General features: G+C 34.9%; 80 protein-coding genes, 2 tRNA genes and 1 pseudogene. 37 read left to right on the top strand and 46 right to left on the bottom strand.

The features are described from left to right. Positions 1–49: 49 nt before the first annotated feature. Positions 50–175: pseudogene (locus AC0NBN_RS04410) on the bottom strand (IS1595 family transposase); the annotation flags it as partial. 131 nt (positions 176–306) lie between these two features. Between AC0NBN_RS04410 and AC0NBN_RS04405 the strand changes: the two are divergent. Further along, the gene (locus tag AC0NBN_RS04405) at positions 307–1077 is read left to right on the top strand and encodes an MATH domain-containing protein (protein ID WP_160813501.1); all 771 of its coding nucleotides are present in this window, start codon (positions 307–309) and stop codon (positions 1075–1077) included. 45 nt (positions 1078–1122) lie between these two features. On the opposite strand, the gene AC0NBN_RS04400 is transcribed toward AC0NBN_RS04405, so the two are convergent. The 4 genes from AC0NBN_RS04400 to truA all read right to left on the bottom strand — a co-directional run bounded on the left by AC0NBN_RS04400 (position 1123) and on the right by truA (position 4614). After that, positions 1123–1335, bottom strand: a complete 213-nt coding sequence (locus AC0NBN_RS04400) for a hypothetical protein (RefSeq protein WP_143885264.1) — start codon at positions 1333–1335, stop codon at positions 1123–1125. 284 nt (positions 1336–1619) lie between these two features. Then, a complete protein-coding gene (locus AC0NBN_RS04395; protein WP_160813503.1) occupies positions 1620–3371 on the bottom strand; it encodes an ABC transporter ATP-binding protein in 1752 nt (583 codons plus the stop codon). A gap of 124 nt (positions 3372–3495) precedes the next feature. After that, positions 3496–3849: a hypothetical protein gene (locus tag AC0NBN_RS04390; RefSeq protein ID WP_160813505.1), complete on the bottom strand. Its 354-nt coding sequence runs from the start codon at positions 3847–3849 to the stop codon at positions 3496–3498. Positions 3850–3879: 30 nt separating this feature from the next. Continuing rightward, on the bottom strand, positions 3880–4614 hold the full coding sequence (gene truA / locus AC0NBN_RS04385) for a tRNA pseudouridine(38-40) synthase TruA (protein ID WP_160813507.1): 735 nt from the start codon (positions 4612–4614) through the stop codon (positions 3880–3882). A gap of 148 nt (positions 4615–4762) precedes the next feature. Between truA and lpxK the strand changes: the two genes are divergently transcribed. From lpxK to AC0NBN_RS04350, 7 genes are all read left to right on the top strand, one after another. Continuing rightward, the gene (gene lpxK / locus AC0NBN_RS04380) at positions 4763–5788 is read left to right on the top strand and encodes a tetraacyldisaccharide 4'-kinase (protein ID WP_143885260.1); all 1026 of its coding nucleotides are present in this window, start codon (positions 4763–4765) and stop codon (positions 5786–5788) included. Between the two features lie 345 nt (positions 5789–6133). Continuing rightward, positions 6134–6619, top strand: coding sequence for a hypothetical protein (locus AC0NBN_RS04375; protein ID WP_474467209.1), 486 nt, complete (start codon positions 6134–6136; stop codon positions 6617–6619). A gap of 103 nt (positions 6620–6722) precedes the next feature. Continuing rightward, the gene (locus AC0NBN_RS04370) at positions 6723–10769 is read left to right on the top strand and encodes an Ig-like domain-containing protein (RefSeq protein ID WP_160813509.1); all 4047 of its coding nucleotides are present in this window, start codon (positions 6723–6725) and stop codon (positions 10767–10769) included. Positions 10770–10841: 72 nt separating this feature from the next. Continuing rightward, positions 10842–11504 carry a hypothetical protein gene (locus AC0NBN_RS04365; RefSeq protein ID WP_474467204.1) on the top strand — a complete coding sequence of 221 codons (663 nt, stop codon included), beginning with the start codon at positions 10842–10844 and terminating at the stop codon, positions 11502–11504. 129 nt (positions 11505–11633) lie between these two features. After that, on the top strand, positions 11634–12149 hold the full coding sequence (locus AC0NBN_RS04360; protein WP_160813511.1) for a thioredoxin-like domain-containing protein: 516 nt from the start codon (positions 11634–11636) through the stop codon (positions 12147–12149). Between the two features lie 77 nt (positions 12150–12226). Beyond that, complete coding sequence (gene dinB / locus AC0NBN_RS04355; protein ID WP_160813513.1) at positions 12227–13321, top strand: DNA polymerase IV; 1095 nt, start codon at positions 12227–12229, stop codon at positions 13319–13321. Between the two features lie 38 nt (positions 13322–13359). Next, complete coding sequence (locus AC0NBN_RS04350) at positions 13360–14832, top strand: alpha-amylase (RefSeq protein WP_160813515.1); 1473 nt, start codon at positions 13360–13362, stop codon at positions 14830–14832. Positions 14833–15092: 260 nt separating this feature from the next. Here the strand turns inward: AC0NBN_RS04350 and AC0NBN_RS04345 are convergent, their stop codons facing one another. Beyond that, the gene (locus AC0NBN_RS04345) at positions 15093–15542 is read right to left on the bottom strand and encodes a GNAT family N-acetyltransferase (protein ID WP_474467200.1); all 450 of its coding nucleotides are present in this window, start codon (positions 15540–15542) and stop codon (positions 15093–15095) included. Then, positions 15523–15648: a hypothetical protein gene (locus tag AC0NBN_RS04340; RefSeq protein ID WP_474467197.1), complete on the bottom strand. Its 126-nt coding sequence runs from the start codon at positions 15646–15648 to the stop codon at positions 15523–15525. The genes AC0NBN_RS04345 and AC0NBN_RS04340 overlap by 20 nt, the downstream gene beginning before the upstream one ends. A 223-nt stretch (positions 15649–15871) precedes the next feature. Between AC0NBN_RS04340 and AC0NBN_RS04335 the strand changes: the two genes are divergently transcribed. Continuing rightward, entirely contained in the window at positions 15872–16093 is a 222-nt protein-coding gene (locus tag AC0NBN_RS04335) for a hypothetical protein (protein ID WP_160813517.1), read from the top strand. 186 nt (positions 16094–16279) lie between these two features. Here AC0NBN_RS04335 and AC0NBN_RS04330 read toward each other — a convergent pair whose 3' ends face one another. The 5 genes from AC0NBN_RS04330 to AC0NBN_RS04310 all read right to left on the bottom strand — a co-directional run bounded on the left by AC0NBN_RS04330 (position 16280) and on the right by AC0NBN_RS04310 (position 20300). Beyond that, the gene (locus AC0NBN_RS04330; protein ID WP_160813519.1) at positions 16280–16444 is read right to left on the bottom strand and encodes a FliH/SctL family protein; all 165 of its coding nucleotides are present in this window, start codon (positions 16442–16444) and stop codon (positions 16280–16282) included. Between the two features lie 49 nt (positions 16445–16493). Continuing rightward, positions 16494–17627, bottom strand: coding sequence for a leucine-rich repeat domain-containing protein (locus AC0NBN_RS04325; protein WP_160813521.1), 1134 nt, complete (start codon positions 17625–17627; stop codon positions 16494–16496). 240 nt (positions 17628–17867) lie between these two features. Further along, complete coding sequence (gene groL, locus AC0NBN_RS04320; RefSeq protein ID WP_143885253.1) at positions 17868–19493, bottom strand: chaperonin GroEL; 1626 nt, start codon at positions 19491–19493, stop codon at positions 17868–17870. A gap of 125 nt (positions 19494–19618) precedes the next feature. Continuing rightward, complete coding sequence (locus tag AC0NBN_RS04315; protein ID WP_160813523.1) at positions 19619–19975, bottom strand: four helix bundle protein; 357 nt, start codon at positions 19973–19975, stop codon at positions 19619–19621. A gap of 46 nt (positions 19976–20021) precedes the next feature. Further along, on the bottom strand, positions 20022–20300 hold the full coding sequence (locus AC0NBN_RS04310) for a co-chaperone GroES (protein ID WP_034723531.1): 279 nt from the start codon (positions 20298–20300) through the stop codon (positions 20022–20024). A gap of 212 nt (positions 20301–20512) precedes the next feature. Between AC0NBN_RS04310 and AC0NBN_RS04305 the strand changes: the two genes are divergently transcribed. After that, a complete protein-coding gene (locus AC0NBN_RS04305; RefSeq protein ID WP_143885252.1) occupies positions 20513–21067 on the top strand; it encodes a hypothetical protein in 555 nt (184 codons plus the stop codon). A 37-nt stretch (positions 21068–21104) separates the two neighbouring features. Here AC0NBN_RS04305 and AC0NBN_RS04300 read toward each other — a convergent pair whose 3' ends face one another. Together AC0NBN_RS04300 and AC0NBN_RS04295 are read right to left on the bottom strand one after the other, a co-directional pair. Then, positions 21105–23483 carry a M1 family metallopeptidase gene (locus AC0NBN_RS04300; RefSeq protein WP_160813524.1) on the bottom strand — a complete coding sequence of 793 codons (2379 nt, stop codon included), beginning with the start codon at positions 23481–23483 and terminating at the stop codon, positions 21105–21107. Positions 23484–23549: 66 nt separating this feature from the next. Further along, entirely contained in the window at positions 23550–24128 is a 579-nt protein-coding gene (locus tag AC0NBN_RS04295) for a HupE/UreJ family protein (protein WP_160813526.1), read from the bottom strand. A 67-nt stretch (positions 24129–24195) separates the two neighbouring features. On the opposite strand from AC0NBN_RS04295, the gene AC0NBN_RS04290 reads away from it, so the two are divergent. Next, entirely contained in the window at positions 24196–24375 is a 180-nt protein-coding gene (locus AC0NBN_RS04290) for a hypothetical protein (protein WP_160813528.1), read from the top strand. Positions 24376–24433: 58 nt separating this feature from the next. After that, the gene (locus AC0NBN_RS04285) at positions 24434–24934 is read left to right on the top strand and encodes a DUF6702 family protein (protein WP_160813530.1); all 501 of its coding nucleotides are present in this window, start codon (positions 24434–24436) and stop codon (positions 24932–24934) included. A 1-nt stretch (position 24935) separates the two neighbouring features. On the opposite strand, the gene AC0NBN_RS04280 is transcribed toward AC0NBN_RS04285, so the two are convergent. The 3 genes from AC0NBN_RS04280 to radA form a co-directional block, all read right to left on the bottom strand. Next, on the bottom strand, positions 24936–25529 hold the full coding sequence (locus AC0NBN_RS04280) for an ACP phosphodiesterase (RefSeq protein WP_160813532.1): 594 nt from the start codon (positions 25527–25529) through the stop codon (positions 24936–24938). Between the two features lie 85 nt (positions 25530–25614). Further along, entirely contained in the window at positions 25615–27153 is a 1539-nt protein-coding gene (locus AC0NBN_RS04275; protein WP_160813534.1) for a zinc-dependent metalloprotease, read from the bottom strand. Positions 27154–27268: 115 nt separating this feature from the next. Beyond that, a complete protein-coding gene (radA, locus tag AC0NBN_RS04270) occupies positions 27269–28618 on the bottom strand; it encodes a DNA repair protein RadA (RefSeq protein WP_160813535.1) in 1350 nt (449 codons plus the stop codon). Positions 28619–29251: 633 nt separating this feature from the next. Between radA and AC0NBN_RS04265 the strand changes: the two genes are divergently transcribed. Together AC0NBN_RS04265 and yidC are read left to right on the top strand one after the other, a co-directional pair. Beyond that, positions 29252–30859 carry a CTP synthase gene (locus AC0NBN_RS04265; RefSeq protein ID WP_143885243.1) on the top strand — a complete coding sequence of 536 codons (1608 nt, stop codon included), beginning with the start codon at positions 29252–29254 and terminating at the stop codon, positions 30857–30859. A gap of 235 nt (positions 30860–31094) precedes the next feature. After that, complete coding sequence (gene yidC, locus AC0NBN_RS04260) at positions 31095–32912, top strand: membrane protein insertase YidC (protein ID WP_160813536.1); 1818 nt, start codon at positions 31095–31097, stop codon at positions 32910–32912. Between the two features lie 63 nt (positions 32913–32975). On the opposite strand, the gene aroQ is transcribed toward yidC, so the two are convergent. Beyond that, positions 32976–33386 carry a type II 3-dehydroquinate dehydratase gene (aroQ, locus tag AC0NBN_RS04255; protein WP_160813538.1) on the bottom strand — a complete coding sequence of 137 codons (411 nt, stop codon included), beginning with the start codon at positions 33384–33386 and terminating at the stop codon, positions 32976–32978. Positions 33387–33509: 123 nt separating this feature from the next. Between aroQ and AC0NBN_RS04250 the strand changes: the two genes are divergently transcribed. The 4 genes from AC0NBN_RS04250 (at position 33510) to AC0NBN_RS04235 (ending at position 35710) form a co-directional block, all read left to right on the top strand. Then, positions 33510–33872 carry a hypothetical protein gene (locus AC0NBN_RS04250; protein WP_160813540.1) on the top strand — a complete coding sequence of 121 codons (363 nt, stop codon included), beginning with the start codon at positions 33510–33512 and terminating at the stop codon, positions 33870–33872. A 147-nt stretch (positions 33873–34019) separates the two neighbouring features. Beyond that, entirely contained in the window at positions 34020–34295 is a 276-nt protein-coding gene (locus AC0NBN_RS04245; RefSeq protein WP_143885239.1) for a YHS domain-containing protein, read from the top strand. Then, positions 34282–34962, top strand: a complete 681-nt coding sequence (locus AC0NBN_RS04240; RefSeq protein ID WP_185147355.1) for an SCO family protein — start codon at positions 34282–34284, stop codon at positions 34960–34962. Before AC0NBN_RS04245 ends, AC0NBN_RS04240 begins: the two co-directional genes overlap by 14 nt. A 79-nt stretch (positions 34963–35041) precedes the next feature. Continuing rightward, entirely contained in the window at positions 35042–35710 is a 669-nt protein-coding gene (locus AC0NBN_RS04235) for a superoxide dismutase (protein ID WP_160813541.1), read from the top strand. Between the two features lie 73 nt (positions 35711–35783). Here the strand turns inward: AC0NBN_RS04235 and AC0NBN_RS04230 are convergent, their stop codons facing one another. The 6 genes from AC0NBN_RS04230 to ruvC all read right to left on the bottom strand — a co-directional run bounded on the left by AC0NBN_RS04230 (position 35784) and on the right by ruvC (position 39198). Beyond that, positions 35784–37274 carry a hypothetical protein gene (locus AC0NBN_RS04230; RefSeq protein WP_474467180.1) on the bottom strand — a complete coding sequence of 497 codons (1491 nt, stop codon included), beginning with the start codon at positions 37272–37274 and terminating at the stop codon, positions 35784–35786. Positions 37275–37553: 279 nt separating this feature from the next. Then, positions 37554–37625, bottom strand: a tRNA-Glu gene (locus tag AC0NBN_RS04225). 68 nt (positions 37626–37693) lie between these two features. Further along, positions 37694–37765: transfer RNA gene (locus AC0NBN_RS04220), tRNA-Glu, on the bottom strand. Positions 37766–37775: 10 nt separating this feature from the next. Next, positions 37776–38030 carry a 30S ribosomal protein S20 gene (rpsT, locus tag AC0NBN_RS04215; protein ID WP_160813542.1) on the bottom strand — a complete coding sequence of 85 codons (255 nt, stop codon included), beginning with the start codon at positions 38028–38030 and terminating at the stop codon, positions 37776–37778. A 77-nt stretch (positions 38031–38107) separates the two neighbouring features. Then, positions 38108–38428 carry a hypothetical protein gene (locus AC0NBN_RS04210; RefSeq protein ID WP_143885235.1) on the bottom strand — a complete coding sequence of 107 codons (321 nt, stop codon included), beginning with the start codon at positions 38426–38428 and terminating at the stop codon, positions 38108–38110. Positions 38429–38643: 215 nt separating this feature from the next. Next, positions 38644–39198 carry a crossover junction endodeoxyribonuclease RuvC gene (ruvC, locus tag AC0NBN_RS04205; RefSeq protein ID WP_143885283.1) on the bottom strand — a complete coding sequence of 185 codons (555 nt, stop codon included), beginning with the start codon at positions 39196–39198 and terminating at the stop codon, positions 38644–38646. A gap of 120 nt (positions 39199–39318) precedes the next feature. On the opposite strand from ruvC, the gene AC0NBN_RS04200 reads away from it, so the two are divergent. From AC0NBN_RS04200 to AC0NBN_RS04185, 4 genes are all read left to right on the top strand, one after another. Next, positions 39319–39642 carry a PadR family transcriptional regulator gene (locus AC0NBN_RS04200; protein WP_143885234.1) on the top strand — a complete coding sequence of 108 codons (324 nt, stop codon included), beginning with the start codon at positions 39319–39321 and terminating at the stop codon, positions 39640–39642. Next, positions 39639–40352 (top strand): hypothetical protein, encoded by a 714-nt coding sequence (locus tag AC0NBN_RS04195; RefSeq protein ID WP_160813544.1) that lies wholly within the window; start codon positions 39639–39641, stop codon positions 40350–40352. The genes AC0NBN_RS04200 and AC0NBN_RS04195 overlap by 4 nt, the downstream gene beginning before the upstream one ends. A 63-nt stretch (positions 40353–40415) precedes the next feature. Continuing rightward, a complete protein-coding gene (locus tag AC0NBN_RS04190) occupies positions 40416–41120 on the top strand; it encodes a hypothetical protein (protein ID WP_160813545.1) in 705 nt (234 codons plus the stop codon). Positions 41121–41141: 21 nt separating this feature from the next. Next, entirely contained in the window at positions 41142–41861 is a 720-nt protein-coding gene (locus tag AC0NBN_RS04185; RefSeq protein ID WP_160813547.1) for a hypothetical protein, read from the top strand. Between the two features lie 7 nt (positions 41862–41868). On the opposite strand, the gene AC0NBN_RS04180 is transcribed toward AC0NBN_RS04185, so the two are convergent. Then, on the bottom strand, positions 41869–42960 hold the full coding sequence (locus AC0NBN_RS04180; protein ID WP_160813548.1) for a serine hydrolase domain-containing protein: 1092 nt from the start codon (positions 42958–42960) through the stop codon (positions 41869–41871). A gap of 143 nt (positions 42961–43103) precedes the next feature. Between AC0NBN_RS04180 and AC0NBN_RS04175 the strand changes: the two genes are divergently transcribed. Continuing rightward, positions 43104–44390, top strand: a complete 1287-nt coding sequence (locus AC0NBN_RS04175) for a DUF389 domain-containing protein (RefSeq protein ID WP_160813550.1) — start codon at positions 43104–43106, stop codon at positions 44388–44390. 21 nt (positions 44391–44411) lie between these two features. Then, positions 44412–45290, top strand: a complete 879-nt coding sequence (locus AC0NBN_RS04170) for a mechanosensitive ion channel family protein (protein WP_160813552.1) — start codon at positions 44412–44414, stop codon at positions 45288–45290. Positions 45291–45340: 50 nt separating this feature from the next. On the opposite strand, the gene nhaA is transcribed toward AC0NBN_RS04170, so the two are convergent. Both nhaA and AC0NBN_RS04160 read right to left on the bottom strand, forming a co-directional pair. Then, positions 45341–46516 carry a Na+/H+ antiporter NhaA gene (gene nhaA, locus AC0NBN_RS04165; RefSeq protein ID WP_160813553.1) on the bottom strand — a complete coding sequence of 392 codons (1176 nt, stop codon included), beginning with the start codon at positions 46514–46516 and terminating at the stop codon, positions 45341–45343. A 344-nt stretch (positions 46517–46860) separates the two neighbouring features. After that, positions 46861–47571, bottom strand: coding sequence for a diphthine--ammonia ligase family protein (locus AC0NBN_RS04160; protein ID WP_160813555.1), 711 nt, complete (start codon positions 47569–47571; stop codon positions 46861–46863). A 97-nt stretch (positions 47572–47668) separates the two neighbouring features. On the opposite strand from AC0NBN_RS04160, the gene AC0NBN_RS04155 reads away from it, so the two are divergent. Together AC0NBN_RS04155 and AC0NBN_RS04150 are read left to right on the top strand one after the other, a co-directional pair. Continuing rightward, a complete protein-coding gene (locus AC0NBN_RS04155) occupies positions 47669–47791 on the top strand; it encodes a hypothetical protein (protein ID WP_474467170.1) in 123 nt (40 codons plus the stop codon). A 296-nt stretch (positions 47792–48087) separates the two neighbouring features. After that, entirely contained in the window at positions 48088–48840 is a 753-nt protein-coding gene (locus AC0NBN_RS04150) for a hypothetical protein (RefSeq protein WP_160813557.1), read from the top strand. Between the two features lie 71 nt (positions 48841–48911). Here the strand turns inward: AC0NBN_RS04150 and AC0NBN_RS04145 are convergent, their stop codons facing one another. After that, positions 48912–49109, bottom strand: a complete 198-nt coding sequence (locus AC0NBN_RS04145) for a hypothetical protein (RefSeq protein WP_160813559.1) — start codon at positions 49107–49109, stop codon at positions 48912–48914. Positions 49110–49222: 113 nt separating this feature from the next. Next, positions 49223–52570 carry a methylmalonyl-CoA mutase family protein gene (locus tag AC0NBN_RS04140; RefSeq protein ID WP_160813560.1) on the bottom strand — a complete coding sequence of 1116 codons (3348 nt, stop codon included), beginning with the start codon at positions 52568–52570 and terminating at the stop codon, positions 49223–49225. A 208-nt stretch (positions 52571–52778) separates the two neighbouring features. Between AC0NBN_RS04140 and AC0NBN_RS04135 the strand changes: the two genes are divergently transcribed. The 4 genes from AC0NBN_RS04135 (at position 52779) to rpsB (ending at position 55079) form a co-directional block, all read left to right on the top strand. After that, positions 52779–53111, top strand: a complete 333-nt coding sequence (locus AC0NBN_RS04135; RefSeq protein WP_160813562.1) for a hypothetical protein — start codon at positions 52779–52781, stop codon at positions 53109–53111. Between the two features lie 168 nt (positions 53112–53279). Continuing rightward, entirely contained in the window at positions 53280–53735 is a 456-nt protein-coding gene (gene rplM, locus AC0NBN_RS04130; RefSeq protein ID WP_089744155.1) for a 50S ribosomal protein L13, read from the top strand. 6 nt (positions 53736–53741) lie between these two features. Then, positions 53742–54128: a 30S ribosomal protein S9 gene (gene rpsI / locus AC0NBN_RS04125; protein WP_047373582.1), complete on the top strand. Its 387-nt coding sequence runs from the start codon at positions 53742–53744 to the stop codon at positions 54126–54128. 186 nt (positions 54129–54314) lie between these two features. Then, positions 54315–55079, top strand: a complete 765-nt coding sequence (gene rpsB / locus AC0NBN_RS04120; protein WP_089744153.1) for a 30S ribosomal protein S2 — start codon at positions 54315–54317, stop codon at positions 55077–55079. 52 nt (positions 55080–55131) lie between these two features. Here the strand turns inward: rpsB and AC0NBN_RS04115 are convergent, their stop codons facing one another. From AC0NBN_RS04115 to tsf, 9 genes are all read right to left on the bottom strand, one after another. Then, positions 55132–55854, bottom strand: coding sequence for a DUF6759 domain-containing protein (locus AC0NBN_RS04115; RefSeq protein WP_474467161.1), 723 nt, complete (start codon positions 55852–55854; stop codon positions 55132–55134). 16 nt (positions 55855–55870) lie between these two features. Continuing rightward, entirely contained in the window at positions 55871–56548 is a 678-nt protein-coding gene (gene trmB / locus AC0NBN_RS04110) for a tRNA (guanosine(46)-N7)-methyltransferase TrmB (RefSeq protein ID WP_160813563.1), read from the bottom strand. A 74-nt stretch (positions 56549–56622) separates the two neighbouring features. Next, positions 56623–57405: a DUF6759 domain-containing protein gene (locus AC0NBN_RS04105; RefSeq protein ID WP_143885216.1), complete on the bottom strand. Its 783-nt coding sequence runs from the start codon at positions 57403–57405 to the stop codon at positions 56623–56625. A 161-nt stretch (positions 57406–57566) separates the two neighbouring features. Further along, on the bottom strand, positions 57567–58355 hold the full coding sequence (locus AC0NBN_RS04100) for a hypothetical protein (protein WP_160813565.1): 789 nt from the start codon (positions 58353–58355) through the stop codon (positions 57567–57569). Between the two features lie 109 nt (positions 58356–58464). Continuing rightward, positions 58465–61884, bottom strand: a complete 3420-nt coding sequence (locus tag AC0NBN_RS04095) for a T9SS type B sorting domain-containing protein (RefSeq protein ID WP_160813566.1) — start codon at positions 61882–61884, stop codon at positions 58465–58467. Positions 61885–61999: 115 nt separating this feature from the next. Continuing rightward, a complete protein-coding gene (locus AC0NBN_RS04090; RefSeq protein WP_143885213.1) occupies positions 62000–64837 on the bottom strand; it encodes a T9SS type B sorting domain-containing protein in 2838 nt (945 codons plus the stop codon). Positions 64838–64975: 138 nt separating this feature from the next. After that, positions 64976–68056, bottom strand: coding sequence for a T9SS type B sorting domain-containing protein (locus AC0NBN_RS04085; protein ID WP_160813568.1), 3081 nt, complete (start codon positions 68054–68056; stop codon positions 64976–64978). Between the two features lie 79 nt (positions 68057–68135). After that, positions 68136–72293, bottom strand: coding sequence for a T9SS type B sorting domain-containing protein (locus AC0NBN_RS04080; protein ID WP_160813570.1), 4158 nt, complete (start codon positions 72291–72293; stop codon positions 68136–68138). Positions 72294–72489: 196 nt separating this feature from the next. After that, positions 72490–73314 (bottom strand): translation elongation factor Ts, encoded by an 825-nt coding sequence (gene tsf, locus AC0NBN_RS04075; RefSeq protein ID WP_143885210.1) that lies wholly within the window; start codon positions 73312–73314, stop codon positions 72490–72492. A gap of 146 nt (positions 73315–73460) precedes the next feature. Between tsf and AC0NBN_RS04070 the strand changes: the two genes are divergently transcribed. Then, positions 73461–74153, top strand: coding sequence for a DUF6759 domain-containing protein (locus AC0NBN_RS04070; protein WP_160813572.1), 693 nt, complete (start codon positions 73461–73463; stop codon positions 74151–74153). A gap of 64 nt (positions 74154–74217) precedes the next feature. Here AC0NBN_RS04070 and AC0NBN_RS04065 read toward each other — a convergent pair whose 3' ends face one another. Together AC0NBN_RS04065 and gltX are read right to left on the bottom strand one after the other, a co-directional pair. Next, a complete protein-coding gene (locus AC0NBN_RS04065) occupies positions 74218–75174 on the bottom strand; it encodes an acetyl-CoA carboxylase carboxyltransferase subunit alpha (protein WP_160813573.1) in 957 nt (318 codons plus the stop codon). Positions 75175–75221: 47 nt separating this feature from the next. Next, complete coding sequence (gene gltX, locus AC0NBN_RS04060; protein ID WP_160813575.1) at positions 75222–76727, bottom strand: glutamate--tRNA ligase; 1506 nt, start codon at positions 76725–76727, stop codon at positions 75222–75224. Positions 76728–76847: 120 nt separating this feature from the next. Here gltX and AC0NBN_RS04055 point away from each other — a divergent pair, with 120 nt between their 5' ends. The 5 genes from AC0NBN_RS04055 (at position 76848) to AC0NBN_RS04035 (ending at position 80944) form a co-directional block, all read left to right on the top strand. Continuing rightward, positions 76848–77192: a phosphomannose isomerase type II C-terminal cupin domain gene (locus AC0NBN_RS04055; RefSeq protein WP_312344237.1), complete on the top strand. Its 345-nt coding sequence runs from the start codon at positions 76848–76850 to the stop codon at positions 77190–77192. Positions 77193–77258: 66 nt separating this feature from the next. Next, entirely contained in the window at positions 77259–78035 is a 777-nt protein-coding gene (locus AC0NBN_RS04050) for a class I SAM-dependent methyltransferase (protein ID WP_160813576.1), read from the top strand. Positions 78036–78081: 46 nt separating this feature from the next. Then, a complete protein-coding gene (locus AC0NBN_RS04045; RefSeq protein ID WP_160813578.1) occupies positions 78082–79206 on the top strand; it encodes a glycosyltransferase family 4 protein in 1125 nt (374 codons plus the stop codon). 24 nt (positions 79207–79230) lie between these two features. Then, a complete protein-coding gene (locus AC0NBN_RS04040) occupies positions 79231–80055 on the top strand; it encodes a glycosyltransferase family 2 protein (protein WP_474467152.1) in 825 nt (274 codons plus the stop codon). A gap of 43 nt (positions 80056–80098) precedes the next feature. Then, entirely contained in the window at positions 80099–80944 is an 846-nt protein-coding gene (locus AC0NBN_RS04035) for a glycosyltransferase family 2 protein (RefSeq protein WP_160813581.1), read from the top strand. A 5-nt stretch (positions 80945–80949) separates the two neighbouring features. On the opposite strand, the gene AC0NBN_RS04030 is transcribed toward AC0NBN_RS04035, so the two are convergent. Together AC0NBN_RS04030 and AC0NBN_RS04025 are read right to left on the bottom strand one after the other, a co-directional pair. Then, on the bottom strand, positions 80950–82176 hold the full coding sequence (locus AC0NBN_RS04030; RefSeq protein WP_160813583.1) for a glycosyltransferase family 4 protein: 1227 nt from the start codon (positions 82174–82176) through the stop codon (positions 80950–80952). A 27-nt stretch (positions 82177–82203) separates the two neighbouring features. Beyond that, complete coding sequence (locus tag AC0NBN_RS04025; RefSeq protein WP_160813585.1) at positions 82204–83175, bottom strand: WaaS/CpsH family glycosyltransferase; 972 nt, start codon at positions 83173–83175, stop codon at positions 82204–82206. Between the two features lie 60 nt (positions 83176–83235). Between AC0NBN_RS04025 and AC0NBN_RS04020 the strand changes: the two genes are divergently transcribed. Next, on the top strand, positions 83236–84315 hold the full coding sequence (locus AC0NBN_RS04020) for a glycosyltransferase family 4 protein (RefSeq protein ID WP_160813586.1): 1080 nt from the start codon (positions 83236–83238) through the stop codon (positions 84313–84315). A gap of 13 nt (positions 84316–84328) precedes the next feature. On the opposite strand, the gene AC0NBN_RS04015 is transcribed toward AC0NBN_RS04020, so the two are convergent. From AC0NBN_RS04015 to AC0NBN_RS04000, 4 genes are all read right to left on the bottom strand, one after another. Next, positions 84329–85090, bottom strand: coding sequence for a glycosyltransferase family 2 protein (locus AC0NBN_RS04015; protein ID WP_160813588.1), 762 nt, complete (start codon positions 85088–85090; stop codon positions 84329–84331). A gap of 129 nt (positions 85091–85219) precedes the next feature. Beyond that, positions 85220–86470, bottom strand: a complete 1251-nt coding sequence (gene rocD, locus AC0NBN_RS04010) for an ornithine--oxo-acid transaminase (protein ID WP_160813590.1) — start codon at positions 86468–86470, stop codon at positions 85220–85222. Positions 86471–86819: 349 nt separating this feature from the next. Then, a complete protein-coding gene (locus tag AC0NBN_RS04005) occupies positions 86820–87251 on the bottom strand; it encodes a hypothetical protein (protein WP_160813592.1) in 432 nt (143 codons plus the stop codon). 13 nt (positions 87252–87264) lie between these two features. After that, positions 87265–88278 (bottom strand): hypothetical protein (locus tag AC0NBN_RS04000; RefSeq protein ID WP_160813594.1); only part of this gene is annotated, 1014 nt, incomplete at its 5' end.

Genomic DNA, 88278 nt, shown 5'->3' with positions numbered 1-88278 from the left:
TGCTTGAGTTTATACTTCTGTATTTTTTACATTCATACTAACAAACACTTTTTATCCAAGAATATTCTTTGATCCCACATTTACAAACAAATCCCAGCTTGTCTCTTTCTGCTTTAAAGTGGCTGCTGCAAGCTTCTTCTGTGCCAAAATGTGCCGTAAAACTAAATAAATTCATCTCAATAATCTGATTTTCAACAAATATACATAAATTATTTCTAATTCCGGATATTCAAAAAAAATTATAGCCGTTCGTTTTTAGAACGGTTTTTGTTTGCTTTAATATAACCACCTTATACACCAGTCACAATGAAAAAACTATTACTTTTAATTTCAGCATTTTTTATGTCTGAAATTTCTGCGCAGGATAATATTTTGGGCAGCTCTGTTCAGAATTTTATCCCTGAAGATAAGATGAACATCATCAAAACCAATGTTACGGGATTTGCTTTCAGAAACATTAATCTTTCATACGAAAGATCCATCAACAGATGGTTTGCCGTAAATATAGGTTTCGGAACTGTTGCGGAAGGACGAGTACCTTTTATGAATGCTTTTCTGGATGAAAAAGATGAGCAAAACTTTCAGAATGTAAGGATTAAAGCGACCAATTTTACCATTGAGCCAAGATTTTACATTGGTGAAGGATATGGAAAAGGTTTTTATTTTGCTCCTTATTACAGGTATTCAAAAGTTTCTTCCAATACATTCGGCTTTACTTATGATTACAATGCTTTGGGAACAGTATTTCCGATCCCGCTGAAAGGAAATGGAGACGCAAGCGGAAATAGCGGGGGATTGATGATCGGAGCTCAGTTTTTCCTTACCAGACAACATAATTTTATTTTAGATTTCTGGATTGCGGGGGCACATTACGGCAAAGGAAAAGGAAATTTTGTTCTTGCAGGTGATGTAGTTCTTACCCCTGAAATGCAGGCTCAGCTAAAGCAGGAAATTGAAAATCTTGATATTCCTTTTGTAGACTATACCGTGGAAACCAATTCTTCAGGTGCCAAAATAAATATAGACGGACCTTGGGCGGGATTTAGAACTGGTTTTTCTTTAGGATATCGTTTTTAGTTATACAAAAACAGCGGCTAAATTTCTTTACCGCTGTTTTTTTTCTTAAGTATAGCATTCTCTGAATCTTGAAATCAGATTATCAAGAGTATGTCGCTGTACAAATACAGTTTTTACGTCGTCATATCGTGGGGATTTGTAAAACACTTCATGGAAATCCATGCTGCCGTTTCCTACTTTCACGATCTTTTTTACTTCAATATTTAGCTTTTTAAGTTCTTCTTTAAAAACTGAAAATTCGTCTTGTGTAGTATTCATCTTATTACTTTTTACTTTGGTTTTAGTTAAAAATTGATTTGCTTACATTGTATTACCCTTTGTAATATATGGTATAAAGTAATTTTTGTTAAAAATTACCGTATTTTTCCAGATAAAATGAGGGTATTGTAATGGTTTTAAGTATATGCAAAAGTTATACCTAAACAGGTTAATGTTAACCAAATATTAACTGAATATCAATTCTACGTTACTGAAACGGACTTATTAACAAAAAAAGTTTGAATCTCAGATTCAAACTTTAGTAGTATTATGACTATTTTATTCTATTTCTTTGCCTCTTCTTCAACTTCATGTCTCAATTGAGCTTTATATAAAGTTGAGTAATAGCCGTTTTTGTCTAACAATTCCAGATGTTTTCCTTCCTCAACAATTTTACCATGTTCCATGACGATAATTTTATCTGCTTTTTCTATTGTAGAAAGTCTGTGAGCGATAATAATGGAGGTTCTGTTTTGTGTGATTTTTTCTGTTGCACGCTGTATTAATTTCTCACTTTCATGATCAATAGATGAGGTTGCCTCATCCAGAATTAATATTTTAGGATCAGAAAGATAAGCTCTGAGGAAAGACAGCAATTGCCTCTGTCCCAGTGAAATTGAAGACCCTCTTTCGCTTACTACATAATCATAACTTCCCGGAAGCTGTTCAATAAAATGATCTACTTCAATTTCTTTAGCCGCAGCTTTTATTTTGTCTAAAGTAATATCATCATCACCAAAAGCAAGGTTTTCGTAGATACTTCCGTGGAAGAGAAATACATCCTGCAGAACGACACCAATATGACTTCTCAGATTATACAGCTCGTAATCTTTAAGCTCAATATCATCTATTAGAATTTTTCCGGAATTGATGTCATATAATCTTGTGATTAAACTGATAATGGTAGATTTTCCTGCTCCGGTTGCACCTACGATAGCAACGGTTTCCCCGGGATTTACTGTGAAATCTATTCCTTTTAAAACCTCCTGTTTGTCATCGTAAGAAAAATGTACGTCTTTAAAGTCAATTTTTCCTGCAAAATGGTCTTTTTTCACCGTTCCGGTATTGGTCATGGCATAATCTTCATCCATTATTCCTAAAACTCTTTCAGCTCCCACGATTCCGCGCTGAATGTTGTTGAAACGATCTGCAATTTGTCTCAAAGGACGGATCAGCATGGAAATAAATTGAATAAATGCAATTACAACCCCTGCACTGATGGTAATGTAACCACCGTAAAAAAGCACAAAACCAATAAAAAGCGACGAAATAAGTTCCACAACAGGAAAAAACAGAGAAAAGATAAATACAGTACGCAATAAAGCACTTTTCAGAGTAATATTAATATCGTCAAACTTTTTAAATTCTGATTCCTGTCTGTTAAAAACCTGTATAATAGACATTCCTGCTAATCGTTCCTGTACAAACGAGTTTTGTGTCGCAGTCCATGATCTTTCATCTCCAAAAGCTTTTTTAAGTCTTTTCTGAAAAAATCTTGTGATCACCACCATCAATGGTAAAATTGCCAAAGAAATATAGCTGAGGTGCACATCAACCTGAAACATCATAAATAATACGAAAGCAATTCTGAGTACATCACCGAAAACCATTAGGAATCCGTCTGTGTAAACGGTTGCAATAGTCTCAACATCACCTACAGCTCTGGTAACCAACTGCCCGATCGGAGTTTTATCAAAAAAAGCTGTCCTAAAATAAATCAGTTTATGATACAGCCTTTCACGGATGTCGCGGATCACATTTTGAGAAATATAATTGGAAAAGTAAACCAGAAAAAAATTTAAAATAGTTTCGGCAAAAACCAATCCGACCAGCATATAAATATGCTTCATCATCAAAGCTTTATCTTTAAGCTTGGTGATGTCATTATCTACAATCTGCATTGTAAGATAGGGTCGGTAGGTAGAAACTACAGATAAAATAATAGAAATGATGAGGGTGATAATAAACCAGGACCGGAATTTCATTCCGATAAAAAAAAGCCGTTTAATAATCGCCCAGGTGTCTTGTTTTTTCATTGTACGAAGGTTCGCAAGGAATTATATAAAAAAAATCTTTGCAAAAATACGGCTTTATAAATTGAATGCTCGAAGAAGTTGGATAGAAAATTGCAGATGATGATTATTGACCTGATGAATGTTTCTAAAGAAAGTTTTTAGTTGGATCAGATCCAATTTCTTCAATTTCACTTACATTAGTTTTTATTATTCCTCTTTCGAATCTTTTTTCAAGAATTTTATAAAATCCATAAACAGCCGCAATGGCAAAAATCCAGCTTATCATATTCATTAATGAAAATCCTGCATAATTGTTGTCATTCAAGGAGTCCGGATTAGAAACAGCTACGTAAAATGAGTAAGAAAAAAGGAATAATACCTGAAACCCAAAATAAATAACGACCGCCAAAAGACCGAAATGCCATTTTGTTTTACCGAACTTTTCGGCTAATCCGGCATAATACCTGTAGGCTGCAATAGCAATGAAAATAGACAGCATGATTAAGTTTTTTATAGCGAATATAAGTATTTATTCAAAATCATATCCTACATCAACCAAAAAAAGTCCGTGAGCAGGTGCTGATGTACCTGCAGAATTGCGGTTTTTATTTTCTATGATATTCCGAAGGTCTTCTGGCTGAATTTTTCCTGCGCCGATATCTACCATAGTTCCTACAATTGCTCTTACCATATTTCTTAAAAAACGATTGGCCGAAACAGTAAATTTTAATTCTGTTCCGTTTTGCTCCCATTTGGCTTTATAGATGGAGCAAAGATTGGTTTTGTTATCGGTATGAAGCTTGGCAAAACTTGTGAAATCTTCGTAATCAAATAAAATTCTGCAGGCTTCATTCATTTTATTGATGTCTAATGGTCTTCTCCAATGTTGCCATGCAGAATCCTGTGTGAAAGGATTTTTTTCTAATGAAATGTAATATTCATACGTTCTGAAAGTAGCATCAAATCGGGCATGAAAGTCATCTTTTACCTTAAATATTTTATAAACAGCGATATCATTCGGTAAAAAACTGTTGAGTTGATGTACAAGCTGTGGAGATAAATCCTGACTGGTATCAAAATGAGCAAACATTTTTTTTGCATGAACTCCGGTGTCGGTACGTCCTGCTCCTGTGGTTTTGATAGGTTCTCTAAGAATGGTAGAAAGTGCTTTTTCAAGCTCTTCCTGTACGGAAATGTCTTTTGGCTGAATCTGATAACCGAAATAATTTTTACCGTTGTATGAAAATTCTATAAAATATCTCAAAGCTGATATGTTTTAATTCAAGATGAGGTTTTTAAAAATCTATTTGCAAAAATACTTTAATTTAATGTAAATATTGATGTGAATATTTTGTAAAAACTGACTAAAAACATCATCAGATAGTTTTTAAAATTCTTATTTTTGCCAACGTATGAAAAGATGGTATCTCTATCCTTTTTCTTTAGGTTTTCACATGGTTACGGGTTTTCGTAATACGATGTATGATCTGGGAATTTTTAAATCTACTAAATTTAAAACGCCGATTATCAATGTCGGTAATCTGTCTGTGGGCGGAAGCGGAAAGTCTCCTATGGTGATGTATCTGGCAAAATCTTTGTCAAAAAATTACAGAACCGGCGTTCTTTCCAGAGGATACGGAAGATTGACAAAAGGGTATGAAGTAACCAATTATGAAAGCAATTATAAAACTGTTGGCGATGAAGCGATGCAGCTTTTTGAGCGTTTTAAAAACCGTTTTGTAATCGCAGTTTCGGAAGAAAGAGTTCCCGGAGCAAAAAAGGTGATTGATGATATGGATCTGGATGTTCTGATTCTGGATGACGCAATGCAGCACAGACCCATCAAAGCAGGCTTTAATATTCTTATGACCGACTTCAATGATCCTTATTTTAAAGATCATATTCTTCCTGCGGGAGATTTGAGAGAATCAAGGTCGGGAGCTAAAAGAGCCGACATTATTATGGTTAGCAAATGTCCGGATGAGTTAACGGAAGAAACAAAACGCTATTATATTTCCAGAATAAAACCAACAGCTCATCAAAAAGTATTTTTCTCTTCCATTGGATATGATGAAAACGTTTATTCAAGAGATAAAATGCTGCCTGATAATAATCTGAATTATTACGATATTCTTTTGATTACAGGAATTGCGAATCCTAAACCTTTACTGGCACATCTTGCGAAGTTTTCTCAGCGAGTGAAACATCTAAAATTCAGAGATCACCATAATTTTTCTGACTCTGACATTAAAAATATTTTGGCAGAGTACAAAAAAATGGGTGAATATAAACTGATTCTTACTACCGAAAAAGATTATGTTCGTCTTAAAACTTTTGATTATCTGAGAGATTTGGTTTATTACTGGCCGATCAATGTTGTAATAGACAGGAAAGAGGAGTTTAATCAAATCATTATGAATTTTGTAAACCGTAAATAGTTACTCTTACCTATAGGTTATATTTATCTTACTTTACAGTAGTCTTTTTGCTTGGTTGACAAATCAGGCATTTTTGTTATTGACTAATATTTCTACCGATACTTTAGACATAATATTAAAATATGGACATACCTAGGTATCTGTATTTTGGTAAAATGATAAAAATCATGTTATTTTATTAAATATTATTAATATATAATAAATTACGATACTTTTTAATTTAATTTATTCTAAAATAAAATGTAGATTTGCCAAAAATAAACAAATAGCACTTTTATAATGTTTGCTTTTTACAGGAAGGGCATAAATATCAAAAAAAAATTTTTGATAAGTCTCATTCTTTTTTTGTCATTCGTTAATATCTCAGCGCAAATTTATGTCATCGGTGATGCTAAAATTATTGCTGAAAAGTCTATTGTTGCTACAGAAAATTTAAAAAATTCACTTTCATCGGTTACAGCTTCATCCGGAGAATCTCACAACCATAAAGGCTCGGATAAAAATTCATTTAAGAGAAAACCTTACCATAAAAAAAATAAGACTCTCACACATAGGCAGTACAGGCGCGCTTCAGGAGATCATTTTCAAAATGTATTACAGAATTTCTTTAAAAATACGGATGATGATCGGTATTTTAGGCAATATGATTCTTTTCAAAAATCTTTAGTTTTACAAAATGATTCATCAAAGTATGGTGTTGCTGCAAAAAACGATAACCGTTTTGATATAATTTTTCTTTTTGAAAGAAATAAATTTTTCTATACATCCACACCTGTTTTTTATAGAAGCAAGGAATATTTTCTAACAAGACCTCCGCCCGGATTTGCTTAAGCATTCAGAATATTACTTTCTGATATCAATTTATTTTATACTTGAAAACTTTTAACGTCAGAATAAGCCCCGTAATGCGGTGCTCTGATTTTTTATCATGATAATGAAAAACTATATTTTTAAAGATAATCACCTGAAGAAAATCAGGAGTTTATTGATAGCAATGCTTGTAATACTCAATTATTTCACAGCTTCTGCTCAACAACCAAATTCTTTTGTTTTAGCAATTCCGGGACAAAACCTCAGTTTCCTCAATTCTAATAGGACACTGATTACGAACGCGGGTAATGGTGGTCTTTCTGCAGGTTCTGTCTGGCGGTATGATAATCTTCTTACGACCAATGGTATTACTATTTATGGTATCCTTACCATTAAAGAACTCAATGGAGCTGCAATTACCACTTTGGATAGTGAAACAGTTGGACTTCCGGCAAGGTTTCAGCCTTTTATCACTACCAATACAGCGGGAGGTTTTGCTCTATTTGAATTAGAATTTTATGAAGTAATTACCAATAACAGAGCCTATATTTCGGAGTATTATTTTACTTCGGTAGATATTGATGGTAGTGAATTTGTAGAAATTGGAGGTTATTCTACCTATCAGGTTGATGCTACCAGTGGATTGACGATCAGCCAGCAACCATCCGGAAGGACAAGATTTGGAGGAATTACAGGGGATTTAACGAATGTGACATTTGAAAATACTGCAGCATTTATTGCACAATACAAATTCCCTTATACCAAAGTTACTTTTGCTTTAGGTAAAAGCAATACAGGAACTTCTCGTCAGTATTCAGTACAATTTGGTACTGCGGGAGGTACTTTCTCTAATCCTACAAGCGTAAGAAACCCTGTGAAATTGATGTATATCAATAAAACCGCTGATAGCAATTATTTTGTGGGAGGTGAAACAAGGAAATACACTATGGTTCTGGATAATTTAGGAAGTACTTCTGAAAATGTTACACTTACAGACCCTCTTCCGGCAGGACTTACTTATGTGCCAAACAGTACAACTATTTCCGTTCCTGCTGCAAGTGTGAATGAGAATGTGGCAGATAATTTTAACTCGGTATCTTATGCCCGTAACAATGGTACAGCTTTATGGAAAAATGAATGGGCAGAAATAGGCGAAACCACAAACCCTGCAGCCGGACAAATATCTATTACCGGAAATCGCTTAAACTTTGTTACTTTGCCTGTTGGAAGAGGAATTGAAAGAACAGCCAATCTTACCAGAGCAACAAGTGCAACACTTTCATTTGTCTATACTCAAAGTGCTGTTGGCGGAACCTTAGACGTGCAGGTTTCACCAAACGGATCCAATTATTTTTCTATCGGAACAATAACTGGTACAACAAGTGGTACTTTCAGTGCACCAATTAACTCTTCATATTTAACAGGTGATATGCGTATACGATTGGTTAATAGCGGAACTGCATGGGGAACCAGAACTGTAACTGTAGATGACATCCTTTTACAATATACACTTTCTCAGGCAGCGCAAAATAAGACCAATGCTCTTTCAGGAGGCACCTTGATCAATGGTGTTCCGCCCAATGTGATTGTAAGCGGTGATAACATTACTTTATTACCGGGGGTACAAGCTACAATTACTTTTGATGTTACAGTAAATTGCAATGCACAGGGTACAATTACTAATACTGCCACCGCTGCAACACCCGGACTTTATGAAGATACAATATCCGCTTCCCATACAGCTTATGTAGATCCGGTAAATGTAACGGGAGCAAGTCGTTGTGAGGCAGGTACGGTTGTTCTTACGGCATCCGGAGCACAAGGAAATCAGCAATACCGATGGTACTCAGCTCCTACAGGCGGAAGCCCTCTTGCAACTGGTCCTTCTTTTACAACACCAAATATATCAGGGACGACAACTTATTATGTTTCATTCTATAATCCGAATAATGGATGCGAAACAGGTCGTACACCGGTAACTGCAACAGTTTCTTCGGCAAGCAGCATTACTGGAACAGGAGTAATAAGCAGCTCAACGGGACAAAATGGTTCAATATTAAGCACAGGTGCGCAGAACGGCATCTCTGCTGTTAATTCCGGAACTGGTGTAGCTTGGACAAATCCGGGTAATGCCATAACTGCTAATAACAATAGTGCATCTGTAGCTTTATCATCTACAAATACTTTATCGCAGAATTTAGATATTTCATTCCCGAATCTTACTTCCGTAATACCAGCGCTGTCTACTATTACCGGAATACAAGTAGGTATACTTCGCAGTAGCACAAGTGCTGTACGAGATAATACTGTACAACTATTAAGAAACGGAACAGTAACGGGTACAAATTTAGCAAATACAGCAGCAAACTGGGCTACAGCTGCAGGTACAGTTAATTACGGAGGCAATGCTAATCTTTGGGGAGCAAGCTGGACACCTGCTGACTTTACAAATACGGGGTTAAGAATTCGTACAGCTTATAATGCAGGAACGGCACCCACGGCTTCCGTAGATAATGTAACGATTACTGTATTCTATACTTCCTTTGGAGATGACCAGAGTAGTGTAAGCTTTACTCTTACCGGTATTTCCGGTGCAACTGGATATACTTGGACGGTTCCTACAGGAGCTACAATTACTTCAGGGCAGGGTACTGATTCAATTTTAGTGAATTTTAATAATGCAGGACAAAGTGGATCAAATTACAGCGTTTGTGCCACGCCAACTAACTCGTGCAGCACTGGGACACAGGTTTGCCGTACACTTGCCATCTCTAATAATGTGAACAATGAAATCTCAGGAACTGTTTATAATGACCAGAATGGATCTGTAAGTCCTCAGAAAGTAGATGGGATTCCTATTTCGCAGATTGGAGGTCAGCAATTATATGCGGTATTAACTTCAAATACAGCTCCTTATAACGCTATTTCATCAGTAACAATAGCTCCGGACGGAACGTATAAATTTAGTTATCTTGCAAATACCACAGCAAATTTTTATAGGATATTTATCAAAACAACACCTTATGGTGATGGTATAGCAGTGCCTGTTACATCAGACCTTCCGTCTGGTGCTACATTCAACGGGGCGATTGATAACGATGCGGCGAATTCCTTAACAGGTGGAAGCACAACTAATGGATTCCTTGTAGTGACTGCCGGTAATAATACTAATAATACCAATGTTAATTTTGGAATTTTAGTGAATAATCCGGTATCTAATCCTGATACAGCAAATACTTTGGAAGACAACCCTGTGACATTTAATATTTTATTAAATGATGCGGTACCTACCGGAAGCATCAATGCAGGAACGGTAGATCTTGATCCGTCAACTCCAGGACGTCAGGTTTCAGTGATGACAACAAACGGAAGCTGGAGTGTTGATAACAGTGGAAATGTTACCTTTACACCTGTTGCTGATTATTTTGGCACCGATTCTATTTTTTACACAGTAGAAAGCAACGGAGGATTCATCTCTAATCCAACCTCTATTACAGTTACCATAACTCCTGTAAATGATGCGCCTTCGTTCACAAAAGGAGCAGATCAGACACATACACAAAGCGGATCTCCAGTTGCTTATACAGTTCCTGGATGGGCTACCAATATCAGCCGCGGACCTGCGAACGAATCTGTACAAAATATTAGTTTTATTGTTACCAATAACAACAATGCAATGTTTAGTGTACAGCCTTCTGTGAATGCAGCAGGTCAGCTTCAGTATACGGTTGCGGCAAATGCGGCAGGAACTGCTGTTGTAAGTGTTAGAATTCAGGATGATGGCGGTGTAGCTAATGGAGGCGTCGATACTTCGCCTGTTCAGACATTTTCTATTACAGTTACTTCTTCAAGATGTTACAAACCGGCAGTAACGAATGCAGGAGCTACATTTCCTGCAAAGCATGGTGTTACAGCATTATCTGCAGCAGGAGCCGATAACGGAAACTGGCCGATGGTAAGAGAAAGTGCATGGAGCGTCATTGAATCAAAAGAAAAAGGATTTGTTATCAATAGGGTTGCGGATACAGCATCACTCAGCAATATTACCAATCCGGTTATCGGAATGATGGTATACGATATTCAGGCAAAATGTCTTAAAATTTATGCTTTGAAGTCTGGAGAAGCTAATCCTGCGTGGCACTGTTTTGAAAATCAGGCTTGTCCGGATTGATTTTTGGTCAATTTACATAGAACTTTTAAGTGTAATTGAATATCCTCTCTTAGATATTAAAGATAATTTAAAATGAATAATATTAAAAATATCATCACTATAATTGCTTTTACAGTCTTTTTTTCTGCAAAAGCACAGGTTGCTATAGGGAAAAGTGAGCTTTCCAAAATACAGCCGGCAAATACAACAACCAATACAAGCATTTCTTTAGAATTTTATGATGCACCCGACAATAAATATGGGATCGTTCTTCCGTGGACTTCTACGGTCAACAATCAGCCTGTAGCATACAACGCAGCAACAGGAGCGGGTTATAGAGGGATGCAGGGAACCATTGAAAACGGAACTCTGATCTTTGATCTTTCTGACAGAAATGTGAAATACCGAAAAGACGGAGCATGGTTTAATCTTACGAATGTAACCTATCCTGTAACGGTAACAAGAGCAGATAATACTACTCAGACTATTACGGGAAATAATACAGTAGACAGCTCTTTGCAGGATAATAAAAGAGAAAATGCTACTGCAAAAGTAGCAATCGGAACAAATTCTGCAGCAGATACAACCAATGGTATTCTGGTGCTTACAGATACAAACCGCGCCATGGTTTTACCTAAAGTAGCAAGTCCGCATCTGAATGTCATCAATCCTTCTCCCGGAATGATGGTTTTTGATACCGTTAAGCAGCAGTTAGCTGTATTCAACGGAACTGTGTGGAGCTTTTGGCAGCCTTAATTAAATCTGTGAAAAACAATCAGACAATCCCTGAAAATCTTCAGGGATTGTCTTTTTAACATCTTATTGTTTGTTAAAATTTTACGATATATACGCTTCAATGTTTAGATTTGTAAAAAAATATTGAGAATGAAGCAGATTATGATTTTTGTAATGATGAGTATCTTTACATTAAGCTGTGCCCAGAAAGCACCACAGGAAAATAAAACACAGTTTTCAAAGGAGGCATTACGCCAGAAGCTTGAAGATGAAAATGGTAAGAAAATAAGTGTTCAGGAAATTCTTGATCAGCATAAAGGTAAGGTTCTGGTTATAGATTTCTGGGCAGGATGGTGCAGAGACTGCCTTTTAGCATTGCCAAAAGCGGAAGAGCTTGAAAGAAATAACCCCGATGTAGATTTTGTTTTCTTTTCTCTGGAACGATCAAAAGAGAAATTTCACAGCAGTCTGGAAAGTTTTGATATGAAAGATAAAGAAAACTATTGGTTTTCTGCAGGCTGGAAAAATAACTTTAACAATTATGTTGATCTTAACTGGATTCCAAGATATATGGTTGTAGATCAGCAGTCGGGAATTGCCAAATACTATGCAATCTCACCTGAAGATCCTGAAATTCAGAAAACAATAGATCAGCTTTTAAAATAACTTTAAAAAATTTTATTGATCTGAACTGCAAACATTGAAGCTTGATTTAAAAAACGTAGAATCCATATCTTTGTGATATGGATTCTTCTTTTCCCATCAGAAAAATTATTCATGTTGATATGGATGCATTTTATGCTTCTGTAGAACAGCATGATCATCCGGAATTAAGAGGAAAAGCCATTGCAGTGGGTGGTGGTCATCGTGGTGTGGTTTCTGCGGCAAGCTATGAAGCAAGAAAATTTGGAGTACGGTCTGCAATGCCAAGTAAAACAGCCCGCGAAAAGTGTCCGCATCTTATTTTTGTTCCGCCAAGATTTGCAAGATATAAGGAAATCTCAAGGAAAATCCGTGAAATATTTTATGAGTATACCCATCTTGTAGAACCGCTTTCTTTAGATGAAGCATATCTGGATGTTACCGAAAATAAGAAAGGAATAGAATCTGCCAATCAGATTGCCAAAGAAATCCGTAAAAAAATTTTTAAGGAAACCGGTTTAACGGCTTCTGCAGGTATTTCGGTAAATAAATTTCTTGCTAAAGTTGCTTCGGATATCAATAAACCAAACGGACAGAAGACCATTCATCCTGATAAAATTGAAAGCTTTCTGGAGGAACTTCCGGTAGATAAATTTTATGGTGTAGGAAAAGTGACTGCCAATAAAATGTTTAGCCTGTCGATCTATAAAGGAAAAGATTTGAAAAACAGATCCTTGGAAGATTTAACGAGACTTTTCGGTAAGTCAGGCAAATATTATTATGATGTTGTACGAGGTATTCACCATTCGGAAGTAAAACCAAACCGAATACAAAAAAGTGTAGCTGTAGAGCGTACTTTTCTTGAAGATCTTTCTGATGAACAGCAGATTAATGAAAAGCTGGAAAACTTAAGCAGGGAGCTTCATCAGAGATTAATGAAAAACAACATTTTGGGAAGATCTTTAACACTGAAAATCAAGTATAAAGATTTTTCACTATTTACAAGAAGTTTTACTAAAGAAGAATACTTCAGCTCTGCAGAACAGTATTTTTCCACTGCTAAAAAATTGTGGGAACTGCGTCCTTACGATAAAGCGGTACGATTATTGGGATTGTCATTATCACACCTCAACACCGAAGAAAAAAAGCAGGTCTCTGTACAGCTCAAAATCCGGTTTGAGGAATTTGAGGATTAATAACAGCAATACACTATTCATAAAATTTACTTGTAACTATGAACCCAACTATGATTCAGTTCTTCCACTGGTATACAGAAGGTGGAGGAACGCTTTGGAAATACGCAGCACAACAATCATCATATTTAGCAGAATTAGGCATCACTTCAGTTTGGTTTCCTCCAGCCTATAAAGGAACAGACGGAGAAAACTCTGTAGGTTACGATGCATACGATCTATTCGATCTTGGAGAATTTGACCAGAAAAATTCTGTTGCAACAAAATACGGAACCAAGAAAGACTACCATAAAGCTATTAAGGCGCTCAAGGAAAAAAATATTCAGGTTATTGTTGACATTGTTTTAGGACACAAAGGAGGAGGAGATGAACTTGAAAAGTTTAAAGTAGTAAAGGTTGACGAAAATAACCGTGATAAAATTATATCAGATGCTATTGAAATAGAATCTTATACCAAGTTTACTTTTCCCGGAAGAAATAAAAAGTATTCGGATTTTGAATGGAATTTCACCTGTTTCAGTGGTGTAGATTATGCAGAGGGAAAAGATTCGCATATTTATAAAATCTTATCTGAGTATGGTGATGACTGGGAAGAAATGATTGATGATGAAAAAGGGAATTATGATTATCTAATGTTCAATGACGTTGAACACAGAAATCCGCATGTAAGAGAAGAGCTTAATAAATGGGCGCAGTGGTATTTTGAGCAAACCGATTTTGACGGTGTCCGACTGGATGCGTTGAAGCATATTTCATTTGATTTTTATAAAGAATGGCTCACACTTCTCCGTTCCAATTCCGGAAAGAATATTTTTGCAGTTGGTGAATATTGGGCTCCCGGATATCTGAATCTTCTTCAAAAGTATATTGAAGCTACAGAAGGATGTATGAGCCTTTTTGACAGCTCTTTACAAAACAATTTCTGTAATGCTTCCAAAGAAGGTGCTTCGTATGATCTTCGTAGAATTTTTGACGAAACGCTTACGCAGGCAGATCCCATGCATTCTGTAAGTCTGGTTGATAATCATGATACACAGCCTTTACAGGATTTGGAAGCTCCGGTAGAGTACTGGTTTAAACCGCTCGCTTATGCATTGATTTTGCTGAGAGAAAATGGCTACCCTTGTGTTTTTTATCCGGATTTGTATGGTGCTCATTACAAAGATTTTGACAGAGAAGGAAACGAACAGGAAATTTTTCTGGATAAAGTAGACGGAATCGAAGAATTATTAAAAGCCAGAAAAGAAAATGCCCACGGAATTCAGCGGGATTATTTTGAAGATGCCAATTGCTTAGGCTGGGTGAGAGAAGGAGACGAAGAGCATTCTGGCTGTGCTGTGGTGCTGAGTAACAAAGATGCGTATGAAAAGCCTATGGAAATGGGAGAGAAATATGTTGGAAAAACTTTTTATGACAGACTTGGAAGAAGCCAGGAAAAAGTAACCATTGATGAAAATGGTTGGGGAAACTTCCCGGTTCCGGCAGGAAATGTAAGCGTATGGATTGCAGAATAATCTGACCATAAATAAAAAATAACCGTTCTAAAAAAGGACGGTTATTGATTTTTATGCAAAAAACGGTTGTAAATAATACATTATTCTACAATATCAGCAAGCCCTCTGAAAAGATTGTGCGGATATTCAGCCCAACGGTTGCACAAATAAAGATACCATTCTTTTCCATAAACAACATAGATTCTGCATTGTTAACCGTGGTTTTTGAAAGTATTATCTCTATGGCTTTAAGCAATTAATTTATCTCAGACAGTTGTGTATTAAATTTTTAATTTCATTCTTAATAAAGGATAGTTTCTTCCTTGGTCATCTTGATCTGTTCTTGCACATATCTCAAATCCAGATTTTTGATAAAATTTTACTGCTTTTACGTTTTGTTCATTCACATCAACTTTATTGGCTTTCAGTTCTTTTACTGCGAAATTCAGCAACTGCATACCCAAACCTTTTCCGAAGATCTGAGGATCTAAAAACAGCATTTCAATCTTTTTTTCAGCGACTCCGATAAATCCGGATACGATATTTCCGTTTGTCAGGCAAAAAACATCCAGCTGATTAAAATTGATAGTACTTACTAATTCTTTAATTTCTCTAAAATCATTTGGACTCAAAAAATCGTGAGTAGCAAGAACTGAATTTTCCCAGACTTTCAAAACCTGTTCCCGCACTTTATCGCTGTATGGCTCAATGTTAAAATGATCTTTCTGCATCGTTATAACTGCTGAAATTGGCAAATTTTTCGTGGAATTTCAGTTTTTCCCTGAAATCCTGAGAAACCTGAATATGCATGATTGTAATTTTTTTACAATAATACATACATTGGTTTAATGTTGCAAAAAAATCCTGTAAGGTGGAGTTAATTTATGTTTGAATTAATTTGTAGTTAGTAGTCTTGTGTGAAAGTGGAGTGCAGTTGAAGGCATGAATTGGAATTAGCGATATTTTAAGATTTGACTATTTTTTATCCTTGTCAAGGTTTTAAACCTTGACAAGGGTAACTGTTTACACAATAAAACTAAAAAGGTCTTACACAACCTGCGTGAAACAAAATGCAGTTGCAGGAGGTTACAAACACACTTGTTTTAAACCACCGGAGAACGTCGGAGGTCTTGCGCAACTTGCAGGAAACAAAATGCAATTGCAGGAAGTTGCAAACAGTTATGTTTATAATAAAATTCGAATGCAGGAAGTTACGAACACTCTTGTTTTAAAATTCCGGAGATTGATGGAGGTTTTCCTTAATTCAAAGCAAATAAAATAACAGGCTGATTTTCTGTGATTTAAGCTGGTTGCTCAAAGTCAGGAGACTTTGCGCAGCGAGGAAAATTTGTGAAGCAGAGTATTTATTAAAACCTGCTATCAACATTTACGTCTCTTGTAAAACTATCTAATAAAGATTTAAAAGAGACGCTAGTAGATTTTTCCAGCAGAGTAAAAATTCACTTCTTTACTTTCTTTTCAATAAAAAAGTTAAACCAGCTATTAAAAGTCCCAGTATTAAGCCAAATACTCCTCCTTCTTTACGACCCCTATTATTTCCTTTCCAAAAACCTTCTTCATGTCCCTTATCGAAGCCTTTAGCTTCTCCAGCACTAAATGCGCGATTTCCCATGTTTTATATTATTTAAATTTTAGTAGTTTAGTTCTAAATTTATTAAAGGTTATAGAGAATTTTCTTTGTTGAAAATATTATGAATTTGTTTTGTTAGCTTTACAAAATATTCCTCAATTTCATTTTCATTCATTTTTGAAAAAGGATGAGATGGGGTATTTAAAGCTTGGTAATTTTTTAGTTTTGATACTTCAAACATGCAGGGTTTTAATATAATGGATAAGATTAAAGTTCCATTTTTTTCTGCATTTTCTAATATCGGAGGAATTTCTTCTTTATTTATAAACTCTGAAGCTAAGAAATTTGTAGAAACAAGAAAAATTGCAATCCCTGCTTCTTTTAAAGATGTAATAATTTTTTCTTTCCAAATATCTCCAGTTTGAAGTTTATTATCATCCCAAATTTCAAGATCAATTTGAAAATGATTTGTTAATACTTTTAAATGTTGTTGTAATTTTTCAAGCCAAGTTTTATCATTATGTGAGTAGCTAATGAATATTTTATTTCTTTTGATTTTGTTTTCCATATTTGTATTTACTTCATTCTTTGTATTTGTGAGAGATTCGGAAAAATTCAAATATTTTAATGAATTTCCTTTTATTTTTGATAAAATTTTATAATGAGGATGTATATTATCTGAATTATCTGATGTTGAAAAAGTATATAAGCAAATCAATGATTTAGGAAAGTAGCCAACTTTAGGGAATTTACTTATTGGTAGATTATTTATCCATAATTTCCTTAAGTTTTGAAGAGTCATAATATTGCTGTTTAATTTTTCAATATTATTATTACTTATATCAAGTTCTCTTAATTTCTCAAGATAAAAAACTTCTTTAGGTAGTTCTAAAATTGAGTTATTTGCAAAATGTAAGCTCAACAGATTTGTAAGTTGCTTTATTTGAATGGGAATTGTTTTTATTTTATTATTGTTTAAGTTTAGTATTTTAAGTTTTTTTAAAGTACAAACTTTAGAATAAAAATTATTTATATTATTTCCCGATAAATCTAATGTTTCAAGTTTTTTCAATTTTTCAATCTCCTGAGGAATGACTTTTATTTTATTATTTCTTAAAATTAATTTTTTAAGATTTTTGAATTCAAAAATTTCTTCGGGAATTTTAGTTAGATTTTGATTTGATAAATCAATCTTCGTTGTATTTACATTTAAAATTTGATTCATTAAATTTAATGTTTAAATTTGTAATTCCTTTGGAGGGAAGGATTTAAAAGGGTAATTAATTTAAAAGATTAAATTTAGTTAAACTTTTTGGCTTCGGCAACCTCACTATAATAAACTTAAGTTTATAACCCGAGCCGCTGAATAAGCACTCGGGATTTTTTTATTAATATAACTATAATCAAAGCAAAAAACCGCCCAGAAAAATCTGAACGGTTCATATATTTAAAGCATCGGTGATGACTACATCATTCCCGGCATTCCACCACCCATTGGCATAGCAGGTTCGTCTTTTTTCACTTCAGTGATAACACATTCAGTAGTTAAAAGCATTCCTGAAACAGAAGCTGCATTTTCAAGAGCAACTCTTGTTACTTTTGTAGGGTCAATGATACCTGCTTCAAGCATGTTTACATACTCGTCAGTTTTAGCATTGTAACCGAAATCTGCAGTTCCTTCTGCCACTTTAGCAACGATTACAGAACCTTCACCACCTGCGTTGGCAACGATTTGTCTCAATGGCTCTTCGATCGCTCTTTTTACGATTTTGATACCCGTATTTTCGTCTGCATTGGCACCTGAAAGATCATTTAAAGAAGCGATTGCTCTTACCAAAGCAACACCACCTCCTGCAACGATACCTTCTTCTACAGCAGCTCTTGTCGCGTGAAGTGCATCATCTACTCTGTCTTTTTTCTCTTTCATTTCCACTTCAGAAGCAGCACCTACATACAATACAGCAACACCACCGGCTAATTTAGCCAATCTTTCCTGTAATTTTTCTCTGTCGTAGTCAGAAGTTGTTGTTTCCATCTGAGCTTTGATCTGGTTTACTCTACCTTTGATCTTGCTGTCTTCACCACCACCGTTTACGATTGTCGTGTTATCTTTGTCAATAGATACTTTCTCAGCAGTTCCCAGCATATCCAAAGAGATGTTTTCCATGGTGAAACCTTGCTCTTCAGAAATAACCTGTCCGCCAGTTAAGATGGCGATATCTTCCAACATTGCTTTTCTTCTGTCACCGAATCCCGGAGCTTTTACGGCAGCAATTTTAAGAGAACCTCTTAATTTGTTTACCACTAAAGTTGCCAAAGCTTCTCCTTCAACTTCTTCAGAAATAATCAATAAAGATTTACCACCTTGCGCGATTGGCTCAAGAACAGGAAGCAATTCTTTCATTGAAGAAATTTTCTTCTCAACTAAAAGAATGTATGGGTTTTCAAGTTCAGCCAACATTTTTTCAGGATTAGTCACAAAATATGGCGACTGGTAACCTCTGTCAAACTGCATCCCTTCTACAACATCAACGGTTGTATCAATACCTTTCGCTTCTTCTACCGTGATAACGCCTTCTTTTCCTACTTTTCCGAAAGCTTCAGCGATCAAAGCACCGATTGTTTCGTCGTTGTTAGCAGAAACAGAAGCAACCTGCTTTACCATTTCTGTAGAATCACCAACAGTTTTAGACTGAGATTTTAAATTCTCAACAACTGCAGTTACTGCTTTGTCAATCCCTCTTTTCAGATCCATTGGGTTTGCACCTGCAGCTACGTTCTTAAGACCTTCTCTTACGATAGCCTGTGCCAAAACAGTAGCGGTAGTTGTACCGTCTCCTGCAATATCATTGGTTTTGGAAGCCACTTCTTTTACCATTTGAGCTCCCATGTTTTCTACTCTGTCTTCAAGTTCGATTTCTTTTGCAACTGAAACCCCGTCTTTAGTAACGTGAGGTGCACCGAAAGATTTTTCGATTACCACGTTTCTCCCTTTTGGACCTAAAGTTACTTTTACTGCATTTGCCAATGCATCAACACCTCTTTTTAAAGCGTCTCTTGACTCGATATCGAATTTTATTTCTTTTGCCATATTGTTTTGCTTTTGGCGAATTGCTTTTGGCTTTTGGCTTTTGGCTTTTAGCGATTCGCGTGTTTGATTTTTTGTTTAATTTTAATTCTTTAAAGGCAGTTTGCTTGTTAGCCATCGGCTAGATGCTAGTTGCCGTTGAGCCTGTTCCAAAGGGCGACAAGCTTCTTTTTAAGTATGATTAATTCTTCTTCAAGGATTTGGAATTTCTCTTCTGAGATGTATTCTAAATCTTTTGAAAGGATTAACTGGTTTTCGGCTTCATTTGATGATCCCAGTGCGAAGTTGATGAAATTAGCAAATTCTTTATCTGAATTTCTCCCGCTTCCTTCAGAAATATTATATCCGATTGAAGCAAATGATCTTCTGATTTGAGAGGTTATTCCAAACAGTTCTTCTTTCGGAAAATCTCTGGTTGCTTTATAAATTTTTAAAGTTAACTGATGACTCAATTGCCAAACTTCAAACTTCTTAAAATCTCTCATAAACTATTCTCAATACTGGAAAGGCATCTGCCAGAGCCAACAGCTATTAGCCAATAACTCCTAGAAGATCTCCCTCTTTTACAATTAAGAAATCTTTTCCGTCTAATTTTAATTCAGAACCTGAATATTTTCCGTAAAGAACTTTGTCACCAACCTGAACTGTTGTAGGCTCGTCTTTTTTCCCCGGGCCTACTGCTACTACAGTACCTTCCTGTGGTTTTTCTTTTGCCGTATCCGGGATGATAATACCTGAAGCTGTTTTAGTTTCTGCGGCGATCGGTTCGATCAAAACTCTGTCTGCTAATGGTTTAAAGTTTACTGACATAATATATTTAATTTTTTAGTTATTTCTGTCTTGTACTTCTCTAATTGTGTGCCAATAGACGAGAAAGAAATTTTTGGCAGATTTTTTTGAAGGGATGTGAAATTTTGGCAGACCTTATTATTTGTGTTCTGATGAAATAAATTTATATAAAAGTCATTTGTGTTTCGAATTAAATGATATTTTTGCAAAATCATTAAGAAAAATTAATATAAATGAAAACTATTTTATTATTGGCTGCGATTGGATTGTCATCAATCGGCCTGTATGGTCAAACTGCAACTGAACCTGAATTTATTGGAGAATGTTTATTACTAAAACCTGATCAAAGTACGGTGCTCCTGGAAAAACATATGACACAAACACGTTCTGCTATGAATGCGGGAATGGTGATTACTGGCTTTGGCAGCATTAAATCTAAGCTGCAGATTGATGGATGTTGCTCTATAACAAAACTTAAATCTAGTGATGATATTCAGTTTATTGTACGTGCTGTAGACAATAATACAGATCCTATGGCTATTATCAAGATTTTTGAATTTGATTCAAATAAAAAGTTCAGAAGAGCAGAAATGGCATCTATGAATACTTTCGGGACTACTAAAACGAATAAGCTTCATTATCTTAATTTTACAGGTAAAAAATATGGACAAAATTCATATATAATAACCCTGAAAGATAAGCTGCCGGGAGAATATGGTATTACAGTTACTAATCCTAACTCATTGGATGAGAAAAGTACGATCATATCAACTTTTTCTATTTTGTAATAAAAAAATGGCTGATTAAAATAATCAGCCATTTCATTTAGTCTTTCTTTCCTGCCGCCTGCATCGGATTTACTCTTCCGTTGCCGCCGCCTCTTACCGGACCGTCTTTTTTCTGCTTGAATACCTGAAATTTTGAAGTTTCAGAGGTGCTTCCGTCATGGCTCCAGAAATTGTTTGAAGTATCAATATCTGCTGTTTCTCTCATAGGATCCAGCTGTACAGACTTCAATTTTTTATCAAAATAAAAAGTCTTGGAAACTTTTTGCTCATTGTGTCTCCAGATTTGTGCTGAAGATTTGTCTCTTAGCTTGGTGCCGTCTTCGAAAGTAAATGCAAGAATGATCGGCATTACGACGCCACCTTTGTTAACAAAATCGATTTGATATGCAGTAAAGTTCTTGAGTTTATCCTGCTCTTTTTTATCTAAGGCTTCACTTCCTTCAGTTTTAAAGGTATATTCTTTATTATAGTCTACTTTTTCCTGACCTCGGTCGTATCGGTAATAAAAATCCTGCAGACTTTTGTCTTTTTCTACTTCAAAAGTGATGGTTTTATCTTCTCTGTTTCTTATTTTAGAAATATCTTCAAATTCATTTTGTACAGGTTTCTCAACTTTATATTTAATTTCACGCTCCTGTTGCACAGCTGCAAAATCGGGTGTTGCTACAGTAACTTTATCAATAGCAATGTCAACCGGGTCTGTGCCGTAGAACCAGCCTCTCCAGAACCAGTCCAGATCTTCTCCGCTTGCATCTTCCATCGTTCTGAAAAAATCTGCAGGTTCGGGATGTTTAAACGCCCATCTCTTTGAATAAGTTTTGAAGGCTTTGTCAAAAAGCTCTCTTCCCATAATGGTTTCGCGAAGAATATTTAAACCTGTTGCAGGTTTTGCATAAGCATTGGGTCCAAACTGAATAATATTTTCAGAATTACTCATAATGGGTTCCAACTGATCTTTCGGAAGTTTCATGTAGTCAACAATCGTCCATGCCGGTCCGCGTTTTGAAGGGAATTTGTTGTCCCATTTTTCTTCCGTTAAATATTCGGTGAATGTGTTTAAGCCTTCATCCATCCAGCTCCATTGTCTTTCATCTGAATTGATGATCATCGGAAAAAAATTGTGTCCCACTTCATGAATAATTACCCCGATCATTCCGTTCTTTGTGCCTTCGGAATAAGTTCCGTCTTTTTCTGTTCTTCCGAAATTAAAGCAGATCATCGGATATTCCATCCCGTTGGAAGCCTCTACAGACTGCGCAACAGGATACGGATATGGAACCGTATATTCTGAATAAGTCTTTATAGTATGTGCAACAGCTTTCGTGGAAAATTTTCTGTATAAACCATACGCTTCTTTAGGATAGAAGCTCATTGCCATTACTTTATTGTTGTTTTCCGGAATTAAAACTCCCATTCCGTCCCAAACAAATTTTCTTGATGAAGTCCAGGCAAAATCTCTTACATCTTTGGCTTCAAAAATCCAGGTTTTTCTCTGCTTTGAGCGGTTTTTCTCTGCTTTTTTAGCTTCGTCTAATGTTGCAATTTCAACCGGTTCGTTAGCTTTTTCTGCTTTTCTGTATCTGGTAAGCTGATCTGAGGTAAGAACCTGTTCGTAATTTTTGCATTCGCCCGTTCCGCCCACGATATGATCTGCGGGAACATTTACAGAAACTTTATAATTTCCGAAAACTAAAGCAAATTCTCCTCTTCCTGTAAACTGGTGATTCTGCCATCCCTGAAAATCGCTGTACACACACATTCTAGGAAACCACTGCGTAATAGTATACAAATCATTCCCATCTTCCGGAAAATTTTCATAACCGCCTCTGCCGCCCATTTTCATTCGGTTAGGAATGTTATAATTCCAGTCAATTTTAAAGATGAATTTTTCGCCTTTCTTTAAAACTTTAGGCAGATCAATACGCATCATCGTTTTGTTGACCGTATATTTCAAAGGGTTTCCTGATGCATCTGTTACTTTTTCCAGATTTACTCCGTAACCATTATCTTTCACAGGTAATTCTGAAACTTTCAGCTGCTGATCGCTCACAGCTTTGGGTAGAGTGGAAGAAAAAGGATAATCTGCTTTTTTTACCGACGACTGCTGGTTTTCATCCAACTGGAGCCAGATATAATCTAAATCATCAGGTGAATTGTTGTAATACGTAACAGTTTCAGAGCCTCTCAGATTTCTTTTGTCTTCATCCAGATAAGCGGAAATTTCGTAATCCGCCCTGTTCTGCCAATAAGCGTGTCCCGGTGCTCCGGAAGCTGTTCTGTAGACATTCGGAGTAGGAAGAATGGTTCCCAGCTGCTCAAATTTATTGCCGTGATTGCTTCCTGGGTTGTTTTGGATTTGCTGTGCAGAGACACCCAAATATAAAAATACCGAAAGAGCAGTAACAGTTAGTTTCATGAAAGAAAATTTAAATAATTATCAAATATAATAATAAGTAGTTAAAAATTTCAAAATGTTTCAGTCTTAAAAAGGAATTCTTTCCAAAGTCATCTTTAGAGCCAAAGCAAAAACTCCTGAAGAGATAAATAAAACCCAGTCTTTTTTATTGATCCTAAATAGATTTAAAAGAATAAAAAGCAGTATTAATATTGCAAAAACAATGAGAATCTGTCCCAGTTCAAGACCAATATTAAAACCCAGCAATGGAACTGCAATACTCTGGCTTTTGGCAATCATTACTCTTGCTGTATTGGCAAAGCCCATCCCGTGAATCAATCCGAAAAATAAAGCCAGATAATAATTGAACTTACTTTTTGACTGATTTTTATTTTTATTGAGAATGTTACTCAAAGAAGTTAAAACTATCGTTAGTGGAATTAAAAATTCTACCCAGTCTGAGGATACTCTTACAATGTCTAAAATGCTTAAAGCTAGAGTAATAGAATGCCCAATGGTAAAAGCGGTTACCAAAACCAGTATTTTTTTCCAGTCTTTGGAAGTGTATACTGCGATTAAAGCCAAAACAAAAAGTTGATGATCAAGTGCATCAAGAGAGATGATGTGTTCCCAGCCAAGTTTCAGATAAAATAAAAAATCCTGCATTTTGATGATATTTTTTTAAAATACGATGATACAAAATTTATTTTAACTTTGTGTAAATTTCAACGTCATGATTGTTAATATAGAATTGGAAAATTCTGAGGACTTTGCGTTTATCAAGCAACTTTTAGAAAAAATAAAAGGAGTGAAGTCTGTTTCTGTGCAGAAAGAAGAGCATGAAATGATAGAAGGAGTTCCGGCTCATGTTTTTGAAGAATGTACTTCCGAAAAGAAAATGAAAGTCAGATAAAAGTTCTTTTATTCTTTGATATGAGACAAAATCCTGAAAAAATTATTGAGATTTTAAAATGAAAAAAATATTGTTTCTCTTTGTGTGTTTTATTGCTTTTTCATCATTTACAGATATAAAGCACCCATATCATGTGGGTTCGGTAGAAATCAATTACAATTCAAAGTCAAAAGCTTTTGAAATTACCGGAAGGTTTTTTCTGGATGATCTTGAGAATGGTTTAGCCAAAAAATACGGAAAGCCTTTTCATTTTAATGATTCCAAATATAAAACACAGCTTGATGAAGCTATTAGAAATTACAGTTCAGAATATTTTAAATTAAAAACCAATAGTCAGTTTTTAAAGGTGAACTATGTGGGTTATGAGGAAGACAGCGAATCCGTTAACATTTATCTTGAATCCGAAAAAATTGAAAATCCGAAAAAAATAGAAGCTGCAGTAAGTTTTTTATATAATCTGTTTGATGACCAGATTAACTTGGTTCATGTCATCATCAACGGAACACGGAAAAGTGAAAAATTAACTTATCCGAATCGGTATCTGTATCAGCAGTTTTAGCTTATCTTTCCAATTGTAAAAGTGCATTTTCTGCTTTTGCATGCGCCAGTAAATCCGGAAAGAAATTATCATAACATTTCTGTAATTTTTTTTTATTATCTAAAAAAGCCTGAAAAACCGGAATGTTTTTATCTAAATATTTTGCTTTGTTTAAAACATTCTGAATACTAAACTGGATGCCCCAATCTTCACGGTAATTGAATAACCAGTCATCGTGCTCCATTTTGATAAGCATTCTTTTAAAGGCATTCGGAAAATACTCTAAATTTTCATTTAAAACTTTATAAATTTTAATTGAATGTTCTTTCCAGCCGTTTAAATCATGTAAGCTAAAATCTGTTGCCAGAAAGTAATCCATAGAAACATCTACAAAAGCTCCGGCATACAGTCTCACAAGCGGACTGAATATTTTTTTGGCTTCATGTATTGCGGGGTGTGAGTCGGTAAAGGTATCAATGGCTCTGTGCATGGTGATCCCGTCCTGTATTTCTTTTGGGAAATTATACCGCTCATTGTTCCGGATAAAATCTTCGAGAAACTGCCCGACAATTTGTCCGTCAGAAAAGGAAAGAAATGAGTGGGCAAGAAAATTCATACAATCTTTATAAAGGCTTAAATTTAAAATCCTTTATCTTTAGACTAAGATAAAGGATTTTCCTGATTTAGTTTTAAACAAAAAATTATTTTACAATAAACTTTTTGCTTGCTACAAAAGTATTTTTATCGGTGTAAACATTCAGAAAATATTCTCCTGAAGGAAGTCCTTTCAGATTGATGGTTTTTTTATCACTTGAAATAACAATCTGCCCAAGAATGTTAACTACCTTATAAATATATGCTTCATAATTTTTGATCCAGATATTAATTTCATCTTTTGCAGGATTAGGAAAAACGGTAAAATCTTTTACATCTCTGTTTCCCACTTCAAATGTTCCCAAACTAGATGTAGGCATAAACTGTGAAACAACACATGCAAATCGCGAAAAGCCAAAAGCTTCATTGGCTGGATTTGAATTTCCAATGGCAACTCCAGTGGGTTCAGAATTGTAATTCACATTCGGATTTGCCCATCTGTTGATTCTTGCGCAGGAAATTCCGTTGGTGGTACATTCATCATTATATGCCATGATTGTTCTCCAACGCTGTGATGATGTGCTTGATGTACCCAAAAGTACGGCAGTCTGATTCACATAACCATGATGATTGCTACATGGTGTTGTACTTGAGTCTACAAACCAGTCATGTCTCAGTCCCATATTGTGTCCCATCTCGTGTGAAAGACTGTAATTACTAACCACACAGTTAAATAAAGTTACCGAAAATGCGGCATTTGCAGAATAATTGGTCGGGTTTGTATTGAGATATCCCAATCCGCAGGTATTGGTTGGTGATGCTGTTACCAGAGCGCAAAGATCGGCTCCATAGGTGCTTCTTAAAACGTGTACATCATCTAAAAATCCGTCACCATTGTTTCTGAAATTGGCTAAATCCGTAGAAATGTTCCCTGATTCGGTATAAAAAATCTCACCTGAATACACCAAGTTGATAAAAGTATTGGTAACACCTGAATTAATAAGAGCTGTATTAAAATTTGTAATGGCGGTTGCGGCAAAAGAATTGCTTTGTGAAACACCTCCCCAAGAGGCTCTTGCAGCAGAAGTATACACAATAAGAACGTCGATCGTGGTGGAAGGACAAACTGGTGTGGCATCCAGACAGATGTTTGAATTTACTTTTTGCGAAATTGCAGAATTGTTTACGATAAAATCTTCATTAGAATCTCTCTGAATCAAGGAAGCTTCATTTACCACAGAAACAGCAAATAAATTGGTGTCTAACTGATGGAAAATTATTTTTTCTCCGGAAACAGAAACATACATTCCTGTAATTGCATTTCCTGCTTTAGAAAAAACAAGTTCAGATTTTGGTTCATTTTGTATGCTGAAAACCGAAGATTCACTTCCGTTACTGTATTTAAAATTTCTGGAAAACTGTGCTTTAATCTCTCTGTTGCCCGGTAAAACTATGGTAAGGTCAGATTGTAATCCGAAAGATGATTGTGCATAATATTTAGTTGAAAGATAGGTTGAGGCGAGATCTTTACTAACTTTCTGCTCTGAGTTGAGGCTGTTTTCACTGATGCTGTTCTGGAATATTTTATTCTGTGAAAAAATAATGATACTGAAAAAAAGCATCAAAAAAGTAATTTTGTTTCTCATATTTGGTATTTTAATATGAATTATATTGTTTTTTTTAACCGCTTTACTTCTAAAGTTTTATGAATAAAGCTTTTACAAATGTAAATATAATCTTTTTTGATCAGATTTTATTTTTTTAAAACAGTCTTTCGTGAAAATCCTCAACTTTGCTAACTTCTTCAATTTTGATCCCGAATTTTCTTTTGGGAATTTTATTCAGATTAGAAACAAAAATCTTTTCATAGCCCAGTTTTTCGGCTTCTGTAATTCTTTGCTCAACTTGCGCAACCGGTCGTATTTCTCCGCTTAAACCAATTTCTCCTGCGAAGCAAAACTGTTCAGAAATTGCAATGTCTTCATTGGACGAAAGAATAGAAGCAACTACGGCCAAATCCAAAGCAGGATCATCAGTTTTTATACCACCTGTAATATTCAGGAAAACGTCTTTTGCTCCCAACTGGAAGCCCGCTCTTTTTTCCAGAACAGCCAAAAGCATATTGAGTCTTTTAGAATCAAAACCGGTGCAGCTTCTTTGCGGGGTTCCGTAAACCGCTGTGCTTACCAAAGCCTGAATTTCTAAAAGCATCGGACGGTTTCCTTCTAGTGTTACCGCAACAGAATTTCCTGAAAGTTCCTCAAATTTTTTGGTAATTAAAATTTCGGATGGATTTTTTATCTCTTTTAAACCCTGCGAAATCATTTCATAAATTCCGATCTCGGAAGTCGATCCGAAACGGTTTTTATTGGCTCTCAATAATCGGAAAAGATGATTTCTGTCGCCATCAAAATTCAACACCACATCTACCATGTGTTCCAGTACTTTCGGTCCTGCAATTTGTCCGTCTTTCGTGATGTGACCCACCAAAAATACAGGCACATTATTTTCTTTGGCGTATTTGATGATTTCATTAGAGCATTCCCGAATCTGAGAAACAGTTCCGGGTGAGCTTTCAATCAACTGTGACTGTAGAGTCTGAATGGAATCAATAATCACAAAGTCAGGCTCCAGTTTTTTGGCTTCATGAAGAATTTTTTCCAGATTCGTTTCTGTAAAAAGAAAGCAGTTGGGATTTTTGATTTCCGCCAGACGATCGGCTCTCATTTTGATTTGCGAAGCACTTTCTTCCCCGGAAACATAGAAGATTTTTTTCTTCATTTTCAGAGCAAGCTGAAGAAGCAGGGTAGATTTCCCGATTCCGGGTTCGCCACCGATCAAAGTAACAGACCCCAATACAATTCCGCCGCCCAAAACACGGTTCAGTTCATCAGAAGGTGTTTTTATTCTTGGTTCTTCAATGGCTTCTACTTCAATGATGTTGATAACATTCTGTTTCGATTTTGAAAAAGGGGGAGTTTTGGATGAGGTTTTTTCCACGACTTCTTCTACTAAAGTGTTCCATTCTCCGCAATTTTTGCACTGCCCCGTCCATTGCGGATATTGCGAACCACAGTTCTGACAGAAATATGCTGTTTTGAGTTTTGCCATACTGCGAATTTCAATATTTTTTTTGAATTTTTCAGACTGAAAATTGTTTTAATTTCAAGCATGAAGAATATTTTTTTTGAGTCTGATTATTTTTAGAGTAATGTCATTTTTACATACTGAATCTAAATATGTATATTTTAAACGCAAAGTTTTTTAAAATAAAAACTATATAAGGAGCAAAGAAGATCAGCAAGTTGATTGACGAAGCCATGTTTTCAGGTTTTATGAGCAATTGATTTGCCTTTGCATCTCAAATGAAATGCTTTGAAAATAAAACTTTGCGTAAAATAAAACTTCAATTCAAAAAAATGAGTTTTATGTTTAAAAATGATTGTCTGTCTTTAATCATCATTTTAAAGTTTTGAAAAACTGTTTAATACTTGTTGTAGTTCAAAAAGTTCTTTTATCATGACCAATTCAGAATTCAATTAATTTAACTTTTACAATCATTTTTAATCTATATGATGTAAGACTTTTAAATAAGTCATTGCAACAATAATTTTCATATATATAATTTGGTTTAGGTTAAGGCTTCTCAGTTTTTGGGAAGCCTTTTTAGTTTTTAAAACTACAGATTCCAAAATAAATTGCTTTGCTTTTCTTTTTCCCCTAACTTTGCACAAACCTAATCTAATGAGTAAAAAGAATACAAAGTACATCTTTGTGACAGGAGGTGTAACTTCATCTTTGGGAAAGGGAATCGTTTCTGCTTCTCTTGGTCTATTACTAAAATCACGCGGCTTCAACGTAACTATTCAAAAGCTTGATCCTTACATCAATATTGACCCGGGAACTTTGAATCCTTATGAGCACGGAGAATGCTATGTAACCGAAGATGGTGCGGAGACGGATCTGGATTTAGGTCACTACGAGCGTTATCTTGATGCGCCGACTTCTCAAAACAACAACGTTACTACAGGAAAAATCTACCAGACTGTCATTGAAAAAGAAAGAAAAGGAGACTTTCTTGGAAAAACAGTTCAGGTAATTCCTCATATTACCAACGAAATCAAACGCAGAATTAAAATTCTATCCAAACAAAATTACGATATCATCATTACCGAAATTGGTGGAACTGTCGGAGATATTGAATCTTTACCTTACATTGAAACCGTTCGTCAGTTGAAGTGGGAATTGGGTGAGAAAAATTCTATGGTGATTCATCTTACTTTATTACCATATCTGGCTTCCAGTGGAGAATTAAAAACAAAACCTTCACAGCATTCTGTTCGTCAGCTAATGGAAAGCGGAATCATGGCAGATGTTTTGGTTTGCCGTACAGAACACAAGATTCCAAAAGATCAGAGAGCAAAACTGGCTCAGTTCTGTAATGTTCCTTTGGATAATGTGATTGAATGTAAAGATCTGGAAACGATATATGAAGTTCCGATGTACCTTCAGAAGCAAAATTTTGATGATGTAGTTCTGAAGGAATTAGATCTGAAAAGCGATAAAGATGCCGACCTGAAAGACTGGAAAACATTTCTTAAAAAATTCCAGAATCCTAAAAAATCTGTTGAGATTGCTTTAGTTGGAAAATATGTATCTCTTCAGGATTCATACATCTCAATTGCTGAGGCTTTCAAACATGCCGGAGCTGATTTGGAAACTGAAGTGAAAATAAGATGGGTGTACAGTGGAGATTTAACTTCTGAAAATATTAAAGAAACTTTAGCCGGAGTAAGCGGAATTTTGGTGGCGCCGGGTTTTGGCGACAGAGGAATTGAAGGAAAAGTTCTGACTGCTCAATACGCAAGAGAAAATAAAGTTCCGATGTTGGGAATTTGTTTGGGAATGCAGATCATGACCATTGAATTTGCCAGAAATGTTCTTGGGTATTCTAAAGCCAACTCTATGGAATTTGATACTTCTACCGAACATCCTGTGATTTCTTTAATGGAAGAACAGAAAAATGTAGTAGATAAAGGCGGAACGATGCGTCTTGGAGCCTGGAAATGCTCTTTGAAAAACGGTTCTAGACTAAACGATATTTACGGCGCAAAAAATATTACTGAAAGACACCGTCACAGATATGAGTTCAACAGTGAGTACATTGGTGAATTTGAGAAAAACGGATTTTTAGCGACAGGAACAAACCCTGAAACCGGCTTGGTTGAGGCGTTGGAAATGCCGGATCATCCTTTTTATGTCGGAGTGCAGTACCATCCTGAATACAAAAGTACGGTAGCAACACCACATCCTTTATTCAGAGCATTTATTAAAGCTTGTACTTCGAAATAATTGTAAAATTAGATTGATAGATTTATAGGTTTTTAAAACTTATAAGGTTTGAAAAAAAGTAATTCTGAAATTACGAACGTCATAGATAAGCTCAGACTGATTATTCTCAGCCTGGGTTTATTATATAGTAACACATTATAGTATAGAGTTTTGATAAAAAAACAGTATTTTTGTCGACTCAAAAAGCATGGGATTACCATGTTTGTTTAAATTTAAAAATTTTAATTAAAATAAAATGCAACAGAACAACGGACTCGATAAAAGTCAGATTATCAGTTTTGCGGTTTTATGTTTGGTTCTTTTCGGATTTATGTTTTATTTCCAGAAAGATCAGCAGACAGAGGAGGCTTTAAATGCTGAAAAACAGAAAACAGAACAAAAACAAAATTCTGTAAAGTCTACTCAGGCAGCCAATATCAATCCTAATGTAACACCCAATTCTATTCAGACGGCAACACTTGCTAATAACGAACTGAAGCTTGAGTTTTCAAGTCTGGGAGGTCAGGTTTCTAAAGTGGAGCTTTTGAAATACAAAGCTTACGATCAAAAGACTGATAAAGCAGATCTTCCGCTGTATCTGATCAATAAAAACAATTCGAGCTACGGTTTTCAGTTCAAAGACAAAACAGGGAAAGTAATCAACACCAAAGATTTGGTTTTCTCGCCTGTTGTTAACGGAAATGCGGTGACCTTAACTGCCAATTACAACGGAGCAGCTATCCAGTTTATTTATACTTTAAATACAGCAGGAGAACTGAAAGATCAGTATACTTTAGATTTTAAAGTGAGATCTCAAGGACTGGCAAATATTTCTTCCGATAACAAAGCCGATTTTATCTGGGATTACAGCGTAAGAAATGTTGAAAAAGGAAGATCTCAGGAGCAGTCGCATTCAGAATTTTCGTATGCCTTTAATAATTATAATGATTATGATTATGACGGCAGAACAACCATGGAAGAAGAGAAAGAAACGCTTAACTGGATTGGGGTTAAACAGCAGTTTTTCTCATCTGTAATTGAATCTAAAAGCGGCTTCACGCAAAGCAAAGGAAATCAGGAAAACATAGAAGAAGGGGAATACCTGAAAAAATTAAATTTTGAAGGTTTTGTTCCAATGACAGGAAGTGAACTTAATCAGGATTTCACATGGTATTTTATGCCGCTTGATTTACCGTTACTAAAATCGTATGACAAAAATTTTGACGAAATATTACCTTTAGGATGGTCATTTATTGGTTCTATGAACCGTTATTTCTTCATGCCGATGTACAACATTATTGCAGATTGGGGAATTGCGGCAGGATGGGTAATTTTCTTAATGACGATTATTGTGAAACTGATCTTATCACCTATTATGTACAAACAGCACAAGCTGAGTGCAATGATGAAGGTAATCCGTCCGGAAATAGATGAGGTAAATGCTAAATTTAAGGATGCAGATCCAATGAAAAAGCAGCAGGCTACAATGGAAGTTTACCGAAAAGCAGGCGTCAATCAAATGGCAGGCTGTTTACCGGCATTGGTGCAGATTCCAATATTTTATGCTTTATTCAGATTCTTCCCGAATTTTATTGATTTAAGAGGACAGGGATTCTGGTTTGCAAAAGATTTAACAGCGTATGATGATTTGATTAAATTACCATTCAATATTCCTTTCTTGGGAGATCATTTAAGTGTTTTTGCGATTGCATGTACGATTGTGATTTTAATTTACACCGTAATGACTTCCGGAAATATGCAGCAGCCACAACAGGAAGGAATGCCGAATATGAAAGTAATCATGTATATTTTCCCGATTACATTCTTATTTTTCCTTAATACATCTGCTTCAGGTTTGTCCTGGTATTATTTTGTATCCAATGCAATTAATATTTTGATTATTCTTGTCATTAAATATGTGATTCTGGATGAAAAGAAGATTCATGCACAGATTCAGGCAAATAAAGCACAGCCTAAAAAAGAAGGCAAGTTTCAGAAAAGAATGAGAGAGATGATGGAGAAAGCACAGGAGCAGCAGAAAGCTCAGGAACAACAGAGAAACAGAAAAAAATAATTAGAAAAAACAGTCTCATCAATTTGGTGAGACTGTTTTTTTGTAGATGTTGTTTATCTTTAGCTAAGAAATTAAACTTAATACAGCCAGTCTGTAACCGTTCATGCCAAATCCGGAAAGGACTCCATCTGTATTTGCTGCTGTTACTGATTTTTGACGAAACTCTTCCCGCTTATAAATGTTACTGATATGAACTTCTATCTTAGGTTTACTGATGTTTTTTAAACAATCGGCAATTGCATAAGAATAATGTGTAAAAGCTCCCGGATTGATAATTAAAGCATCAAAATCATCTTTCTGAATGCGATTGATGATTTCTCCCTCAATATTAGATTGATAATAATTCAGCTTTTCAGAGAAAAACTCAGTTTTCAGCTGATTGAGATAATCTTCCATAGAAACAGGACCGTATATCTCCGGCTCTCTTGTTCCCAAAAGATTAAGATTGGGACCGTTGATGATTAAAATTTTCATGATAGGGAAGTGGTTTTAAATTCATTTAACAATGAAGAAATGATTTTGCAAATATAATGACATTCATCATTATTGTCCCGAAATAAAATTTTGAATGGTATATTTGTAATAAAGATTTTATAATTGAAGTTTTTCATATCTCTTTTTATCGTTTTTACCATCGCAATACGACCTGTTTTGCCGTTGATAAATTATGTGGTAAATTATGATTACATCGTAGAAAATCTTTGTGAAAACCGGACTGTAGAAAACTCTTACTGCAAAGGTAAATGCTATATAACAAAAGAGCTATCAAAGACAGAAAAGCAATCTTTGAATGGTCAGAATATTAAAATTGCAGGTTTGGATGTTTTTGTTTCTAATGAAATTCTAACGCTTACTGAAACTTCTTTATTGCCTCAGTCTGCAGTAAAATTATATATCAATAATTCTTGTCTGTACAATTCAGAATATTTTTCAAGAATATTTCATCCTCCCTTGTCTTAGTGAAATTTCGGCTAATCTGTTGTCAGTTTTAATGTAGTTAAAAGCATATTTCTATTGTGAATAATGCTGATTGAGCTATTTTAATATTAAATTTGACTTATCAACAGATTTTTAATTAAACTATTTTTAATTTAAATTTTAAATAAAATGAAATCAAAAATTTTATTCACGGCATTATTGTCGATGTCATTATTCGCCTGCGCTCAGGAAACTCCAAAAGTAAAACAGAAAAAAAATAATAAGTCAGCTAAAACAGAAACTCAAAATGTGAAATTTGCCAATGCGGTAGATCCTATTTGTCACATGAAAACAGAAAGTGATATGAAGGATACAGCGGTTTATAAAAACAAAACCTACGGTTTTTGCAGCAGCTATTGCAGAGACGAGTTCAAGAAAAATCCTGAAAAATATGTCCAAAAATAAAAAAGAAGGGAATAATAAAACTAAAATTATTATTCCCATTATTGTCATTGCTTTACTTTTTTTCGGGATCGGTTTTGGGATGAATTATTTCAAAAAAAATCTTTACACGGTAATGAAAGTTCCGAATTTTGAACTGACAAATCAAAACAATAAAAAAATTACCAGTAAAGACATGCTGGGAAAAGTATATCTTGTAGAGTTTTTTTTCAGCAAATGTCCAACAATTTGTCCTGTAATGAATACCAATATGAGAGCAATTGAGGATGAAATCAACAGTAAGGATTTTGGAATTATCTCTATCAGTATTGATCCTGAAAATGATACTCCCGAAACATTAAAAGAACATGCAAAAAGAATAGGGGTAAAATCTCCAAACTGGCATTTTCTTACGGGAAATCGCGATTATATTGGTAAATTAGCTGATGAATTTGATATTTATGTAGGAGATAAAGAAGATGAAAGTGAAAATCTAAATCATAGCGGAATGATTGCTCTGGTTGATAAAGAAGGAAACATACGTTGTCGATATGATAAACATAATATGCCCATTCTTTATTATTCCGGATTGAATTATGAAGATCCTGAAGGAAAAAATCCTAAACTCAACGGAAAATACCATCCGGATCGGGAAATTTTAATTGAAGATATCAGAAAATTATTGGAATGATTTTGGAAGACAAAGTTTTAGATTATTTATTTTAATCATTTGATTTTCAATTTTATCAAAAACCATAAAATAATACATTATGAAAATTTTTAAAATCGCAGCACTTACTGCAGTTATGACCGCTCAGTTTGCGTTTTCACAATTTAAGCAGTCACCTTTGCCGTATGCTTACAATGCTTTGGAAGGTAATATAGATGCGCAGACTATGGAAATTCACTATTCAAAACATGCAGCAGGATATGTGAACAATCTCAATAAAGCTATTGCGGGAACTCCTCAGGAAAAGCAGAGCTTGTACCAGATACTTTCCAGTGCGTCAAAATTGAGTACAGCAGTAAGAAATAATGCAGGTGGACATTACAATCATGAATTATTCTGGACGGTACTTACTCCGCAAAAAAATACGCAGCCATCAGCAAAACTATCAAAAGCCATCAATGATGCATTCGGAAGCATGGATGCTTTCAAAGAAAAAATGAGTAAAGCCGGTGCAGAACGCTTTGGTTCTGGTTGGGCTTGGCTTTCAGTAGATAAAAAAGGAAAGTTATTTGTTTCTTCAACTCCAAATCAGGATAATCCGTTGATGGATGTTGTAGAGGAAAAAGGAACTCCTATTTTCGGAATTGATGTTTGGGAACATGCTTATTACCTGAAATATCAAAATAAAAGAGCCGATTATCTTACGGCAATCTGGAATGTTACCAATTGGAACGAGATCAGCAGAAGATATGAAGAAGCTGTAAAGTAGAAATTTTTATGCTAAATTATAAAGCCACTGTTTTGCAGTGGCTTTTACTATTATCAATTATCATCACAAGAATTTACTTTATCGTAATTGTCATATTGGGAACAATTATATCACCTGTGTTGCCGGAAAAACGCTGAGCAAAAATCTCAATATAATCGTTGGTAAGAAGTTCGGTAGTTCCATTGATAGGAATTACAACAATATCGTTTGTTGCTGATCCTCTTCCGTAAACTTTAAATTGACTGATAACTGAACCATTTTTGGCGATATAAATGATATACGTTCCGGCTGCGGGTACCTGAAAAGATACAGAGCCAATAATTTGAAAAATTCTTTTCTTTTTTCCTAAATATTTTAATCTGTTGGGAATTCCGTCTGTGGAAAATCTGAATAAATTTGATGATGTGGAAACAGAAGTTGCTGTGCCAATTTTTACAATATTACTCGGGTTACTGTTGTTAAAACTAACAGCAATTCCATTTCCTACCGGATAATCTACAGCAAAATCTCCAACCGCCGTGTTGTCACTTTCTGTAGGAATTCCTGCTGCTCTCACTGTCCAGCTGTTGTTGAAATTATATCCGGGATAAGCACCGGTAGTATAAGGTCTTACATATCCAGCTGTATTTGTTCCGGTAAAAACTACAGATTCCATTACCGCATCTCCGGTAATTGTAAGACCAGATGTAGAAACGTCAAATCCTACAGCCGTTCCGTTTACCTGACTAAAACCGCCTTGTTTTTCTACTAATGTAAATGTGCCTGTCAGCCTTTCATAAGTTCCGGTGTTATTTCCAAACCATCCTATATTGCTAAGAAGTAACTGCGTTATATTGTTGTACGTTATTCCGTTTGTATTGCCAGAGAACTGAATAATGCTTGAAAAGACCAATCCAAAACCTGAAATGATACCGACGCTGTTTGAATTTGCCACAATACAGTCTCTGAAAATTAAATTTTGAGCTGCAGAACTGTTAAGATTAAAAACGCTTCCTGCGGTTGCTGTAAGTGTTACATTTCTGATGCTTCCACCTGTGCTTCCGTCAAATATATTACCTGTCGTTCTGACAATAATATCATTGTTAGTATCTAAACCCTGTATATATGAATTGTTTATGTCAATAGGAAAATCAAACAGTATCTGACCGTTTATTTCGTACAAAGTATCAGCGTCAAACACGTATTTAGTTCCTCCACCTGCTGCAAGTTCAGATGCCAAAACGGTTGCTAAAACATCTGTTGATTTTATACGTTTAAAATTTAGCCTCCCTGTTACACCGCTTGCCATAGGAGACCAGGAAGATGTAGAAGCTACATAATAGTAAAATACTTTTAGCGTTGTGTCATATACCATCAAGCCATCTGCCGGAGATACAATTGCATTTCTTTGAGTGGTGGTCATTCGTGGTGTAAGTAATCCTTTTGATGTAGAATTTAGATCTAGTAAAGAACTGGCATCAGGTGTTGATGTTCCAATTCCAACTTGAGCATTAAGGGTTAATGATAATATGAGCAATAAAAATGATACAAGTTTATGTTTATAAGTAATATAAATGCTTTTCATAATAATAATATTTTGTATTGGTGAATGTAATTCAATAATAAATATTTAATAATTATTATTTATCATTGAAATTAATTGTAGACTAGGGCTTTTCTAATATATATTATGTAAAGCTACGGCAATGTTACACAATGAAATTATGACTTAAGTCATATAACAGTTACCGATTCCATTCGTTGTATATGAATAGATGGAATTTAAGAAATTGGAAGAATTTGTAATATTCAAAACAAAAAACTCTGATACTTGTATTTATCAGAGTTTTTGATTGTCGTTAAGTAGCCCGTAGGGGAATCGAACCCCTCTTACCAGAATGAAAATCTGAGGTCCTAACCGATAGACGAACGGGCCTTCTATCTTCCATAATCACAGATTATGTGTTAGATTTTGTTTTTATAAGTATCAACTCTTAAAATTAGTAGCCCGTAGGGGAATCGAACCCCTCTTACCAGAATGAAAATCTGAGGTCCTAACCGATAGACGAACGGGCCTACTATATAATTACGCTAACTTGTTAACGTGTTTAGTTAATTTACTTTTTAAGTTAGCTGCCTTATTCTTGTGAATAATGTTTTTCTTTGCTAACTTATCCAATAAAGAGATAACTTTTGGCAATTGCTCATTTGCAGCTGCTTTATCTTCTTCATTTCTCAAGACTTTCATTGCAGTTCTTGCAGTCTTGTGGTAATATCTGTTACGAACTTTTCTAACTTCGTTTTGTCTTATTCTCTTAAGTGCTGATTTATGATTTGCCATATCGTTCAAATGTGAGTGCAAATTTATAACCTTTTTTGTTACCCACCAAATTTATTTTTAACTTTTTTTTAAATTCTTTAATTTTCTTCTGAAAGGTACTTTTTAAGCTTATCCAGCGCCTGTTGTACTTTGATATTTTCAGTTTCTTTATCAATTTTTTTGATGATGTTTTCCAACATAATCATTGCGTTGTTCCATTCTCCTGTGGAGTTGGCGAAAGTAAGTCCGTCGATGGTTACTTCAAAAACACTTCTTTCCCCGTTCCTGTAAATTCTGAAACTAATTTTTTCATCGTTGCCTGTTATTCCTTCCGTACTAGTTTTTAGATCATAGCTTTTTGGGTTAGAGCGAATTTTATTAAAAAGCAGTTTTGCTTCCTGAATTTTTAAATCCGGCATGATATAAAATTTTGTAGCCTGAAAAGGAGTTTAATATCTTTTTAAATTGTCTTTATAAAGAACGATTAAATTACATTAACCACAACTTTATGTCGGCTGAAATTTAAAAGAACGTAATGCCTCCCCTTTAAGGAATTGCAAATGTAAGATTTTTAATATCTCCGGCAAAAATATTTTCAAACCTGAATAAAAAAATTATATTCAGCTCACTATTTTTATTTAAGACGATCAGGATTTTGTTTAAGAAAACTTTCCCAGCCGGTGTAAGATTTCGTATCTGTTAGCGTACCGGAATTAAAGTGATGACAGACCGCAACCGCCAGTCCGTCAGATGCATCCAGGTATTTTGTGGGAAATTCTTTAAGATTTAAAAGGTTTTGTAGCATTCCTGCAACCTGTTCTTTACTGGCATTTCCGTTTCCTGTGATTGCCATTTTTATTTTTTTAGGAGAATACTCTGTAATTGGAATATTACGGTGTAAGCTGGCTGCCATTGCCACTCCCTGTGCTCTTCCAAGCTTTAGCATTGACTGTACATTTTTACCATAAAAAGGAGCCTCTAATGCCACTTCGTCTGGGTGGAATTCGTCAATAAGTGCTAATGTTTTGTCAAAAATATATTTCAGCTTGGTTTCGTGATTGGGATATTTTTTCAGGATCAGTTCATGGATAGAAATCATTTCCATTTTGCCTTTTTTTACCGAAATCAGCCCAAAACCCATAATAGCGGTTCCGGGATCAATGCCTAAAATTATTTTTTCTGCTGCAATCATTTGCTGCAAAGATAGGATTTATGGAGTTACATCAAAGGTCACGGTAGTAAGATAAATTTAAAATAATCCACATACATAAGAAAATTATGCATAGATTTGTAAGGTATTAAATTCGAAATGAAAAAAAACAGTCTATATAAAGGAACGCTTCAGAATATTATTTTAAAACTGCTTTCTAAAGAAGTGAAAATGTACGGCTATCAAATCACACAGCGTGCAAAAGAATTAACAGAAGGCGAACTTGAAATGACGGAAGGAGCATTGTATCCTCTCCTCCATAAATTGGAAGCGGACGGGATCATTACGTCTGAAGTTCAGGAAATTAACGGCAGGAACCGAAAATATTACCTTCTTACTGATAAGGGAAAAAAACAGCAGGCGGCTCAGGAAGACGAAATGAGATCATATTTGTTCAATTTAAAAACGATTTTTGATATATGATTTCATCAGAACAAAAATTAGAGATTGAACAGTTTTTAATTTCTAAAAAACTGCCTTTAGATATTTTGCTGGAAGTTAAAGATCATATGATTTTGCAGATAGAAGATTGTATGAATAATGAAAATAGAAGTTTTGAAGAAAGTTTTTCTAAAGTTGAAATTATGTGGAGAGAAAATTTCTCCTTAACAACATATTGGATGTTTTATGGTCGGGAAAAACTCCCGCAAATTGCAAAGAATATTATGAAGCAGAGGTTTAACAGTATTCTTTTTAAATCATTTTTATTCGGATTGTTATTTTTTGGATTAAGCTTTTTAATGATTTCTTTATCAGTAAGCCTGGAGGCTTTCAAAATATATTTTGTAATAAGTCATTTGATGTTTTTATTGGCTGCTGTTCTGCTGTATTTTTTCAATTTAAAGTTTAAAAACTATTTTAGAAAAGATTACAAATACAAAGGACAGATTAATTATACGCTTTATCAGCAAAATCTTACTTTATTGATGATCTGTTTTTTTGGAATGAGCCAGTTAATAATGAATGGAGGAGAATATCTTTATAATTTTTTTAAATCAGAAAACAATGTATCGGTAATAACTTTAATGCTATTGTCCTGGTATCGTTTGTTTCTTTATTCTTTTGGAATTTTTGGCATCTTGAATTTTATTGAGCATAAAAAAGCAATAAAAAAACTTCAGTTACTAAATTAAAAACATCTGGAAGTAAAAGATCTCAGTCTTGTATCCTTAATTAAAAAAATATTGCCTTACCTGATGAACGAATTTCAAATTCTAGACATAAGAAATTATCTCCTTTCTAAAAATCTTCCGGTAGATCTTCTAATGGAGGTCGAAGATCATTTTGTAGCACACGTCAATGATTTATGCCAAACCAAGGCGATGTGTTTCGAGGATGCCTTCGCTAAAGTAAAAGAATTCTGGAAAGAAGATTTGACTGAAAGCTATTATTACAACGGGAAAAGTACTACTCAGTTTGTTAAAGAAATAAAAACCCGACAACTTAATAAAATTCTCTTATCAAGTTTCATCGCAACAGCTTCTTTGGTTTTTTTGTTGTATTTATTGGCTTTCTCGGTGTCAAATGAGATTTTCACTGAAGTATTGCCTTGTATTACCATCATTTTTTTATCAATTGCGGGAATGCATTATCTTATTAATTTTAATATTTTTCGATTTTCAAAAAATAACCCGAAGATCAGGTTGAATATTTATCAAAACGGTAATATTCTGGTGTTTTTAGCAGGCTTTGCTACTATTGTACTAGGAAATACTTACAATGCTTTATCAGAGAAAATACACAATTTCTTAACAGGGAATTCTTCTGTTGGATTTGCATCCTTTCTTATATTGCTTATAACCATTTGGTTTTACACATTTGGATTTTTGATGCAGATGAGATTTGTAAAATCAGCAAAAAAGACCATGAAAATAATGAAGTTTTCAAAACTGTCATTTTAATTAAACTTAAATCAATCAAATATGAACGAATTTCAGATCCGGCAAATAAGAAATTATCTTCTTTCCAAAAATCTTCCGATAGATCTGCTCATTGAAGTGGAAGATCATTTTGTGATGCAGATTGGCGAAGTAATGAGTAGTGAACACATTAATTTTGATACTGCATTTTATCAGGTGAAAGTGTTATGGGAGGAGGAGCTAAGTTTTCCTAAGTATAAAATTCAGTTTAATCTGAATGATGTCACTCATTTTGTACGCAAAATCAACAGGAATATTTTAAGAGAAACTCTGAAAAAAACATTTCTTTACAGCATCATTATAGGAGCTTTTGTATTTGGCGGAATCTTATTTTTCAATGAAAATACATTCAAATATTTTTCATTTATTGCTTTTCTTGCCATTTTTTTAGCGCCTTTGTTGGGGTATATCTTGAAGTGGAAAGATTTTCAGCTTGCAAAAAAGTATGACCGTTATGTCTTAACGTACTACCAGAATTTTATTTTGATTGTGGCAGGTGGATCAGGAGCTTTCAGCAGCATGATATATCAGTATAAAGCTCAAACATTTCAAGTGCTTTATCAGTTTCTTACCGGAATTTTTACTCCGGAAGGAATATTTTCTTTCTTTGGTTGTTTTATGTTGATTGTATGGTCTGTTTTTAATGTTATCTGTCAGCTAAAATATCTTGGTCAGATCAATAAAGTGAAGCCGTATCTTTATTATTTAAAAGAAAGCTCATAATTCGTCTTTATGGTGTATTTTCAAGAATATCTGCAATTTTTTTGATCTCTTTGTGAGGTCTGAAAGATGCAGATTTACCCTTTTCTTCATCGGCAATATTAGATAAAATAATAACCGAAGTCTGGGTTTTGGGATAGTAAATGTTCAGGGAAGGTGCGCCTTTTACATAACCGCTGTGAAAGTAAGAGACCGGTTTGTTTTCTGTGATCATAATACCCAATCCGTAACCCATTTTTCCCAGGATCGGATGCTGTCTTTCAGTAGTTTTGGAAACAAATTTTTTCAAAGTTTGACGCTTGAGAATTTTGCCGCTGTATAAAGCATTATTCCAAATATGTAAATCATTTATAGTAGACAAAACGCCACCTGCGGGAATTCCTATTTCTTTATTACCTAATCTTTTTGGCATGCCATCAACCACCGTTTGCGATTCAGCGTTTCCGACATACGTTTTTGCGAAATTTTTTCCACTGAATGAAGTTCCCGTTGAGGAGTTTTTCATTCCTGCTTGTTTAAAAAGTTCAAGCATGTTTTCATCAAAAGATTTTCCGGTAACAGTTTCTGTAATTTTTCCTAAAGCATTATATCCGTCGTTAGAATAATTAAATCCTGTTCCGCTTTTAAATAAGAGTTTTTCACCAAAATTATTGAGTCCTGAAGTGTGATTCAGAAGTTGTTGTATGGTGATGTTTTCGTATTCTTTACTTTGAAATTCTTTAATGTATTTTGAAGCTTTATCCTCAATCTGAAGTTTCCGCTGTTCCATCAATTGTAGGATTAAAGCAGATGTAAACTGTTTGCTGATTGATGCAACCGAGAAAACAGTGAGGCTGTCAATTTTTATTTGATTTTTAAAATCCGAATATCCGTTGTTTTTTCGGTAGAGCTCAGTATTGTCTTTGAAAATGCCCACACTTCCGTTGAAACCGTAAGTACTGAAAACCGAATCAATTTGTACCTGATAGATATTTTTCTTTAAAGAGAGTTGTGCAGAATCTGCAAGAGCTTTTTTATCAATCGTTTCCTTTGCCTGTTCCTGTTTTTTGCTGCATGAAAACATTAATAACAGAACAAGTGAGAAAAAATAAGTTTTAATCATGAATGTATTTTTCAACTAAAATATAAAAAAGAACTTCAAAAACCGATCAGATGGCGTTTTTTTTGAAACAGCTGATGACTAAATTACAGGCTGATGAAAGAATTTAGGTATATTTTTCTTAGATTGCGAAAAAATAAACACATATGTCGTTGATTAGTAATTTTCTTAATCTGCATCAGGGAGAAGAGGAGAGAGGGAAGGTTTTGGATAATGTAATTAAAAACATTTCATTTCGTGGAGCCAATCTCTGGATTCTTGCGTGTGCTATTCTTATAGCTTCTATCGGGCTCAATGTAAATTCTACTGCGGTGATCATTGGGGCGATGTTGATTTCACCTTTGATGGGTCCTATTGTAGGAGCGGGCTTTGCACTCGCAACTTACGATTTTGAACTTCTGAAAAAGTCGGGTAAAAACCTGCTTGTAGCTACTGTGGTGAGTTTGATAGTATCTACTCTTTACTTTTATCTTAGTCCGTTCAAAGATGTGCAGTCGGAACTTCTTGCAAGAACCTCGCCTACAATTTATGATGTAATGATCGCATTTTTCGGAGGAATTGTAGGAGCCATATCTATTACCAGAAAAGATAAAGGAAATCCTATTCCGGGAGTTGCCATCGCAACGGCTTTGATGCCTCCGCTTTGTACGGCAGGATTTGGACTTGCGGTTTTTGATATGAAATTTTTTGTCGGAGCGATGTATTTATACACAATCAACTGCTTCTTTATCGGGATTTCTACTTTTGTTATTATTAAATATCTAAAATATCAGCCGATTGTTACCGAAAATAAATCATTTGATAAAAAACTGCGTTACATTATCACCTCGCTTATCTTGCTGATGACAATACCGAGTTTTTATCTTGCGTATGGTCTTTTGCAGGAGAAAAGATTTTCGCAGAATGTAGAAAATTATATTAAAAATGAATTTACGGATAATGGCTATACTTTGATTTATAAAAAAATTAATTACAATACGGCACCTAAAACCGTAGATCTAGCCTTTTTATCAAGAAATTTTGACAGTCTGGAAATTGTGGATTTTAATAAAAAGCTTAAACTTTTCGGGCTGGAAGATACAAAACTGAATATCAAGCAGAATACTTCAGATATAAAGTCTGAAATTTTAAATGAAATTAATAAAAACACCTCCAGTGTTTCTGAGAAAGATCTGAAGATTAATCTTCTGAATAAAGAGCTAAATGAATATAAAATTGAGGATAAAGATCTGATCAACGAAGTGAAAATTCTGTTTCCCGGAATCAGTGAGATTTCTTTAGGCAAAATGAACGGGAATTATACAAAAAATGATTCTACCTATCAGAAAACAGTTGTTTTGTATTCTGCTGACGCATCTGTTGATGAGGAAAAGCTCAACCGTTGGCTTGCTTCGAAGTTTAAAAACAAAAAACTTGAAATTTTAAAAAAATAACATTTAACACAAATAATAAAGATGAAAGAAGATTACATAAATATTTTTGAAGTCTTTACGAAAAAACTTACCAACTGGATCAACGAATTAATAGAAAAGACTCCCAATATAATCATTGCAACAGTCTTGTTTATTCTCGGGTTTTATCTGTCGGGAGTAGTGAAAAAGCTGGTTGTGAAACTTCTGGAAAAAAGAAAAGTGAAACTTTCTGCCAGAATGATGATTGGGAATATCATCTCAATCATTACTGTATCGGCATTTCTTATGTTTGCACTCAATGTTCTGAGCCTGGATAATATGCTGAAAACCGTACTTGCCGGAGCTGGTGTTGCGGGTTTGGCAATTGGTTTGGCGCTTCAGGGTACGCTCAGCAATACGTTTTCTGGCGTTGCATTGTCTTTTGTAAAAGATTTAAGTATCGGGGATACCATAGACAGTAATGGTTATACCGGTGTTATTCAGGATATTAATCTTCGGGTTGTTAAACTTAAAACTCCTGATGGGAATTTAGTAATGATTCCGAACAGAGCGATTATAGAAAATCCGTTAAAAAATTATTCGCGAAACCCAATCACTATTGTTGCAGTAAATTGTGGAATAGAATATGGTGCAAATCTTGAAGATGTACGAATGATCGTAGTTGATGCTGTAGCTTCCCATGATGACAATCTCAGAAAAGAAGATATTATATTTTTCTACAAAGAATTTGGAGACAGCTCTATTAATTTTGAAGTAAGATTTCCTATGCCTTCAAAAAATCTTGTAGAAACTGCTGTTGCAAAATCTAAAGCAATTGTCGCTATCAAGAAAAGTTTAGATCAGCACAATATTTCAATACCATTTCCGATCAGAACTCTTGATTTTCCAGTTGATTTACTTCAAAATAATAAAGAGAAATAGTTTTGACTGAAAAAAAACTCCGTGACAAAAAATTACGGAACTTTACTAAACTATTTTACAGTAAAAGGTTTAGAATATTTCAGAATAAAAAATCCTAAAATACCCGCTAATATTGAACTCAGCAATACGGAAAGTTTGGCTTGCGCTACATATACAAGATCTTCAAATGATAAAATAGATATGAAAATCGACATTGTAAAGCCAATAGCCGCTAAGAAAGAAACACCCAAAATGTGAGACCAGCCGCTGTTCAGTGGCAGTGTTCCCCATTTCATCTTAACACAGATCATTGAAGCCAGCATAATTCCTACGGGTTTACCTAGTAAAAGCCCAAATGCAATTCCGAGTCCTAAAGGCTGGGTCAGTCCGCTTGCCATTTCTGCTTCCCAGGTGATATTGGTATGTGCAAATGCAAAAACCGGAATAATAAGCAGATTTACAGGTTTTGCTATGGCGTGTTCAAGCCTTTCCAAAGGCGAATCTTCTGCAGTTGCATTTGTAGGAATTGTCATTGCCACCAAAACTCCGGCAATGGTTGCGTGAATTCCTGAATGATGAATAAAATACCAGATAAATGCTCCCGGAATCAGATAAAGCCATGGATTTTTTACATTAAAACGGTTCATAAGCAACAAAACAATCATGCCTGCCAAAGCATAGCCAAGATAGAGCAATTCAATTCCTGAAGAATAAAAAATGGCGATCACGAGAATAGCAATCAGATCATCAACGATGGCAAGAGCAGCCAAAAATATTTTAAGGCTTGGCGGAACTCTCCGGTCTAAAAGTGATATAACAGCCAAAGCAAAGGCAATATCTGTAGCCATTGGTATTCCCCATCCCTGCGAAGAATAGGAATTTTGATTAAAGGCTAAGAAAGTCAAAGCAGGAATTACGGCACCTCCAATTGCGCAGACAATAGGCAGTGCAGCCTTTCTGGGAGATGACAGTTCGCCTTCGATAATTTCTCTCTTAATTTCCAGACCTACAAAAAGGAAAAAAATAGCCATCAATCCATCATTAATCCACATAGCAATGGAATAATTAAGGTGAATACTGTCGTTTTCAAAACCTATTTTTCGGTCTAAAAGACTTTGTAAATCTCCGGCTAAAGTTGTGTTTGCGACGATGAGTGAAGCAATAACGGCAAAGAATAAAAGGAAGCCGCCAAAATTACTAGATTGTACAAATGTTTTAAAAATACTAAATCGTATATTTTTGCTCATAATTTGGTTTTTTAGATAAAAATGAAAATAAAATTGCTTAAAAACAAATAGTTTGAGATAATTTATTTTAACAATAAAACGTAGGATACAAATCCTTTCCAGAGTTTTACGATTTGTATCTTATGATTTCACTTTCTTTAAACTTAATAATTTCTTCAAAAATAAGACCATCAGAATCAAAATTGTAAAATTCTTCTTTCGTATCGAAAAGATTTTCATTTTATACAATTTAAAACTATTTAATCCGAGAAAAATTAGTTCACTATAAGGATAATAACATCTGTTGCTTTAACGAAAACAAAAATATCCTATGAAGTCAGAGCAGTCGGTATTTCAAAAACTTGTCATTTTGAAATCAAATCACAAAACCAGAAAATATATTCTCCATCCTCTTCACTTTCATCAGATTTTGGTTTGGGATAGGTCTTTTTTACCACTTCTCCGATTTCAAAATCAATAGGATTTTTAAAAATAGGTCCGTCAAAAGTAAACGTGTGAAATTCCCCGTTTTCTCCGCAGGGATCTACATTTTCAGGTAAATCTTTAATGAAACTTGCATCGATAATTCTACCGGCAAAGCTTTTATCCAGATAAGTTTCGTTGACGCAGGTGACAATGGTTTTAAAACCTAAATCTAGAAATTCGTGAATAAGATCTGCGGTGTTTTTTTTCCAGAGAGGAAAAAAGGCTTCCATTCCAATAGATTGTAACTGATCTTCTCTATATTTCTTTAAATCTTCCAGAAAAATATCGCCAAAAATAGAATGAGTAACACCCTGAGATTTTATTTTGTTCATCGTGCTGCTCATCAATTCCTGATATTCTTCCATTGACGGATCTTTTGGAAGTTCAAGTTTAATTAAAGGAAAACCAAGACTTTCTGCCTGTTTTTCTAACAGCGAAACAGAAACACCATGCATGGAAATCCTTTGAAACTCTTCGTTGATGCTCGTCAGCAAAGAGGTAATTTCAAATTTTTCTTCCTGCAGAGTTTTGTATAAAGCGAGTGCAGAATCTTTTCCGCTGCTCCAGTTGAAGATGGCTTTTTGTATCATTTAAAAATAAAAAATCTCCCAAAAATAGGGAGATTCTGCGAATTATTATTTTTTAACTTCTTTAATAGGAATAAAGCCTCCGTTGACATAATCAAGTTTGAGTTCAAAAGGAACTGAAGTAGATTCTGAAGCAAGCAGCCCGCCGATAATTCCGAAAAATGCTGAAGCAAGAACTACATCTCCCGTTTTTGCAGTAGATTTTATTTTTCCTATAAAATAAAAATCTCCGTCCTTTTTTTCTGCCTTTACAAAAGCATTTTCTACCGGTAAATAGATGTAGGGAGAACCTTCGTAAACAATGGCAAATGTCTCATTCTTTTTAATGGTTGGGATAATTCTTTCAAATTTCAGGTAATGTAACGTTAATTCAGAATTGAATATTATGATAAAGTATTTAATTATTTTTGATTTAATTAATGTTTACTTTGGAAATTTTTTAATTTAATTTATTTGTAATGTCTTATGATTGTTGTTGTGATGCTAATGTTGTATATTCGCACTGCTAATTTTATAACCGTGAAAAACTTATTTTTATTTTTATTTATTTTATTTCTGAGCAAAACTTCGGCTCAGAATGTGGGAATCAATTCTACTAATCCACAAGTTACATTTGACGTTAATGGTACTGCATCTACAGTTGCTGCAGCCGATGGCATGAGAGCACCGCGAATCACCCTCGCTCAGCTGAATGCAAAAACCGGATACAATATGAATCATATAGGAGCTTTGTTGTATGTAACAGATCTTACTGGTGGTTCTACGGTTGCTGCAACCGCACAGGTTACAACGACCGGATATTATTATTTTGACGGTTCTGCGTGGCAATCTGTGGTAGCAAAGTCAGGTTCAGCTGTTTTTATTGCATCTCTGGGAAGTGGTAATGGTTCTGCTACAGCTGCTACAATTCCGGCAAGTGCATTTACAACAGTTCCACTGACTACCGTTGTAAAAAACGTAGGTGGAGGAGTCTGGAATCCCGCAACAAACATTTATACGGTACCAACTGCAGGAACTTACATTATAAAATCGAGTATAAGACTTGTTGACGGAAGCCCAGGTAGGAATGTGTTTCAGGCAGTGAATACGTCAAATTCTGATATTCCTGACGGAATTTGGGATACCAATTCGGGAGGTAGATGGACAATGCTTTATACAAGGATTGCTTATTTCAATAAAAATGATCAGTTAAGACTTTACATATATTCTGATGGTGCAACAGCTAATATTTCAGACGCTTCGCTTAATATTGTTTTGTTAAGCCAGAATTAAAATCATTTTAAAATAAATTGAAACCCCTCAGAGAAATTTCCTTGAGGGGTTTTTAGTAACAAAGCTTTAAGCTATTTGCTCGGTGGTTTTCCAAAATTATTTAGATGACTAACCTCTGTTTTTTCGCGTTCTGCAGCTTGTCTTTTTCGCAGTTCTTCAGCATTTCTGTCGACATCGCTTTTGTGAGGAGTCTCCATCGGATAAGATTTACACGAAACAGCAGATCCCATTAAGCAAACTACTGAAATTGTTCTGATAAAATTTTTCATCTTAAAATTTTTCTTCAAGTAAAAATACAAAAAACCTCAAAGAAAATTCCTTGAGGCTTAATTTTAAAATTATTGAAATGTTTAGTAGCCAACAATTGTCTACGGCACAGCCGTTACATATTTCTTCTGTACTTTCCACCCACTTCAAACAAAGCATTGGTAATCTGTCCAAGCGAACAGTATTTCACGGCATCCATCATTACTTCAAATAAGTTTTGCTGATTGATGGCAGCGTGTTGTAATGTTTTTAAAGCTTCTTCGGACTTATCATTATTGGATTTCTGGAAGTTGTGAAGCATTTCAATCTGGAATTGCTTTTCTTCCTCAGTCGAACGGATGACTTCTCCCGGACGAACCGTTGGCGAACCATCTTTTCCAAGGAAAGTATTTACCCCGATGATCGGATATTCTCCGGTGTGTTTCAGCCATTCGTAATGCATCGATTCTTCCTGAATTTTTGAACGTTGGTACATCGTTTCCATTGCACCCAAAACACCGCCTCTTTCTGTAATTCTGTCGAATTCTGCGTAAACTGCTTCTTCTACCAAATCCGTTAATTCTTCAATAATAAATGAACCCTGAAGCGGATTTTCATTTTTCGCTAAACCTAATTCTTTATTGATAATTAGCTGAATTGCCATTGCTCTTCTTACGGATTGTTCAGTCGGAGTTGTAATTGCCTCGTCGTAAGCGTTGGTGTGCAGTGAATTACAATTATCATAGATTGCATACAACGCTTGTAACGTCGTTCTGATATCGTTAAAATCAATTTCCTGCGCGTGAAGAGAACGTCCCGAAGTCTGAATGTGGTATTTCAACATCTGGCTTCTTTCGTCAGCGCCGTATTTCAGTTTCATTGCTTTTGCCCAGATTCTTCTTGCCACACGTCCGATTACTGAATATTCAGGATCGATTCCGTTGGAGAAGAAGAACGATAAATTTGGTGCAAAATCATTGATGTCCATTCCTCTTGACAAATAATATTCCACATACGTGAAACCATTCGCCAAAGTAAATGCCAACTGAGAAACCGGATTGGCTCCTGCTTCTGCAATATGATATCCTGAAATAGAAACAGAGTAGAAATTTCTTACTTTTTCTTTAATGAAATATTCCTGAACGTCACCCATTAATCTCAAAGCAAATTCAGTAGAGAAAATACACGTATTCTGCGCCTGATCTTCCTTTAAAATATCTGCCTGAACCGTTCCACGAACAGTAGCAATGGTTTTCGCTTTAATTTCTGCATAAACATCGGCAGGAATCACTTCATCACCTGTAATTCCCAATAATTTTAAACCTAAACCGTTATTGGAAGGCGGCAATTCTCCGTTGTATTTTGGTCTTTCTAAACCTTTATCATCGAATTTTGCTTTTAAAACTTCTTCAACCTTTGCTTCAAGCTTATTCTCAACAATATATTTTTCAACATTCTGGTCGATGGCTGCATTCATAAAGAAAGCCAATAACATCGGAGCCGGACCGTTAATCGTCATTGAAACCGAAGTTAATGCATTCACCAAATCAAATCCTGAATACAGTTTTTTAGCATCATCCAAAGTCGCAATAGAAACGCCCGCATTTCCGATTTTTCCATAAATATCCGGTGGAAGTGCAGGATCCTGACCATATAAAGTTACACTATCAAAGGCGGTTGATAACCGCTTTGCAGGCATTTCTGCAGAAACGTAGTGAAATCTTCTGTTGGTTCTTTCAGGTCCTCCTTCTCCGGCAAACATTCTCGTTGGATCTTCTCCGGTTCTTTTGAAAGGATAAATTCCCGCAGTATATGGGAAACTTCCCGGAAGATTTTCCTGACCTTTCCATTTGATCAGATCGCCCCAATCGTTGTATTTTGGTAATGCAATTTTCGGAATTCTTAGGTGAGATAAAGATTCTGTTGAGGTTTCAACCTTAATTTCTTTTCCTCTTACGAAATAGGAATAAAATTCAGCTTTGAAAGCCTCTTTCGTATCGTCCCATGTTTTAAGGAAATCAATATTTTCCTGCTGAAGCTCCTTTTCGGCTTTCTGATATTCAGCATCTAATGTTTCATTGGAAAGGAAATTTTTAACGCCTTCAATATGATACATTTTTCTTGCTAACTCAGCCTGTTTTTCAACATTCGCATCGTATTGTCTGTTGTTTTCAACGATTTCAGAAAGATAACGTACTCTTTTTGGCGGAATAATCGTTACTTCGTCTGTAATTTCCTGTTCAACAAATGTTTTTAAATTTAAATCAGCAAATTTATCGTTGACTTTAGAAACTAATCTGTTGTATAATTCTGTTGTTCCGTGATCGTTGAACTGAGATGCCTTTGTTGCATAAACCGGCATTTCATCCAATGGCTGTTCCCACAGCAAATGGTTTCTCTGGAACTGTTTTCTTACAGCCTGAAGTGCGTCAAGAGCTCCTCTTTTGTCAGATTTATTTAAAGCTACCAAATCTGCATAATCCAACATATCAATTTTTTCCAACTGTGTAGAAGCCCCGTATTCCGGAGTCATCACATACATAGAAACATCCGCAAAGTCTGAAACTTCCGAACCGGATTGTCCAATCCCCGAAGTTTCAAGGATAATAACATCAGGATGAGCCAGTTTTAAGACATTCAAAGCGGAGTGGATGAATGGAGAAACAGAAACGTTGTTTTCTCTCGTCGCCATCGAACGCATATACACTCTTGGATCGTTGATTGCGTTCATACGGATTCTGTCACCCAAAAGCGCTCCTCCTGTTTTCTTTTTGGAAGGGTCGATTGAGATAATTGCAATTTTTTTATCGGTGTTTGAACGCAGGAAACGTCTTACCAATTCGTCTGTTAAAGAAGATTTTCCCGCTCCTCCGGTTCCTGTGATCCCGATAATCGGAATATGTAAGTCTTTTGATTTTTCGTCGATCGCTTTTACCAAATCAGGTTTTTCTTCTGAGAAGTTTTCAACCGCTGAAATGATTTTGGCAATGCTTGTAGAGTTTTCAAAACTGATTGAATCTAAGTCATTTGCTGTAACTTCTTTTCCTGTCGCAAAATCTGATCTTTTAACCAAATCATCGATCATTCCCTGCAAACCAAGTTCACGACCATCGTCCGGAGAATAAATTCGGTCGATTCCGTAAGACATGATATCTTCGATTTCTTCCGGTAGAATTACACCGCCGCCACCGCCGAAAATTTTAATCTGTGGCGAATTTTTTTCTCTTAAAAGATCATAGATGTATTTAAAATATTCGTTGTGACCGCCTTGGTAAGAAGTCAGCGCAATGGCGTTTGCATCTTCCTGAATCGCAGTATTCACCACTTCTTCAGCAGATTTATCGTGACCGAGGTGAATGACTTCACAGCCTGTTCCCTGTATCACACGTCTCATAATATTAATGGCAGCATCGTGACCGTCGAATAGCGACGCGGCCGTCACGATTCTGACTTTATTTTTTGGAGTATATTTTTGGGTTTCCATAAAAAAATTACAAAATTTCTGAATCCCAAATATAACAATAAAATGAAGATTGGTTTGTTTGAGTTAGTATTTTGTTTTTCAATGATTTATATTTTTGATGTATTTTATTTTTTTACAATTAACTAACGTTTGTTCTGTTTTGCATTTTAAGAGGGCATATTTTCTTTGGTAGATTTAAAATTTCTATTTTTGCACTATAAAATTTATAATGAAAAGAGCATTGATCTATTTTGGATTGGGAACGGTAATTAGTTTTTTGATTAATTATTTCTTCATTGATGGGGAAAACATTGGTCTGGAATTGTATTATGCTGTTGCTTTTGGTCTTGCTTGGGGAATGGCTTATTTTCTGGATAATCCTAAATTCTCCCTTTTTCAGAAGATGGGTTCATCTTTTGGGGTAATGGCACTGTTGGTGGCGGTTGGAGCTTTGATTTTCAATCTTGAACTGGCTATTCCGTCGATTTTGAAATTTTCTACTGTTTTTGTAGCTTATTATTTAATTGCGAGTTTCAGAGCTACTAAGTCCTTGCGCAATTAACACTACAGCAATTATTTTCAGTTGTCATCATTACTATTGAATATGATAACTTACTTATTATCATTATTTTCAATACTTTAATTTAAATATATTTTCAGAATAGAAAAATATTTGTACCTTTGCACACCCTTTTAGGGGCAAATTATGTTTAATCTTTAACTAAAACGTGTGAATACATTAAGTTACAAAACTGTTTCAGCGAACAAAGCTACTGCTAATAAAGAATGGGTTGTGGTAGACGCTGAAGGACAACCTTTAGGAAGACTTGCTTCTAAGGTTGCAAAGATTTTGAGAGGTAAGCACAAAGCAAACTTTACACCTCACGTAGATTGTGGTGATAACGTTATTGTTTTGAATGCTGGGAAAGTTACTCTTTCCGGAAACAAGTGGAACGATAAGACGTATATCTGGCATACAGGTTATCCTGGTGGTCAGAAGTCTATGACAGCTGCAGAACTTCAGAAAAAAGATTCTTTAAAAGTATTGGAAAAATCTGTAAAAGGTATGCTTCCAAAAAACAGATTAGGATCTGCATTGTTGAAGAACCTTTATTTATATGAAGGAACTGAGCACAAGCATGAAGCTCAACAGCCAAAAACAATTAATGTTAACGAAATTAAATAATTAATTATGTCTATAGTTCACAAAATCGGAAGAAGAAAAACTTCTGTAGCAAGAGTTTATGTAAGACCAGGTTCTGGAAACATTACAGTAAACGGTAAAGATGCTAAAGAATATTTTTCTACAGACGTTATGGTTTACAAATTAAACCAGCCGTTCATTCTTTCTGAAACTGTTGGTCAGTACGATGTTACTGTTAACGTATTCGGAGGTGGAAATACAGGTCAGGCAGAAGCTATCAGATTAGGTATTTCAAGAGCTTTATGCGAAATCAACGCTGAGTTCAGATTAGCTTTGAAACCAGCTGGTTTACTTACAAGAGACGCAAGAATGGTGGAAAGAAAGAAGCCAGGTCAGAAAAAAGCAAGAAAGAGATTCCAATTCTCAAAACGTTAATTTTTTTCGGACATCAGATTTGGAGATGTCAGATTTCAGACCTTTTCTTGTCTGGTATCTTATATCTGAAATCTATTAATCTAAATTTAAAATTGCCCGTTACGTTTAGCATCCAAACGCTTCTCCCATCTAAAGAAGTTGTTGATTGTTTAAAAAACGGAAAGTAAACTAACAAAAACAGAAAACATGGCAAAAGCAAATGTAAAAGACCTTCTAGAGGCTGGTGTACACTTCGGTCACATGACTAGAAAGTGGAATCCAAATATGGCTCCATACATTTTTATGGAGAAAAACGGTATTCACATTGTAGACTTACATAAAACAGCAGTTAAATTGGATGAAGCTTGTAACGCTTTAGAAAAATTAACTTCTGCAGGTAAAAAAGTTCTTTTCGTAGCTACTAAAAAGCAGGCGAAAGAAGTTGTTGCAAAACACGCTGCTGAACTTAATATGCCTTACATCACTGAAAGATGGCCAGGAGGTATGCTTACAAACTTTGTAACGATCAGAAAGGCTGTAAAGAAGATGAACTCTATCGACAAAATGAAAAAAGACGGTACGTTCGAAACTTTATCTAAAAAAGAAAGATTACAGGTAGACAGACAAAGAGCTAATTTAGAGAAAAACTTAGGTTCTATCTCTGACATGGTTCGTCTTCCTTCTGCAATCTTCGTTGTAGATATCATGAGAGAACATATCGCTGTAACTGAAGCTAAGAAATTAGGTATCCCAGTTTTCGGTATTGTTGATACCAACTCTGACCCAAGGAAAGTAGACTTCGTTATCCCAGGAAACGATGATGCTTCTAAGTCTATTGATATGATCTTGAGCGTTGTTTCAGATTCTATCAAAGAAGGTCAGTCCCAGAGAAAAGCTGATAAAGAAAAATCTAAAGAAGAAGGAGAAGTAGTATCTGCTGATAAAGATGCAGATTTCGATTCTGCTGAATAATTTTGATTATTCTTTTAAATATTAAAACCGCTGAATTTCAGCGGTTTTTTTGTTATTTTCTTTTTTTAGATTTATGTAAATTTTTATTTTGACTTTGATTAAGATTTTTTAAATCCCTATCTGGTTTTGTTGTTTCCTTTGCTATGTTTTGCTGGCTGTTTTTATAGCCGGGATTATTCAAAACCATCATTAGATTTTTACCGATTTCTTTTTTATTTTGGTATAATACATCACACAGGCTTCCGGATAGATTATACTCATCTTTATTCACTACAATAGAATTTTCTCCTTTTGCGGGAACAGGAAGATGGTAAAACTTTTTTCCGGAGATTTCCAGTACCAGATTGCAGTCGGAATTATTCTTTATAAGGAGGATTGCCTCGTTGCTGCTGATGTCTTCATTAAATAAAGAGTTAAGCAATTTTACCGTCTTTTCTTTGTGCTGTTCAGAATTTTCGGTCATTAATTTTTTGAATAGCTCCTCCTTTTGCTCATTGTTCTTTTTAGCTGAACTTATGGTGGGCAGATCTACGAAGACAGGTCTGGCTTCCATAGGTTTGGCATCTTTTTTACCTTTTGTCCATTCGGCGTTTTTGAGGGCTATAATGCGCTGTTTAAGAATTTTCCTTTTAGGATCTTCAGGATGAGCCTTAGAAAGATATTCTTCAATCTCATTGATGTTTGCACTTTTAAGTATTTCTTCCTTTGCAGTATTTACAGCACAGGAAGAAACTATGAGACTGAAGAACAAAACGGTAGTCCATTTTTTCTTCATCAATTGTGTTTTTTGGTTAGTTAATTCTGAATTTTATATAAGTAATTGTTTTTCCTTTTGCTGAAAACAGCTCTTCATAATGTGTTTTTATATCGCGTAGATGGGGAGTGTCGGGATCATATTCCAATGCTCCGTAAATGTCGTGATGAGCAGTAATGATTTCGTAACCTGCGCCCTGCAAATATCCTAATGTATAACCATGGAAGAACTCAGAATCTGTTTTAAGATGAATGATTCCGCCTGGTTTAAGGAATTTTTTATACCGCTCTAGAAAATCAGGATGCGTAAGTCTGTGTTTTGTCCGTTTAAATTTTATTTGAGGGTCAGGAAAAGTAATCCAGATTTCGTCAACTTCATTTTCAGCAAAATAATAATGAACCAGCTCAATTTGAGATCGCAGGAAAGCGACATTTTTCATGTTGTTTTCTACGGCTTCTTTAGCACCAAACCAAAATCTTGCACCTTTTATATCAATTCCGATAAAGTTTTTATCGGTAAATGTTTTTGCAAGACCTACAGAATATTCTCCTTTTCCGCAGCCCAATTCTAGAACGATTGGCTGATTGTTTCTGAAGAAATTTTCTCTCCACTTACCTTTGAGTTCAAAACCATTTAGTGCCTCTTCTCTTGTTGGTTGAATGACATTTGGTAAGATTTTATTCTCTGCGAATCTTCGTAGTTTATTTTTGCCCATGAATTATAAAATGAAATGCTGCAAAATTACGAAAATTATGCAGCATTAAGTTTTTTATTTAATATGGAGAATGATTATTTGGAAGAGTTTCCTAAAGCAATCATCAAAGGTTTCTGAATGGTTTTCTGAGATGCATACTGAGCGCCGCAAACGAGGCTGGATAAAAGATAGTCACCCTTTTCTACCACGATTGAGTTATCTCCGTTAGCCGGAACGGGAAGTCTGTATTTGGTATGTCCTATTCCCTCAATTCTTACAATGATGTTACAGTCTGATTTGTTCTGAATTAAAACGATACATTCTTTTGCATTGGGATCATTGTCAAATAATGAATTGAGGATTTTTACAGTTTTATTTTTATGCTCAACAGGATTTTCAGTCATAAGCATATTAAACTCTGACGCTTCTGTATCGGGAATTGGTGCGGCAGAAGCTTTTGTTGATGCCGAAGCAGCAATGTACACATTTTGAGGAGTACTGGGTGTATAGACTATAGCCGCTTGTCCTACCTGAAGCTGCTGTTGATACTTTTGAATTTGTTTCTGCTTGATAATAGCGTTAAATTCTTCAAAAGAAATCTTTGTAGAAGGTCCTCTTTTAAGTCTTGCAAGATTTTCCTGCATTTCTTTTACCTTTCTGTCGCCGGGCGGTGCATCTTTGATATAATCCTTCATCATTGCCATTACTCTTGGCTTAAGTACAGATCTTTTAGGATCATCAGGATGGGCATCTCTCAGAAATGCGTTGATTTCGTAAATGTTTTTGCTTTTAAGAATATCGCTGTAATCCTTATTTTTCCGTTGTGCAGAATAAGATACAAAAACGAGACTTGTAAAAAGTAAAACTAACTTTTTCATTGATATTTTAATTGGTGAAGTGGAGTTAATCTTCAAATATTTAATTTAAAATAATGAATTATTAGTTTTCATTAAAATTAAATAAAATATAGAAAATAAATCACTTTAAATTAATAATTTTTCCTTCGTTGTGTTTTTAATACATAATTATACAAGATAAGTTAATTGATAACTTCCTGTAAATGTGAGTTTTTAAGTCGGCGCTGATAGATAGGCAGATATTTTTCTATTGGAAGCTTTACAGCTTCAAAATTTCCGGTCTGTACATATACTTCAATATTTTCTGAGGTATAGACAAATTGCAGAAAGTTATCAATTAAATTTTCGGGAATTTTAAATCTTGTAAAATAGTCTTTTCCTAAATAATTTTTAATCTGGGTGACAGAATTTTGCATTCTCTCATAAGCTGCAAGACGTTGTTTTTTCTTTCTCTCTCCGGACAGGACATCAAAAATACTTTCAATACTTAAGGTAAGACCACCATCACGAAATCCCGCAACCGGAAGTTCAGGAGGAGTACCGTCACCTTTGGGCTCAGGTAAACCGATTGCTTTTTTAATGGCAAGAGCTTTATCTTCTTTTCTAATGGAATTTACATCGTATCTTAAATTTCCTGTAGGTCTGAATCTGCTGATGACCACTTCCTGAATGTCATGATATGCCACCTTTAATTCTATCAGGTTTTTTGAATTCAGCATTTGTGGAGTAAGTGTGATATCTTTTCTCTCGGTAACAATAGAAGTAAATCTGATTACGTCACCCGGCTCAGCATACAGCTTAAAATCTCCGTTATAGCTTGTAAGCACAGTTTTGTGCTTATTAATATTGGTAACATAAACCTGATTAAGGTACAGTACCGAATTGTCTCTTAAAAAGACCTCTCCGGTAAAAATCTGCCCTTGAAATTTGCTTACCAATACAAGTAATAAAATTGTAATGAGTTTATTCATATCTTATGCAAAAGTACATAAGATTACAGTAGTCTTTGCTGATATTATTCAACTGAAGGGTTAAAATTTTATTAAACTTTAAAAATAACTGTTAAGGAATGTTATAAAATTATCTGTCCCAAAGACTATTGTTTCTATGCTTTACCAAAAGCCAGCTTGAATATTTTACGGTCGTTACACCTCCAAGTTCTGTCCAGCTTATAAAATACCAATAGGTTGCTGTAGGAACAGGTCTTCCTTTCATTGTTCCGTCCCAGGTAAACTTATTAGTAGGTGTACCTCGGAAAACTTCTGCTCCGTAACGGTCAAAAATTCTGAACTCCAGATTTTTCTTATTCATTAACGAAGAATAGTTGATTACATCGTTTCTGCCGTCATCATTTGGTGTAATAGTATTAATCAGGTCAATGATTACAAATTCTTCTTTTACAACTTCACATTTCAGGGAATCTCTTACATAAACGGTGTATGTTCCTCTGGTTACATTTGTGAAAACATTTGAAGATTGCCAGTTGAAGCCATCCAGAGAATATTCATAGGCAGGATTTCCTCCGCTCACGCCTATTGTTACAGTAGATCCGTTAATTTCAATAGAAGTAATCACAGGCAATATAGATTCTGCAACTGTAACAAACTGTTTATAAACACAGCCGTCGAAACTGAGCTCTACCCAATAATTACCTGCTGATACATTTGATATGGACTGAGTTGTTGCTCCTGTACTCCACAGGTAAGCCGTAAATCCGGGACCGGCATCTAATGTTGTCTGTGTTTTTGCACAAATGATCTGGTCTGTGAGTATATCAGATTTTTTAGGCGTTTTAAGAGTGATTCTTAATGTTGCCACATCGGGACAAATTCCTGCTTTTTCAAATCTGATGAAATAAGTATGTGTTCCGGTGAGAGTAACAGTTCCATTAATAGGAGATACATCATTTTGTGCATCTGCTAAAGTAGCGTGATAGCTTACAGAAACCTGCGGATCTGTCGTAAACTGACTGATGAACTGAGAAAGATTAACTTGTTTGCTGCCATCCAGATCATCATCACAATAGGTTGTTACCAGCAAGTTTGTCAGCAAGCTGAGCTTAGCTCCAACCGTAAAATTTACAGGCTGAATGACAGGTGCACATCCATCGGGAGAGTCTACGCGAATATATATTGTTGTATTGGCACTGAAACTCCAGTTATTTGGAAGTGTGTTATTATTACCAAGATTGGCATCCGAAAGCTGAGCATAATATCTTACAGTTGTAAAATAGGTCGGATTGTTAAGGATTTGCTGAGTAATATCTGATAAAACAACATTTACTACTCCGTCTAAATTGTCATCACATTGAATTCCTATGTTTGCTGCGTTTACAACAGCTAACGGAAATAAATTTAAAGTAATCTGAGCGATGTTTTTGCATCCCGTAGAATTTTTAACAACAACATAAACGATGGTTCCTGCCGGAGCGGAATGAATGGTCGGATTGGTAATTTCTCCGGCAGCATTTTCTGTTTGTGCCGCCAGCAAACTCGTATAGTAAGTTTTCACAACGGGAGTATTCACAGTTACGTTTGCCGTAGTCAGGTCAAATATTCCTACACTATTGACATTGCATGATGTTAGTGTTGCGTTTGTAACCGTTACCGGCTGTAAATTGATGGTAACTGTTATAGATTCACAATCTGGAAAATCGGGATCATTACCACAGAATGTGTAAGTAAAGGTATCTGTTCCTCCGGCAGAAGGGTTTGTTGCATTATAAGTAATAATTCCTGTTGTTGCATTTATTGTAGCAGTTCCTAACGAAGGCGGCGTAGTGATAGCAACGGTTGAAGGCACCGGATTCTGTGTAGAAGTACTAAAAGTAGGCGGTATAATTTTTACATCACATATATTTAAAGTCTCATTCGTTTGTTTTAAACAGTTTAGCACCTTGTATTGTACTGTAACAAGCGGAGCACAACTTCCCATCGTTACTGAGCATGTATAGAAACCCGATTGTGTTGGAGTAAAGGTAGGAGAGGTGGCGCCAGGAATTATAATACCATTTCGGTACCACTGATATGACTCGTAAATAACAGGATCTACAGTAAGGACAATTCCCGGAACGCAGTCACCACCTGATTTTAGAATAACAGGTTGAGTAGGGAATCCGGCAAAAAATCCACCATATCCTACTGCATCACTTCCTGCATTGATTCCTGCCGTAATGGCTTTGGTGGAAGTAATCGTGATTGTTCCTGTAGTGTTTGGGATTCCATAAGTTACCCAATTGTTTGTTCCTGTCATATTGAAAGGTCCTGTTCCTGCAGGTGGAGGAACTCCGTTTACATTTACTACGGCACCCCTTTCTGTGATTAAATTTAGTTTTGTCGGTATATTAAGTATTCCCGAAGGATTCACATTAGTATGAACAAAATTTTCATTAATGAATCCCAGCTCATCAATTTGTTTGGGAAGATAGCAGTTGAGCCCGGGAATAAAATTAAATCCGCCGGTTGCCACTTCATTTCCTGTAGTAGAGGCTCCTGCAAGCATTTGATAAACATAAGCATTTTTATTGCTTACAATATACATATTATAGTGTCCGTTACCCTGAAGGATGTATTTAGAATCTGGAATAACGAAATATTGTCCTGTATTGATTGTAGCAATAGGCAAGGTCTCATTGTTTACAAAGATGGTTGTATTGTCTTCGGTTGCAATAACCAGAGCACCTTCCATGTTACTTCCGATGTTACCGTTACCTTTTACCAGGGCAAAAGTATTTCCAAGCTGTGTCACCGGTATTGATTGATCCATTAAAATATCTGAACTCAAAGGCTGATTTCCTGCATATTGACCATTGAAATTTCCGTTGGTGACATTGACCGGTTTTGTAGCAACTATCTTGGCACCGATAAATCCGTCAAAGTTTCCTGTGATATTACCAATTCCGTCCAAAATATAGGATTGCCCTTTATTTAATGTGAAAGTTAAAGTAGGATTGGTAAGACCGGTTGTTCCGTTGGAAAACTGTACGGTTGGTTTATAACCTGAAATAGTAACACTAGTATTATCTTCTGTTGCAAGTATACTGGTCATAAAATTGAGAATTCCATTGCTGACAGTAATTGGAGCAGATGCTGCGTAAAATGTATTGCCCTTTGATGCTGTACCTTTCGATGTGATAATTTCAGCATGATTAAAAACTGAAAACCTCAGATTAGCATAAAAAGGAAAATCTGCCTGAAGATAAAGGCCCTTTGTACCTGGTGTAAATAAGTCTGATTGCTGGGTTGTAATAATGTAATCTCTCAGAACATCAAATCTTTGCGGATTCGTTTTACTGATTGTTACCGTTCCAATTAATACATTATTATTGTAGATACTTACCGGAAAGGGAGTGGTCCGGTTGGTAGACAGATATAATTTCTGATATGGATTTGGGTTTCCTGTTCTATCTATCATAGGCGCAAACCAATGTTCTCTATCCAGCTGGGCAAGGGTTGTAGAGAATATATAAAAAATAAGGAAAAAAGATAGAATTTTCTTCATTTTGGATTTGAGTTTATCACAAATTTAACAATAAAATATAGTATTGTTTTTAAAAATAATAAAAAAAACCGCAAAAAATATTGCGGTTTTTATGTGAATAAAAATTTTAAGCTGATTATTCTCTGTTTTTTACTAAAATCCAGCCCTGGAATTTAATTGGAGTCTGGTTTTTGTTATTTTCGTTCCAGCTGATGCTGTACCAGTAATTTCCTGTAGAAACTCTCTTTCTGCCATTTGTAGTACCATCCCATTTGTATCCGTTTTCTTTATTACCTTGATGGATTCTGTTTCCGTATCTGTCAAAAATATCAAACACAAGATTTGGTTTGTTTGCCAGTGAAGAGTAGTCTAAGACATCGTTTAATCCGTCTGAGTTTGGTGTAATAACATTAACAATATTTGGAATCGTAATATTAACTTCAATTGGAACACATTTGAATGTATCTCTTACGTATACTTTCACATCTCCTCTCGGTAAATCTGTAAATACATTAGACGCTTGCCAGTTTGTATTGTCGATAGAATATTCATAAGGAGCAACACCTCCGGTAACATTCACAGTGATATTATTAGTTGATATATCAATGCTGGAAATAACAGGCTGCTCAGAAGCATATACTTTTACCGTTTGCTTGGTTACACAGTCTCCAGTTTTTAGTTTTACCCAATATGTTCCTACTCCAACATTTGTGATGGTCTGTGTTGTTGCTCCTGTGCTCCATTCGTAGCCATTGAAGCCAGGTCCTGCATCCAAAGTAGTTCTGGTTTCCATACAAATTACTTTATCTTCTAAAACAGTAGATTGTGTTGGCGGAAATACAATTAAAGTTACTTTCGCAACACGGTAACATCCGTTAGCATTGCTTACTCTTACATACACCACTCCATTTGGAGCAACGTAACTATCAGGAGTGGTAATTTCGTTGGTTTGGTTGTTGGCGTCAGTTAAAGAAGGGTAATATTTTTTGGTAACTCCTGGCTGGATGGTAACATTTGCCTGAGTTAGATTAAATAATCCCGTAGCAACATTATCTTCAAGGAAACATACTCTTAAAGTAGCTTCGTTTACAACAGGACTTTCACTTACTGTCAGAGTAAGGGTGATTTGCTCGCAATCCACAAATTCAGGGTCGTTTCCGCAGAATTTGTATACAATAGTATCATTACCTGCAAAACCAAAATTTGGGGTGTAAGATATAACTCCTGTGGTAGAATTTACTAATGCTGTTCCATTAGCAGGAGGCGTTACAATTTGTACTGTACTTGGAACAAATGTCTGCGATGATGTTGTAAATTCTGGTACGATATTCAGATAACCTTCACAAACTGTTTTTGTCTGTGTTGTTTCTTCTAAACAAGTGAATACTTTATATACGGGTGTTGTAGCAGGCAAACATGATCCTACAGTAATTCTTACGGTATAGTTGCCCGATTGTGTAGGTGTATATGAGTTGCTATTGGCTCCCGGAATAGGGATGTCATTTCTAAACCATTGATAAGTGTCGTAGCTGTCATCCACTTCAAGAACCAATCCCGGTATACAGTCTCCGGTTTGTTTTGCAATTAAAGGAATTGATGAGAAGCCTGCAAAATATCCGCCATACCCTGCGGTACTGAATCCTCCGTTGATTCCTGCAGTAACTGCTTTATCAGATACAACAGTTACATTTCCTGTAACTCCTTCCAGGCTGTAGGTTACCCAGTTGGTATTTCCGGTTACAGGAAAAGGACCTTGTGCTGCTGTAGGAGCAACATTATTTACCGTTACTGTTGCACCTGCTTCAGTAAGAATATTCAATTTAATAATTGTTCCTGATGGAGTTGTACTTATACCTCCTGTTCCGGCAGGCATTTCATTAATTTTTCCAATTTCATCAATTTTTCGGGGTAAAAAACAGTTTAATGGCGGAATATAATTGAAACCACAGGTAGCGTTGCTGTTATTTACAGATACAAATTGGTATAGGTATACATTTTTGGTTGTGCTGATAAACATATTGCTGTGACCAGAACCCTGATTAATATAATTACTTCCGGATATTCTGTATGATTCACCCTGATCTAAAGTAGCGGCAGGAGTTGCAGATCCGTTTAAATAAACTTGAGTTCCGTTCTCTGTAGCAATAATCAATCCTCCTTCAATATCATTAGCCGTAGCAGATCTGGTTCTTACCATTGCGAAAGTATTTCCAAGTCTGTCTAAAGGTACAGACTGATCCAGAATAGAATCAGAACCACTGGATGATCCTGTTCCGAAATTACCGTTAATGTTTCCATTAGTTAAGGTAATTGGTTTATCTGAAACAATTTTTGCCCCAGTAAAAAGAGACATGTTGGAGGCAGGATTTCCTAAACCTGCAAAAATAAATGACTGACCTTTATTTAAAGTAAAGGTATGCGTATTAGTTGCCGGAGTTGCGCCAATAAATGTAATATTTGCAGTAGGGCTCCATGTAACTGTAACATTGGTATTATCTTCTGTCGCTAAAACGCCCGCTGTGAAATTGTTGCTTGAGCTGTTGAAAGGTGAAGGAGTTGTAGCCACAAAAAACTCTTTTCCAATACCAGCTTTCCCTTTACTTGTAACAATTTCGGCGTGGGTAGTACTGCTCGCAATTCTCAGAGTACAGTAAAATGGCTTTTCGCCTTTTAAGTATAACCCTTTGTTGATTACCGTAAATGCTTCACTTGTACTAGATGCGCTGATAAATGCCTGAGAAACGGTAAAGGTCTGAGGTGATCCTTTACTGATGGTCACTGTTCCCCGAACGATATTGTTACTGTATATGGTAACATCGAATGGTTGTACTGAATCTGTTGAAAGATACAGCATTCTTCCTGAATAGGATGTAGATTCATAGAAGGGTGCAATCCAGTGATCTGTATCTCGCTGAGCGAATGTTAAATTGCCCCCTAAAATAAAAAGTAGAAAAATAAGTAGAAATTTTTTCATAATGTAGAATTAGGATTATTGCAAAAATAAAAGAAAAATTTAGATATATTACAAAATAAGTGTGTAAATATTTGGTCTCAATCAAAAAAAAACCACAATTGTTATATTGTGGTTTTTTTAATTTTAATTATTGGCTGTCTATTCTCTGTTTTTCACTAAAATCCAACCCGTGTATTTTATTGGGGTCTTAGCAGCATTTGGTTCATTCCAATTAATATGATACCAATATGTACCTGTAAGGATTTTTTTGTCTTGATGAGTTCCGTCCCATCTGTAATTATTAAACCTGTCGCCTTTGAAAATAAGGTTACCATATCTGTCATATACTGTAAACGTAAGATTTTCTTTATAAGCTAATTCTTTATAATCAACATAATCATTTACTCTGTCACCATTTGGTGTAATGGCATTTACTAAGTTTGGAATTGTAATTTCCACCGAAATTGGTGTACATTCGAACGAGTCTTTTACAAAGAAAGTGTGCTGTCCTCTTGATAAATTAGTAAATACATTGGAGTCCTGCCAATTGGTGGTTCCGTCTACAGAATATTTGTAAGGTGCAGTTCCGCCATTCACCATTACGGTAGCAGTATTGTTTGAAATTTCAATAGATGTGATTACCGGATCTTCTGCTTTTTTAACGCTTACATACTGCGTCACGTAACACCCGTTGCTTTGAAGTGTAACCCAGTACTCCCCAACTCCAACTCCCTGAATAGACTGAGTGGTTGCTCCGTTGCTCCATAGATAAGACTGATAACCAGGTCCTGCATCTAAAGTAGTTCTGTCATCAATACAGATGGATTGATTTTTTAAAACGGTAGATCTGTTTGGTGGAGTTACCTGAAGGTTAATTTTTGCAATAGCATAACAGTCATTAGAGTTGAAAACTCTCACATATACAGCTCCATTTGCTGAAATATAGTTGTCTAAAAAAGTTGTAATTTCATTAGTTCCATTGCTTGCATCTGTGAAAGTAGGGTAGAATTTCTTAGTTACGGGACTTTCTGCCGTTACATTTGCAGCAGTCAAGTTAAATTTACCTTTGGTTTCATTATTTACTATAAAGCATTCGGTTAGAGTTGCTTCATTAACAACAGGTGTAGGGTAAAAATCTAATGTGATTTTTGCGTTTCCAACACAACCTTCAGCAGTGGTTACGTTTACATAAACAAATCCGGCTCCCGAAAAATAATTTGTAGGATTGGTAATTTGATTGCTTCCTGCATTGAGGTCTGCTAGAGTAGGGTAAAACTTCTTCGTAGTCTGTACTACACCATCGGTTACTGTAGCAGTTGTAAGGTCAAAAAATCCTTTTCCGGCATATTGACAAGCATAAATAGTACGATCATTTACTACAAATGGTACCAGATTTAAGTTTAGAGTTACCTGTTCGCAATCCACAAATTCAGTAGCATTTCCACAGAATTTGTAAACAATTACATCCGTGGTTCCAGGAGGATTACCAGGATTTGGAATATACGTGATTACACCAGTGTTTGGATTTAATGTTGCTGTACCATTGGTTGGTTGAGTGAGAATTTGTACAGAACTTGGCTGTAATGCTTGCGTTGAGTTGCTAAAAGTAGGAGTAATCGTTTTTGCACCACAAATAAAAAGTGTTTTTGTTGTTTGCTGTAAGCAGCTAAAAACTTTATATATAGGGGTCGTAACCGGAGGACATGTACCCATAGTTACTTTCACTGTATAATTACCGGCTACTGTTGGTGTAAATGTATGCGATGTAGCACCTGCAATAGGAGCTCCATTTAGATACCATTGATAAGTTTCATAACTGTCATCTACTTCAAGTATAATTCCTGGTATACAGTCTCCTATTTGTTTAGCAATGATAGGAATAGAAGAGAATCCTGCAAAATAACCTCCATATCCTGAAGTGGAGTAGCCGCCGTTAATACCTGCAGTAACAGCTTTTGTAGATTCAATAACAAGATTTCCTGCCACTCCTTCAATACCGTAGGTTACCCAAGCTGTATTACCCGTAAGAGGGTGAGGTCCTTGCGCCGCGGTTGGAGCAGCATTATTTACTAAAACTGTAGCTCCAGCTTCAGTAAGAATATTTAATTTAATTAATGTTCCAGATGGTGTAGAGCTTGAATTATTCAGAGGCATTTCATTAATAAGCGGAATCTCATCAATTTTTCTTGGAAGAAAACAATTTAACGGCGGGATATAATTAAAACCGCAGGTTGCACTGCTGTTATTTACAGAAACAAGTTGATATAAATATACATTTTTAGATGTTGATACCAACATATTATAATGGTCAGAGGTTCCTTGCTGTAAATAATTGTCTCCTGAAATTCTGTACCATTGTCCTTCGTTTAAAGTAGCTATAGCTACTCCTGATCCGTTTAGAAAAACCTGAGTGTTATTTTCAGTAGCAATTACAATGGCTCCTTCCAAATCAGATGTATTGGATCTTGTTCTTACCATTGCAAAAGTACTTCCTAATCTTTCTACAGGAACAGATTGGTCTAATATGGCATCAGATCCTGCAGCAGTACTGGCTCCGAAATTACCATTTACGTTTCCATTTGTAAGTGTTATAGGTTTGTCAGAAACAATCTTTGCTCCCATAAACGGAGCAGTTCCAGTGGTGTTTCCGGCAAATATAAAAGACTCACCCTTATTCAAAGTTACAGTATGCGTATTCCCAAGACCTGTAGGAGCTCCAATGAATGTAATACTTCCGTTCCACGTAACTGTTACCACAGTATTGTTTTCTGTAGCAAGAATCCCGGATGTGAATGTGTTGAATGTTGCAGTAGATGGGGTGTTAGCAACATAAAATAATTTTCCAATTCCAGCCTTTCCTTTACTGGTCACAATCTCTGCGTGTGTGGTAGAACTTACCATTCTCATAGTACAGAAAAATGGTTTAGATCCGTTCAGATACAAACCTTTTGATATTACATTGAATGCCTCTGATGCAGAGTTGGTTGCGATATAAGTATTAGGCACCTGAAAAACAACAGGGTTACCTTTACTGATTGTTACAACTCCACCAGGCAAAACAGCATTGTTACTGTAAATTGTTACATCAAAAGGCGTAATAGAATCAGTAGATAAATACAGAGCCTGTGTGTAAGAAGTAGAGTAATAGTAGGGTGCAATCCAGTGTTCGGTATCTCTTTGGGCAAAGAGAGAACTGAATGACAAAAATATTAATACTAAACTGAGTAGAAATCTTTTCATAAGTTAAAGAATTAGGATTTCTACAAAATTAGTATAATATTTAATATATTCTTAATAAATCATAAATAAATTGAAAAAATTATTCTCTATTCTTAATTAAAAGCCATCCTGAATAAGAAACTGGCAATTTAGTATCGGGTTCAATCCATTTTATTATGTACCAATAAGTTCCGGTAGATAAGTTGCGTCCTCCCGATTTTCCGTCCCATATATAATTTTTTCCTGAAGATTGATAAACGGCAGCGCCATATCTGTCAACTACTTCTATGCTTACTTGATCTTTGATTTTGAGATCGGAGTAATCTAAAACATCATTCTTGCCGTCATTATTAGGAGTAATGGTATTAATTAAATTTAATAGTAAAAAATCTTTTGTAACCGGCTGACATCCATCTCGCCCGATGACATACACTTTATAAGGACCTCTTACCAATCCTGTGAAAATATTAGAGCTCTGATAATCAATTCCATTTAATGAATATTGATAAGGAGGAGTTCCTCCTGTTACGTTAATCGTTGCTGTATTTCCTGTAACCGTTACGCTTGTCACTACAGGTAGTGGGGCATTGGTTACTGTAACTGTTTGTCTGTAAACGCAACCATTAAATCCTAGATCTACAAAATAAACACCTTCTCCTGCACTGATGGATTGTGTTGTTGCTCCTGTGCTCCATGAATAAGAAGTAAAACCTGCTCCTGCATCCAGTAAAGCTTTTTGATCTGCGCAAACTACCTGATTTTTTAGAACCTCAGATTTCTTTGGAAATTTTAAATTAACCGTTAAAACTGCTGTATTTGGACATCCATTATTGCTGGTGAATCTGATATAGAATGTTGAAACAGAAGTGATGTTTTGATTGGGAGTAATGGTATTTGTACCTGCCTGCGCATTGGCTAAAGTATTGTAAAATGTTAATACAACGGAAGGGTCTGTACTGAATAGATTTTTATAATCATTAAGATTAACGGCTTGAGTTCCATTCAGATCATTATCACATACATCTGTAGTGGCATTGGTTGCCAATAAGGTTATTCGGTTTCCAATCTGAAAGTTGATCTGCCCAAAAGCAGGAGTACAATTGGTGCCGATTCCGTCAACTCTTACATAAACTGTTGTATTGGCAGTATATGTCCAGTTATTAGGAAGTGTATTGTTGTTTCCGGCATTTGCATCTGTTTGGTTCAGGTAATATCTTACAGTAAAACTTCCTGAATTGGTAACGATTTGAGGTGAAACTGTTGAGAAATTTACATTGATTATTCCGTCAAAATTATCATCGCAAAGTACAGCGTTGTAATTAGCTGTATTGATATTAGGTAACGGATTGATGACTAAATTGATCTGTGCTGTTTTTGTACATCCGAAACCTGAACTCACCTGTGCATAAACTATTCCCCCGGAAGAATTGTAATTTGTAGGCGTTGCAATAGGAGCTGTGAGCAAAGCATCTGAAAAGAACAAAACTGTTGCTCCCGGAGTTGCTGTAACAGTAGCTGTAGTCAGATTAAAATTTGCTGTTCCGTTAGCATTGGCACAAGCAGATAAGTTAGCATTGGATGTTGAAAGCTGATCCAGTGATAAGGTAATCTTTGCTATATTAGGGCAGCTTCCTGAAGTCTGAAATCGAATAAAAAACACCTGAGAAGGAGCAATGATCTGATTTGAGCTGATAGCGTTGGTCGCATTTTGCGCATTAGCAAAAGTGCTGTAAAAGCTCAATGTAACAGCAGGATCTGTAGTGAAATTATTTTTATAAGTATTTAAGTTAACGGTTTCTGTTCCGTCCCAGTTGGTATCGCAAACTAACGTGGAATAATCTAATGTGGATAAAGATATTTTTGATCCTACAGAAAAGTTGATCTGTCCAAAAGCAGGAGGACAATTGGTATTAATTCCGTCAACTCTTACATAGACTGTTGTATTCGCAGTATATGTCCAGTTGTTGGGAAGCGTATTGTTATTTCCGGCATTTGCGTCTGTTTGATTCAAATAATATCTTACGTTAAAGCTTCCTGAGTTGTTTACGATTTGAGGTGTAATCGTTGAGAAATTTACATTAATAATTCCATCAAGATTATCATCACAAAGATTTGCGTTGAAACTGGAAGTATTGATATTAGGTAACGGATTTACTGTCAATATAATCTGTGCAGGTTTAGAGCATCCGTAAGCAGAAGTTACATTAGCATATATTGTTCCTTCAGGACCTGTGTAATTGTTTGGAGTGTTGATCTGACCTGTCAGGTTAGAATTGGTATAATATACAACCGAAGTGCCTGAATTTGTGGTAAGATTAGCCGTGGTTAAATCAAACGTTCCGTTACCTGCAGAATTGGCACAAGAAACCATACTTGTATTATTGGTCTGAAGAACGTCTGTGTTAATAATAATTTTAAAATATTCAAAATCAAAAGGATTACCATTTCCCTGAATATAATAAATGAAAGTATCTGTTGTATTACTAGTTAAAGTTGAGTTTGGAGTATAGGTAATCTGACCGTTTGCCGGATTTACAGTTGCTGTACCGGAAGTTGGCTGCAAAATAATTCCTGTAAGCGACGGAACAATATTTTGAGTTGAATTGCTAAACGAAGGAGTAATTACTTTTGTATTACAAGAACCGATTGTATATGTTGTTGTAGTAATTGGCGGACATAATGTGTAATTATAGATTGCAGTCAGCTTGCTTTCGCAATTGTTTTTTGTAATCTGACACGTGTAATTTCCTGCTCCGTAAAGTTCTGGGTTTATTGAGAAAGAAGTCGCTCCCGGAATAGGATTTCCATTTAAAAACCATTGGTAAGAGTCATAAGAATTATCTACCTGTAAAAGTATGCCGGCATAACAGTCACCTGTTTTAGAAATTGCAGGAACGGACGAGAACCCCGCAAAGTAACCACCGTAGCCGACAGCACCGCTTCCTGCTGCAATTCCTGCAGTTACAGATTTGGTAGAATTTACAGAAATAATTCCGGAAACATTCGGTACAGAATAGGTCACCCAGTTAGGGTTCCCTGTTACGGGATAAGGTCCGTTGTTGGCAGCAATAGGATTTCCGTTTAAAGTAACTACAGCTCCGGTTTGGGTAATAATATTCAGTTTTGTGTTAAAAGCCTGTCCTCCAATCATATTGATGAATCCGATTTCATCTACTTTGTTGGGCATAAAACAGCTTAATGGCGGAATGAAATTCATTCCTCCTGTTGCAAATTCGTTATTGGATCCGCCACCCATAATTCCGGCAAGCAATTGATAAACATAAATATTTTTGTTTGAAGTAATATTCATGTTATAATTTCCGCTTCCCTGATTAATGTAATTACCAGTCGGAACCATGTAATATTGTCCCGCATTCAATGTGACTGCAGTTCCGGCTCCGTTGAAAGCAATTTGAGTATTATCTTCTGTGGCAATGATAAGTGCCGTTTCCATTTCATTAGCTACATTACCGTTTCCTTTCACCATGATAAAATCTTTTCCCAATCTGTTGACAGGAACAGCCTGATCCATCAGAACATCATTATTGCTGAAATTAAGATTGGTATAAATTCCGTTAAAATTACCATTGGTCACCGAAATAGGTTTTGTAGATACTATTTTTGCTCCTACAAGTCCGGTAGGATTAAAAGGGCTGTCTGTACTTCTTGCATCTACAATATAAGATTGTCCTTTGTTTAATGTGAAAGTTTTGGTTGGAGAAGATGTGCCGTCAGAAAACACTACATTAGGATTATATCCTGATATTACAACAGTTGTATTATCTTCGGTTGCGGTAACTCCGATTGTAGAGTTTACATAAGTTGCGCTTCCTGTAATGGGAACTGTTCCTGCAAAAAAAGTTGTTCCGAGTCCTGCCAAACCTTTTGAAGTGATGATTTCAGCGTGATTTTGCAGTGAAAATCTATAATTTGCAAAAAATCTTTTAGTTCCTTTTACATTCAGTCCCATAGAATTGGGCGTAAAAAGATCAAACTGATTTGAGGTAATCAGAAAATTGTTTGGAATAATAATCTGCGCAGGATTTCCTTTGCTGATCTGAGTACTTGTATATAAAGTATTGTTGTTGAATATCTGGACTGTAAAGGGAACTGTTTCGTCGGTTGAAAGGTAAAGATAACCTTCTAATCCGCTATTTCCTGCCTTTGATGCCATTGGCGCAAACCAGTGCTCGGTATCAAGCTGGGCATTAAACAATAAACATAAAAATGTGCATATTAATAATAAAACTCTTTTCATACAAAAATTTCAGGGCGACAAATTTAAGTATTAATAATCAAATTTTTACGTTATTTTTTTAACATTATGTTAATATTTTTGAAATTATAAATAATGAATGAATATTGCTATGTTATTCATATTATGTGAAATATAGCATAAATAAAAATCCCGATGAAAAAAATCACCGGGACAGTATTTTAAAAATTTAAAAAGATTATAAGCTAACTCTTATAAATCCTGTTACTTTAAGATCTGAGCTTACAGATTTTACGTAGTCTGCAACAGAAATAGCGTTATCTTTAATGAAAGATTGGTGTACCAAAGTGTTGTCTTTGTAGAATCTCTGCATTTTACCTTTCAAAATATTATCAATAATATTTTCTGGCTTACCTTCTTTAGTTAATAGTTCTCTTTCAATTTCCAATTCTTTGTCAATTGTTTCCTGAGAAACCTGAGTTTCATCAAGAGCGATCGGGTTCATCGCAGCAACCTGCATAGAAACAGATTTTGCAGCCTCATCAGCTCCGTCTACTTTTGCAGAAAGAGAAGTGATGGCAGCAATTTTGTTACCAGCGTGGATGTAAGCTCCAAGGAAAGGTCCTGTAATTCTTTCAAATGCACCGATTTCAATTTTCTCACCGATAACACCTGTCTGCTCAATTAATTTTTCAGCTACAGTCATTCCGTGGAAATCTGTTGCCAATAATTCTTCTTTAGTTGCAGCAAAAATTGCCATTTCAGCCAATTCGTAAGCCAATTCAACGAAAGCTTCGTTTTTAGCAACAAAGTCAGTCTCACAGTTTAAAGAGATGATCGTACCTAAAGTATTATCTTCGTTTACTCTTGCGATTACTGCTCCTTCTGCAGATTCTCTGTCAGCTCTGTTAGCAGCAACTTTCTGACCTTTTTTTCTAAGGATGTCAACTGCTTTTTCAAAATCTCCTTCTGCTTCAACTAGAGCTTTCTTGCAGTCCATCATACCTGCACCTGTTTGGTTTCTTAATTTTGCTACGTCTGCAGCAGCTGGTGTATAAGACATAATATTTATTGTTTATTTATTTAAAATTATGATTAACTTTAATAGTTTATTTTTAAGTCGTGCAAAGATAATGATTTTAATGATAAACTAAAAAATGACTTTTAGCGTTATAGTATTTATTTAATAAATTTTTAAAGATTAATTTGATGAAAAAACTTTTTCTCATTATATTTCTAAGTATTTTCAGTTTGGGTATTGCTCAGAAAAAGAAAAAAAGCACCTCTAAAACAAAAGCAGTTGCTGAAAAGGAAACAGTAATTATTTATACTCTCGAAGAAGCGGAAAGTTCTTCCGAACCCCGAATTATTGCCGGGTTTATTAAGCAGAATCCCGGTCACGAAAAAACAGATGCTCTTAAAAGGAGACTCATGGATATCATCATGGCAGATAATTCTATTGAAGCTAAACCTACGATAAAGCCTTTGAGTAAAAGTAAGGTTGAAAAAATTGTAAGCAATAATGAGCTTAATAAAGGTAAAAATCTTGCAGTTAATACATCTTCTGAGAAAAATGTGAATTTAGCATCTACAGGAAGCAGCAAAAAATCTGAGCCGAGTGAGCATGCCAAAAAAACGGCTTCTATGCTGAGTCATATTTTCAATCATGACCCTAATGATAAAGAAGCCTACATCAATATCAAAAATAAATCGAAATGTAATCTCATAGTTAAGATCAGCGGAAACAAATATTACAATGTGGATGTTCCGGCGAGAGGTCAGAATTTTATTATGGTAGATAAAGGAGAATATGTATTGACGACTCAGGTCTGCGATGCAAAATATTCTTCTCTGAAGAAAATCCAGCGGGATATTCAGATTGAGCTGAATGTTGCGGATTAGGATTAATCAAATAATTTTAGATCAAAAAAAACCGGTACGCTCATTAAGTGTACCGGTTTTTATTTTATCCTTTAAATTGCCCCATGGCAATAAATTTTTCTTGTCTGTGGGTTTCAAGCTCTTTTCCTGTGAATTTTGAAAAGGCTTTGATGTTTTGCAGAATAGAAGCTTTTAAATTCAGATAAGCAACTTCCGGATCGTAATGTGCGCCACCAAGTGGTTCTTCAATGATTCCGTCAATGAACTTTTCTCTTAAGGCATCTTTCGGAGTTAGATTTAAAGCATTTGCAGCATCTTCTTTATGATCCCAGTTTCTCCAAAGGATTGATGAGCAGCTTTCCGGTGCAATTACAGTATACCAAGTATTTTCCATCATGTATACTTTGTTTCCGACACCAATTCCTAAAGCTCCACCGCTTGCTCCTTCACCAATAATATAAGTGAAAATAGGAGTTTTAAGCATGGTCATCTCAAAAATATTTCTTGCAATGGCTTCACCCTGTCCTCTTTCTTCAGCTTCAAGACCAGGATAAGCTCCTGGAGTATCTACTAAGGTAACTACAGGAATTCTGAATTTTTCTGCAAGCTTCATCAGTCTTAAAGCTTTTCTGTATCCTTCAGGATTCGGCATCCCGAATCTTCTGTGCTGTCTTTCTTTTGTAGTTCTTCCTTTTTGGGTTCCTATGATCATTACTTTCTGGCCGTCTAAAGTTGCCAAACCACCGATCAATGCGGGATCATCTGCAAAATTTCTGTCCCCGTGAAGTTCCAGAAAACTGCCTTTGTCTACCATTCCGTGGATATAGTCCAGTGTATAAGGGCGATCCGGATGACGGGAAAGTTGTACTCTTTGCCAAGGGGTAAGATTTCCATAGATTTCTTTTTTCTTTTCTATGATTTTATCCTCGATCTGGCTGCATGCTAATTTTACATCAACACCACTTTCTTCTCCTACTAAAGAACAGGTTTGGTATTGATCCATTAATTCTTTTATAGGAAGTTCGAAACTTAAATATTCCATTCTTGAAGTAAATTAAATCTTTCAAATTTATGAAAAATTATCAAAATCTATTTAAAATTATTTATTGCATTGTTTATTCTGGAGGTAGTTTCCTCTTTTCCAAGAAGTTCCATGATGTCCGGAACATCCGGTCCTTTAAGTTCTCCCACTAATGATAAACGCAGCGGCATCATCACTTTACCCATTCCCAGACCTTTATTTTCCGCAAAATCATGAACGATCTGCTTTAAATTTTCAGCGTTAAAATCTGCTTCCTGAAGATTTGAGGATAATTCTGCTAAAACTGCCGAAGTTTCATCATTCCATGCTTTTTTGGATGCTTTTTCGTCATAAGAAGTGGGAGCTTCGAAGAAAAATTTTCCGCTTTCGTAAATATCTTTTGGGAAAGTGGCTCTTTCTTTCATCAGCTTGATTACTTTTAACAGTTTCTCGTCTGAAAGTGTTAAATGTAAGTTTGAATTTTTAAGAATATTCAACAGTGCTTCATCCGAAGTTTTCTGAATATACTGATGGTTGAACCATTCTGCTTTTTCTTTGCTGAATCTTGCTCCGGCTTTATGAACTTTATTCAGATCAAATTCTTTTGCCATTTCATCCAGAGATAAAATTTCTTTATCGTCTGCAGGAGACCATCCCAAAAGTGCCACCATATTGATGAATGCTTCAGGAAGATAACCGCTTTCTCTATACCCTTTAGAAACATTTCCTGTTACAGGATCTGTAAAATTCAAAGGAAATACAGGGAACCCGAATTTATCACCATCTCTTTTGCTTAGTTTTCCTTTTCCTTCAGGTTTTAAAATTAAAGAAAGATGCGCAAATTGAGGTGCTTCCCAACCCATTGCTTCATACAATAAAGTGTGTAAACCTAAAGAAGGCAGCCACTCTTCACCACGGATTACGTGAGAAATTTCCATTTCGTGATCATCAATGATGTTGGCGAAATGATAAGTGGGCATTCCGTCATTTTTTACCAGAACCTTATCGTCTAAAGTATCTGTATTGACCGAGAAATTCCCACGAATAATATCCTTAAGTCCTAAAGTGCGGTCAACCGGCATTTTGAATCTTACAACATAAGGCGTCTTTTCATCCAGTAATTTCTGAACTTCTTCTTCAGAAAGCGTTAAACTGTTTCTAAGCTGATTTCTTGTTCTGTTATCATAAGAAAAAACCTCTCCTCTGGCTTCGTATTCGGCACGGATGGCATCCAGTTCTTCAGCAGTATCAAAAGCAATGTACGCATAATCTGTTTTTAAGATCTGTGCGGTATATTTATCGTAAATATGTCTTCTTTCAGATTGTCTGTAAGGTGCAAATTTGCCTCCTTTTTTCGGGCTTTCATCGGCGATAATGCCGCACCATTCAAGGGCTTCCTCAATATATTCTTCTGCTCCTTCCACATATCTTGTGGTATCTGTATCTTCAATTCTCAACACAAATTCGCCTCCTTGGTTTTTAGCAAAAAGATAATCGTATAATGCAGTTCTTACGCCTCCCAAATGTAAAGGTCCCGTAGGACTTGGAGCAAAACGTACTCTTACTTTGTCCATTTTAAATAAAATTTTTGCAAATTTACTCAAATTAAATGTTTTTGATGAGCTTTAATCTAAATGAGATTTGGATTTTTAATCTTATTATCTACATTTGTAAAAATTTAGAATTCACAGATTATGCTAGAAATAGGCGAAAGACCTTGGGGGAAATATTATGTTTTGGCAGACGAACCCAACTATAAACTGAAAAGAATTGAAGTAAATCCGGGGCAGAAACTGTCTTATCAGTATCATCATCAAAGACAGGAACAGTGGACAATTGTTGAAGGAGATGCTACTGTGGTTCTGGATGATAAAGAAATTCATTTAAAATATGGCGAAAGTATTTTCATCCCTTTGGGAGCCAAGCACAGAATGATGAATCTTTCTCAGAAGCCGGTTGTTTTTATTGAAGTTCAGACAGGAACTTATTTCGGTGAAGACGATATTGTGAGAATTGAAGATGATTATGATCGACAATAATCTGATAATATTGTCTAAATGAACTGTAAAATTTGCTCTTCAGCTGCCGAAACTGTTTTTTCTAAAATGATACTGCTTAAATATAAAGTAGATTATCACCAATGTCAAAACTGCGGATTTATACAAACAGATCAACCTTTTTGGTTAGAAGAGGCGTATAATAGTGCAATTACCTCGTTAGATATTGGTATTTTGAAGAGAAATAATGAATTGGCTGAAGCAATACCAAAATATATAGATACATTTTTTCCAGATTCTCAGAAATATCTTGATTTTGCTGGTGGTTATGGCATATTTGTCCGTTTAATGAGAGATTTGGGTTACGAATTTTACAGACAGGATTTGTATTGCGAAAATATTTTCTCAAAACATTTTGATATTACCGATACTAAGCTTAAAAAATTTGATGTAGTAACTGCATTTGAAGTTTTTGAACATCTTGAAAATCCTTTACAACAGATTGAAGAAATTTTTGAATATTCTGACAATCTTATTTTTTCGACCGATATAGTTCCGCAATCGGAATCTGTTGAAGATTGGGTTTATATAGCCAATGAAACAGGGCAGCATATTGCTTTTTATACTGAAAAGGCATTAAAAATAATTGCAGAAAAATTCAACAAAAATTATTACAGATACAAAAACTACCATATTTTCTCCAAAGAAAAATTTTCTCATGAGCAGATAAATTTTGCGTTTTATGGTATCACAAAGTACAGGAGTTTTTTCGGATTGAAAAAGAGAAGGGTTAATTTCAGAATTATCAGACAAAGTCTTTTAGAAAAAGATTATGCTAAGATTCAGCGGATTTTGCAAAGCCAAAGTTCTCACACTTCTAAATGATTAACAGTGTGTTATATAAAACCAGTCAAATCCAATTAAATATTTAATGAAAATATTATTAGATCCACAGATCTTTGATCAGCAAACTTACGGCGGAATATCGCGATATTATACGGAAGTTTTTTCGGTATTGTCAACAAGAAATGATATTGAGGTAATACTCCCTATTTACAGTTCTGATAATGCTTATGTAAATGAAACTGATTTGATGGTGAAAAATAAAAGTCTTCATCTTCTGTACGGGGTTTTGGCTTTTTTTAAAATAAGTACCAGAACATTAAGAAGAAAAAATTCTGAAAAATTACTCAATCAGGCTTTTGAAAACAAGAATTATGATGTATTTGTGCCGACTTATTACAATCCTTATTTTTTAGATAAAATCGGTGACAAGCCATTTGTCCTTACTGTTTATGACATGATTCATGAGATTCTGCCTGAATATTTTATTGATGATCCGTTTAAGGTAGTAGAGCGTAAGTTATTATTGATGGAGAAAGCTGCAAAAATTATTGCCGTTTCACACAATACCAAAAAAGATATTACTAAAATATATCCGCATATTGATCCTGCTAAAATAGAAGTAGTACATCATGGAAGTTCCATAAAAATACACCCTGATGTAAAGGTTAATCTGCCTGAAAATTATATTTTATATGTAGGATCCCGCTCAAATTATAAAAATTTTCAGTTTTTTCTGAGAGCAACAGTTCCTTTGTTGAAACAGAATCATGATCTAAAGATTATCGCAGCTGGTGGAGGGAAATTTCAGGAAGAAGAAGTTAAGCTTTTAAAGGAATTTAACGTTGAAAAACAGGTTTTTCAAAGAAAATTTAACGAAAATGAATTGGGACACTTCTACCAAAAAGCCAAATGTTTTGTTTTCCCGTCACTATATGAGGGTTTTGGAATTCCTGTTCTGGAATCTATGGCATGCGGATGTCCGATCATTTTAACCAAGCACGGTTCATTTCCAGAAGTTGCAGGAGATGCCGGAATCTATTTTGATTCTGATTCCGAAGAAGATTTGCGTACAAAAATAGAGATGCTGCTTTTTGATGAAGACCTTAGAAAGCAATACATCCAAAAAGGATTGGAACATGTAAAGAAATTTGACTGGAAAGACGCTGCAGAACAATGTTTGAAGGTTTATTCTGATGCTGTGAAACAATAATTTAAAATAATGCAGGTAATGAGCATGAAGTTAACCATAATTACAATCAATTTTAATAACAAGGAAGGATTGGTCAAAACTTTTGAATCTGTCAAAAGCCAGACATGGTCAGATTTTGAATACATTGTTATTGATGGCGGAAGTACAGACGGAAGTAAAGAAATAATTGAAAATAATTCTCAGATAAATTATTGGATCAGCGAAAAAGATACCGGAGTTTACAATGCTATGAACAAAGGCATCCGTAAAGCTTCTGGTGATTACATTATCTTTATGAACAGCGGGGATTTTTTCTACGATTCGCAGGTTTTGGAAAAAGTGCAGCAGGAGCTTAGCTCTGATGTGGGAATTCTCTATGGAAATTCAATATACTTTAATGATGAAGGCTATCGAAGAGAAGAAGTTCCGCCAAAAAAACTGACTTTTAGTTTCTTTTACTATGGAGGAATCAATCATCAGGCTGCTTTCATCAAACGAAAACTTTTCGATGAGTATTTTTATTACAGAGAAGATTATAAAATCTGTGCAGACTGGGAGTTTTTTATTGTTCTTATATGTTTGCACAATGTAAGCTATAAACACTTAGAACAGACCATCTGCTATTATGATTATTCGGGAATTTCAGCAAAACCTGAAAACTTAGCTCTTTATCACGCTGAAAGAGAGATTACGCTGAATAGATATTTTGGTGCGTTTCTTGAAGATTTGGCGTTAAGTCATGAAGCTAGAGCAAGAAGAATTCAACATGTACTTCATATTAAAAAATTTCCTGCTGCCTGGAGAATTCTGAAATGGATGATCAGCCTTGTTTTGCTTTTTGTACCTAAATTTAAAATGAAAAAAGATTGATTTTAAGGTAGAATTCTGTTGATATAATTTATAAAATAAAAAAGTGACTTACAGGCTTTCCATAATTACGATCAATTACAACAATGCAGAAGGTTTAAAAAAAACTTTGCAAAGCATTGTCAATCAGAATTCTAAAGAATTTGAATATATCGTTGTAGACGGAAACAGCAGCGACGGAAGCAAAGAACTAATTTCCCAAAACAATCCATACATCAGTAACTGGATAAGTGAGCCCGATACCGGTGTTTATAATGCGATGAATAAAGGAATCAGAATGTCAAACGGAGAATATCTTTTGTTTCTGAACAGCGGAGATCAGCTTGACAATGGAAATGTAATTGAGAAAATTCTTCCTTTTCTGCAAAATGCAGATATTATTTCAGGAAATTTAATTTACAGTTTAGATGGTATTCCTCAAACACTTTTTACGCCGCCGGAAAATATTAATCTGACTTATTTCCTTCATTCATTCTTACCTCATCCGTCTACTTTTATTAAAAAAGATCTTTTTGAAAAAACAGGTTTTTATAATGAAAATTTAAAAGTTGTTTCAGACTGGGAATTCTTTTTAAAGTCTTCAGTAATCCATCAGGCAAAATATATGCACATTGATTTGGTAGTGAGTGACTTTGATAATTCAGGTCTTTCCAGTAATCCCCAGAATGAGCATCTTATCCAACAGGAAAAGCAATCTGTATATGAAACGCTTTTTCCTCATTTGAGAGAGGAAATTGAGATGGTCAAGTTTGCGGGCTCTAAAAGAATGCTTCAGATCCGGTATATCCATAAAAACCACTCTTTCTTGTGGAAATTACTGAAAGGATTTTTGAATATATTAAATCTTTTTTCTTCGGAAAAACAAGTGAAGCAGTTTCAGAAGATTAAATAAAATGGTTATTCTTTATTGATAATTTCCGTGTAATAACTCACTGTTTCCTCAAGCATTTTCTCCAGAGAAAATTTTTCAACGATTGTCTTTCGGGCATTCTGAGAAAGATACTGAGCAAAAGGCTGATCAGAAAATATTTTAATGATTTTTTCTGCAAAATCATCTTCTGACTTGGCAATTAGTCCATTTTTGCCATCTTTTACAATTTCTCTGAAAACTTCGAGATCAGAACATACAACAGGTTTTTCCAAAGCCATTGCTTCGGTAAGCGCTAAACCAAAAGTTTCGCCTTTAGACGGAAATATTAAAGCTTCAGCTTCCGAAAGCAGTTTTATAACTTGATTTTTATCTTTTCTTCCGTGAAAAACAACTTTATTATGAAGGTTATTTTGCTTAATTTTTTCTTTTAGTTTTTCAGAAATTTCAGTCTCTCTGCCAATAAAATGCAGACTGGCTGCAGATTCACTCTGATTAATTTTTATAAAAGCATCCAGTGCTGTTTGCGCACCTTTTTCCACAGAAACATTTCCGATATAGAATATAGATTTGGGCTTGACAGGAATATTTTGCTGAGGTCTAAAAAAATCTGTGTCGATTCCGTTGTAAATAAGATGGTAATTTTTAGATCCGAAAACCTGTCTTACGATATTTTCATTGCTTTCAGAAATCGTAATGATGTAATCCGCTTTTTCAAAAGCCTTTTTCTCATTGTAAATTTTGCCTTTTGAAGCACCATATCCGAAAAATTTGTGTAAAACCGACCAAGAACCGTGACAGCGAATGATATAAGGAATTTTTAAATTTTCTGTTATCCGACTCATTCCTTCCCAATCATGAGTTTCGATTACATCAATTTCTTTATTTTTGATGAACTTTGTGAGTTCTTTTTGTAAATATTCTATTTCCCAATCATAGATTTTGTAATGTAAATTCTGCAAAAAAGAAATTTTTCCGGTAACAGACCGTAGAAGTTCTGCCAGTTTATTTTTCTTAAAATAATCTTTTACAAAAAGGAGCGAGAAGTTTTCATCTTTTTGTTCAAAAGCCTTTTTAGATGAACCAAATACAGAAACCTTTATTCCTTTTTTAATAAGACTTTCGGCAAGATTTTGGTAGAAAACACCCGTTCCTCCGCTATTCGATTGAAATTCTGACTGAAATTCTTTTGTGACAATCAATACATACCTGACTTCTTTCATCTGTAGCTTTTTATTGTTTTTAAAGGTCATCATTGCCAACGTTTGGCAGTCATGGTGATTTTATAAACTGAAAACAGTGTTTACCCAATGATCCAATGTGTATTTGTAATAAATTTCATCCGGAAGTTTTTCATAATCAGTTTCAAAAAAACTTTTATCAATGTTGCTGAAATCCTCGTTGAGGATTAAAATATTGTTGGGATTATAAAAATCGTAGTTTTTAATATTTTCGTTATCAGCAATAATTTTTTTCTCCAAAGCCATAGCTTCAAATATCCGGAAACTCAGCCCGCTCTGGTTTTCACGTTGCAGATCTAAGATTACTTTAGAATTGCTGTAAAGTTTAGGCAGAGATTTTTGCGGAATATTTGTTCTTCTGAATTTCAGAATATCAATGTTGTTTTGATTAATAGCCTGACTGAAATGTTTTTTCCAACCTTTTTTACCGGCAATAATTGTTTTAAATGAAATCTGAAGCGGCTCCAGTTTATTTATCAGCACATCAAGCTTTTCCAGACGTAACTTATCATATGAAGTAATGTAAAATAAATCCAGTTCGGGATTTTGTTTTTCGGCAGGAAGATATTTCAGATAATTATAATTGGTGATTTTTTTGAAACCGAACTGTTTCACATCATGATCATCAAAAGAATAAATTTCGTCAAAGAAATGCAAAATATGTTCTGCGGGGTTTCTCAACATACTGTCATACAGATACGCAATATTTTTTACAGTATATTTTCTGATCACTTCATGCACGCGCTCTTCGATAGCTTCGGGATTAATCACCAAAATCTGATCCTGTTTACCTATTTTTTCTAAAGACTCTATAATGAAATTCTGTCTTTTTTCGTGCTTTGGATTTTTACCGGTAAACACTTTGCTCATCGTGTTTTTCACTCTTGCCCTGAAATCTTTATGAGTAAAGGCTCCAATGTTGATATGGTGAGCTTCTATGCCTTTTTCTTTTAGTGTTCGGACAATGTGCTCATCGTAATGCCAAAAATCAAAACTTATTAAACAAATTTTCATATAACAAAAGTAAAGATTTTAAATATTAAATTTCTATTTTTGACAAAAAGCCATCTTTTAGTGAAAAAAAATATTTTAATAGATGTTGAAAGACTAAAATATCCGCGTTCGGGTATTGCTAATGTCTGTCTTGCTCTTATTAAAGGATTAGACGAAAAATTATGCCGTTTTGATTATACTTTTTTCGGTCCCGAAAAGAATATTCCTTCTACTGAGAAATTTTTCAGCATTATCAACTGGCATTTCTGGCATAAGTTTTTCCCGGCAAATACAGCCAGGTTTTCTCTTGTTCATGTAACGCATCAGCTTTCAGATTATTTTCATTCAATTAATAAAAATCAAAAAAAAGTTGTTACCCTTCATGATCTGAATTTCCTTCATGACAGCAGTTCTGAAAAGAAGATCAAAAAATCTATCCGGAAAGTTCAGAAGAATATTGGTAATGCTGATGCAATTGTATTCATTTCTGAGTTTGTGATGAATGATTTTTTGAAAAATAAACATTTGTTTAAAATAAAAGATGAGGTGAAATTTCAGGTAATTTATAATGGACTGACTTTTCCCGAAAGAAAAGAGTTTCAGTCTCGCCAGCAATATAATTTTATCAACAAAAAATATATTCTAAACATCGGGGTGCTTTTTCCTAAAAAAAATCAGGAAGTTCTGCTGGACCTAATTTCTGCTAATGACCGTGACCTTGTTCTGGTCACATCATCTGCAAAATCAGATTATAAAGAAAGATTTTTACAAAAAATAAAAGATTTGCATCTGGAAAACAGGGTTCATATTCTGGAAAATTTAGACAATGAAGAGAAATATTATCTTTTACAAAACTGCGAATCTTATTGTCATCCTTCACTGGCAGAAGGTTTTGGAATCCCGCCTGTAGAAGCCATGTTTTTCGGTAAGCCCGTATTTCTGAGCAATCTGACAAGCCTCCCGGAAATTGGTGGCGATCTGGCTTTTTATTTTGATGATTTTTCTCCTGAAACAATGCAAAATGTCTATAGCATTGGTATTCAACAATTTAATTCGGATAAAAAAAAATTTAAAATTAAATTAAAAGAAAGAGCTTTGGACTTTAGTTATAAAACAATGGCTGATTCTTATGAAAAGCTTTATGAAGATATAATAAAATAGACTTTTAGACCTACTATTGTTTTGAAAACTTTTGATATTCATAAAGCTTCATATATTTCATAAATGTATAAAAAGCTGCAGTTTTGGCTGCGTAATACCCAACAAAACCATCTAAAAATCCAAGTTGGAACAGGTAAGATTTTAAAAACTGATAAACGGGCTTAATCAGAATTTGCAAAACATCAGTTCTCTTACCTCTTTTAAACATTTTTTCTGCCATCATAGAGGTATATTTATTAGACTTTTCTATGTGATGATGTATGTCTTTGTATGTATAATGATTGATTTTACCTTCTATTGTACCTTTTTGACTGGAAGTGATAAATTCTTCATGCACAATATCTTTCGAGTATTTTCCAAAGCCTTTTCTAAAAAACCTTTCTCTTTTGATATTTCCCCAACCTCCATAATTCAGAGTTTTTCCAAGAAAAATATTGTTAAATTCAATATGAAAAACATCATATTCGTGATGTTGTGAAGAAGATATTTTTCTAATGGAATCTTTAAGTTTTTGGGTGGGAATTTCATCTGCATCTAAAAACAAAATCCAGCTGCCACTGCAATTGTCGATCGCAAAATTTTTCTGTTGACCGAAACCTTCAAATTTTTTCTGTATAAACTTTACTTTTGAATATTTTTCACAGATTTCTCTTGTTTTGTCGGTAGAAAAACTGTCAACAATAATGATTTCATTTGCTAAAGCATCAATGGCTTGCAGGTTTTTTTCTATTATCCTTTCTTCGTTATAGGTAATTATTGCTACAGAAAGATTCATACACTTTTTGTTGTAAATGCAAAAATACTGTTTATTTTAAGATTGCAGAATATGTTATAAAACAGTTTTTCTTACAATGAAAAAGCACTCCGAATAATAAAGGAGTGCTTTAATTTTTTATAAATAATTCTAATTACGATACTCTAAAACTGTTTTTTCAATAATTTTTACACAGTCAAGAAGCTGTTCTTCGGTGATTACCAAAGGCGGAGCTAGTCTGATGATATTTCCGTGAGTAGGTTTTGCAAGAAGACCGTTTTCTTTTAACTGTAAGCAAAGATTCCATGCTGTAGAGCTTTCGGGCGTATCATTGATCAGAATAGCGTTTAGTAACCCTTTTCCTCTTACTTTCGTAATAAGATTGGTTTTTACGATTACTTTTTCAATTTCGTTTCTGAATAATTTTCCTAATTCTTCAGCTCTTTCAGAAAGTTTTTCTTCTTCCACAACATCCAAAGCCGCTATTGCAACCGCACAGGCAATAGGATTTCCACCAAATGTAGAACCATGTTGTCCGGGTTTTATCACATTCATGATTTCGTTATCTGCCAAAACCGCCGAAACCGGATACATTCCGCCTGAAAGTGCTTTTCCTAAAATCAAAATATCAGGCTGAACATTTTCATGATGACAGGCAATTAACTTCCCTGTTCTCGCGATTCCTGTCTGAACTTCGTCTGCAATAAAAAGAACATTGTGTTTTTTACATAATTCAGAAGCTTTTTTAAGGAAATTTTCATCCGGTACATAAACTCCGGCTTCTCCCTGAATAGGTTCTACTAAAAATGCGGCTATATTTTCTGCCTCTCTGTTTAAAACTTCTTCTAAAGCATTGATGTCATTATAAGGAATTTTTACAAAACCAGGAGTAAAAGGTCCGTAATTCTGGTTGGCATCTGGATCGTTTGAAAATGATACAATCGTGGTTGTTCTTCCGTGAAAGTTGTTTTCACAAACTACAATTTTTGCTGCATTTTCTGATATTCCTTTTACTTCATAGCTCCATTTTCTGGCTAATTTTACGGCTGTTTCTACCGCTTCAGCTCCGGAATTCATCGGCAAAACCTTATCAAAACCAAAAAGTGTTGTTATTTTTTTCTCATACTCTCCCAACTTGGAGTTGTAGAATGCTCTTGAAGTCAATGCTAATTTTTTAGCCTGATTTACTAAAGCATCAACGATTTTTGGATGTGAATGTCCTTGGTTTACAGCAGAATAAGCTGAAAGGAAATCATAATATTTTTTGCCTTCAACATCCCATACAAAAACACCTTCGCCTTTGTCTAAAACGACAGGAAGGGGATGGTAGTTGTGAGCACCGTGTTTATCTTCAAGATCTATAAAATATTGTGAATTTTTTGTTTGTTCTGCTGTTGACATATCTTTTTTACTTTTGACAAATTTAATAATTCCTGATTAAATGTTATGGCAGAAGATTAAGATTGAATGTTTCCGGATTATAGAAAGATATTACATTAAAAGTTTATAAATCAGTAATGTTTTGTAAAGTGCTGACAAATGACAGTTTTTATATCTTTTTTTTATTTTGATATTTTTTTTAACAAAAAACCGCCTCAATTTGAGACGGTTATAAAATGTTATTTTATTTTTTTGTAAATTTTATACACAAAATAACTTAGTCCGATAAGAAAAATACAAACTAAAATTTGCCAGATTATTAAACCGCTACCCGGATTTATTTCATTTGTTTCCATATTAATATTATATTTTATTCAAACATTATCCACTTTTCAAACATCCACCAGTTTACATATCCTAAAATTACAGTAATAAATATGAATATTATATTATAATTGAATGGGTCAAAATAGGTTATAGTAAAGATATAGATCAATATTGTATATGAAATGTGCATCCATAATTTATTTCCAAATTTCTTTATCAAAAGATATAATATTAAAAGTATCCAGAAATATGCAATTGTTGCAAACAATATAAAGTCATACAAAAATATTAGTTTTAAATGGTTAATTTTTGTCTCAAAAGTAATTCTATTATTTATATTTATTAATCTATATGGCTTGGTTACTTCAGAATAATTAGTTAATGTTCCTAAAAATATTTGAAGAACGTTTTTCAAACTAATAGAGATAAACATAATCCCTATCAGTTTGAAAATATTTAGTGTAAAATTTTTCATTTATTCTTTTTTACTAGTTACAACCTACAGAACTTATAGGAATTTTTCCTTTAAGATAATTTTTAATCCCATCATAATTTGGTCTATATTTTACAGGTGTAATTACACTAGAGCTTCCTTCTCTATCATTTACATATTTCGATAGCTTGTTTTGCATTTCAGTCCATAAATCATCTGCTGCAGAAAAAGCTATAGCCTCCATGATATAATTTATTATAGGAGTTTTTTCGTCATTTATTTTAGAGGTTCTATCTACACCTCTTGTATAGATATACATTGTTGTCCCATCCATATAATAGGAAAATGCTCTGTTTCCTGAAACGGGATGTACGCCATCATATGACCAACCTTGCGGTGCTTTTATTGTTGAAAATATCCATGTATTGGTGCTTACTCCTGAACAAACAACTGTTCCATCATCTGGAGTAATATCAATATGTATCAAAGCCCCTAAAGGATTTGCAGAGTTCCAAAGTGCTGTATCATGTATATTATAGTAGTTATTTTCTATTGGTGTAAATTTCTCTGCAAACAAATTTATGTTTTTTCTAAAAAAATCAAAAAATTCAGCTGGAGTATATTTCTGTGTTGAATTAGGTTTTTTAGGCATTGTAGAAATTTTTACTGGAAATAAGTCCATATTAATATGAGCGCCTTCTCCATTATCTAAATTAGTAATATTCCAACTCGACCAGTAACTGTTTTGATTTGGAATATTTTGCAATTTTATTTTTACACTTTGGGGTATTTGGTGCATTGCAATATCTTGCCAATGAGGCAATTGGTTGCACGGGATTTTTAATAATTTATTTGGATTTTGTATAAGAGCATCACTTAAACCTTTAAATCTCAGAAATAATGCTTTCGGATTCAATGTATCGGGGTTTTCCTGCAAAAAATTTTGAGCAAATGTAAATAAAGGTTGAAACTGTTGAAGTGTAGTAGTCAGATTTTGCGAATAAAACTGTACCGCTCCCGAAATAAGTTCTGCATTTTGCTGTGTAGGATTTTCAAATAAATTCTTGAT

The sequence above is a fragment of the Chryseobacterium sp. L12 genome (assembly GCF_056133985.1).
This window is presented reverse-complemented; position numbering and strand designations above follow the sequence as displayed.

Coding starts and splice junctions, on each gene's coding strand:
- groL (WP_143885253.1), bottom strand. CDS start 19,493: ATGGCAAAAGAAATAAAATTCGATATCGAGTCAAGAGACGCTTTAAAA.
- AC0NBN_RS04285 (WP_160813530.1), top strand. CDS start 24,434: ATGAAAAAAATATTGTTTCTCTTTGTGTGTTTTATTGCTTTTTCATCA.
- AC0NBN_RS04370 (WP_160813509.1), top strand. CDS start 6,723: ATGAAAAACTATATTTTTAAAGATAATCACCTGAAGAAAATCAGGAGT.
- AC0NBN_RS04310 (WP_034723531.1), bottom strand. CDS start 20,300: ATGTCAGTAAACTTTAAACCATTAGCAGACAGAGTTTTGATCGAACCG.
- AC0NBN_RS04345 (WP_474467200.1), bottom strand. CDS start 15,542: ATGCAGAAAGATCATTTTAACATTGAGCCATACAGCGATAAAGTGCGG.
- AC0NBN_RS04295 (WP_160813526.1), bottom strand. CDS start 24,128: ATGCAGGATTTTTTATTTTATCTGAAACTTGGCTGGGAACACATCATC.
- trmB (WP_160813563.1), bottom strand. CDS start 56,548: ATGGGCAAAAATAAACTACGAAGATTCGCAGAGAATAAAATCTTACCA.
- rpsB (WP_089744153.1), top strand. CDS start 54,315: ATGGCAAAAGCAAATGTAAAAGACCTTCTAGAGGCTGGTGTACACTTC.
- AC0NBN_RS04015 (WP_160813588.1), bottom strand. CDS start 85,090: ATGAATCTTTCTGTAGCAATAATTACCTATAACGAAGAAAGGATAATA.
- AC0NBN_RS04115 (WP_474467161.1), bottom strand. CDS start 55,854: ATGAAGAAAAAATGGACTACCGTTTTGTTCTTCAGTCTCATAGTTTCT.
- AC0NBN_RS04290 (WP_160813528.1), top strand. CDS start 24,196: ATGATTGTTAATATAGAATTGGAAAATTCTGAGGACTTTGCGTTTATC.
- rpsT (WP_160813542.1), bottom strand. CDS start 38,030: ATGGCAAATCATAAATCAGCACTTAAGAGAATAAGACAAAACGAAGTT.
- tsf (WP_143885210.1), bottom strand. CDS start 73,314: ATGTCTTATACACCAGCTGCTGCAGACGTAGCAAAATTAAGAAACCAA.
- AC0NBN_RS04325 (WP_160813521.1), bottom strand. CDS start 17,627: ATGAATCAAATTTTAAATGTAAATACAACGAAGATTGATTTATCAAAT.
- AC0NBN_RS04140 (WP_160813560.1), bottom strand. CDS start 52,570: ATGGAAACCCAAAAATATACTCCAAAAAATAAAGTCAGAATCGTGACG.
- AC0NBN_RS04025 (WP_160813585.1), bottom strand. CDS start 83,175: ATGAAAATTTGTTTAATAAGTTTTGATTTTTGGCATTACGATGAGCAC.
- AC0NBN_RS04095 (WP_160813566.1), bottom strand. CDS start 61,884: ATGAAGAAAATTCTATCTTTTTTCCTTATTTTTTATATATTCTCTACA.
- aroQ (WP_160813538.1), bottom strand. CDS start 33,386: ATGAAAATTTTAATCATCAACGGTCCCAATCTTAATCTTTTGGGAACA.
- AC0NBN_RS04160 (WP_160813555.1), bottom strand. CDS start 47,571: ATGATACAAAAAGCCATCTTCAACTGGAGCAGCGGAAAAGATTCTGCA.
- AC0NBN_RS04275 (WP_160813534.1), bottom strand. CDS start 27,153: ATGAGAAACAAAATTACTTTTTTGATGCTTTTTTTCAGTATCATTATT.
- AC0NBN_RS04280 (WP_160813532.1), bottom strand. CDS start 25,529: ATGAATTTTCTTGCCCACTCATTTCTTTCCTTTTCTGACGGACAAATT.
- AC0NBN_RS04135 (WP_160813562.1), top strand. CDS start 52,779: ATGAAAAGAGCATTGATCTATTTTGGATTGGGAACGGTAATTAGTTTT.
- AC0NBN_RS04005 (WP_160813592.1), bottom strand. CDS start 87,251: ATGAAAAATTTTACACTAAATATTTTCAAACTGATAGGGATTATGTTT.
- AC0NBN_RS04085 (WP_160813568.1), bottom strand. CDS start 68,056: ATGAAAAGATTTCTACTCAGTTTAGTATTAATATTTTTGTCATTCAGT.
- AC0NBN_RS04265 (WP_143885243.1), top strand. CDS start 29,252: ATGAGTAAAAAGAATACAAAGTACATCTTTGTGACAGGAGGTGTAACT.
- AC0NBN_RS04350 (WP_160813515.1), top strand. CDS start 13,360: ATGAACCCAACTATGATTCAGTTCTTCCACTGGTATACAGAAGGTGGA.
- AC0NBN_RS04090 (WP_143885213.1), bottom strand. CDS start 64,837: ATGAAAAAATTTCTACTTATTTTTCTACTTTTTATTTTAGGGGGCAAT.
- gltX (WP_160813575.1), bottom strand. CDS start 76,727: ATGGACAAAGTAAGAGTACGTTTTGCTCCAAGTCCTACGGGACCTTTA.
- rocD (WP_160813590.1), bottom strand. CDS start 86,470: ATGTCAACAGCAGAACAAACAAAAAATTCACAATATTTTATAGATCTT.
- AC0NBN_RS04330 (WP_160813519.1), bottom strand. CDS start 16,444: ATGGGAAATCGCGCATTTAGTGCTGGAGAAGCTAAAGGCTTCGATAAG.
- AC0NBN_RS04390 (WP_160813505.1), bottom strand. CDS start 3,849: ATGCTGTCTATTTTCATTGCTATTGCAGCCTACAGGTATTATGCCGGA.
- nhaA (WP_160813553.1), bottom strand. CDS start 46,516: ATGAGCAAAAATATACGATTTAGTATTTTTAAAACATTTGTACAATCT.
- AC0NBN_RS04030 (WP_160813583.1), bottom strand. CDS start 82,176: ATGATGACCTTTAAAAACAATAAAAAGCTACAGATGAAAGAAGTCAGG.
- AC0NBN_RS04240 (WP_185147355.1), top strand. CDS start 34,282: ATGTCCAAAAATAAAAAAGAAGGGAATAATAAAACTAAAATTATTATT.
- AC0NBN_RS04235 (WP_160813541.1), top strand. CDS start 35,042: ATGAAAATTTTTAAAATCGCAGCACTTACTGCAGTTATGACCGCTCAG.
- AC0NBN_RS04180 (WP_160813548.1), bottom strand. CDS start 42,960: ATGATTAAAACTTATTTTTTCTCACTTGTTCTGTTATTAATGTTTTCA.
- AC0NBN_RS04080 (WP_160813570.1), bottom strand. CDS start 72,293: ATGAAAAGAGTTTTATTATTAATATGCACATTTTTATGTTTATTGTTT.
- AC0NBN_RS04145 (WP_160813559.1), bottom strand. CDS start 49,109: ATGAAAAATTTTATCAGAACAATTTCAGTAGTTTGCTTAATGGGATCT.
- AC0NBN_RS04040 (WP_474467152.1), top strand. CDS start 79,231: ATGAAGTTAACCATAATTACAATCAATTTTAATAACAAGGAAGGATTG.
- AC0NBN_RS04200 (WP_143885234.1), top strand. CDS start 39,319: ATGAAAAAAAACAGTCTATATAAAGGAACGCTTCAGAATATTATTTTA.
- AC0NBN_RS04190 (WP_160813545.1), top strand. CDS start 40,416: ATGAACGAATTTCAAATTCTAGACATAAGAAATTATCTCCTTTCTAAA.
- AC0NBN_RS04175 (WP_160813550.1), top strand. CDS start 43,104: ATGTCGTTGATTAGTAATTTTCTTAATCTGCATCAGGGAGAAGAGGAG.
- AC0NBN_RS04300 (WP_160813524.1), bottom strand. CDS start 23,483: ATGAAACTAACTGTTACTGCTCTTTCGGTATTTTTATATTTGGGTGTC.
- AC0NBN_RS04365 (WP_474467204.1), top strand. CDS start 10,842: ATGAATAATATTAAAAATATCATCACTATAATTGCTTTTACAGTCTTT.
- radA (WP_160813535.1), bottom strand. CDS start 28,618: ATGGCAAAACTCAAAACAGCATATTTCTGTCAGAACTGTGGTTCGCAA.
- AC0NBN_RS04405 (WP_160813501.1), top strand. CDS start 307: ATGAAAAAACTATTACTTTTAATTTCAGCATTTTTTATGTCTGAAATT.
- AC0NBN_RS04315 (WP_160813523.1), bottom strand. CDS start 19,975: ATGAGAGATTTTAAGAAGTTTGAAGTTTGGCAATTGAGTCATCAGTTA.
- AC0NBN_RS04195 (WP_160813544.1), top strand. CDS start 39,639: ATGATTTCATCAGAACAAAAATTAGAGATTGAACAGTTTTTAATTTCT.
- AC0NBN_RS04100 (WP_160813565.1), bottom strand. CDS start 58,355: ATGAATAAACTCATTACAATTTTATTACTTGTATTGGTAAGCAAATTT.
- AC0NBN_RS04360 (WP_160813511.1), top strand. CDS start 11,634: ATGAAGCAGATTATGATTTTTGTAATGATGAGTATCTTTACATTAAGC.
- AC0NBN_RS04210 (WP_143885235.1), bottom strand. CDS start 38,428: ATGCCGGATTTAAAAATTCAGGAAGCAAAACTGCTTTTTAATAAAATT.
- AC0NBN_RS04050 (WP_160813576.1), top strand. CDS start 77,259: ATGATACTGCTTAAATATAAAGTAGATTATCACCAATGTCAAAACTGC.
- AC0NBN_RS04400 (WP_143885264.1), bottom strand. CDS start 1,335: ATGAATACTACACAAGACGAATTTTCAGTTTTTAAAGAAGAACTTAAA.
- AC0NBN_RS04105 (WP_143885216.1), bottom strand. CDS start 57,405: ATGAAAAAGTTAGTTTTACTTTTTACAAGTCTCGTTTTTGTATCTTAT.
- dinB (WP_160813513.1), top strand. CDS start 12,227: ATGGATTCTTCTTTTCCCATCAGAAAAATTATTCATGTTGATATGGAT.
- AC0NBN_RS04245 (WP_143885239.1), top strand. CDS start 34,020: ATGAAATCAAAAATTTTATTCACGGCATTATTGTCGATGTCATTATTC.
- AC0NBN_RS04065 (WP_160813573.1), bottom strand. CDS start 75,174: ATGGAATATTTAAGTTTCGAACTTCCTATAAAAGAATTAATGGATCAA.
- AC0NBN_RS04045 (WP_160813578.1), top strand. CDS start 78,082: ATGAAAATATTATTAGATCCACAGATCTTTGATCAGCAAACTTACGGC.
- AC0NBN_RS04395 (WP_160813503.1), bottom strand. CDS start 3,371: ATGAAAAAACAAGACACCTGGGCGATTATTAAACGGCTTTTTTTTATC.
- AC0NBN_RS04185 (WP_160813547.1), top strand. CDS start 41,142: ATGAACGAATTTCAGATCCGGCAAATAAGAAATTATCTTCTTTCCAAA.
- AC0NBN_RS04055 (WP_312344237.1), top strand. CDS start 76,848: ATGCTAGAAATAGGCGAAAGACCTTGGGGGAAATATTATGTTTTGGCA.
- AC0NBN_RS04230 (WP_474467180.1), bottom strand. CDS start 37,274: ATGAAAAGCATTTATATTACTTATAAACATAAACTTGTATCATTTTTA.
- AC0NBN_RS04305 (WP_143885252.1), top strand. CDS start 20,513: ATGAAAACTATTTTATTATTGGCTGCGATTGGATTGTCATCAATCGGC.
- rpsI (WP_047373582.1), top strand. CDS start 53,742: ATGTCTATAGTTCACAAAATCGGAAGAAGAAAAACTTCTGTAGCAAGA.
- yidC (WP_160813536.1), top strand. CDS start 31,095: ATGCAACAGAACAACGGACTCGATAAAAGTCAGATTATCAGTTTTGCG.
- lpxK (WP_143885260.1), top strand. CDS start 4,763: ATGAAAAGATGGTATCTCTATCCTTTTTCTTTAGGTTTTCACATGGTT.
- AC0NBN_RS04340 (WP_474467197.1), bottom strand. CDS start 15,648: ATGTATTATTGTAAAAAAATTACAATCATGCATATTCAGGTTTCTCAG.
- AC0NBN_RS04170 (WP_160813552.1), top strand. CDS start 44,412: ATGAAAGAAGATTACATAAATATTTTTGAAGTCTTTACGAAAAAACTT.
- AC0NBN_RS04070 (WP_160813572.1), top strand. CDS start 73,461: ATGAAAAAACTTTTTCTCATTATATTTCTAAGTATTTTCAGTTTGGGT.